This window comes from Methylosinus sp. Ce-a6, from assembly GCF_009811655.1.
Classification (GTDB): Bacteria; Pseudomonadota; Alphaproteobacteria; order Rhizobiales; family Beijerinckiaceae; genus Methylosinus.
Window position 1 is genome coordinate 1 of record NZ_BGJX01000001.1, and the last position, 108,025, is coordinate 108,025.

At 64.2% G+C, this 108,025-nt stretch carries 123 protein-coding genes and 1 pseudogene; 45 read left to right on the forward strand and 79 right to left on the reverse strand.

What is annotated here, in order from left to right; genetic code table 11:
* A pseudogene (locus tag Mspo_RS00005) lies at positions 1-338 on the forward strand (hypothetical protein); the annotation flags it as partial.
* A 221-nt stretch (positions 339-559) separates the two neighbouring features.
* Here Mspo_RS00005 and cobS read toward each other — a convergent pair.
* The gene (cobS, locus tag Mspo_RS00010; RefSeq protein ID WP_159725894.1) at positions 560-1,330 is read right to left on the reverse strand and encodes an adenosylcobinamide-GDP ribazoletransferase; all 771 of its coding nucleotides are present in this window, start codon (positions 1,328-1,330) and stop codon (positions 560-562) included.
* A 103-nt stretch (positions 1,331-1,433) separates the two neighbouring features.
* Positions 1,434-1,691, reverse strand: coding sequence for a hypothetical protein (locus Mspo_RS00015; RefSeq protein WP_159725895.1), 258 nt, complete (start codon positions 1,689-1,691; stop codon positions 1,434-1,436).
* 170 nt (positions 1,692-1,861) lie between these two features.
* Between Mspo_RS00015 and Mspo_RS00020 the strand changes: the two genes are divergently transcribed.
* Together Mspo_RS00020 and pssA are read left to right on the forward strand one after the other, a co-directional pair.
* Positions 1,862-2,560 (forward strand): phosphatidylserine decarboxylase, encoded by a 699-nt coding sequence (locus tag Mspo_RS00020; RefSeq protein ID WP_159725896.1) that lies wholly within the window; start codon positions 1,862-1,864, stop codon positions 2,558-2,560.
* 25 nt (positions 2,561-2,585) lie between these two features.
* The gene (pssA, locus tag Mspo_RS00025; RefSeq protein ID WP_159725897.1) at positions 2,586-3,425 is read left to right on the forward strand and encodes a CDP-diacylglycerol--serine O-phosphatidyltransferase; all 840 of its coding nucleotides are present in this window, start codon (positions 2,586-2,588) and stop codon (positions 3,423-3,425) included.
* A 4-nt stretch (positions 3,426-3,429) separates the two neighbouring features.
* Here pssA and Mspo_RS00030 read toward each other — a convergent pair whose 3' ends face one another.
* On the reverse strand, positions 3,430-4,293 hold the full coding sequence (locus tag Mspo_RS00030; RefSeq protein ID WP_159725898.1) for a DMT family transporter: 864 nt from the start codon (positions 4,291-4,293) through the stop codon (positions 3,430-3,432).
* Between the two features lie 175 nt (positions 4,294-4,468).
* Between Mspo_RS00030 and Mspo_RS00035 the strand changes: the two genes are divergently transcribed.
* The 5 genes from Mspo_RS00035 (at position 4,469) to pqqE (ending at position 9,656) form a co-directional block, all read left to right on the forward strand.
* Complete coding sequence (locus tag Mspo_RS00035) at positions 4,469-5,824, forward strand: PLP-dependent aminotransferase family protein (protein WP_159726125.1); 1,356 nt, start codon at positions 4,469-4,471, stop codon at positions 5,822-5,824.
* 220 nt (positions 5,825-6,044) lie between these two features.
* Positions 6,045-6,974, forward strand: coding sequence for a pyrroloquinoline quinone biosynthesis protein PqqB (pqqB, locus tag Mspo_RS00040; RefSeq protein ID WP_159725899.1), 930 nt, complete (start codon positions 6,045-6,047; stop codon positions 6,972-6,974).
* Complete coding sequence (gene pqqC, locus Mspo_RS00045; RefSeq protein WP_159725900.1) at positions 6,971-7,729, forward strand: pyrroloquinoline-quinone synthase PqqC; 759 nt, start codon at positions 6,971-6,973, stop codon at positions 7,727-7,729. Before pqqB ends, pqqC begins: the two co-directional genes overlap by 4 nt.
* A gap of 139 nt (positions 7,730-7,868) precedes the next feature.
* On the forward strand, positions 7,869-8,168 hold the full coding sequence (locus tag Mspo_RS00050) for a hypothetical protein (RefSeq protein ID WP_159725901.1): 300 nt from the start codon (positions 7,869-7,871) through the stop codon (positions 8,166-8,168).
* A 12-nt stretch (positions 8,169-8,180) separates the two neighbouring features.
* Entirely contained in the window at positions 8,181-9,656 is a 1,476-nt protein-coding gene (pqqE, locus tag Mspo_RS00055) for a pyrroloquinoline quinone biosynthesis protein PqqE (protein ID WP_159725902.1), read from the forward strand.
* Positions 9,657-9,662: 6 nt separating this feature from the next.
* Here the strand turns inward: pqqE and Mspo_RS00060 are convergent, their stop codons facing one another.
* Complete coding sequence (locus tag Mspo_RS00060; protein ID WP_159725903.1) at positions 9,663-9,866, reverse strand: hypothetical protein; 204 nt, start codon at positions 9,864-9,866, stop codon at positions 9,663-9,665.
* A gap of 155 nt (positions 9,867-10,021) precedes the next feature.
* Complete coding sequence (locus Mspo_RS00065) at positions 10,022-10,516, reverse strand: cupin domain-containing protein (protein ID WP_159725904.1); 495 nt, start codon at positions 10,514-10,516, stop codon at positions 10,022-10,024.
* Positions 10,517-10,755: 239 nt separating this feature from the next.
* On the opposite strand from Mspo_RS00065, the gene Mspo_RS00070 reads away from it, so the two are divergent.
* Together Mspo_RS00070 and Mspo_RS00075 are read left to right on the forward strand one after the other, a co-directional pair.
* On the forward strand, positions 10,756-11,130 hold the full coding sequence (locus Mspo_RS00070; RefSeq protein ID WP_159725905.1) for a flagellar export protein FliJ: 375 nt from the start codon (positions 10,756-10,758) through the stop codon (positions 11,128-11,130).
* Between the two features lie 251 nt (positions 11,131-11,381).
* Complete coding sequence (locus Mspo_RS00075) at positions 11,382-12,359, forward strand: UPF0104 family protein (RefSeq protein WP_159725906.1); 978 nt, start codon at positions 11,382-11,384, stop codon at positions 12,357-12,359.
* A gap of 70 nt (positions 12,360-12,429) precedes the next feature.
* Here Mspo_RS00075 and Mspo_RS00080 read toward each other — a convergent pair whose 3' ends face one another.
* Entirely contained in the window at positions 12,430-12,705 is a 276-nt protein-coding gene (locus tag Mspo_RS00080; RefSeq protein ID WP_159725907.1) for a DUF1153 domain-containing protein, read from the reverse strand.
* Positions 12,706-13,606: 901 nt separating this feature from the next.
* Here Mspo_RS00080 and Mspo_RS00085 point away from each other — a divergent pair.
* The 6 genes from Mspo_RS00085 to Mspo_RS00110 all read left to right on the forward strand — a co-directional run bounded on the left by Mspo_RS00085 (position 13,607) and on the right by Mspo_RS00110 (position 21,440).
* Positions 13,607-14,419, forward strand: a complete 813-nt coding sequence (locus tag Mspo_RS00085; protein WP_159725908.1) for an FkbM family methyltransferase — start codon at positions 13,607-13,609, stop codon at positions 14,417-14,419.
* A gap of 49 nt (positions 14,420-14,468) precedes the next feature.
* A complete protein-coding gene (locus Mspo_RS00090) occupies positions 14,469-16,499 on the forward strand; it encodes an acyltransferase family protein (RefSeq protein ID WP_159725909.1) in 2,031 nt (676 codons plus the stop codon).
* Between the two features lie 156 nt (positions 16,500-16,655).
* On the forward strand, positions 16,656-18,350 hold the full coding sequence (locus Mspo_RS00095) for an ABC transporter ATP-binding protein (RefSeq protein WP_256366332.1): 1,695 nt from the start codon (positions 16,656-16,658) through the stop codon (positions 18,348-18,350).
* A gap of 179 nt (positions 18,351-18,529) precedes the next feature.
* Positions 18,530-19,435: a glycosyltransferase gene (locus Mspo_RS00100; protein WP_159725910.1), complete on the forward strand. Its 906-nt coding sequence runs from the start codon at positions 18,530-18,532 to the stop codon at positions 19,433-19,435.
* Complete coding sequence (wecB, locus tag Mspo_RS00105) at positions 19,432-20,550, forward strand: non-hydrolyzing UDP-N-acetylglucosamine 2-epimerase (protein WP_159725911.1); 1,119 nt, start codon at positions 19,432-19,434, stop codon at positions 20,548-20,550. Before Mspo_RS00100 ends, wecB begins: the two co-directional genes overlap by 4 nt.
* A 35-nt stretch (positions 20,551-20,585) precedes the next feature.
* On the forward strand, positions 20,586-21,440 hold the full coding sequence (locus Mspo_RS00110; protein WP_159725912.1) for an FkbM family methyltransferase: 855 nt from the start codon (positions 20,586-20,588) through the stop codon (positions 21,438-21,440).
* A 240-nt stretch (positions 21,441-21,680) separates the two neighbouring features.
* Here Mspo_RS00110 and Mspo_RS00115 read toward each other — a convergent pair whose 3' ends face one another.
* The 5 genes from Mspo_RS00115 to Mspo_RS00135 form a co-directional block, all read right to left on the reverse strand.
* Entirely contained in the window at positions 21,681-22,022 is a 342-nt protein-coding gene (locus Mspo_RS00115; protein ID WP_159725913.1) for a septal ring lytic transglycosylase RlpA family protein, read from the reverse strand.
* A gap of 355 nt (positions 22,023-22,377) precedes the next feature.
* Positions 22,378-22,776 (reverse strand): DoxX family protein, encoded by a 399-nt coding sequence (locus tag Mspo_RS00120; protein WP_159725914.1) that lies wholly within the window; start codon positions 22,774-22,776, stop codon positions 22,378-22,380.
* Positions 22,777-22,831: 55 nt separating this feature from the next.
* Positions 22,832-23,443, reverse strand: a complete 612-nt coding sequence (locus Mspo_RS00125) for a malonic semialdehyde reductase (RefSeq protein ID WP_159725915.1) — start codon at positions 23,441-23,443, stop codon at positions 22,832-22,834.
* Between the two features lie 56 nt (positions 23,444-23,499).
* Positions 23,500-24,213: a hypothetical protein gene (locus Mspo_RS00130; protein ID WP_159725916.1), complete on the reverse strand. Its 714-nt coding sequence runs from the start codon at positions 24,211-24,213 to the stop codon at positions 23,500-23,502.
* A 79-nt stretch (positions 24,214-24,292) separates the two neighbouring features.
* Positions 24,293-24,502: a cold-shock protein gene (locus tag Mspo_RS00135; protein ID WP_159725917.1), complete on the reverse strand. Its 210-nt coding sequence runs from the start codon at positions 24,500-24,502 to the stop codon at positions 24,293-24,295.
* Between the two features lie 366 nt (positions 24,503-24,868).
* Between Mspo_RS00135 and Mspo_RS00140 the strand changes: the two genes are divergently transcribed.
* A complete protein-coding gene (locus tag Mspo_RS00140) occupies positions 24,869-25,114 on the forward strand; it encodes an acyl carrier protein (RefSeq protein WP_159725918.1) in 246 nt (81 codons plus the stop codon).
* A 101-nt stretch (positions 25,115-25,215) separates the two neighbouring features.
* Here the strand turns inward: Mspo_RS00140 and Mspo_RS00145 are convergent, their stop codons facing one another.
* From Mspo_RS00145 to Mspo_RS20235, 4 genes are all read right to left on the reverse strand, one after another.
* Positions 25,216-25,578, reverse strand: a complete 363-nt coding sequence (locus Mspo_RS00145; protein WP_159725919.1) for a hypothetical protein — start codon at positions 25,576-25,578, stop codon at positions 25,216-25,218.
* A 159-nt stretch (positions 25,579-25,737) separates the two neighbouring features.
* Positions 25,738-26,352, reverse strand: a complete 615-nt coding sequence (gene ruvA / locus Mspo_RS00150) for a Holliday junction branch migration protein RuvA (protein WP_159725920.1) — start codon at positions 26,350-26,352, stop codon at positions 25,738-25,740.
* Positions 26,349-26,873 (reverse strand): crossover junction endodeoxyribonuclease RuvC, encoded by a 525-nt coding sequence (gene ruvC / locus Mspo_RS00155; RefSeq protein WP_159725921.1) that lies wholly within the window; start codon positions 26,871-26,873, stop codon positions 26,349-26,351. The genes ruvA and ruvC overlap by 4 nt, the downstream gene beginning before the upstream one ends.
* A gap of 73 nt (positions 26,874-26,946) precedes the next feature.
* Positions 26,947-27,333, reverse strand: coding sequence for an ASCH domain-containing protein (locus tag Mspo_RS20235; protein ID WP_159725922.1), 387 nt, complete (start codon positions 27,331-27,333; stop codon positions 26,947-26,949).
* Positions 27,334-27,440: 107 nt separating this feature from the next.
* Between Mspo_RS20235 and Mspo_RS00165 the strand changes: the two genes are divergently transcribed.
* The gene (locus tag Mspo_RS00165) at positions 27,441-28,538 is read left to right on the forward strand and encodes a hypothetical protein (RefSeq protein WP_159725923.1); all 1,098 of its coding nucleotides are present in this window, start codon (positions 27,441-27,443) and stop codon (positions 28,536-28,538) included.
* A 31-nt stretch (positions 28,539-28,569) separates the two neighbouring features.
* Entirely contained in the window at positions 28,570-29,064 is a 495-nt protein-coding gene (locus Mspo_RS00170; RefSeq protein WP_159725924.1) for a GNAT family N-acetyltransferase, read from the forward strand.
* On the opposite strand, the gene Mspo_RS00175 is transcribed toward Mspo_RS00170, so the two are convergent.
* From Mspo_RS00175 to Mspo_RS00190, 4 genes are all read right to left on the reverse strand, one after another.
* Positions 29,054-29,566, reverse strand: a complete 513-nt coding sequence (locus Mspo_RS00175) for an AAA family ATPase (protein ID WP_159725925.1) — start codon at positions 29,564-29,566, stop codon at positions 29,054-29,056. The two genes, Mspo_RS00170 and Mspo_RS00175, sit on opposite strands and share 11 nt — an antisense overlap.
* A 143-nt stretch (positions 29,567-29,709) precedes the next feature.
* Positions 29,710-30,846 (reverse strand): L-lactate dehydrogenase, encoded by a 1,137-nt coding sequence (locus Mspo_RS00180; protein ID WP_159725926.1) that lies wholly within the window; start codon positions 30,844-30,846, stop codon positions 29,710-29,712.
* A gap of 28 nt (positions 30,847-30,874) precedes the next feature.
* Positions 30,875-31,144: a hypothetical protein gene (locus Mspo_RS00185; protein WP_159725927.1), complete on the reverse strand. Its 270-nt coding sequence runs from the start codon at positions 31,142-31,144 to the stop codon at positions 30,875-30,877.
* Between the two features lie 175 nt (positions 31,145-31,319).
* Complete coding sequence (locus Mspo_RS00190) at positions 31,320-31,754, reverse strand: iron-sulfur cluster assembly scaffold protein (RefSeq protein ID WP_159725928.1); 435 nt, start codon at positions 31,752-31,754, stop codon at positions 31,320-31,322.
* A 129-nt stretch (positions 31,755-31,883) separates the two neighbouring features.
* Between Mspo_RS00190 and folE the strand changes: the two genes are divergently transcribed.
* The 3 genes from folE to Mspo_RS00205 all read left to right on the forward strand — a co-directional run bounded on the left by folE (position 31,884) and on the right by Mspo_RS00205 (position 34,196).
* Complete coding sequence (gene folE, locus Mspo_RS00195; RefSeq protein WP_159725929.1) at positions 31,884-32,513, forward strand: GTP cyclohydrolase I FolE; 630 nt, start codon at positions 31,884-31,886, stop codon at positions 32,511-32,513.
* 30 nt (positions 32,514-32,543) lie between these two features.
* A complete protein-coding gene (gene hisI, locus Mspo_RS00200) occupies positions 32,544-32,939 on the forward strand; it encodes a phosphoribosyl-AMP cyclohydrolase (protein WP_159725930.1) in 396 nt (131 codons plus the stop codon).
* A 225-nt stretch (positions 32,940-33,164) separates the two neighbouring features.
* Positions 33,165-34,196 carry a patatin-like phospholipase family protein gene (locus tag Mspo_RS00205; RefSeq protein ID WP_159725931.1) on the forward strand — a complete coding sequence of 344 codons (1,032 nt, stop codon included), beginning with the start codon at positions 33,165-33,167 and terminating at the stop codon, positions 34,194-34,196.
* Positions 34,197-34,248: 52 nt separating this feature from the next.
* On the opposite strand, the gene Mspo_RS00210 is transcribed toward Mspo_RS00205, so the two are convergent.
* Positions 34,249-34,680, reverse strand: coding sequence for a CBS domain-containing protein (locus tag Mspo_RS00210; protein WP_159725932.1), 432 nt, complete (start codon positions 34,678-34,680; stop codon positions 34,249-34,251).
* Between the two features lie 25 nt (positions 34,681-34,705).
* On the reverse strand, positions 34,706-35,497 hold the full coding sequence (locus tag Mspo_RS00215) for a rhomboid family intramembrane serine protease (protein WP_159725933.1): 792 nt from the start codon (positions 35,495-35,497) through the stop codon (positions 34,706-34,708).
* A gap of 157 nt (positions 35,498-35,654) precedes the next feature.
* Between Mspo_RS00215 and Mspo_RS00220 the strand changes: the two genes are divergently transcribed.
* A complete protein-coding gene (locus Mspo_RS00220) occupies positions 35,655-36,251 on the forward strand; it encodes a PAS domain-containing protein (RefSeq protein WP_159725934.1) in 597 nt (198 codons plus the stop codon).
* Between the two features lie 60 nt (positions 36,252-36,311).
* Here the strand turns inward: Mspo_RS00220 and smbP are convergent, their stop codons facing one another.
* The 3 genes from smbP to Mspo_RS00235 all read right to left on the reverse strand — a co-directional run bounded on the left by smbP (position 36,312) and on the right by Mspo_RS00235 (position 37,304).
* The gene (smbP, locus tag Mspo_RS00225; RefSeq protein WP_244612995.1) at positions 36,312-36,647 is read right to left on the reverse strand and encodes a small metal-binding protein SmbP; all 336 of its coding nucleotides are present in this window, start codon (positions 36,645-36,647) and stop codon (positions 36,312-36,314) included.
* Positions 36,648-36,791: 144 nt separating this feature from the next.
* Complete coding sequence (locus tag Mspo_RS00230; protein ID WP_159725936.1) at positions 36,792-36,998, reverse strand: hypothetical protein; 207 nt, start codon at positions 36,996-36,998, stop codon at positions 36,792-36,794.
* 69 nt (positions 36,999-37,067) lie between these two features.
* Complete coding sequence (locus Mspo_RS00235; protein WP_159725937.1) at positions 37,068-37,304, reverse strand: hypothetical protein; 237 nt, start codon at positions 37,302-37,304, stop codon at positions 37,068-37,070.
* A 100-nt stretch (positions 37,305-37,404) separates the two neighbouring features.
* Here Mspo_RS00235 and Mspo_RS00240 point away from each other — a divergent pair, with 100 nt between their 5' ends.
* A complete protein-coding gene (locus Mspo_RS00240; RefSeq protein WP_159725938.1) occupies positions 37,405-37,614 on the forward strand; it encodes a hypothetical protein in 210 nt (69 codons plus the stop codon).
* 34 nt (positions 37,615-37,648) lie between these two features.
* Here the strand turns inward: Mspo_RS00240 and flgI are convergent, their stop codons facing one another.
* From flgI to motA, 11 genes are all read right to left on the reverse strand, one after another.
* Complete coding sequence (flgI, locus tag Mspo_RS00245) at positions 37,649-38,743, reverse strand: flagellar basal body P-ring protein FlgI (protein ID WP_159725939.1); 1,095 nt, start codon at positions 38,741-38,743, stop codon at positions 37,649-37,651.
* Entirely contained in the window at positions 38,743-39,201 is a 459-nt protein-coding gene (gene flgA / locus Mspo_RS00250; RefSeq protein ID WP_159725940.1) for a flagellar basal body P-ring formation chaperone FlgA, read from the reverse strand. Before flgA ends, flgI begins: the two co-directional genes overlap by 1 nt.
* Positions 39,198-39,986, reverse strand: coding sequence for a flagellar basal-body rod protein FlgG (flgG, locus tag Mspo_RS00255; RefSeq protein WP_159725941.1), 789 nt, complete (start codon positions 39,984-39,986; stop codon positions 39,198-39,200). The genes flgA and flgG overlap by 4 nt, the downstream gene beginning before the upstream one ends.
* Before the next feature lie 18 nt (positions 39,987-40,004).
* A complete protein-coding gene (locus tag Mspo_RS00260) occupies positions 40,005-40,325 on the reverse strand; it encodes a flagellar hook-basal body complex protein FliE (protein WP_159725942.1) in 321 nt (106 codons plus the stop codon).
* Complete coding sequence (gene flgC, locus Mspo_RS00265; protein ID WP_159726127.1) at positions 40,322-40,741, reverse strand: flagellar basal body rod protein FlgC; 420 nt, start codon at positions 40,739-40,741, stop codon at positions 40,322-40,324. The genes Mspo_RS00260 and flgC overlap by 4 nt, the downstream gene beginning before the upstream one ends.
* Positions 40,742-40,749: 8 nt before the next feature.
* Positions 40,750-41,133: a flagellar basal body rod protein FlgB gene (gene flgB / locus Mspo_RS00270; protein WP_159725943.1), complete on the reverse strand. Its 384-nt coding sequence runs from the start codon at positions 41,131-41,133 to the stop codon at positions 40,750-40,752.
* A 71-nt stretch (positions 41,134-41,204) separates the two neighbouring features.
* Positions 41,205-42,293, reverse strand: a complete 1,089-nt coding sequence (gene flhB, locus Mspo_RS00275) for a flagellar biosynthesis protein FlhB (RefSeq protein WP_159725944.1) — start codon at positions 42,291-42,293, stop codon at positions 41,205-41,207.
* Between the two features lie 13 nt (positions 42,294-42,306).
* Entirely contained in the window at positions 42,307-43,329 is a 1,023-nt protein-coding gene (locus Mspo_RS00280) for a flagellar motor switch protein FliG (protein WP_159725945.1), read from the reverse strand.
* A gap of 18 nt (positions 43,330-43,347) precedes the next feature.
* On the reverse strand, positions 43,348-43,734 hold the full coding sequence (gene fliN / locus Mspo_RS00285; RefSeq protein WP_159725946.1) for a flagellar motor switch protein FliN: 387 nt from the start codon (positions 43,732-43,734) through the stop codon (positions 43,348-43,350).
* Between the two features lie 152 nt (positions 43,735-43,886).
* Positions 43,887-44,813 carry a FliM/FliN family flagellar motor switch protein gene (locus Mspo_RS00290; RefSeq protein ID WP_244612997.1) on the reverse strand — a complete coding sequence of 309 codons (927 nt, stop codon included), beginning with the start codon at positions 44,811-44,813 and terminating at the stop codon, positions 43,887-43,889.
* Positions 44,814-44,836: 23 nt separating this feature from the next.
* The gene (motA, locus tag Mspo_RS00295) at positions 44,837-45,706 is read right to left on the reverse strand and encodes a flagellar motor stator protein MotA (RefSeq protein ID WP_159725948.1); all 870 of its coding nucleotides are present in this window, start codon (positions 45,704-45,706) and stop codon (positions 44,837-44,839) included.
* A 155-nt stretch (positions 45,707-45,861) separates the two neighbouring features.
* Between motA and flgF the strand changes: the two genes are divergently transcribed.
* The 3 genes from flgF (at position 45,862) to Mspo_RS00310 (ending at position 48,472) form a co-directional block, all read left to right on the forward strand.
* Positions 45,862-46,584, forward strand: coding sequence for a flagellar basal-body rod protein FlgF (gene flgF, locus Mspo_RS00300; protein ID WP_201281589.1), 723 nt, complete (start codon positions 45,862-45,864; stop codon positions 46,582-46,584).
* Complete coding sequence (fliI, locus tag Mspo_RS00305) at positions 46,581-47,915, forward strand: flagellar protein export ATPase FliI (protein WP_159725950.1); 1,335 nt, start codon at positions 46,581-46,583, stop codon at positions 47,913-47,915. Before flgF ends, fliI begins: the two co-directional genes overlap by 4 nt.
* Before the next feature lie 122 nt (positions 47,916-48,037).
* Positions 48,038-48,472, forward strand: a complete 435-nt coding sequence (locus Mspo_RS00310) for a hypothetical protein (protein WP_159725951.1) — start codon at positions 48,038-48,040, stop codon at positions 48,470-48,472.
* A gap of 21 nt (positions 48,473-48,493) precedes the next feature.
* Here Mspo_RS00310 and Mspo_RS00315 read toward each other — a convergent pair whose 3' ends face one another.
* The gene (locus Mspo_RS00315; protein WP_159725952.1) at positions 48,494-49,042 is read right to left on the reverse strand and encodes a hypothetical protein; all 549 of its coding nucleotides are present in this window, start codon (positions 49,040-49,042) and stop codon (positions 48,494-48,496) included.
* Between the two features lie 250 nt (positions 49,043-49,292).
* Here Mspo_RS00315 and Mspo_RS00320 point away from each other — a divergent pair, with 250 nt between their 5' ends.
* The gene (locus Mspo_RS00320) at positions 49,293-50,477 is read left to right on the forward strand and encodes a hypothetical protein (RefSeq protein ID WP_159725953.1); all 1,185 of its coding nucleotides are present in this window, start codon (positions 49,293-49,295) and stop codon (positions 50,475-50,477) included.
* Between the two features lie 12 nt (positions 50,478-50,489).
* On the opposite strand, the gene Mspo_RS00325 is transcribed toward Mspo_RS00320, so the two are convergent.
* From Mspo_RS00325 to Mspo_RS00380, 12 genes are all read right to left on the reverse strand, one after another.
* Positions 50,490-50,981, reverse strand: a complete 492-nt coding sequence (locus tag Mspo_RS00325; RefSeq protein ID WP_159725954.1) for a transglycosylase SLT domain-containing protein — start codon at positions 50,979-50,981, stop codon at positions 50,490-50,492.
* Positions 50,982-51,027: 46 nt separating this feature from the next.
* Complete coding sequence (locus Mspo_RS00330) at positions 51,028-52,722, reverse strand: flagellar hook-length control protein FliK (RefSeq protein ID WP_159725955.1); 1,695 nt, start codon at positions 52,720-52,722, stop codon at positions 51,028-51,030.
* A gap of 1,097 nt (positions 52,723-53,819) precedes the next feature.
* Positions 53,820-54,890, reverse strand: coding sequence for a hypothetical protein (locus Mspo_RS00335; RefSeq protein ID WP_159725956.1), 1,071 nt, complete (start codon positions 54,888-54,890; stop codon positions 53,820-53,822).
* Positions 54,891-54,976: 86 nt separating this feature from the next.
* On the reverse strand, positions 54,977-56,074 hold the full coding sequence (locus tag Mspo_RS00340) for a flagellar motor protein MotB (RefSeq protein ID WP_159725957.1): 1,098 nt from the start codon (positions 56,072-56,074) through the stop codon (positions 54,977-54,979).
* Positions 56,071-56,727 carry a hypothetical protein gene (locus Mspo_RS00345; RefSeq protein WP_159725958.1) on the reverse strand — a complete coding sequence of 219 codons (657 nt, stop codon included), beginning with the start codon at positions 56,725-56,727 and terminating at the stop codon, positions 56,071-56,073. Before Mspo_RS00345 ends, Mspo_RS00340 begins: the two co-directional genes overlap by 4 nt.
* On the reverse strand, positions 56,727-58,373 hold the full coding sequence (gene fliF, locus Mspo_RS00350) for a flagellar basal-body MS-ring/collar protein FliF (protein ID WP_159725959.1): 1,647 nt from the start codon (positions 58,371-58,373) through the stop codon (positions 56,727-56,729). The genes Mspo_RS00345 and fliF overlap by 1 nt, the downstream gene beginning before the upstream one ends.
* Before the next feature lie 138 nt (positions 58,374-58,511).
* Positions 58,512-59,423: a flagellin gene (locus Mspo_RS00355; protein WP_159725960.1), complete on the reverse strand. Its 912-nt coding sequence runs from the start codon at positions 59,421-59,423 to the stop codon at positions 58,512-58,514.
* Between the two features lie 331 nt (positions 59,424-59,754).
* The gene (locus Mspo_RS00360; RefSeq protein WP_159725961.1) at positions 59,755-60,666 is read right to left on the reverse strand and encodes a flagellin; all 912 of its coding nucleotides are present in this window, start codon (positions 60,664-60,666) and stop codon (positions 59,755-59,757) included.
* Between the two features lie 261 nt (positions 60,667-60,927).
* Positions 60,928-61,662 carry a flagellar type III secretion system pore protein FliP gene (gene fliP / locus Mspo_RS00365; RefSeq protein ID WP_159725962.1) on the reverse strand — a complete coding sequence of 245 codons (735 nt, stop codon included), beginning with the start codon at positions 61,660-61,662 and terminating at the stop codon, positions 60,928-60,930.
* Positions 61,659-62,219 carry a flagellar basal body-associated FliL family protein gene (locus Mspo_RS00370; RefSeq protein WP_244612999.1) on the reverse strand — a complete coding sequence of 187 codons (561 nt, stop codon included), beginning with the start codon at positions 62,217-62,219 and terminating at the stop codon, positions 61,659-61,661. The genes fliP and Mspo_RS00370 overlap by 4 nt, the downstream gene beginning before the upstream one ends.
* A gap of 18 nt (positions 62,220-62,237) precedes the next feature.
* Positions 62,238-62,963, reverse strand: a complete 726-nt coding sequence (locus tag Mspo_RS00375) for a flagellar basal body L-ring protein FlgH (RefSeq protein ID WP_159725963.1) — start codon at positions 62,961-62,963, stop codon at positions 62,238-62,240.
* Positions 62,960-63,508 carry a MotE family protein gene (locus Mspo_RS00380; RefSeq protein ID WP_159725964.1) on the reverse strand — a complete coding sequence of 183 codons (549 nt, stop codon included), beginning with the start codon at positions 63,506-63,508 and terminating at the stop codon, positions 62,960-62,962. The genes Mspo_RS00375 and Mspo_RS00380 overlap by 4 nt, the downstream gene beginning before the upstream one ends.
* Before the next feature lie 230 nt (positions 63,509-63,738).
* Here Mspo_RS00380 and Mspo_RS00385 point away from each other — a divergent pair, with 230 nt between their 5' ends.
* Positions 63,739-64,407: a response regulator transcription factor gene (locus tag Mspo_RS00385; protein ID WP_159725965.1), complete on the forward strand. Its 669-nt coding sequence runs from the start codon at positions 63,739-63,741 to the stop codon at positions 64,405-64,407.
* Between the two features lie 70 nt (positions 64,408-64,477).
* Here the strand turns inward: Mspo_RS00385 and Mspo_RS00390 are convergent, their stop codons facing one another.
* The 13 genes from Mspo_RS00390 to Mspo_RS00450 form a co-directional block, all read right to left on the reverse strand.
* Positions 64,478-64,945, reverse strand: coding sequence for a flagellar basal body-associated protein FliL (locus Mspo_RS00390; RefSeq protein WP_244613001.1), 468 nt, complete (start codon positions 64,943-64,945; stop codon positions 64,478-64,480).
* A 16-nt stretch (positions 64,946-64,961) separates the two neighbouring features.
* Positions 64,962-65,237 carry a hypothetical protein gene (locus Mspo_RS00395; RefSeq protein WP_244613003.1) on the reverse strand — a complete coding sequence of 92 codons (276 nt, stop codon included), beginning with the start codon at positions 65,235-65,237 and terminating at the stop codon, positions 64,962-64,964.
* Between the two features lie 189 nt (positions 65,238-65,426).
* Positions 65,427-65,909, reverse strand: coding sequence for a rod-binding protein (locus tag Mspo_RS00400; protein ID WP_159725966.1), 483 nt, complete (start codon positions 65,907-65,909; stop codon positions 65,427-65,429).
* A gap of 43 nt (positions 65,910-65,952) precedes the next feature.
* Entirely contained in the window at positions 65,953-66,345 is a 393-nt protein-coding gene (locus Mspo_RS00405; RefSeq protein WP_159725967.1) for a hypothetical protein, read from the reverse strand.
* A gap of 5 nt (positions 66,346-66,350) precedes the next feature.
* The gene (locus Mspo_RS00410; protein WP_159726131.1) at positions 66,351-67,100 is read right to left on the reverse strand and encodes a flagellar biosynthetic protein FliR; all 750 of its coding nucleotides are present in this window, start codon (positions 67,098-67,100) and stop codon (positions 66,351-66,353) included.
* A 2-nt stretch (positions 67,101-67,102) separates the two neighbouring features.
* Positions 67,103-69,187 (reverse strand): flagellar biosynthesis protein FlhA, encoded by a 2,085-nt coding sequence (gene flhA, locus Mspo_RS00415; RefSeq protein ID WP_159725968.1) that lies wholly within the window; start codon positions 69,185-69,187, stop codon positions 67,103-67,105.
* A 54-nt stretch (positions 69,188-69,241) separates the two neighbouring features.
* Positions 69,242-69,508: a flagellar biosynthesis protein FliQ gene (fliQ, locus tag Mspo_RS00420; protein ID WP_159725969.1), complete on the reverse strand. Its 267-nt coding sequence runs from the start codon at positions 69,506-69,508 to the stop codon at positions 69,242-69,244.
* Complete coding sequence (flgD, locus tag Mspo_RS00425; RefSeq protein WP_201281590.1) at positions 69,505-69,924, reverse strand: flagellar hook assembly protein FlgD; 420 nt, start codon at positions 69,922-69,924, stop codon at positions 69,505-69,507. The genes fliQ and flgD overlap by 4 nt, the downstream gene beginning before the upstream one ends.
* A 12-nt stretch (positions 69,925-69,936) precedes the next feature.
* Positions 69,937-70,347 (reverse strand): flagellar biosynthesis repressor FlbT, encoded by a 411-nt coding sequence (gene flbT / locus Mspo_RS00430; RefSeq protein ID WP_159725970.1) that lies wholly within the window; start codon positions 70,345-70,347, stop codon positions 69,937-69,939.
* 7 nt (positions 70,348-70,354) lie between these two features.
* On the reverse strand, positions 70,355-70,702 hold the full coding sequence (gene flaF, locus Mspo_RS00435) for a flagellar biosynthesis regulator FlaF (protein WP_159725971.1): 348 nt from the start codon (positions 70,700-70,702) through the stop codon (positions 70,355-70,357).
* Between the two features lie 27 nt (positions 70,703-70,729).
* Positions 70,730-71,779, reverse strand: a complete 1,050-nt coding sequence (locus tag Mspo_RS00440) for a flagellar hook-associated family protein (RefSeq protein WP_159725972.1) — start codon at positions 71,777-71,779, stop codon at positions 70,730-70,732.
* Positions 71,780-71,794: 15 nt separating this feature from the next.
* The gene (gene flgK / locus Mspo_RS00445) at positions 71,795-73,282 is read right to left on the reverse strand and encodes a flagellar hook-associated protein FlgK (protein WP_159725973.1); all 1,488 of its coding nucleotides are present in this window, start codon (positions 73,280-73,282) and stop codon (positions 71,795-71,797) included.
* A gap of 24 nt (positions 73,283-73,306) precedes the next feature.
* A complete protein-coding gene (locus Mspo_RS00450) occupies positions 73,307-74,545 on the reverse strand; it encodes a flagellar hook protein FlgE (RefSeq protein WP_159725974.1) in 1,239 nt (412 codons plus the stop codon).
* Between the two features lie 294 nt (positions 74,546-74,839).
* On the opposite strand from Mspo_RS00450, the gene Mspo_RS00455 reads away from it, so the two are divergent.
* The 12 genes from Mspo_RS00455 (at position 74,840) to Mspo_RS00510 (ending at position 84,096) form a co-directional block, all read left to right on the forward strand.
* The gene (locus tag Mspo_RS00455; RefSeq protein ID WP_159725975.1) at positions 74,840-75,211 is read left to right on the forward strand and encodes a hypothetical protein; all 372 of its coding nucleotides are present in this window, start codon (positions 74,840-74,842) and stop codon (positions 75,209-75,211) included.
* A gap of 81 nt (positions 75,212-75,292) precedes the next feature.
* A complete protein-coding gene (locus Mspo_RS00460; RefSeq protein WP_159725976.1) occupies positions 75,293-75,556 on the forward strand; it encodes a hypothetical protein in 264 nt (87 codons plus the stop codon).
* Positions 75,557-75,998: 442 nt separating this feature from the next.
* Positions 75,999-77,396, forward strand: coding sequence for a methyl-accepting chemotaxis protein (locus Mspo_RS00465; RefSeq protein ID WP_159725977.1), 1,398 nt, complete (start codon positions 75,999-76,001; stop codon positions 77,394-77,396).
* 2 nt (positions 77,397-77,398) lie between these two features.
* Positions 77,399-77,869 carry a chemotaxis protein CheW gene (locus tag Mspo_RS00470; protein ID WP_159725978.1) on the forward strand — a complete coding sequence of 157 codons (471 nt, stop codon included), beginning with the start codon at positions 77,399-77,401 and terminating at the stop codon, positions 77,867-77,869.
* 36 nt (positions 77,870-77,905) lie between these two features.
* A complete protein-coding gene (locus Mspo_RS00475) occupies positions 77,906-78,184 on the forward strand; it encodes an STAS domain-containing protein (protein WP_159725979.1) in 279 nt (92 codons plus the stop codon).
* Positions 78,181-78,546, forward strand: coding sequence for a response regulator (locus tag Mspo_RS00480; protein ID WP_159725980.1), 366 nt, complete (start codon positions 78,181-78,183; stop codon positions 78,544-78,546). The genes Mspo_RS00475 and Mspo_RS00480 overlap by 4 nt, the downstream gene beginning before the upstream one ends.
* A 28-nt stretch (positions 78,547-78,574) precedes the next feature.
* A complete protein-coding gene (locus Mspo_RS00485; protein WP_159725981.1) occupies positions 78,575-80,743 on the forward strand; it encodes a chemotaxis protein CheA in 2,169 nt (722 codons plus the stop codon).
* A gap of 71 nt (positions 80,744-80,814) precedes the next feature.
* Complete coding sequence (locus Mspo_RS00490; protein WP_159725982.1) at positions 80,815-81,693, forward strand: protein-glutamate O-methyltransferase CheR; 879 nt, start codon at positions 80,815-80,817, stop codon at positions 81,691-81,693.
* 1 nt (position 81,694) lies between these two features.
* Positions 81,695-82,759, forward strand: coding sequence for a chemotaxis response regulator protein-glutamate methylesterase (locus tag Mspo_RS00495; RefSeq protein WP_159725983.1), 1,065 nt, complete (start codon positions 81,695-81,697; stop codon positions 82,757-82,759).
* Positions 82,760-82,775: 16 nt separating this feature from the next.
* Positions 82,776-83,165 carry a response regulator gene (locus Mspo_RS00500; RefSeq protein ID WP_159725984.1) on the forward strand — a complete coding sequence of 130 codons (390 nt, stop codon included), beginning with the start codon at positions 82,776-82,778 and terminating at the stop codon, positions 83,163-83,165.
* Positions 83,166-83,170: 5 nt separating this feature from the next.
* Entirely contained in the window at positions 83,171-83,707 is a 537-nt protein-coding gene (locus Mspo_RS00505) for a chemotaxis protein CheD (protein WP_159725985.1), read from the forward strand.
* Positions 83,707-84,096, forward strand: a complete 390-nt coding sequence (locus Mspo_RS00510) for a hypothetical protein (RefSeq protein WP_159725986.1) — start codon at positions 83,707-83,709, stop codon at positions 84,094-84,096. The genes Mspo_RS00505 and Mspo_RS00510 overlap by 1 nt, the downstream gene beginning before the upstream one ends.
* 64 nt (positions 84,097-84,160) lie before the next feature.
* Here Mspo_RS00510 and Mspo_RS00515 read toward each other — a convergent pair whose 3' ends face one another.
* From Mspo_RS00515 to Mspo_RS00560, 10 genes are all read right to left on the reverse strand, one after another.
* Positions 84,161-84,538, reverse strand: coding sequence for a hypothetical protein (locus Mspo_RS00515; protein WP_159725987.1), 378 nt, complete (start codon positions 84,536-84,538; stop codon positions 84,161-84,163).
* Between the two features lie 124 nt (positions 84,539-84,662).
* Complete coding sequence (locus tag Mspo_RS00520; protein ID WP_244613005.1) at positions 84,663-85,070, reverse strand: hypothetical protein; 408 nt, start codon at positions 85,068-85,070, stop codon at positions 84,663-84,665.
* A gap of 26 nt (positions 85,071-85,096) precedes the next feature.
* Positions 85,097-86,563, reverse strand: coding sequence for a methyl-accepting chemotaxis protein (locus Mspo_RS00525; RefSeq protein ID WP_244613008.1), 1,467 nt, complete (start codon positions 86,561-86,563; stop codon positions 85,097-85,099).
* 190 nt (positions 86,564-86,753) lie between these two features.
* The gene (locus Mspo_RS00530; protein WP_159725988.1) at positions 86,754-87,374 is read right to left on the reverse strand and encodes a DsbE family thiol:disulfide interchange protein; all 621 of its coding nucleotides are present in this window, start codon (positions 87,372-87,374) and stop codon (positions 86,754-86,756) included.
* A complete protein-coding gene (ccmD, locus tag Mspo_RS00535; protein ID WP_159725989.1) occupies positions 87,371-87,532 on the reverse strand; it encodes a heme exporter protein CcmD in 162 nt (53 codons plus the stop codon). Before ccmD ends, Mspo_RS00530 begins: the two co-directional genes overlap by 4 nt.
* The gene (locus Mspo_RS00540) at positions 87,529-88,299 is read right to left on the reverse strand and encodes a heme ABC transporter permease (RefSeq protein WP_159725990.1); all 771 of its coding nucleotides are present in this window, start codon (positions 88,297-88,299) and stop codon (positions 87,529-87,531) included. Before Mspo_RS00540 ends, ccmD begins: the two co-directional genes overlap by 4 nt.
* Before the next feature lie 65 nt (positions 88,300-88,364).
* Positions 88,365-89,717 carry a S41 family peptidase gene (locus Mspo_RS00545; protein WP_159725991.1) on the reverse strand — a complete coding sequence of 451 codons (1,353 nt, stop codon included), beginning with the start codon at positions 89,715-89,717 and terminating at the stop codon, positions 88,365-88,367.
* Positions 89,714-91,129 (reverse strand): murein hydrolase activator EnvC, encoded by a 1,416-nt coding sequence (locus tag Mspo_RS00550; RefSeq protein ID WP_244613010.1) that lies wholly within the window; start codon positions 91,127-91,129, stop codon positions 89,714-89,716. Before Mspo_RS00550 ends, Mspo_RS00545 begins: the two co-directional genes overlap by 4 nt.
* A 190-nt stretch (positions 91,130-91,319) precedes the next feature.
* Entirely contained in the window at positions 91,320-92,540 is a 1,221-nt protein-coding gene (locus Mspo_RS00555) for a hypothetical protein (protein WP_159725992.1), read from the reverse strand.
* A 141-nt stretch (positions 92,541-92,681) separates the two neighbouring features.
* Complete coding sequence (locus tag Mspo_RS00560) at positions 92,682-93,545, reverse strand: LysR family transcriptional regulator (RefSeq protein ID WP_159725993.1); 864 nt, start codon at positions 93,543-93,545, stop codon at positions 92,682-92,684.
* Between the two features lie 100 nt (positions 93,546-93,645).
* Between Mspo_RS00560 and gstA the strand changes: the two genes are divergently transcribed.
* On the forward strand, positions 93,646-94,263 hold the full coding sequence (gene gstA, locus Mspo_RS00565; protein WP_159725994.1) for a glutathione transferase GstA: 618 nt from the start codon (positions 93,646-93,648) through the stop codon (positions 94,261-94,263).
* Positions 94,264-94,379: 116 nt separating this feature from the next.
* Here the strand turns inward: gstA and dnaN are convergent, their stop codons facing one another.
* The gene (gene dnaN, locus Mspo_RS00570) at positions 94,380-95,498 is read right to left on the reverse strand and encodes a DNA polymerase III subunit beta (protein WP_159725995.1); all 1,119 of its coding nucleotides are present in this window, start codon (positions 95,496-95,498) and stop codon (positions 94,380-94,382) included.
* A gap of 252 nt (positions 95,499-95,750) precedes the next feature.
* On the opposite strand from dnaN, the gene Mspo_RS00575 reads away from it, so the two are divergent.
* Positions 95,751-97,988 (forward strand): transglycosylase domain-containing protein, encoded by a 2,238-nt coding sequence (locus tag Mspo_RS00575; RefSeq protein ID WP_159725996.1) that lies wholly within the window; start codon positions 95,751-95,753, stop codon positions 97,986-97,988.
* Between the two features lie 187 nt (positions 97,989-98,175).
* Positions 98,176-98,652, forward strand: a complete 477-nt coding sequence (locus Mspo_RS00580; RefSeq protein WP_159725997.1) for a hypothetical protein — start codon at positions 98,176-98,178, stop codon at positions 98,650-98,652.
* 516 nt (positions 98,653-99,168) lie between these two features.
* Here Mspo_RS00580 and Mspo_RS00585 read toward each other — a convergent pair.
* The 5 genes from Mspo_RS00585 to sucD form a co-directional block, all read right to left on the reverse strand.
* Entirely contained in the window at positions 99,169-99,609 is a 441-nt protein-coding gene (locus Mspo_RS00585; protein WP_159725998.1) for a Rieske (2Fe-2S) protein, read from the reverse strand.
* A gap of 135 nt (positions 99,610-99,744) precedes the next feature.
* A complete protein-coding gene (locus tag Mspo_RS00590; protein ID WP_159725999.1) occupies positions 99,745-100,014 on the reverse strand; it encodes a DUF1150 domain-containing protein in 270 nt (89 codons plus the stop codon).
* Between the two features lie 125 nt (positions 100,015-100,139).
* Entirely contained in the window at positions 100,140-101,396 is a 1,257-nt protein-coding gene (gene odhB / locus Mspo_RS00595) for a 2-oxoglutarate dehydrogenase complex dihydrolipoyllysine-residue succinyltransferase (protein ID WP_159726000.1), read from the reverse strand.
* Positions 101,397-101,398: 2 nt separating this feature from the next.
* Positions 101,399-104,434, reverse strand: coding sequence for a 2-oxoglutarate dehydrogenase E1 component (locus Mspo_RS00600; protein ID WP_201281591.1), 3,036 nt, complete (start codon positions 104,432-104,434; stop codon positions 101,399-101,401).
* Between the two features lie 209 nt (positions 104,435-104,643).
* Positions 104,644-105,528 carry a succinate--CoA ligase subunit alpha gene (gene sucD, locus Mspo_RS00605; RefSeq protein ID WP_159726001.1) on the reverse strand — a complete coding sequence of 295 codons (885 nt, stop codon included), beginning with the start codon at positions 105,526-105,528 and terminating at the stop codon, positions 104,644-104,646.
* A gap of 346 nt (positions 105,529-105,874) precedes the next feature.
* Between sucD and Mspo_RS00610 the strand changes: the two genes are divergently transcribed.
* The gene (locus tag Mspo_RS00610; protein WP_159726002.1) at positions 105,875-106,762 is read left to right on the forward strand and encodes an alpha/beta fold hydrolase; all 888 of its coding nucleotides are present in this window, start codon (positions 105,875-105,877) and stop codon (positions 106,760-106,762) included.
* Between the two features lie 67 nt (positions 106,763-106,829).
* On the opposite strand, the gene Mspo_RS00615 is transcribed toward Mspo_RS00610, so the two are convergent.
* Together Mspo_RS00615 and Mspo_RS00620 are read right to left on the reverse strand one after the other, a co-directional pair.
* Positions 106,830-107,768 carry a site-specific tyrosine recombinase XerD gene (locus Mspo_RS00615; RefSeq protein WP_159726003.1) on the reverse strand — a complete coding sequence of 313 codons (939 nt, stop codon included), beginning with the start codon at positions 107,766-107,768 and terminating at the stop codon, positions 106,830-106,832.
* Positions 107,769-107,775: 7 nt separating this feature from the next.
* Positions 107,776-107,919 (reverse strand): oxidoreductase, encoded by a 144-nt coding sequence (locus Mspo_RS00620; RefSeq protein ID WP_159726004.1) that lies wholly within the window; start codon positions 107,917-107,919, stop codon positions 107,776-107,778.
* Positions 107,920-108,025 lie beyond the last annotated feature (106 nt).

The following is a 108,025-nucleotide window of genomic DNA, read 5'->3' on the forward strand; positions in this document are numbered from 1 at the left end:
GCAATCAGCCGGGCCTGCTACAACGCTGCGGGAACATCGTCGCGACGGCTATTCCGATCGCGCTTCACGACAGCCGCGATCTGGCGCGAAATCGCCAGGAAGACCGGCATGTCGAAGTCTACGCTCCCGGCGCTGCTCTCGATGACGGCGAATGGGCGCCGTTGATCGCCGCGATCGTGCGCGTCACGCGATCGACATTGATCCGCTCCGCCGCCACGGGGCTCAGGAAGCGGCGGGAAGAAACCGCGTTCTATGCGTCATCCGTCATGTCGCCCGCGGAAACCTTCGCGAGCGCCATCCGCGGCCATTGGGCCGTGGAGCAGAGAAAGCGCGACTGACGTCGGATTGATGAAATTTGAGGGGATAGGAGCTGTCAAAGGCATTTGGGGCCTCCTAGATTTATTGGATATCAATCTTTAGATTCGCACCGAAAGCGTGCGTTGTTCTGGCAACATTATTTCATAACAAAACGTTAACATAAATATATCAATCAGCGACACAAGGCTGTTGCAGCAGGGCGTCTGCTCGTCCCTCTCGGCCGCCGAACTGCGCGCGACCGCTATCGCGCAGCGAAGACCAGCAGCGCGGCGATCTCGGCCATCTGCTGCGCGCCGCCGAGCACGTCTCCGGTGAGGCCGCCGATCTGCCGCTCGGCGAGCTTGGCGGTCGCATAGGCCGCGCCGATGGCCATCGCGCCGGAAAGCAGAACCGTGACCGGCGAGGCGCCCGCGGCGATCGGCGCAATGGAGATCGCGCTCGCCAGCAGCGCCGCCGTCTGCAGCGCCTCCTTGAAGGGGCGCAGGGCGGCATGGCCGGCGCCGTCCGCGCGCGCGGGCGCGAGAATCATGATCGGCAGAAGCCCCGCCGTGCGGGAGAGCGCCGCCACGAAAACGACAATGGCCGCCGCCTCGAAGCCGCTGCTCTGCGCGATCGTCGTCACGGCCCCGACGCGCAGCGCCAGCGAGAGCGTCAGAGCGACGGCGCCATAGGAGCCGAGCCGGCTGTCGCGCATGATCTCGAGCTTTTCCTCGCGCGTCGCGCCGCCGCCGAAGCCGTCGGCGAGATCGGCGAGCCCGTCCTCGTGCAGCGCGCCGGTGACGAGGGTTAGCGCGGCGAAGGCCAAAGTCGCCGCGAGGAAAGGCGGCAGCGAAAGCGCGCGGGCGGCGAGCAGACTCCAGGCCGGAGCGAGGCCGATGAGCGCGCCTGCGAGCGGCAGCGCCCGCACCGCGGTGCGGAAATCCGGCATCTCATGCCCCCGCGGCGCGGGAACCGGCAGGCGGGAGTAGAAGCGCAGGCAGGCGAGGAAATCGTCGACGAAGGGGCGGAACATGGCGCCCCTCATGAGGCGAAAGAGGCGTTTTGTCGAGCGGATGGGTCCTCCCCCGTCCGCGGCAGGCGCGGCGGGGGAGGACGCTCCGCTCAGTTCAGCGTGGTCAGTTCAGCGTCTTGCCGCCGGCGGCCGCGCAGGCTTCGGCGGATTCGGCGAACGCCCAGCCCTTGCCCTTGCAGGCGTTCATCCCCTTGCAGGCGTTCTTGGGGCTGTGGCAGTCGCTCTGCCCCTTGCAGCTGTTGGCGCCGATGCATTGCACCTTGCCCGGCGTCGCCGCCATCGTCGCCGTCGCTACGCCCGCGAGAGCGAGAGAGACGGCCGCCACGGCCAGCGCGCTTCCATTGCGAATCTTGTCTTTCATGTTTCCTCCCCGAGGGGCTGTCGGCCTCATTGGGCGCGACTGCGCCTATCTGTCGTGAATCGATATTTTGGGCAAGGGCGCCGCCGCTCTGGCCCGCGTGACTTTCGCGCCGTGAAATGTCAAAACTCGCCCCGCCTGCGGCGACGGGCCGCGTTGGGAGCCTCAATTCCATGTCGATCCTCGATTCGGTCCGCAAATCGCTCGTCCCGATTCATCCGGAAGGCTATATTTTCATCGCCGCTTTCGCCATCGCCGCCCTGCTCTTGCATTGGATCTCCTCGACGCTCGGCTGGATCGGCTTCATCGCCACCGGCTGGTGCGTCTATTTCTTCCGCGATCCGCAGCGCCTGACGCCCCTGCGCGAGGGTCTCGTGGTGTCGCCGGCGGACGGCGTCGTCTGCTCCATCGGCTTCTTCCTGCCGCCGGCCGAGCTCGGGCTCGGCGCGGAGCCCCTGCAGCGCGTCTCCATCTTCATGAGCGTCTTCGACGTGCATGTGAACAGAGCGCCGATCACCGGCCGCATCATCAAGGTCGCCTACAAGCCCGGCGCCTTCCTCAACGCCGACCTCGACAAGGCGAGCGAGGACAATGAGCGCAACGGAATCGTCATCGACGCGCCGTCCGGCCGCTATGGCGTGGTGCAGATCGCCGGCCTCGTGGCGCGACGCATCGTCTGCTTCGTGCAGGAGGGCGAGCCGATCGGCGTCGGCGACCGTTTCGGCCTCATCCGTTTCGGCTCGCGCGTCGACGTCTATATGCCGACGGGGGCCAAGCCCCGCGTCGCCGTGGGCTCGCGCGCCGTCGCGGGCGAGACCATATTGGCGGATGTGACCTCCACCGCCGCCCCTTTGAGCTTCAAGGCCGGCTGAGCCGCCGCCCGCGAGAGGCCTCCCGATGAACGAACCTTTTTCCTTCGACGCCGGCCGCGAAGACCCTGAAGCGCAATTGTCCGCCTCCGAACGGCGCAGACTGCGCTTCCGCAACATTCCGATCCGCGTGGTGCTGCCCAATCTGGTCACGCTGCTCGCATTGTCGATGGGCCTGACCGCCATACGCTACGCCACGGAAGGCAAGTTCGACACGGCGGTGACCGCCGTCATCGCCGCCGCCGTGCTGGACGGCCTCGACGGACGCCTCGCGCGCGCGCTCAAAGGCACCTCTCGCTTCGGCGCGGAGCTCGACTCGCTCGCCGATTTCGTCGATTTCGGCGTCGCGCCGGCGCTGCTGCTCTATCTCTGGTCGCTGCATGAGATCAAAGGCCTCGGCTGGTTCGCCGCGCTCGTCTTCGCCATCGCCTGCGCGCTGCGCCTCGCCCGCTTCAACGTGACCGTGGACGAGCCGGGGCGACCGGCCTGGCATTCGGATTTCTTCGTCGGAATGCCGGCGCCGGCCGGCGCAGTGGCCGTGCTGCTGCCGCTCTATCTCAATCTCTCGGTCGTGGAGCTCCCCGGCTCGCGCGGGCTGGTTCCGTTCTTCATCGTCTATGTGCTGGCGATCGCCTTTCTGATGGCCAGCCGCATTCCGCATTTCTCGGGCAAGCGCATCGGCCGAATTCCGCGCGAATATGTCATTCTCGTGCTGTTCTGCATCGGCGTGACCGCCTTGCTGCTCGCCATCTATCCGATGGAGACGCTCGTCTTGGCGAGCCTCGCCTATCTCGCCGCCATTCCCTTCGGGGTGAAGCGCTACAAGGCGCTGGCGCGCGAGGAGGCCGAGAAGGCGCGCCCGGCCTGATCGCTCATTTGGCGAAGGCCTTCGCTCCCGCCACTGCGGCGACGACGCCGAGCGTGACGAACAGGAGCGAGCGTTCGACCGTCTCGCCGAGGATCAGCGCCGCGAGGCAAAGGCCGAGCAGCGGTTGTAGCAATTGCAATTGTCCGACCGCCGCTATGCCGCCGAGCGCGAGGCCGCGATACCAGAACACGAAACCGATCAGCATGCTGAACAACGCCACATAGGCGAGCGCGAGCCAGGATTCGGCCGGCGCGGCGCCAAGGCCCTCCGGCGCGCTGGCGGCGGTCAAGGCGAACATCGCCGGCAAGGACAGCGCCAGCGCCCAGCATATGACCCGCCAGCCGCCGAGCCGGCGCGACAATAGGCCCCCTTCCGCATAGCCGAAACCGGCGACGAAGATCGCGCCGAGCATCAGCAGATCGCCGGACGCGATCGCGCCGCCGCCGCGCGCCAAGGAGAAGCCGGCGACGAGCGCGCCGCCGGCGAGCGCGAAGAACCAAAAGCCCGGCCGCGGCCGCTCGCCGCCGCGCAACACGCCAAAGGCGGCGGTCGCCAATGGCAGCAGCCCGACAAAGACCAGCGAATGGGCCGAGGTCATGCGCGTCAGCGCCAATGCGCTGAGCAGCGGAAAGCCGACCACGACGCCCAAGGCGACGCCGAGGAGCGACAGGAGCTCGCCGCCCGTCGGCCGCCTCTCGCGAAAAGCGGCGAGCAGGCAGAGCGCGAGCAGCCCGGCGATGGAGGCCCGCGCCCCCGTCAAAAACATGGGGTCGAAGCCCGCGACGGCGACGCGCGTCGCCGGCAGCGATCCGCTGAAGATCAAAACCCCGATCGCTCCGTTCAGCCAGCCTTCCGTCGTCCTGTTCATGACGCATCGTCCTTTCCTCGGGCGCGAAGGATCGGACGGACGGCCCTTGTCCAGCCAGAGACGGATCGATACAGTTTTCTGAAACTGTTTTAACAGATGTCCTGAACTGTAATGGCTATGGAGGCAATACGCTTTGACCGAAATCTCCTCCCCGCCGAAGCGGATCGAGCTGGTGATGACGACGATCCGCGAGCGGATCGCGGCGCGCCAGCTGACGCCGGGCGCGCGCCTCCCCTCGGTGCGGCAGGCGGCCCGCTCGATGGGAGTCTCTGTCTCCACCGTGGTCGAGGCCTATGAGCGGCTGGCCGCCGAGGGCGTCATAAGATCGCGCCCCGGCTCCGGCTTCTATGTCTCGGCGCCGCTCGCGCCTCTGGCGCTGGGCAAGCTCGGACCGCGCCTCGACCGCGAGGTCGATCCGCTCTGGGTGTCGCGCCAGTCTCTGGAGGCCGGCGAGGGGATGCTGCGCCCCGGCTGCGGCTGGCTGCCGGCCGAATGGATGCCCGAGGCGGCGCTACGCCGGGCGCTGAAAACGGCCGCGCGCGGGAGCCCCGCCGCCCTCGCCGAATATTCCGAGCCGCTGGGCCTCGCCGCGCTCCGCGGCCTCATCGCCCGCCGGCTGGGCGAGAGCGACATAGCCGCCGCGCCCGATCAGATCCTGCTGACGGGCTCCGGAACGCAGGCGATCGATCTTGTCTGCCGTTTCCTGATCGAGCCCGGCGACACTGTGCTGATCGACGATCCCTGCTATTTCAATTTCCGCGCTCTGTTGCAGGCGCATCGCGCCGCTATCGTCGGCGTGCCGATGACGCCGAACGGCCCCGACCTCGACGTGTTCGCGCAGACGCTCGCGCAGAAGCGCCCACGCCTCTACATCACCAATTCCGCCGTCCACAATCCGACCGGCGCCGCGCTCTCCTCCACGAAGGCGCATCGGCTGATGGCGCTCGCCGAGCCCGCCGGCCTCGTCATCGTCGAGGACGATATTTTCGCCGATTTCGAGGCGATTCCGACGCCCCGCCTCGCCGCCTTCGACGGCCTTCGAAACGTCATTCAGATCGGCAGCTTTTCGAAGACGCTCTCAGCCGCCGCGCGTTGCGGCTATATCGCCGCGCGGCCCGATTGGATCGAGCAGATCGCCGACATCGGCCTCGCCACGCAATTCGGAAGCCCGCGGCTCTCGGCCGAGATCGCGCTGACGCTGCTGAAGGACGGCGGCTATCGCCGCCATTTGGAGGCGCTGCGCGCCCGGCTCGCCGGGGCCATGACGACGACGATCCGCCGTCTCGAAGCGCTCGGAATCGAGCCCTTCCTCGAGCCCAAGGCCGGCATGTTCGTCTGGGCGCGCCTGCCAGGCGAGGCCGACGCCTCGCAGATCGCTCGTTTCTGCCTCGCGGAGGGAATTGTGCTCGCGCCCGGCAACGCCTTCAGCCTCGGCCAGACGGCGCGCGATTATCTGCGCTTCAACGTCTCGCAATCGGACGATCCGCGCATCTATGAGTCCCTCGCGCGCGCGCTGCGGTCGCCCTGCTAGAGCGCTGCGTGCGACCATCTGGCGCTTGCGGTCCTCCAGCGGCCTCGACATAGTGCGCGCGGCGAAAGACCCGCCTCCCGCCGCGCGAGCGTCGGGAAAAATAAACAAAGATCGGGAGGAAAGCGAAACAGCGCTTCGACCGGAGGCGGTTTCGCTCTAGAACGTCGGCTCGAGAGGAGAGACGGCGCGTCGAAACAGGCGGCCCGCCGCGGATCGCGTCATGTTCATCAAAATACTCGGATCGGGCGCCGGCGGCGGCTTCCCGCAATGGAACTGCAATTGCGCCAATTGCCGCGCCGTGCGCGAGGGCGAGGCGGGCTTTTCGCCGCGCACGCAATCCTCGCTCGCGGCGAGCGCCGATGGCGTGAATTTCGTGCTGCTCAACGCCTCCCCGGACCTGCGCCAGCAGATCGCGCAGGCGCCGCAGCTCTCGCCCGGGCCGAGGGACGGTCTGCGCGCGAGCCCGATCAAGTCCGTCGTGCTGACCAATGGCGACGTCGACCATGTCGCCGGCCTGCTCAATCTTCGCGAGGCGCAGGCCTTCTCGATCTATTCGTCGGGGCGCATATTGAATGTGCTCGCCGGCAATCGCATCTTCGACATTCTCGTGCCCGAGCTGGTGACGCGCGTCGAATTTCCCTTCGACGAGGCGATCCCTCTGCACGGCGCCGGCGTCGATCTCGGCCTCGCCGTGAAGGCTTTTCCCGTGCATGGAAAAATCGCGCTCTGGCTCGAGGACAAGAGCGCGACGGATTTCGGCACGAGAGTGGGCGACACGCTCGGCGTCGAGATCATCGAGACGGCGACGGGCAAATCTTTCTTCTACATTCCCGGCTGCGCGAAGATCGACGATCCGCTGAAAGAGCGCTTGCGCGGCGCGAGCCTCGTCTTCTTCGACGGCACGCTGTTCCATGAGAATGAGATGATCGAGCAGGGACTGCTCGGCAAGACCGGCTCGCGCATGGGCCATGTGAATATGAGCGGCGAGGACGGCTCGATGAAAGCCTTCGAGGAGCTCTCCGTCGCGCGCAAGATCTATGTGCACATCAACAACTCCAATCCGACGCTCGGCGCATTCTCGAAGGAACGTGGGATCGTGAATGCGGCCGGATGGGAGATCGGCGAGGACGGCATGGAGGTGACGCTATGAACGACTTCTCGACGGCCGAGTGGCATGACGCGCCGCCCTTGTCGAAGGAGGCTTTCGAGGCGGCGATCCGCGCCGTCGGCGAGGAGCGCTATCACGACAAGCATCCTTTCCATAAGATGCTGCATGGCGGAAAGCTGAACAAAGGCCAGGTGCAGGCCTGGGCGCTCAATCGCTATTGCTATCAGGAGGCGGTTCCGCGCAAGGACGCGGCCTTCATGAGCCGCGTGCATGATCGCGAATTGCGGCGCGAATGGATTCACCGCATTCACGATCACGACGGATTGGGCGAAGAGGCGGGCGGCATAGAGCGCTGGCTGGTGCTGACCGACGGGCTCGGCCTCTCGCGCGATTACGTCATCTCGCGCAAGGGCGCGCTGCCGGCGACGAAATTCGCCGTCGAGGCCTATGTGCGCTTCGTCGTCGAGCAGCCGCTCGTCGTCGCGGTCGCGTCCTCGCTGACCGAGCTGTTCGCGCCGGCGATCCATCGCGAGCGCATCGCCGGAATGCTCGAGAATTACGACTTCGTCGACGATTCGGTGATGGCCTATTTCAAGCGCCGCCTCTCCCAGGCGCCGCGCGACAGCGATTTCGCCCTGTCGTATATCAAGGAGCACGCCTATACGCGGGCGGAGCAGGAAGCCTGCGTCGGCGCCGTGCGCTTCAAATGCGACGTGCTGTGGGCGCAGCTCGACGCGCTCCATCAGGCCTATGTGACCGGCCTCATCCCGCCGGGCGCTTTCGCGCCGCAGACGTGATGGAAGGAAGGAGCTGACCCCTGCGAGGCTCCTGATTGGACGGTGCGAAATCGAGCGGGATATGATAGATCGCTTTCGAGCGCACTGCGATCCATGCTCGCCCGTCTTCGTCCGCGAGCGGCAAACGAGGAGTCGAGCCGTGGTCGACGAACCCGAAAACCTGACGCTGCAGTTGCTGCGTCGGATCGACACGAAAATCGATGAGACGAATACACGCATAGATCGGCTCGCGACCGCCGTCGCATCGGATCTCGCCGCGATGGAAGGACAGATGCTCGCGAGCGAGAAGCGCGTTGCGGAACGTATCGTGGAGCTGCGTCGCGCCGTCGTGGAATATCATTCTTCGGCGATCGGCCATGGCGTCCTCCTCAGCGAGTTCGAGGAACGCTTGCGCCATGTCGAGACGCTCTTGGGCGTGACGCGCGCGCCGACGAATTGAGAAGCCGAGCCGATGGCTGCCGACGCCTGCACCCGCTATCAGATCGCCGCCGACTCTCGCCCGGCCTTCACGCGCTATGCGCGCCTGCATGAGGATGTCGTGCGGCGGCGCAAGGTGATCCTCGCGCCGGAACGGGCCTATGAGCTCGACGCCATCGGCCTCGCCGTGCTCGGCCTCGTCGACGGCGCCGCGAGCGTCGCCGAAATCTCGCAGAGCCTCGCGAATGCTTACGCCGCGCCCGTGGAGGTGATCCAGAAGGACGTCATCGCGCTTTTGCAGGGCCTCGCCGACAAGCGCCTGCTGCGCGACGGGCCGGACGCTTTTTCGCCCCCTCCTCTCTCGCAGACGGCGCGATCCTATGCGCCCTTCGAGCGCGGGCCGGCGGGCCTGCTCGCCGAGCTCACCCATCGCTGTCCGCTGCAATGCCCTTATTGCTCCAATCCGCTGGAGCTCGAGCGCGCCAATGGCGAGCTCACCTCGGGCGAATGGGGCGACGTCTTTCTTCAGGCGGCCTCGATCGGCGCGTTGCAATTGCATCTCTCCGGCGGCGAGCCGACCATTCGCCGCGATCTCGAGGAGATACTCGCCCATGCCGTCGACGCCGGGCTCTACACCAATCTCGTGACCTCCGCCGTGCTGCTGACGCGCGAGCGCTTACGCCGCCTCGCCGAGATCGGCCTCGATCATGTGCAGGTCTCGGTGCAGGACGTCGTCCCCGAGAGCGCGGACCATATTTCCGCCTATGAGGGCGGCGTCGAGAAGAAGCGCGACGTCGCGCGCTGGGCGCGGGAGCTCGGCCTCGGCCTCACCATCAACGCGCCGATCCACCGCCAGAACATCGACCATCTGCCGCAGATCATCGATTTCGCGGTAGAGGTCGGCGCGCAGCGGCTGGAAGTGGCGCATATTCAATATTACGCCTGGGCCGAGCTCAATCGCGCCGCGCTGATCCCGACGAAAGAGAAGTTCCTGGCGACCGTCGGCATTGTGGAAGAGGCGAAAAAGCGCCTGCAGGGCGTGCTCAATTTCGATTTCGTGATCCATGACCACTACGCCTCGCGCCCCAAGGCCTGCACCGGCGGCTGGGGCCGCAGCATCATGGTGGTGACTCCTTCGGGCAAGGCGCTGCCCTGCCACGCCGCGCAGACCTTGCCGGGACTTTCCTTCGACAATGTGCGCGATCGTCCGCTCGGCGACATTTGGCGCGATGGCGCGGCTTTCGAGGCCTTCCGCGGCGAGGAATGGATGACGGAGCCCTGTCGCAGCTGCGACAAGCGCGGCGTCGATTATGGCGGCTGCCGCTGTCAGGCGCTCGCCGTCACCGGCGATGCGACGGCCACCGATCCGGCCTGCCATCGCTCGCCCCATCACGAGGAATTCGCGGCGCTCGGGCAAAAAGAGTCGCTGCTGCCGGCGCCGCCCTTCGTCTATCGCCGCGTCGGCGGGGCCGACCGCAAGGAGACGGCGCTGGACGAGCAGCCGGCCTGAGCGGCGTCAGACCTCGACGAGATCGAGGCGTTTCTCGATCCGGTCCAGTCGAAATTCGATCCGGTCGATGCGGCTGGACAGGGACGCGCCCTGCTGCTCGAGGATGCCGAGCCGCGTCTTTATCTCCCGATTGTCGTCGTGCAGCACGTCGAGCCGCTCGTTCAAACGGCGCAAATAGACCAGCACGACGTTATCGGGCTCTTCGGGCATATCGAGTCCTCTTTAGAGCGTTTCCAGCCGAAGTGGACGCCGGTTCGGCTGGAAACGCGTCAAAACAGAAACCTAGCGTCTTTCCCTGTTTCAATTGAACATGGAAAGACGCTAGAGGATCATACGCTTTCGGCGGCGGGAGACAACCGCCCCCCTCACCTCTGCGCCGGCGCGATCTGGTTGCGCGGATCGTCCCTCGGGTCGACATAGTCGATGCGCCAGGGCCCCATGCCGTCGAGCTGGATCACCGTCTCCTCTTCGAAGAAGGCGTAATGGGCGACGCCCTGGGGCATGGTCGAGAAAGCGCCTGGGGGGAGCTCCTCGACGCTGGCCCGGTCCGCCGCCTGGCCGAGGCCGAGCCGCATGCGCCCGGCGACGACCGACACCACCTCGGGCTTGGGATGTGTGTGCGGAGCGATGCGATAGCCCTTGGGCGCCTTCAGCCGCATCACGAACATGCCCTCTTTCGTGGGATCGCCATAAAGAACCGCGGCCTCCGCCCCGGCCGGCAGAGCCGCCGGCGCCGCCGAATAGCGAATGTCGCCCGGCAGCAGGACCTTGTGCGTTCCGACCTGATCGGCCCCCGCCGGCGCTCCGAGACACAAGGCGACGGCCCCGGCCGCCGCAATCATTGCATAGGCTCGTCTCATCTCCGCCTCCTCCATTCGTCAGAAACGGGCGTGGTCCCCGCGCGCGCCTATATAGGGCGCATGCGCCGGCGCGAAGCGGGACGAATTGAAATTACGGCGCTTTTTTGATGCCGATGGAGAATTCTCGGCCCAGTAACACTCGAGCAACCTCCTTGCGCCATATTTTCTGTCGTCTCGCGGGTGAAGCGAATGAGTTCGCTCGAGCAGTAAGTAAGTAACTTGTACCGGAGAGTAGTGTCATGAAGTCGCGAGATGCCTTGGTTCGGCTGAAACGTTTTCACGCCGAAGAGTGCCGCCGCCGCGTGGCGCAGCTTCAGACCATGATCGCCGAATTCACCCGCATGACGGGCGACCTCGATCGCGAGATCGTCCATGAAGAACAGCGGGCGAATATCACCGACCCCAATCATTTCGCCTATCCGACCTACGCCCAGGCCGCCCGCACGCGCCGAGACAATCTGCTGCGCTCGATCGCGGATCTGAAGGACCAGCTCGTCGAGGCCGAGGCCCATATGAAGGACGCCGGCGAGGAGCTGACCAAGGCCCAGGGCCAGGAAGCCCGCGACCGCGGCGGCGACCGCGCCGTCGATCTGATCGCCGAGCGACGAATCTGAGCTTTTTTGGCGCTCAGGCCAGAAAATACCAGAAAATAAAAGAGGCGCGAGCCGAAGAGCCGCAGCCAGAGGCCGACAGATGATCTTCGGCGCCGCCGTCTCTGCACGCGCGCCGCTCAACCAACGACCCCGCCTCGAGCCGGGCGGCGCCGCGGACGAGCGGACGCCGGCATTCAGGCTTGCGGTCCCGCCGCCGCCATGCCAGTGAGAGCGCGCGCTCCGCACCGGGAGCGCGGAACACGCAGCGCCCCATGAAAAAAATTTTGGAATATGTCTGGCCCGTCGTCGGGCTGGTGGCGGTGATCGCCTCTTTCTACCTTCTCTACGGCGAGTTTCGCGGTGAATCGGTCGGCGAGGAGGTCTGGGCCGATCTTCGAGCCATTCCTGTCTCTCATTGGACCGCCGCCGGCCTCTCCACACTTCTCGCCTATGCGGCGCTCGCCTGGTACGACCGCATCGCCCTGCTCCACCTCGGCGTGAAGCACATTTCCTGGCTATTCATCTCGGTCTGCTCCTTCACCACATACGCGCTGTCGCACAATATCGGCGCCACGGTGTTCTCCGGCGCGGTGGTGCGCTATCGGGCCTATTCCACCAAAGGGCTCACCGCCGGCCAGGTGGCCGTGCTCGTCGTGCTGTGCTCCTACACTTTCGGCCTGGGCACGGTGCTGCTCGCGGGAATTTTGCTCACCTATCAGCCGAGCCTCTTGAGCCGCCTCTCCGGAATGCTGCCGGATGTGCTCACCAATGAGCATACGGCGCTGACCATCGGCCTCGCCTGCCTCGGCGCCGTGGCGCTCTATGTCATCGGCTCGCTGATGCATTTCAAGCCGATCGATCTCGGCAAGATCCATGTGATGTATCCGCGCCCCGAGGTGATGATCCGGCAGATGTTCGCGGCGCCTCTGGAGCTCATCGGCGCGGCCGGCATCATCTATTTCGCTCTGCCGGAGGGCAGCAACACGCCCTTTATCGTCGTGCTCGGCACTTTCCTGCTCTCCTTCTCGGCCGCGCTCGTCTCCCATGCGCCGGGCGGACTCGGAGTCTTCGAGCTCATCTTCATCAAGGCCATGCCGGATGTGCCGCGGCTCGAGGTGCTGGCGGCGCTGCTGGTGTTCCGGCTGCTCTATCTCATCGTGCCGCTGATGATCGCGCTCGTCGTCGTGCTGCTGTTCGAGCGCGGACGCCTCGCCGAGACGCTGCGCGGCCGCGGCGGCGGCGAGAGCTAAAAAAAACGAAGAGCCGGCCGCCCTTGGGCGAACCGGCTCTGCGTTGCGCCGCTCCCAAGGAGCGTCGGGATCACATGCGATATTGCTGCAGGCGGGTGGTCCGCAATCCGGCGAGGCCATGCTGATCGATCGACATCTGCCAGCTCAAAAACTCGTCCACCGTCAGCGTGTAGCGGTTGCAGGCCTCCTCGAGGGAGAGAAGCCCGCCGCGCACCGCCGCGACCACTTCGGCCTTGCGGCGGATCACCCAGCGCTTCGTCGTGGGCGGCGGCAGATCCGCGACGGTCAAGGGGCTGCCATCGGGACCGATGACATATTTGACACGCGGACGATGCGTCTCGGTCATTTTGTTACTCGCCTACTCTCACGATCACTCGACCCACCCTCTATAGGCGCGCCGATTTAACATTTGCCTAAGCCAAACTCCTGTGTTTGCGGCCAATTGCGAATCGGCGTTTACCATAGCCCACGGCCGCGCAGGAAGAGAGGATGGGACGGCGTCGCCCGAGCCGAAAAAGCGTCGGCGTTCCCGGCAGGCCGACTCGTGAATCCCGAGCAACGACACAAAAGGATCGGCCGCGGCTTTGGATTCTCGATCGCCCGCGCCGCGGGCGGGCCGAAAACAGCGCAATAACGGCGGCGTCCCCTACGAACGGCTCACAGTATCTACGTATTATCCGGCGCCCATATCCGCCGGCGTCACCGATTGCCCCTCGTTCCGGTAATGGTTAAAGTCCGTTCGACGAGACGACGAGGGAGAAGGCGCTTGCGATCCATCGGTTCTCGGCCAGTACGAACGACGTCTCGGACATGCCGTCACAAACTCGGGCGCGGCCGCATTTCGCCTCGTTCTGTGACGACGCCGCAATTGCGCGCCGCTTTCCGACCGCGAGCCGGGCGGCGCCCGTGACCGCCTCCGCATTTCGCCACGAGCGACCGGGCGTCGACCGTCGCGAATGATCATGCCGTATGCACGGCCTGCGACGCGCCGCCGTGACGATCGTTCTGCGCTTCGACGCGACGAGCAGACCGCAGCCTCCGATGGCGGGGCGTAATTGAACGGCCGACGACTGGGGAAGCGGCAGACTTCACCCGAACGGCGGTAGCATGGCCGAACTCATTTTCACTGAGCGCCCCATGGTGCGAGCTCCGTTTCCTTCCATGCGTCGACACATTCGCCGCGACCGCTCGACCCGCTTCAGACAAAATTCGATCAATCGATAATAAATGCGACGGAATAGCCTCACATGCACGAAAATCTTATTTATGACGTAGGGCTGCATTCGGGAGCCGATACGGACTTTTATCTCCGTAAAGGATTCGACGTTGTCGGGATAGAAGCAAATCCATCGCTCTGTCGCCATTGCGAAGAGCGCTTTTCCGCCGAGATCGCCGAAAAGCGATTGACGATCGTCAATCGCGCGATCAGCGAGACTCCCGGAACGATCGACTTTTTCGTGAACGAGAAAAAATCCCTATGGGGAACCGCCGACGCGGACCTCATGGAGCGTTATGAAGCGCTCGGCGCCGCGAGCCACAAAATTCAAGTCCACTCGACGACGATGGCGGACGTTTTCGACGAACATGGCACGCCCTATTACATGAAGGTCGACATCGAAGGATATGATCATTTATGCCTGAAAGGCTTGGTGGGCCGCAGCGAAAAACCAAAATATATCTCCGTCGAGGCCAGCGGAATATCCTCGGCCGCCACGATGCATCAATTGGATCTGCTCAAGCGCCTCGGCTACAGCAAGTTTCAGATCATCCTCCAAAACAATGTCTACAGGCATGTTTGTCCCAGGCCTTCGCGTGAAGGAAAATATGTAGACTACGAATTCGGCGCGGGGACGAGCGGACTCTTCGGCAGAGAATTGCCGGGACGCTGGATCGATTACGACCAAGTCGTCCGATCCTACCGGTGGATTTATTGGAACATGCGCTTTGTCGGACCGCACACTGGAATATTTCGTAATGTAAAAAACGGTATATCGCGACGAATACTGGCGAGACTCTTTTCCGCTGGCACCGGCTGGTATGACACACATGCGACATATTAGCGGGGCTCCGCCGTCCAACCTTTCTTCACTTGAAGAATCTCCATTATCCATGGACGAGAGAAATGCCTCGAGGAGGAACCCCCTCGAAGCGGAACCGGTCTATTCGAGAAGCGAAAATTATAGGCCAGATATCGACGGCCTCCGTGCATTGGCCATTATTCTGGTCGTCGCCTTCCACGCAGCTCCGGGACGGATACATGGAGGATTTATCGGAGTAGACATATTTTTCGTTATCTCCGGATTTCTCATATCGTCAATTATACTAGGAGATATCTCGAAAGGCGCTTTCAGCATATCGGAATTTTACAGACGGCGCATAAAAAGGATATTTCCTTCTACGCTGCTTGTTTTGTTTTCGTGTCTTCTGATTGCACAAATAATACTCATATCCGACGAATACACGCAGCTCGGCAAGCACGTAGCAGGCGGAGCCGCCTTTGTGAGCAATCTGATACTGTGGAGCGAGAGCGGCTATTTTGACAACAATTCGGATACGAAACCACTTCTACACTTGTGGTCTCTCGGCATCGAAGAGCAGTTCTACATAATATGGCCAGCACTTATTCTGTTTTTCAGATTTAAAAATGTAAATATATCATTTGTAGTAGCCGTTCTTGCACTTATTTCATTTGCATTCAATATATTCTACGTGAGCAAAGATGCGCCATCCGCGTTCTATACTCCGCAAGCGCGATTCTGGGAGCTGCTGATCGGCTCGGCGCTGGCGTCATATACATCCGCGGCCGGGACCCATCGACCCGAAATGGGGGTGATTTCAGGCAACTTTCTGTCTTGCGCAGGCGGGTTGTTGATCGCAGCGGCGGTTCTGCTGATCGACAAGGATCAGCGCTTCCCCGGCTGGCTGGCCATCGCGCCTACGGCCGGCGCCGCTATGATCATTGCCGCAGGCGCGAACGCCTGGCCGAACAGGACCATCTTATCCAGTCCTATTTTGGTGTGGTTCGGCCTGATCAGTTTCCCGCTCTATCTCTGGCACTGGCCGCTACTATCGTTCTCACGCATTTTCCAAAGCGGCGAAGTGTCACAACAACTTCGTCTCGTAGCGGTTCTCGTTTCGATTTTGCTCGCTTGGCTCACCTATCGATTGGTCGAAACGCCCATACGCCTCGCCGCCGGCGGCAAATGCGTGACCGCCGTCCTGCTGAGCCTGATGGTCTGCGCGGGCTGGGTCGGATGGAACGCCTACACGAAAGACGACTTCCGGCTTCATGTGATCGAGACGCCGAAAGTCGTCAACGCCGGCGATATCGGCAACGAGCGATTCTTCGACTATTTGCAGGACAATTTCTTCCCATGCACCCCGATCGAGCTACGACGAGAATCGGACATCTGGCACGGGATCCCGAGATGTTTTCAATCGGCGCCGACGCCGGAAAAGCAAATCGCCCTCGTCGGAGACAGCCACGCCGAGCATTTGTTCCCCGGACTGGCCGAAGCGCTTCCCGGCTCGAATTTGGCGGTTTACGGCCAGGGCGGCATACCTTTCGCCAATGACAAGGAGTTCGAGCATATATTTTCCTACGTCGCGAGCGACGAGAATATCTCCGCCGTGATCTTGTCGGCCCATTGGAATGCGAAGCTCGCCGCCCGATACGACGACGCCGCAAAGCTCGAATCCGATCTGCTCGAGACCGTGAGATATCTCGCCGCCGCAGGCAAGCGGATTTACGTGACCGACGACGTTCCGAATTTCTCATTCGACCCGCACAAATGCAAATACGCCGGAAGGTTGGGCCAAACGAACAATTGCTCTCAAAACGCAGAATTGACGAACAGTCAGCTTCGGCTGTTTCGCTCGATCTTGCAATCTGTCGCCGCGAAAACCACAGCGGTCGAAATCATTCCAATCGCGGGACTGCTCTGCGACGAGACCGAATGCAGCATGGCGCGGGACGGCGTCCTGCTGTTCAGGGACTTCCATCACTTGAATATAGATGGCTCAAAACATATCGGAAAGCTCATTGCTCGAGACCATCCGAGCCTTGCCGATCAGATCGAGCGCTCGGTCGTCGGCGATCGAGTTCTGGTGAGAGGAGACTCTCGACGCCCTCGTCGCTGAAACGAGACGACCGCCGCTGGACAAAACAAGGCGAAAATTTCAATGACTTCTTCTCCGACCATGAACCAATTCCTCGTGTCGAGCGGCAAACTCCGATGTTTGCTGACCTATCTTCCTGCCCAGCGGCGCTGGCAGCTCGTCAGTCTGTGGGTCGCAATGTTTTGCGCCGCCGCCGCGGAACTCGCCACATTCGGCGCAGTGTTGCCCTTTCTCTCTCTGCTCGCCGATCCGGCGCAGACCTCCCGCTATCCATTTTTGCAAAATCTGCTCCACGCGATCGCGTGGCGGTCGGGCGGCGACAGCATCGTGCTCGCAGCTGCGATCGTCTTCGCCTTCGTCGCAATGTGCGCGGCGGCGATCAGAATGTTCGTTTCCTGGCTCGGCTTCAAATCGACTTTCGACATCGGCGCAGACATCGGCGCAGAAGTCTATCGCCGCACGCTCTACAAACCATACAAATTCCACATTTTTCATAACACCAGCGAGGTCATCGCGGGCCTCAACAAGACCCAGACCATCGTGACCGGCGTCATCAGTCCGTTGATTCAGAGCGCGAACGCCGTCATCATTTCCGTCGCCATACTCGTGGCGCTCATCTATGTCGACGCCATTGTGGCGACCCTCTGCGGCCTTGGATTTACCCTGATCTATCTGGCGGTCACTTTCGCCACCGGGCTTCGATTGCGCGCAAACAGCAAGGTGATCGCGGAAAATGAAACGCGACGCGTTCAGGCCGTTCAAGAGGGATTGGGCGGCATTCGCGATGTGCTCCTCGATGGCGCTCAGGAAGTCTATATCGATCGGTTCGAGGCCATCGAATGCGCACGGCGAGGCGCTCAGGCGGCCAATTATTTCATAAGCAGCTCGCCACGCTACCTGATCGAATCCGTAGGGATGACGATGATCGCCGCTCTAGCCTATTGGCTGAGCTTGCGGCCGGGCGGATTGTCAGAGGCCATCCCCGTGCTGGGAGCGCTCGCGATCGGCGCTCAAAGACTGTTGCCGCAAATGCAGACGATCTATCTCAGCTGCGCGGCCTTGAACGCGAATGCGAGCAGCCTTACCGACGTCGTCACTCTCTTGGACAAGCCGATTTCCGAATGTGCGACGTCCTCGTCCGCCGATCGTCTGGACTTCGAACGCGACATCGTCCTCCACGACGTGACTTTCCGCTATCATGACGATTCTCCTGACGCCGTTCACGAGGTGAGCCTCCGCATTCGCCGGGGCGACCGCGTCGGATTTGTCGGCGAGACCGGAAGCGGCAAGAGCACTCTCATCGATCTTGTCATGGGCCTTCTCGAACCGACGAGCGGCGTCATCGAGATCGACGGGCGACGGCTCGGCCCGGAAAATCACAGGGCTTGGCAGAGATGCATCGCGCATGTGCCGCAATCCATCTATCTTGCCGATGCGACCATCGCCGAAAACATCGCCTTCGGCGCCAATGCGCATCATATCGACATGGAACGCGTTCGCATCGCCGCGACGAAGGCGCAAGTCGCCGAATTCATCGATACTTTGCCGGAACAATATCGATCCGTGGTCGGTGAACGCGGCGTGAGACTTTCAGGTGGGCAACGTCAGCGTATCGGACTTGCTCGCGCGCTGTATAAGCAGGCCGATGTTCTGATCTTGGACGAGGCGACCAGCGCCCTGGACGACACCACCGAAAACGCGGTGATGCGAGGCATCGAGTCGCTCAGCCGAGAGATGACGGTGTTGATGATCGCCCATAGAATTTCCACCCTTCGAGACTGCGACATCGTCATCGAGCTCAAGGACGGAAGGCTCCTGCGCGAAGCGCACTATCACGAGCTGGACCATCGGCGCCTGAGCTTGTCGGCGTGAGCCATCGCCCCCTCGTTTGACCGGCGCCGAGCGAACATCCGACGACCGGCGAATTGCAGGCGCGCATTTACCCTGCGCCTGACCTTCTACTCACGCCCGACAAGGAGCGGCTTCGACATTCCTGGCGAGACCTCGCCTGCATCTCGCCTCCTCGCCAGTCCATAAGAGGAATGAATTTCATGCCGAAAGTTTCGATTGTCCTTCCGACATACAACGGCGCTCGACACCTGCGGGAAGCGCTCGACACCTGCCTGCGACAAACATTCGTCGACTTCGAGCTCATCGTCGTGGTCGACGGATCGGTCGACGAGACCAAGGACATACTGACGACCTACGCCGATCCCCGCCTCGTGATCGTCATGCAGGAAAACCAAGGACTGCCACGCGCGCTCAACTCCGGATTCGCGCGCGCGCGCGGCGTGTATTGGTCGTGGACATCGGATGACAATGCATTTCTGCCGAGCGCGCTGCAGACAATGGTCGACTACCTGGACGCTCATCCGGATGCGCCGATGGTGTCGGCCGACTTCTTTCGAATCGATGACGCCGGCCGAACCATCGGCTATGACGAAGTCAACTGGGCCTGCTTTCTCTACCGCGCCGACGTCGCCCGACGCGTCGGAGACTATCGGCCAGAGTATCGCCTCGTCGAAGACAAGGATTTTTTTCTACGGCTACGACACGTCGGAGGGCCGATCGCGCGCATTCGCCAGCCGCTTTATCGTTATCGCGAACACGCACGCAGCCTGACACGCCAGGAGGGCGGCAAGCGCCACATAACGACGCTGAAAATGCACTACGACCTGATCACGCGAGGCATAGAAAAGCACATAAGCCTGCGGCAACTTTTTTTTCACGAGCTGAGCAGAACGGCGCTTTATCACGACCATAAGCAAATGAACGAGATACTGGCCTTCGCGCGAGAGACGAACATGCCGTTCATGTCCGCGTTGGAGGCCCGCGATCACCGACTGCGCAGCCCGCTCGGATGGCTGCTCAACCGCTTGAGCATCGCCGCGACGGCGCGGCGCGAACGACTGAAACGACTCCTCGCGCATGGCGCCAGGGACGCGGTGCGCTCATGAGCCCTCCGACTGTCGCAGTGGTCGTCGGCACCCGCCCCGAAGCGATCAAAATGGTCCCGGTGCTGAGAGCGCTGCGATCCGAAGAAGGACTGCGCACATTGCTCGTGTCGACAGGCCAGCATCGCGAAATGCTCGATCAGATCTTGGGACCCTTCGAGGCGCGGATCGACCATGACATGCGCCTCATGGAGCCGGGGCAGACGCTCTATAAGCTGTCGAGCCGCGCGATTTCCGCATTCGAGGCGATGCTCGTCGAGCACAGGCCACAACTCGTTCTGGTGCAGGGCGACACGACCACCGCCATGCTGGGCGGGCTATGCGCCTTTTATGGAAAGATCGCCGTCGGGCATGTCGAAGCAGGATTGCGCACCGGCAACAAGCTGTTTCCCTTTCCAGAGGAAGTCAATCGGCGTCTGCTGTCGGTCCTCGCCGATCTTCACTTCGCGCCGACAGAAACAAATCGGCGCGCGCTCATGGCCGAAGGCGTCGCCGAAGATCGTATCTTCGTCACGGGAAACACGGTGATCGACACGTTGCGCCTCGCCCGCGGGATGCAGGCGCCGCCGCTGCCGGTCGATATCGGGGGGCGGCGACTCGTTCTGGTGACAGCGCATCGGCGTGAGAGCTTCGGCGGCCCATTGCAGGAGATTTTTGCCGCGCTGTGCGATCTCGCGGAGATTTATCCGGACATAGCGATCGTCTATCCGGCGCATCTCAATCCCAATGTGCAAAGGCCTGCGACGGAGATGCTCACAGGTCGACGAAACATCCATCTCTGCCCGCCGGTCGACTATTTTTCCTTCGTTCATCTGATGTCGAGGGCGGAGTTGATACTCACCGATTCCGGCGGCGTGCAGGAGGAGGCGCCCAGCCTCGGCGTCCCGGTTCTGGTAATGCGGAACGAAACCGAACGAATGGAAGCGGTCGAAGCCGGCGTCGTGCGACTCGTCGGAACCAGGCGAGACGACATCGTTCGCGAAGCGCGCCTCTTGCTCGACAACGAGGCGGAGCGTCGTCGGATGAGCGAGGCGATCAATCCGTATGGCGACGGCTTTTCCGGCGAGCGCATCGCTGGGCATGTGAGGGCCTGGCTGCGCGCGCGCGACCCGCGATAGCGCCGCTCTGCCTCTTCGATCGAAAAGGACGAAAAATGGCGTTCAATATACTGGCCAATCTGAGAGCCGGCTTTCGACGAGCCGATCCGCTACGCTACTTTGCCGCCAAAGTGCTCGTGAAGACCGGATTATGCGTTCACATCATCATCGATCGAGGATATTATAAGCTTCGATTTTTCCCGTCCGGCGTCACCGGAGAAATGTTCATCGACGGTTCCTCGCGCCTGCGCGAAGACGAACAAACCTTATTCACGCTGTTGAATAAAGGGGATATTTATGTCGATGTGGGGGCGAACGTCGGATCGCTTCTTTTCACGGCAAAGCATATCGTCGGAGCGACCGGGGTCGCCATTGGCGTCGAGCCGCATCCGAGGATATTCGGCTATTTGAGATCCAATGCACAATTGAATAATGCCGACGTGATCTTATACAATGTCGCGATCGGTTCCAAAATTGGACATCTCGCTTTTTCCGACTCCGTAACGGATGAGATAAACGCCGTGCAGCCCGAAAATGCGGGCGGGCTCTCCGTCGAGGCGCAGACGCTCGACAGTCTACTCTGCGGAGTCGAAAAGATTGATCTTCTAAAAATCGACGTGGAAGGATATGAATTGGAGGTCCTAAAAGGCGCGTCCTCCGTATTGGATCGGACAAGAATGATATATTTCGAAAGCTGGATAAAGCATAGTGAATCTTTCGGCTATACGACGGCCGACCTGATAGCCAGCTTACAAGAAAAATCTTTCTCGGTGTTCAAACGTGAGCGGGACGAATGGAGCGAGATCGACACCGATCATGTCTCTCGAAATTGTGAAAATCTGCTCGCGGTCCGTGACCTGCCCCTGAGAAATTCCTCGAGCATCGATCAGGCCAGCCGCTCTTATTCGTGACGGCGCGACTTTTTGCGTCGTCGGGCTGTTCAGCCGGCGCGGCCCCCGCGCGGCGGCGTTCGGCTTCGTCACCGTTTCGAGGACCGCAGTTTTTTGGAACACGTTGGAGGGATAGGAGGGACGGGGGGTCTGACGCCCCGTCGTTTACGGCCCACAGTCATGATCATCGCCGCCCGCAGGGAGCGGAAGAGGCCGTCCGGACAGGCCAGTCTTCAGACTGCCTGTCGCAAATAAGACGGGTCAGTCGCCCGCGCTCACCCGTTCGACCTTGACCCGAGCGACGCCGGCCGATCGGAAGCCGAGGCTCTGGGCGGCGTGGACCGAGACGTCGATTACCCGGCCGCGCACGAAAGGGCCGCGATCATTGATCGTGACGACCACCGAACGACCATTGCCGAGATTGGTCACGCGCGCCCGCGAGCCGAAAGGCAGGCTGCGATGGGCCGCCGTCAGCGCCCCCACCTGCCCGCCGCTCGCGGTCCGGCCGTGATAGCCATAGTAGGAGGCCTTCCCGACCCAGGATTGGCCCGCCGCCGCTGTCGAACCTGCAAATACCGCCGCTCCGATGATCAATGTCTTCAATGCGCTATCTCCTTTGCACGTAGTTTCCCGACGATCGCCCGAGCCCGGACGCAGCTGTCGAGTAGACCCGCGCTAAAGGTGAGATGTGATCAAATAGGGGCGAGAACGCCGGCGGAGGAAAATGCCTAGTTCCGAGCCGGACAACGCAGAAGCGGCGTCAAATATATCCATATTTTCTATACTAAAACGTCAAATAGACGCCGGTGTATTATGAAATATATTTGACTCATCATTACTTTTCTGTGACAGAAATGACACACGCGCCGAGAATCTGTGATGCAGCTGTCAAGGCGCCACACGGGAGCGGCCGAAGAAAATCCGTGGAAAACCGCCGACGGTCGGAGCGCGCCGGCGCTCAGGCCGCGCCGACGGGGCGGTCGAGCGCGAAGCGGCCCGGCCCGGCTATGGCGAAAAACAGGAAGACGACGCCATAGACCAGCGCCAGCTCCCCGCCATTGTGGATCGGCAGCGCGCCCTTTGCGGCGTGAGCGACGAGATAGGCCGCGACCATTTCCGCCGCGAGGACGAGCGCCGCCGCTCGCGTGAAGAGGCCGAGCAGCAGCAAGAGCCCGCCGAGAACCTCGATCGCTCCCGCCGCGCCGAGCAAGGATAGGAGCTTCAGCCCGTCGAACATGGCGATGTGAGGAAAGCCGAAGAGCTTGGCCGTGCCGTGCTGCAGGAACAGCAAAGCGACGAATATGCGCGAGAGCCCGAGCACGACCTGCGCGCGGCCAGGCGGAACGAGCGAGCTCATGGAACGCGACCTCTCATAGGCGACCTCTCATAGGCGACCTCTCATAGGCGACCTCTCATAGGATGGAGGCGACCTCCTCGAAAGCGAAACGCGGACCCCTCGGATAGAGTTTCGCCGGATCGCCATAGCCGATATTGATCAGGAAATTCGATTTGACCGTTCCGCCGGGAAAAAATTCCATGTCCGCCTTGGCGTTGTCGAAACCGCTCATCGGCCCGGCGTCGAGCCCCAGAGCGCGCAGCGCCAGCAGGAAATAGGCGCCCTGCAGCGCGCCGTTGCGAAAAGCCGTCGCCTCGATGAGCGCGACGTTGCCGACGAACCAGGAGCGTGCGTCGGTCGCCGGATAGAGACGCGGCAAATGCTCGTAGAATCGCGTGTCATAGGCGACGATCGCGGTCGCCGGCGCCGCGAGCGTCTTCTCGAGATTGCCGGGCGAAAGCGCCGGGGCGAGCCGCGCCTTGGCCTCGGCCGAGCGCAGGAATACGAAACGCGCCGGAAGGCAATTGGCGCTGGTCGGCCCCCAGAGCGCGAGCCGAACCGCCTGCTGCAGCAGCGCGTCGGGAACTTCCCGATCCGTCCAGCCATTGTGGGTGCGCGCCTCGGTGAAGAGCTGGGCCAGCGCTTCCGCGCTCAGCGGCTCATGGAGGAAAAGCTCGTCTCGCGCCATATCGTCTCTCCTCGTCTCGCTCGCGTCGCGGCTCGGCGGAAGAACGCGCGCGAAGCTCAGATGTCGCGGCCCTCGACCTCGAGCCGCAGCCGCTCCTCCGCCTTTCGCCATTCCTCGCGGCGGGGATCGAGCGCGCGGGCGCGCCGATAGGCCTCGAGCGCGCGCGCCGACGCCCCCTCGCGCTCCCGCAGCGCGCCGAGCGCGCCGAGCGCATCGAAGCGGCGCGGATCCAGCAGAAGAGCGGATTCGAGATCGCGCACGGCGCTGTCGAGATCGCCGAGCGCGACGCGCGCATGGGCGCGGCCCACCAGCGCCTCCGCCCAAGCGGGCTCCAGCGCGACGATATGATCGAAGAGAGCGAGCGCGAGAGAATCCGCGCCGAGGCTCGCGGCGGCCATCGCCCGGCGCAGCAGCAGATCCGCTGTCGGCGAGCCCGACCGCGCCCACAGCCGACCGATCGCCTGGGAGAGCGCGCTCTCCTCCTCCTCGCTTTCGGCCAGCGACAGGCGGCGGATGAGATCGTCGAGCGAGGAGAGCGCGACCTCGGGCTGGCGCTCCGGCGTGGCCTCCGGCGCGAGCGGCGCGGGGCGGCGCTGCGGCGAGAACACACGCGCGCCGGGCGGCAAGGGGATCGGGATACGCCCTATGCCGGGAATCTCGATATATTGTTGTTGCGTGAGGGGCCGTTCCGTCCCGGCGGCGAGGACGCCGGCGGAGGCGAGGGCCGCCACCGCGAGCGCGGCGGCGAAAATTCGAGACCCGGAACGCATGAGCGCGACTGTAGCTCATGCGCCGGCGAAAAGACAAGAAAGGGCCGCCGCGCAGCGGCGACCCTTTGCGATCGAGGCGTCAGAGCGCCTTGAGCTGGTCCGCTGAGGACTTGCCGGTGCGGCGGTCCTGCGAAATCTCGAAGCTCACCTTCTGGCCTTCGCGCAGATCGCGCAGGCCGGCGCGCTCCACCGCGCTGATATGGACGAACACGTCCTTGTCGTCGCCGTCGGGCTGGATGAAGCCATAGCCCTTTTGGGCGTTGAACCACTTAACCGTTCCAGTCGCCATTCGTCTCTCCGAACATTGAGGAGAAGGCCCGCCTGCGCGGGGCCGGGTCGATCGATGTCAGGGAGAGGTCGTCAGCGGCTTCGTCTCCGAAGCGCGCACGCAAGTCGCCGGCCGAAAATCGATACTGGGGAACATAGAGGCCGCGCCCGCCGCGGGCAATGGCGGATCACGCTGCGGACCATAAGTAGTTACCGAAAAAGAAGGGATTTCCTAACCTTGAAAATTCGAGAGCCGGCCGGGTTCACGCCACATTCAGCTCGAAGCCGCGATCTTTGCGTCGGATTCACCATCGTCGGGTCAAATTGTCTCGAATGAGTGAGCCACGGCGGGGGCGCGGCCGCCCCCGCGCAGCAGCGGAGAGCAAAAGTGATCGACCTCGTGCGGCAAGCGATCGACGAACACGGACGCCTGCCTCAGCCGGCGCGTAATCTGTCGGCGAACTCGGACCTCTATGAGCTCGGCCTCACCTCTTTCGCGGCGGTCAGGATCATGCTCGCGCTCGAGGACGCTTTCGGCGTCCAATTCCCCGAGCATATGCTGCGCCGCCGCAATTTCGCCTCGATCGACGCGATCGTCGCCTGCCTGCGCGAGCTCGAGCGCAAGGCCGCCTGAGCCCGGACTCTAGAGTCTTTTCATGTTTCGAAAAGACTCTAGACTTTTGTTTTTAACGCGTTTCCAACGCCGAACCGGCCTCCACTCCGGCTGGAAACGCTCTAAAGCCGCGCGCCTGACGGACAATAGCGCGCGGCGGCGGCCCCGGCGGAGAGCGCCGCCGGGAAGGCGTCCTGCCGCAGGTTGTAGGCCAGCAGCGCAGGCGCGACCGGCCGCGCCGAGGCCGCCCAGCTCTGGAAGGCGGCGGAACGCCCCTCCCGCGTCGCGCGCGCGGCGAGCTTCTCCGCGCCCGGCGAAGGCGTGAGCCCCTCCAATCCGCATTGGGCGAAAAGGGGCAAGCGATAGGCCGCGGGCGGAGCGGCGCAGGCGCGCTCCATCAGCACGACGATGGTGAAGACGACGAGCGCCGAGAAAGCGACGAAAAGCGCACCGATCTGACGCGCGCCCAAATCTGCTCGTGACATGATCTGATCCCTCGAGGCCGCGAAGCCGGCTGAAGGGGTCAAATGGAGCGGCGGCCTCGCCGCTCCAGCGTGAACGCGGGACATTATTAGCAGGAGATGACTGTCTTTCGCTTTGACGCGTTTCCGGACGCCGAACCGGGTCCACTTCGGGTGGAAACGCTAGCTCGCCAGCTCCTTCAGCCCGCGGCGGATGAGCGCGCCCGTATCCGCCGCCTCGCCGATCGCCTCGAGGCTCCTGGCCACGGCCGCCGCCGCCTGCGGCCTGCCATAGCCGAGATTGACCAGCGCCGAGATGGCGTCTTGCGCGGCCTGGGGCGCCGCCGCCGGCTCCTCGCCGGAGAGGCGCGCGACGATCGGGTCGACGCCGGCGAAGGCCGGGGCCTTGTCCTTCAGCTCCGCGACGATGCGCGCGGCGAGCTTCGGCCCGACGCCCGAGGCGCGCGCCACCATCGCCTTGTCTTGGGCCCCGATGGCCGAGGCGAGCTCGCCCGGCGCGAGAATGGAGAGAATGGCGAGCGCCACTTTCGAGCCCACGCCCTGCACGCTCTGCAACAGGCGGAACCAGTCGCGCTCGGCCTCCGAGGAAAAGCCGAAGAGGCGGATCGCATCCTCGCGCACCTGCGTCTCTATGGCGAGCGAGGCCGCCTCCCCGACAGGAGGCAGCTTCTGCAAGGTGCGCGTCGAGCAATTCACCACATAGCCGACGCCATGCACGTCGAGAATGACGAAGTCCTCGCCATAGGAATCGACGATTCCTTTGAGCTTGCCGATCACCGCGCCGTCTCCGCGAGCCGGCGCGCGGCGGCGCGGCCGGCGCGATGATGGGCGTGGCAAATGGCGACGGCCAGCGCGTCGGCGGCGTCCGCGCTCTCGGCGCGGCTCGCGGGCAGCAGCACGCGCACCATCATGGCGATCTGCGCCTTGTCGGCGTGGCCATTGCCGACCACGGTCTTTTTGACGACATTGGCGGCATATTCCTCCACCTCGAGCCCGGCGAGCGCCGGCGCCGCCAGCGCGACGCCACGCGCCTGTCCGAGCTTCAAGGCCGATTGCGGATCGCGATTGACGAAGGTCTCCTCCACCGCCGCCTCATGCGGCGAAAGCTCCTCGATGATGCGCGCGAGGCCGCGCTGCAATTGCGCGAGCCGCTCGCCCATGGAGGCGGCGCCGTCCGAATGCAGCGAGCCGCAAGCGACGAAGGAGAGCCGCGAGCCGCGCGACGCCTCGACCACCCCCCAGCCCGTGTTGCGGAGGCCCGGGTCTATGCCGAGGATGCGAATCGTCTCGTCCGTCATGGCGGGAGGTTAGGGGGAAAGGGGGGGGAAAAGAAGTCCTCCTCCAGCGTAGAGACAGCCCACGATCAGACTTTCAGTTTTCAGGGAACGCCAGTTTGACCCAAATTACAGCGCCTGGGGGATGAATGTATGGACATTCTACGGAATACCGCTTCGGCTTTTTGATCACCCAGGCATACACAGATCGGTAGGGCAAAGGCACGATTGTCCAATCGAATCGGACACAATGGCGATCGACGCTCTCAGCGAGTTGAATACGATCAAGAGGTCCAACAACGTCGAAAAGTTCAGCTTCGCCGACGACAGCCCCGCTACCGGAGCGAATCAGACCTATACGCCCCCGTATAGCGGTGCGAGTGCCCCTGAGTTCCCAGGTTTTCAATCCGTCGAGAATTAATGAAACCCACGGCTCGCGGATAATTAATCCTTTTGGCGGATAATCATGTTGGCGGACAAACATGTGGTATGTGACCTGACAGGTAAGCTGGATCGCCGCACATCATGTTAGGGACAATTTGGAAACGTGTGGTAGCGTCATCCTGAATTTCACACTTTGGTAGCAGAAAAATGGCCAATAGCATGGCTCTCTGGTACGAGTGCTGGAGAGAAAACGCATCAAATATCACTCCAGCAGAGGTCGAAGTCCATCTCAACCTGTGGCGCCACATTGCGAGAACGAGCATCGAATCGAACTTCCTCGATGTTGGACTTCTGTTCTCAAATGCATATGAGATCGGTGCCGTCTACCTGTTTATTCCAACCGAGGTCGATGAAGGCCAGATTGAGGATCTCAGTGGGCGACTTCAGAACAATAGGCTTCTCAGCGCCGTCTTCAATGACGTGATTCGCGTTGGGACTAATGACGAAAACGGTTGCTTTTCGACTATTCGTCGAAACGCGCACTATCTGAATTTCCATTCAGCAAAGCTGAATAGTGACTTCAGTCTCTCACCCGTTTACCAAGACAGGGCACTTGTAGGCACGCTCATACGCTTTGAGCGCTCATTCTGTCAAAAGCTTCATTCACCCGGTCGACAGTATATTCGGATACGATTTAACTTAAACGAAAAAGGCGCATGCGCTTTTAGCATAAAGAGAAACGGGCACGGAGACTTCATTGTCAGCACGATTCTGAGCGAGGAGTTCACCGAGCTGCGCTTCAACGAAATGAGAAACTTGCCTCGCGATATAACGCAGAGGATAGGCATAGGACGAGCATTCAATATCAACGCGATGCATTGTTTTCTTATTCGAGATATGAGCTTTGAATTAGTCGCATCACATGCCTCGATGCATAAGATGCGCCGAATGGAGGACGACCTATGGTGCGGGTATCTGCCACCATCCGTTCCGAAGCGAGATTTATCGAAGATGCTCGTTTACCATTGGCGAAATATGGACGCTACCGGGATCGATAGTTTTGTTACGCTCGCGCGCTTCCGCCAGCCACGCGAAGCCCTTCACTGGTACGTCCCCGGCATAGTTGCCCTAGGTGCGATTGGCAGTGGCGTCGAAGGTTCCATTTCCAATTACTTCGGCGATAGCAATCTCAAAGCCACCGGGTCACTCCTCGTTGGCGTCGCGGTTATCCTTTTAATTTTTTTTTCCGGCAGATGGCTGCTTCGACGACTCAAATTCACAGGATGGCGGCGAGTCCCCAGGTGACTTTTTGAATGCCCCATGTAGGAATGCGGCCATGAAAGCGAGATCGAATCAATCAGCGGATCAACGCAGCGTGGGAGCTCCCATCGCTACGCTAATCAGCATGACTGCTGTGTATGAGCGAATTGAGCATCTTTCTGTGTTCTATCCGAATTTCGAGAGCTGGTTTTGGGACATCGTCATACCCGGCATAGCCGACGGATCGCGGCTTGTGCATCCGGTGATGCGTGACGATCGAATCGTAGGCGTTGTTATCGCCAAGTCTGCCACACATGAAAAAAAAATCTGCACCGTTTGGGTTGAAGACCCTTTCAAGGGACGAGGACTTGGCGTGCGCCTTATCCGCTTGGGCTGCAATTGGCTCAAAACGGCCCGTCCACTCGCTACGGTTCCTGAAGAGCGCATGTCCGAACTCTCGGGTATTCTTGCACGGCTGGGCTTTGAGCAAACGGGCAAAGTCCTCTCCTTCTACCGACCGGGAAAGACCGAGTATATCTATAATGGCCTCGGGAACTCTTTCAATTCTTGATGCGATCAAACTCTCGAATCAATGTTTGGACGTCCCCGCTTTGGATGATTGCAAGCGGCACGCCTGAAATGCATGCCCACTCTCGTGATGCAGCAATCTCGATGTCCTGAAGCACCGAGACCTCCACCTCGGAATTTCGCTTTCCCTTTTCCACACGTCTGATAGCGATCTGGCCCGGATCGTCCACGATGGCAATGATCGCGTCGAGTGGCAACTGAGTTCCCAACTCGGGCCAGACCGGAAGCGGTCCTTTACCAGTCTCTATCATTGCATGCCCGTCGAAGATAAGCCTGCCGCCAAAATGCGCGTCCAGACCAACCATCTCATCAATTAATGCTCTTTGATTTTCAATCGCCTCGTTGGGAGACAAATTCTGTATAGGGCGACCCAGCTGCAGAAGTAATTCGCTTGCGCGAGCGTAACCATAATTCCGGCGCAGTTGCCTCGCCGCGTTGATCGTGTAGGTCTTTCCGACACCAGAGACCCCAGTGACTAGAAACACAGCGTTGCCTCCGTTTCTAATATGCGCGTGGGCTGTCTCTGAACCCTTTGAGCAGGTTGAGTCACCTACCGAGTGTCCCGGATATGAAGCCACGAGCCATTTACAGGAGCGTATCCCACCTACCAAGGCCGAGCGGGGCTTATTCAGTTCCCGGATAGCCTCGATGAATCAGCTCCCCTCACCTCCCCCACCCCACACAACATCATCCCCACGCGCAGCTCCGCCGCGAACATATCCAGCACATCCTCCACGCCCCCCTGCCCCGCCGCGGCCAGCGCATAGGCGTAGGCGCGGCCCAGCAGCACGCCCTTCGCGCCCAGCGCCAGCAGGCGCAGGACGTCGAGGCCGGAGCGAACGCCCGAATCGGCGAAGAGCAAAAGATCGTCGCCCACCGCGTCGGCGATCCTCGGCAACATGCGCGCCACGGAGGGCGCGCCGTCGAGCTGGCGGCCGCCGTGATTGGAGACGACGATCGCCTCCACGCCGCAGCGCACGGCGTCGCGGGCGTCGGTCTCGTCCAGCACGCCCTTCAAAATGATGCGGCCCGGCCAGCGGTCGCGCACCCAGTCCAGCGTCGACCAGTCGAGCGTCGGATCGACATTCGCGGCGATGTCGCGCAGATAATTCTGCTGCTTCATCGCGCCGCCGAGATAGGCCACGACATTGCCGAGATCATGCGGCCGGCCCATGAGGCCGACATCGAAAGCCCAGGCCGGCTTGGCGAGCGCCTGCAACAGGCGCCTTTGCGCCGCGAATGGGCCGGACATTCCGGAATGCGCGTCGCGATAGCGAATCCCCAGCGCCGGCAGATCGACGGTGAAGACGAGATGCTCGACGTTCGAAGCGCGCGCCCGCGCGAGCATATTCTCCATGAAGCCGCGATCTTTCAGCATATAGAGCTGCAGCCAGATCGGCCGCGCGCTCGCCGCGGCGACCTCCTCTATCGGGCAGACTGCGAGCGTGGAGAGAATGAAGGGCACGCCCTTTTTCGCCGCCGCCCGCGCGCCCTGAACCTCGCCGCGCCGCGCGAACATGCCCGACATGCCGATGGGCGCGATGAGCAAGGGCAGCGAGGCGGCGACTCCGAGCCACTCTGTGGAAAGATCGACGCTCTCGACGCCCTGCATCACGCGCTGGCGCAGCGTGACGCTCTGAAGATCGGCGATATTGGCGGCGAGCGTGCGCTCGGCGCCGGCGCCGCCATCTATGTAGTCGAACAGAAAGCGCGGCAGCCGTCGCCGCGCGGCCGCGCGATAGTCCAAGGCGGAAGAGACGATCATTGCGGGTCTTTCGAGAATTTCACCACTCTCACGCGAATTTGCCGATCGCCTTGGCGGAGGCGACGCCGCGGAAGGTGTGGAAATTGGGGCTCGCGCCGGTGTCGCGGCAATAGCGGGCGAAATCGTCGGCGCTGACGTCGATCATGACGACGTCCCATCCGCTGTTGCGCCAATTGGCGATCTCCTTCGTCTGGAGACGGAGCCATTTTTCGTAAGTGTCGGCCGGATAATTATCGACCGTATGGCGCAAGATCTCGTGATCGGCCGCGGCGACGCGCGGGAGATAGGTCGTCGGCACTCGGCTTCTCCCGCATGGAATTCGCGCGCACGCCGTCGTCGCCGCCCGGTTCGACGACGAGCCGGCTCTCTAGAAGGCGACCTCGCGCCGGATGAAGAGCGCCGGAGCGCTCTATCATTCTCTCTTTGGAGCGAATTCTGACCGATCGAACGATTCCGTTCGATCGGAAAGCGCTCTAGCCTTGTCGCTTCTCGATCTGGCCGATCGCGTCCACGACGGCGTCGAAGGTCAGGAGCGTCGAGGCGTGACGCGATTTGAAATCGCGCACCGGCTCCAAAATGGCGATGTCCTGCCATTTTCCTTCCGGAGGAGCGCCGTTTTCCTTCAACATCTTGCGGACGGTCTCGCGCAGGTCGCGCAGCTCTCGCGGCGTGGAGCCGACGATATTGCGCGCCATGATCGAGGAGGCCGCCTGGCCGAGCGCGCAGGCTTTGACCTCATGTGCGAAATCCGCCACTTTTCCGTCGGATAGTGTGACGTCGACCGTCACCGTCGATCCGCACAGCTTGGAATGGGCGGTGGCGCTGGCGTCTGGAGCCGCGAGACGGCCGACGCGCGGTATCTGCGCGGCGAGTTCCAGGATGCGCTGGTTGTAGACTTGATCGAGCATTGTGGCCGATAAGTTGCTAGCGGGGGGTTACGTGGAAATCTTCCACTGAGTATATAATCCCGCGGGCCGCCTTGAAAGCGGCCGTCTTCCCCGAAGTGGTCGGGCCCGTCGTTTCTCTGGAGGCGCCACATGGATGCCGTGGTTAAGTCCTTGCTCGACCGTCCCGCGACGGCCGAGACGCCCGTCCAACGTCCGTCCCGCGAGGAAGCGGAAGCGGCGGTGCGCGTGCTGCTGCGCTGGGCGGGGGACAATCCCGACCGCGAAGGTCTGCAGGAGACGCCGCGCCGCGTCGTGAAGGCCTATGAGGAGTTCTTCCGCGGCTATCAGGAAGACGCCGGCGAGGAGCTCGCGCGCGTCTTCGAGGAGGTCGAGGGCTATGACGACCTCGTGCTGGTGCGCGACATCCCCTTCTTCTCGCATTGCGAGCATCACGTCGTTCCCTTTGTCGGAAAAGCGCATATCGCCTATTATCCGACCGGCGGCGTCGTCGGCCTCTCCAAGCTCGCGCGTCTCGTCGACGTCTACGCCCGAAGGTTGCAGACGCAGGAGGCGATGACGGCGCAGATCGCCACCGCGATCGATCAGCATCTGACGCCGCGCGGCGTCGCCGTGCTGGTCGAGGCGGAGCATATGTGCATGTCCATGCGCGGCGTGATGAAGCAGGGCTCGTCCACCGTGACGGTGCAGTTCTCGGGCGTGTTTCGCGACGATCCAACCGAGCAGGTGCATTTCTACACGCTGCTGCGCGGCGGCCGCTGAGGCGCGCGCGTCCTTTTTCGGAGAAGCGCCATGTCCGCCTTGCCGCCGGCCGAGGCCCGCGAGATCGAAGAGGGCGCAGCCTTCGCGCCGCGCTATGACGCGCAAGGGCTCATTGTCTGCGTGACCGTCGAGGCGGCGACCAAAGAGGTGCTCATGGTCGCCTATATGAACGAGCTGGCGCTGGCCAAGACGATCGAGACCGGCGTCGCGCATTATTGGTCGCGCTCGCGGCAGAGCCTGTGGCGCAAGGGCGACACCTCCGGCCAGGTGCAGAAACTGGTCTCGCTCGAGGTCGATTGCGACCAGGACGCGCTCTTGGTGACGGTCGAGCCCGGCGGCGACGGCAAAGCCTGCCACACGGGCCGAAAATCCTGCTTCTATCGGCGCTTGGACCCCGCCTCCGGCCGTCTCGTCCTCGACCGCTGACCGCCGGCCCCACGGGGCTCGAGCCCTCGCCATCGAAACAGGAAAGACTCGGAACGCTGTTGCTTCGACGCAACCCCGAAGCGGCGTCCGCTTCGGCTGGAAACGCTCCTCGCGTTCCGGGTGGCGCGCCCTGCGCCGTTAACCCGCCGGCTACTTTCTGCGCGCAGCCTTCGTCCCAATATAAGCAAAAAATGGCGTCACGGCAGCAATATGAGGAGCGCCTCGATGACCGCCTTCTTTCGCAATCCGTTCGACAGATGGACGGGAGACGGCGGAGCCGTCGCGCCCCCGCTCGGCGCCCCGGCGGCGCCCGAGCCCGAAACGCCCGCGGCGCGGCCGAAGATCGGCCTGGCGCTCGGCGCGGGCGCGGCGCGCGGCTGGTCGCATATCGGCGTGCTGCGCGAGCTCGCGGCGCATGGGATCGTCCCGGATGTCGTCGCCGGCACCTCGATCGGCGCCGTCGTGGGCGGCTGCTACGCCGCCGGCAAGCTGGACGCGGTCGAGACCTTCGCGCGTTCGCTGACCAAGCGGCGCGTCTTCACCTTCATGGACCTCTCCTTCTCCGGCATGAGCCTCATCGGCGGCGAGCGGCTGCGGGCCGCGCTGGAGAAGGAGCTCGCCGAGCTTTCGATCGAGGAGCTGCCGGTCGCCTTCGCCGCGGTCGCGACCGAGGTCGGCACCGGCCATGAGGTCTGGCTGAAGCGTGGGGCTCTGGCGCCGGCGGTGCGCGCCTCCTACGCCCTGCCCGGCATTTTCGAGCCCGTGCGCATCGGCGACCGCTGGCTCTTCGACGGCGCCCTCGTCAATCCGATCCCGATCACCGTCTGCCGCGCGCTGGGCGCCGATTTCGTCATTGCGGTGAATGTCACCGCCGACACGATGTATCGCTCCCATGTGATCCACGACCACCACGCCCACGCCGCCGGCGGCCGAGCGGAAGCGGGCGCGCCCTTCGGAGCCGCCTCGGAGCCAGGCCTCGCGGCGCAGCTGCTGCCGCGCTATTTCCACCGCCGTCGCGGCGCCGCGCCCAATGTCGCGGCGTCCATGATCGACGCCTTCAACATCATTCAGGACCGCATATTGCGCTCGCGCATGGCGGGCGATCCGCCCGACGCGACGATCCACGCGCGTCACGAGGACGTCGGCATGTTCGACTTCCACCGCGCCGAGGAACTGATCGAGCTCGGCCACGAGGCGACCAAGCGGTCGCTGCCCAATATTTTCGCGCATATCCCGCTCGTCGGCGCGACGCCGTGACCGACCGGCGCCGCACTCCGAGCGATTCCGACGTCGCCGACGAGAGCCGCTTTCAGGCCGTCGCTATATAGGCGCGCAATTCCAGGCGCTCGGCCTCGATCTCGTCGATCCGGCATTTGACCACATCGCCGATCGACACGAGGCCGGCGAGACGTCCGTCGCGCATGACCGGCAGATGGCGGCGGCGCTCGACCGTCATCGCCTCCATCGTCGCCTCGAGCGTGTCGTGTTCCGCGATCGACATGGGATCGGAGGTCATGAAGCGCGCGACCTCGTCGCAGAGCGCTTCGACGCCGCGCCGCGCGATGGCGGCGACGATGTCGCGCTCGGTGATGAGCCCGACGACCTCGTCATTCGCGTCGACGACGACGAGCGCCCCAATGCCGCGGCGAGTCAATTCCTCCGCCACTTGGAGCAATGTCCGTTCAGGTGTGATGGTGACGACCTCCGCCCCCTTGCGAGCGAGTATGCGGGCGACATTCATATTGAAACCCCTCCCCTATCGCTTGTTATCGCACTCTATCACGGCCCCCTTCACGCCGGCGGTCGAAGGCGCCGAACAAGAGAAGGCCCGCCGTGAAACCTCCGACATGCGCCTCCCAGGCGATCTGCTCCGTCGCCCCCGCCGCCCCGGGGAACAGGCCGAAGATCAGATTGACCGCGAACCAGAGCCCCACGAAGGCGAGCGCGCGCCGATTGGACCAAAGCTCCGAAAGGCTCGCCGCGCGACGCGACGAATGAGACGCGCCCGACTCCGAATCCTGGGTAAAAGCGAAACGCGCGCTCGCCGCCATGGTTCCAGAAATCGCCGCCGAGGCGCCGACGACCGGGCCGAGATCGAAAGGATGGACCGCAAAATGCGTCGCCGCGCCCGCCGCCGCCGTCAACGCCATGAAGGCGAGGAATCGGGCTGGGCCGAAACGGCGCGCCAGCGGCGAGCCGAAGGCCGCGAGCGTCACGCCATTGACGGCGAGATGCGTCCAATTGGCGTGGAGCAGCGCATAGGTCGCGAACGTCCACCAGGGCAGCCGCTCGGCGCCGAGCGCGACGGCGACGTCGCTCGCCTCGATCCCCGGCCCGAGATGTTCGCCGATGGCGCGCATGAAGGCGTCCGGCGCCAGCACGACGGATATCCGTCCCGGAACGAAGGCCAGAGTCGAGAAAATCTCGGCGACCGAGGCCGCCGGCAGCGCGCCGAGCGCGAATTGGATTGCCGCCAGCGCCGCCAGCAGCGCCGTGACCTCACGGGGCAGATTGAAGATTTTCTCCCTGCCGGCGCCAGCCTCTGAGCGCTCGTTCATGTCTCGCCCGTCTCTCTTGGCCGCCGAAGCCGCCGTGGTTAACCGATTTCTTGCGCTGGCACGCCGCCTGCTCTTCAGCTCACGCCGCCTGGAAGCGGGCGGCAGGGCGCGCCGATTCGACGCAAAGTCCTAAACGATACGCCGTCTTGGAAACAAAATGAGACACAAGGTCAACCAGCAACTCTACGCCTATTGGAGCCGCTTGAAAGGGGCGCGATCCGCGCCCGAGCGATCCGAGATCGACCCGGCGGAGATTCGCGAGGCGCTGCCCGACTCCTTCATGATCGAGATCGACGCGAGCGGGCGGTTCCCGATGCGCCTGTGCGGCACGCGGATGAATGCGCTCTGGCTCGACGAGCAGAAGGGCAAATCCTTTCTCGACCTATGGTCTCTCGAAGATCGCCGGACGCTCGCCTCCGTCCTGCTGACGGTCATAGACGGTGTGGCCCCCGTGGTCGCCGGCGTCGAAGGACGCGCCGGCGACGAGGGCGACATGTTGGAGCTGGAACTGCTCCTGCTGCCGTTGCGCCATTTTGGCAAAACACATTCCCGCGTTCTCGGCGCTCTCGCGCCCGCGCGCCGGCCGCGCTGGCTCGGCGTCGCGCCGGCCAACCCGCTGCGGCTGAAATCCTTTCGCGTCATCGCGCCGAGCGAGGCGCGCGCTCGTCTCATGGATCCGGTCGGCCGCCGTGTGGCGCGTCCCGCCTCGGCGGGACGCCCGGAGCTCGTTCTCTATCTGGGCGGAAAGGCGTAATATCGCGTTGGTCAGCCAGTAGCGCGCCCCCGAGAAGGGGCGCGCCGACTGGGCGGACGATTACTTCGCGACCTGCTTGAGCTCTTCGTTGGCCCCCTTCACATGTTCGGCGGCCGGCGCGAGATGGTTCTGGCGGGCCTCGTCGATCGCGGCCTTGAGGTGGTCGATCGCGGCCGCGAGATGCGCGTCGGGCTTGAACTTCTGCAAAGACTCGGCCTTTTCCAGCGCGAGATCGGCATGATAGGCGAGCAGCCCGGCGTCCTTCAGCTTGACCTGGGTGATCGCTTCGTCGACGTGATGGGCGGCCTGCTCGAGCCGGTCGTCGGCCCATGCGAGCGTCGAGGCGAAAAGTGCGCCGCCGAAAGCGAGCGTGAGAGCGGCGGTTTTGAAGTTCATGGTCGTTTCCTCATGATCCAGCGACTCGCGCATCGTCCACTGAACGATTTGTTACGGCCGCCGATGATCGTGTCCCGCATTTAAATGCAAGTCGGGGCGGCTTACCAGCCCGAGAGACGGACTTTCGGCCGCGCCCGCCGCGACTCACCAGAATTTCCATGCTGCGAGCAGGCCTTTCTGCGCCGCCTGGCGGTCCTGCTCCTTCAGCTCCGAAAAGATCTGCCGCGCGCTCGCGCGCAACTCGAGCAGCCGCTCGTCGGAAACGTCGAAATCGACGACCGCCGAGCGCAATTCGCGGCGCGCGGAGTCGAGCTTCTCTTGCAACAGGGCGATCAGGGAATTCTTTGCCATTGCTCTCTCACTCGCTTGGGCGAGCCTGAGAGCGGGAGCGGGAAATCGCTCGAATTCCCTCGAGGGGCCTCAATCAGATTCGCCGGCTGGGCCAATGTCCGAGGCCCTCGGTTTTGCTTTTGAACGCCCACGCTCGAGCGTCACGGCGATTATCTCGAAATCTTCGCTCTTTCGCAATCGGGCCGCAGAAACCTTCACGGCCGCCCGACGACGAAGCTGCACGTCGCGCAGTATCTTGAATTCTTTCGGTATCGACGCATTTTGCGTCGCAGCGATGACACCGTCGCCGATCAAATCGAAACACATCGCCCGGTTTTCGCCGCCTGGCCCGCCGCCCCTACCGCCGCGGGCGGCTCTTGCCCACTTAGGCGAGAAAGCCCGAGCACAATTGCGGAGGAGGATGAGGATGGGCGATCAGATCGAGCTTTCGCTGGCGCTCGAGCGCGGCGACGCGGAGACGCTGCTGGAATGCCTCGAGCGTCAGCTCGAGGCGCTGCAGAAGATCGAGCTGGACGCCGGCCCCGAGCTCTTCGCCTCGGCGCAACGCGAGAAGGCGTCCCTCATTCCCGTCATAATGGCGCTGGAGAGCGCTCTGAGGACGAGCCGGCGCCATTGAGCGGCGCCGCCATCGTCATCGGGCGCCCCGCGCGTCATTGAATGATGAGATCGGCCTGCAAGGCTCCTGCGGATTTGATCGCCTGAAGGATGGAGATGATCCCCGTCGGCTTGAGGCCGATCTGATTGAGCCCGCGCACCAGAGTGCGCAGAGTCGGCCCCTCGAGCGTGGCGACGCCGCCGACTTCCTCCGTCGCCGTGATGCGCGTCTGAGTTGTGACGGTCGTCCTGCCGTTGGAGAAAGGCGCAGGCTGCGAGACTTCCGGCGTCTCGTTGATGCGCACGGTGAGGCCGCCATGCGTCAATGCGACGGGCGATATCTTCACATCCTGGCCGATCACCACCGTGCCCGTGCGCTCGTCGATGACGACGCGAGCGGGCGTGCTCGGCTCGACGCGCAGCTCGCCGATCTCGGCGAGCAGCCGCGTCGCGCCGCCGCGCGTCGAGGTCAGCGCGACGCTGCGATTGTCGCGTTCGCGCGCGAGCCGTTGATGATATTTTCCCTGCGTATAGCGATTGATGGCGTCGGCGATGCGCACCGCCGTCTCGAAATCCGGATTGCGCAGCTCGAGCACCAGCGAGCCGTTCTCGCCCGACGGCCGCGGCGCCTCGCGCTCTATCGTCGCGCCATTGGGAATGCGCCCGACCGTCGCGACGCCATGAGTCAGCGTCTCGTTCTGCCCGCCGACGGCAAAGCCCGAGACCGCGATCGGCCCTTGCGCGATCGCATAGACATTGCCGTCTATGCCGGTGAGCGAGGTGAGCAGCAGCGTGCCGCCCATGAGCGAAGTGGCGTCGCCCATAGCCGAAACGGTGACGTCGATCGTCGATCCCCAGCCGACGAAGGGCGGCAGCGCGGCAGTGACCATCACCGCGGCGAGATTGCGCGTGCGCAAAATGTTGTTGCGCACATTGACGCCGAGCCGATCCAGCATGGAGGACACCGATTGCTCGGTGAAAGGCGCGTTGCGCAGCGTGTCGCCGGTTCCCTGCAGACCGACGACGAGGCCATAGCCGAGAAGCTGATATTCCCGCACGCCGCGCGGAAAAGTGATGTCCTTGATGCGCACAGAGGCGAGCGCCGGCGCGCTCATCAGCAGGAGCAGGGCGAGCGCGACGAGCCTGCGCATCAGCCCTCGCTCACGCGAATCGAGCCGTCCGCCTGCACGCGACCGGTGACGACGAGGCCGCTGTCCTGATTGCGCACGCGAATGAGATCGCCGACCGCGCCGGGCTGGAGCGCCGAGCCATAGGCGATGATGACCATGCCGCCCTCGTCGAAGACGATCTTGACCTGCGCATTGATGGAAACGACTTTCGGCGCGTCGACCGCGATCGGGGGAATCGGCTGGTCGGGAAGGAGCGTGCGCCGCGCGACCTTGCCGACGAGCGCATTTTTCGTCTCCGCGACGGAACCGCCGGAGCCGACGCCGAAGGGGCGCTCGACGAGCATGGATTCGCGAATGACCTCGCCGGGATAGATGACGGCGACCGGCACGGGGAGCATGCGCTCCTCCGCGCATAATGGCGAGAGACCGCACAATGCCGCGGCCAGCGCCGAGGCGACGAGCCGCGGAAGGCGCATCATCTGATTCCCTTCGAGACGGTGCCCTCCATCTCGTCCACCGCCTGGATCACCTTCGAGCTCAGCTCGAAGGCGCGCTGCGCGGAGATGAGATTGACGAGCTCCTTGACCGGATCGACGTTGGAACTCTCGAGATAAAATTGACTGAGCGTGCCGAAGCCCGGATCGCCGGGCACGCCGACGACCGGCGCGCCCGAGGCGAGCGTCTGGCGGAAAAGATTGCCGCCAAGCGCCTCGAGACCCGATTCGTTGGCGAAATTGGCGATCGTCAATTGCCCGAGCTGCTGCGGAGCCGTCTGGCCGCCGATCGTCGCCGAGACGAGACCGGACTGATTGATCGTGATCGCGGTCGCATTGTTGGGAATGACGATGGTCGGCGTCACCAGATAGCCGTCGCCCGTCACCAATTGCCCCATCGCGTTGGTGCTGAAGGAGCCGGCGCGCGTATAGACCGTCTCGCTGTCCGGCCCGACGATCTGGAACCAGCCGCGGCCCTGCAGCGCGAGGTCGAGCTGATTGCCGGTCTGCGTGAGCGAGCCTTGCGTCTGCAGGCTGCGGATCGCGGCGAGCCGCACGCCGAGGCCGGTCTGCGACCCTTCCGGGATCATCGCGTCGCGGCCGCGGTTGGAGACGCCCTGCAGGCGATCCACCTGATAGAGCAGATCGGTGAACTCCGCGCGCGAGCGCTTGAACGCCGTCGTGTTGATATTGGCGATATTGTTGGAGAGGACTTCGATGTTCTGCTGCTGGGCGTTCATGCCCGTAGCCGCGATGGCGAGCGCACGCATGGATTTGCCGATCCTTCCTCAAATCGCCATACGGCTGATTTCCTGATAGGCGCCCACGACCTTGTCGCGCACGGCGATCGCCGACTGCAAGGCGCGCTCGGCGGACATGATCTCGTCGACCACTTGTTGCACCGACGCCTTGCCCTGCACGGCGGAGATGGAAGCCGCCTCGCTCGATTTCAGCTTGTCGACGACATCCGTCGTCAGGTGTTCGAGCACTTGCGAGAAAGACGCGCCGTCGGTCGACGACGTGGCGGCGCTCCTGATCGCGCCGCTGAGCGCGGAGACGCCGCCATTGGAAGCGACCGAGGCGACGATTCCGGGGACAAGTCCGATCATTGGCTTCCCTTCAGCAGATCGATCGTCATGGAGAGCAGATCGCGCGTCTGCTTCATGACCTGGAGATTGGCCTCATAGCCGCGATTGGCCTCACGCATATCGGCGACTTCCGCGAGAATATTCACATTCGGATATTTGACGTTGCCATTCCTGTCGGCCGCCGGATTGCCGGGGTCGTGCTCGACGCGGAAGGGCGCGCGATCGACGCCGACGGCGCTGACATGCACCAGATCCGCGCCGATGGCGCGATCGAGCTCATTGATGAAAGTGACCGTTTTGCGCACATAAGGATTGGCGCCGGCGGCCTGGCCGGTGGAGCGCGCATTGGCCATATTCTCGGCGACGACCCGAAGACGCGAGGATTGCGCCTCGAGGCCGGAGCCGGCGATTTTCATGGAGGCTTGCAGCGCGTCCATCTTTTCCGTCATCCTTTCAACGTCGCCATCCACATTCCGTGGAACGACTTCATGATGCTGGTGCTGAGCGAGAAGGCGCCGCGAATTTCGCCCGCCTTCATCAACTCCTGCTCGAGGCTGACCGCATTCCCCGAAAGGCTCGTCTCCCAATTCGCGCCTTCCTTGGGAGAGGTCGCGCGCGGATCGAAAGCGGCCGCCTGGATATGCAGGTTATTGGCTCCGGCGAGCTGCAACGCGCTTTGATCCAGAACCTTGGAGAAAGGCGCGATGTCGACCGCCTTGTAGCCCGGCGTATTGGCGTTGGCGACGTTCTGCGCGACGACGGATTGACGCGCGGAGAGCCAGCTCCGCTGCTTTTCGACGAGATCGAAGAGATAGACCGGCTCGACCATGAGCGCCCTCGCACGACTTCCTTTACGGAAAATTATGCGTTCGGTCTTGCGTCAAGCTGTATTACGCTTCATCAGCGCGCAGAAGTCCGCGAAGCGCCGCCACCGCCATTCTGCAAAAAATGAATGAGCTCGGCCACTGGACGATAGAATTCCGACGGAATCATCTTATCGACCTCGACATGGTCATACATCGCGCGCGCGAGCGCCTGACGCTCGAGCACGGGAACGTTATTGGCTTCGGCGATCTCCCTGATCTTGAGCGCGATCAGATCCTTGCCCTTGGCGACGACGAGCGGCGCGCCGCCCTCCTCGCGCACATAGCGGAGAGCGATGGCGTAATGCGTGGGGTTCGCGATGATGAAAGTCGCGCGCGGAACGGCAGCCATCATGCGCCGGCGCGCGCGATCGAGCGCGATCGAGCGAAGGCGCGCCTTCATCATCGGATCGCCTTCCGATTGCTTCAGCTCCTCCTTGATCTCCTGGCGGCTCATGCGCATGTCGCGACGCCACCTCATGCGGCTCCAGGCGAAATCCGCCATAGCCAACAGGACGACCGGAATGCAGACGACGCTCGTCAGTCGGATGACGAGCTTCAGCATCAATCCCGGCGTCTGTCCCGGCTCGACGCGCATCGAATCAGTGATGAGCCCACGATCGACATTGAGCGAAAAGACGACGGCGCCGGCGATGATGACGATCTTGGCTACAGACTTCAGGAGCTCGATAAAGCCGGCGAGACCGAAGATGCGCTTCAACCCCTCCTGCGGCGAGATGCGCGAGAGATCCGGCTCTATGCGCTGGAAGACGAGGCGAGGCCCGCCCTGAATGAATGCGGCGACGAAAGCCGCGACGATGAACATCGCGAGGATCGGCGCGAGAAATCGGCCCGTTTCGAATGCCACCGCCCGCGACTGCGTATAGGCGTCCGCGGCGTTTGAGAGTGAGAATTGACCGACATTGGCGAGCATCAAGGCCAGCGAGCCGGCGAGGCGCGGGCCGACCGTATCGATGACGAAAGCGGCGCAGAGAAGAAAAGCGAGGAAGAGCGTGGCGATGGACAGGTCGCGGGAAACGGGCGTCTTACCCTTCTCCAGCGCGTCGAGAATCTTTTTCTCTGTCGCTTCTTCTGTTCGTGATTCCTGGTCTTCGGTCTCGCTCATGGCTCGGAGGCGATCATTCGGCCGCCTCCTCCGCCGCGCCCGATAGATCGATCTTGCCTTGCTCGGCGAGCTTCAGCACCGTGTCGGCGATCACGCGGCGCGCCTCCATTATGTCGCGGCGCGGCGGGGTCGCGCCGCTGGAAAGCTCGGCCTCCACCATGCGACGCGTGCGCGCCGAGAGCGCCGCGAGAACGACGTCGCGAACGTCCGTCTCGGCGCCGCGCAGCGCCAGTATGACGCGGTCTGCGGGAATGGCGTCGAACAGGATCATGCGGGCGCGGACATTGAGCCTGGTGATGTCCTCGAAATTGAAGAGCATTCCCTTCAGCGCCTCGGCGTCGCGCGGGCGCCGCTCGGATAGGCTGCGCAGCACGCCTTCCGCATGCTCGCGCTCCATCTTGTTGATGATCGCCGCGAGCTTGGCGTTCTTGGCGGCCGAAGCCGCGAACTCGGAACTCTTTAGCAGACCTTCCTGCAGAGTCGTTTCCAGCAGCCGCAGCGCCTCGTCGGCGACCGCCTTGGACGACAGCATACGGCGCATCACATCGTCACGGAATTCGCCGGGCAGCACGGAGAGCGCCTTGGCCGCCCGCGCGGGATCGATCCGCGACAGCGTCAAGGCCGCCGTCTGCGGATGCTCCTTCGAAATATAGCCGATGAAAGCCGCCTCCGGCGCGGCGCTGACGCGATCCCAGACCGCGCTGTTCGAGCTGCCGAGCACATCCGACATGATCTCGGCGATCTGCTCGGGCGGAATCACGCCAGAGAGCAGCTTCTCGGCCTCGCCCGCCGTGCCACGAAGCTCGGAGCCGCCGCTCTCCAGCCTGCTTGTGAAGTCATCGATGAGCGTCTCGATCGTGCTCGCAGGAACCGCGCCGAGGCCTGCAGCGAATTTTGTGATCTGACGCAGCTCGCTCTGGTCGAAATGCTTGAGGACGCGTTGCGCCACATCCTTGTCGACCGTCAGCAGCAGCGCCGCGACTTTCTCCGGGCCGTTCAGCATCCGGCCCGCTTCGGCGGCAATCAGATTGGTCATCGCGGGCTCCCGCCTCCGTCAAATACGCCGTGCGCCGCTCCCAGGCTCGATGATCTCGGTCAGCGAGACGCCGAAGCGGGTATTATCGTCCTCGACGACCACCACCTCGCCGCGCGCGATGAGACGGCCGTTGACGACGACATCGACAGGCTCGCCGATCTTCTGATCGAGCGGCACGATCGCGCCGCGCCCGAGCTTGAGCAGATTGGCGACCGGCATCGTCACCGAGCCGATCACCACCTGCATGACGACGGGAATGCGCAGGATCGATTCGAACTTGCGCAGATCGATCTCCGGCTCCTCGCCGCGCGGCTCCGCCACCGCATCCTCGCCGACAGCGCGGGAGCCGCCGATCAACCGCTCGAGCTCCTCGCTTTTCGAGCTCTCGAAATCGAACTCACCCATGCCGATTCTCCAATATCGCCATTCTAGAGTCTTTCCATGCTTCAATGAAACATAGAAAGACTCTAGGTTTTTGCTTTGACGCGTTTCCAACGCCGAACCGGCATTCACTTCGGCTGGAAACGCTCTACACGGCTTCGCCGTCGTGCCTGCGTTCAGCCGCGCAAGACGTCCTCGATGAATTCCTGTTGCTGATCCACGAAGTCGTCGATGCGAATCGTATAAGACCCGTCCTTCTGGCCGATCTCGCACCAGAACAAAGACTGCCCCTCGCACATCAGCGCGACGAGACCTGTCGGAGACACCGGGAGCTCTATGACCTGTCCGACCTCGAAACGCGCGACATTTGCCAGCGTGAGATCGGTTTTCTCCATCACGGCGCTCAGGGTCACCTCGGTCTCGGTCACTCGCTCCTTCATCCGCTTCGCCCAATGCGGATCGAGCGAGGACGCCGACGACGGCGGGTTTTGGGAGAGCGCATTCCGGAACGGATCGAGCGCGGCTTGTGGAATTGCGACGAACAGCTCGCCTTCGGCTCCAAAGGCGCGCAGCCGGCAGCGGCAGGTCACGCAAAAGCCGTTCTTCCGCGCGCCGCCCGCCGCCTCCCCACGGCTCTCCGTCGGCTCGAGCGCGAGAGTCGCTCCGACGAGCGAGTCGAAGGCCGCCTGCAGCGACTTCGCCACGCGCGCGAAAGCCAACATGCCGACGCGCGTCTCGATCGCGGTCAGCTCGCGCTCGGCCTCGAAAGGCGGCTCTGATCCGTCCGAACCGAACAGGCCCTCGAGCAGCGTGAAGACGAAGCGACGATCCGCGCCGATGACGATCTTGACGTCCGCATCGGCGTTGACGGAGTAGGAAGAGGCGACAGCGGCGCGCTCCGTCTCGGCCGCAATGTCGCTCACGCGCGCGACCGTCGTCGAATCGACGATGAACTGCATCGCGCCTTCGGCGATACCATACACCGACTCCTGCACCTCCGACGCCATTGCGTCGAACACCGGGCGCAACAGCGGCATGCGGTCGAGCGAAAGGCCGCCGCCCGAGAGCAGGCGCTCCCTCACTCCCTGTGAGGCGAAGTCCATGGCGCCTTCCATGTTCATGCCCGTCACGCCGCCTCGACGGCGCCGCCGGAGAGCGTCTCGTTCTCGACCTCGTCGATCGAGGGACGCTCATGAGAGGGAATGGATTTGCGTCCGTGCTCGACGGCCACTTGCGGCATGGCGCCGTTCATGAACGCGAGCAAGGTCTGCTTGATGATGACATAGAGATGGCATTCCTTGCTGCGCGCGACCTTGACCTTGAAGGCGAGCGGCGTGACGATGCCGTAAGAGACGAAAATGCCGGCGAATGTGCCAACCATGGCTGCGCCGATGAGGCCGCCGAGCAGCTCCGGCGATTGATCCAGCGCGCCCATCGCCTTGATGACGCCGAGCACCGCAGCGACGATCCCGAGCGCCGGCAGGCCGTCGCCGACCGCGGAGAGCGCGTGATAGGGCTTCAGGCGGTCGTAGCGGATGGCGGCGATCTCCTCGTCCATCAGCGCCTCGATCTCGAAGGTGCGAACATTGCCGATGATGAAGAGCCGGCAGTAATCGCAGATGAAGGTGGTCATCTCCTTATTGGCGAGCACTTTCGGAAAAGCGGTGAAAATCCTCGATTCGGCGGGATTGTCGACATGCGCCTCGACCTCGTTGCGCGGCTTGCTGCGCAACTCGCGCATCAGCGCGTGCAGCAGGCCGAGAATGTCCAGGAAGTCGCGATGCTTCGGGCCTTTGTCGAGAATGGCTTGGCCGAGCGCCTTGCCGGTGTCCATGATCACCTTGGTCGGGTTGGCGACCACGAAGGTGCCGAGCGAGGAGCCCATGATGATGACGAACTCCCACGGCTGCCAGAGCACGACAAGATGGCCGCCGAGCGCGGCGAAGCCTCCGAACATGCATCCCATCGTGATGATCAGCCCGACGAAGAATCCCATGACGCCCGTCTCTCCCGATGGAAATTCCTCAGAGAACTAGACATCCTCGCTTGCGCGAAGCTGACATTTTCTTTCAGCTTCGCGCAAGCAAAAAGGGGCAATTTCGTGAAGAGCGGCGGCGCCGAGCCGTCGCGCTGTGGCACGGATCTTCGGACATGCAATCGGCCTTCTACGTCTCGCTCTCGGCGCAAATGTCGGTCGACAAGCGGCTCGAGACTCTCGCCAACAACATCGCCAATGCGATGACGCCCGGCTATCGCGCCGAGGGCGTCAGCTTTCAGCAGGTGGTGTCCGACACGGACACGGCCAAGGTCGCTTATGTTTCGGCCGGCAAGAATTTCATTTCGCGCGCCGTGGGCGAGCTGACCAGGACCGGCGATCCTTACGACATCGGCATCGTCGGCAATGGCTTCTTCGCGATCCGCACGCCGGATGGAATCGCATACACGCGCGACGGGCGCATGCGCATGACCGAGACGGGCAATCTCCAGACTGTCGCCGGCTTTCCCATACTGGACGCCGGCAATTCGGCGATCACGCTCGATCCAAACGCGGGTCCGCCGATGATCTCTCGCGACGGGATGATCACACAGAACGGACAGCAGATCAGCGCCGTCGGGCTCTTCATGATAGACGAGACCGCCGATCTGAAACGCGGCCCGAACGCCAGCCTCATTCCCTCCAGGCCCGCCACGGCTGTGTTCGATTTCGTTCGCAATGGCGTGCAGCAGGGCTTCATCGAGGGATCGAACGTCAATCCCATTCATGAAATGGCCAAGCTGATCGCCACCTCGCGCGCATTCGACAGCGTCAGCTCGATGAATGATATGCTCGACAGCTCGCAGCGCGAAGCCATTCGCACGCTCGGCGGCGCATGACGTCGCTGCAACGCCTTCGCGAGGCGGTGGAGCGCCATAGGCGGCGCGCCGCGAACATACGCATCTTCGGGGTCGTGACCGAGGTGACGCCATCGCACTGTCGCGTGAGCGGATTGTCGGAGTTCATCGAGCTTGGCGAATGCGTGCGAATCGGATCGCCACACGACGGCGCCCTGGGGCAGGTCGTGCGCGTCGGCAAGGACGGCGCGATCGTCAAGTCCTTCGACAATCGCGTGCGCATCGGCCTCAATTCGCCTGCCTATCGCGTCGGACCGATCGAGATCGCGCCCAATGTCGACTGGGCGGGTCGCGTGCTGGACGCCTTCGCGCGGCCGATCGACGAGCGCGGCGCGCTCTCGGATGGAGAGAGCGCTTTCGACGTCGATTCTGCCGCGCCAAAGGCGATGCGCCGCGCCCGCGTGACCACCGCCGTGCGCACCGGCGTCAAGGCGGTCGACTGCTTCACGCCGATCTGCGCCGGGCAACGCATCGGCATTTTCGCGGGCTCTGGAGTCGGCAAGTCGACGCTGCTGGCCATGCTCGCGCGGGCGCCGGGCTTCGACAATGTGGTCATCTGCCTCGTCGGCGAACGCGGCCGCGAGGTGCGCGAGTTTCTGGACGAGGTGCTCGCCTCGCAGGCGAGCGATTCGATCGTCGTCGTCGCGACCGGCGACGAGAGCCCGATGATGCGCCGCCTCGCGCCGCTGACCGCGACGACGATCGCGGAATATTTTCGCGACATCGGGCGCAATGTGCTGCTCATCGTCGACTCCGTCACGCGCTTCGCGCACGCCTCGCGCGAGGTCGCCTTGGCCGCCGGCGAGCCGCCCGTCGCGCATGGCTACACGCCGAGCATATTCGCCGATATTCCACGACTGCTCGAGCGCGCGGGGCCGGGCGAAGAAGGACGCGGATCGATCACCGGCGTGTATTCTGTCCTCGTCGACGGCGACAATCACAATGATCCGATCGCCGATTGCGTGCGCGGCACTCTGGACGGCCATATCGTGCTCGATCGCGCCATCGCCGAGCAAGGCCGCTATCCGGCGATCGATCTCAAGGCGTCGATCTCCCGCCTCGCCCATCACGCATGGAAGCCGGAGCAAAGGCATCTCGTTCAAAAACTGCGCGCGCTCGTATCGCGATACGAGGACACGCGCGATCTGCGCATGCTCGGCGGCTATCAGCGCGGAACCGACATGGAGCTGGATCAGGCCGTCCAGCTCGTGCCCAAGCTCTATGAGGCGCTGAGTCAGTCGCCGCAATCGCCGCCGAGCGTCGATCCTTTCCGCGAAGTCGCCGACAAGCTGCAAGGCGCCGCGCGCGGCTGAGCTCGAACATCGTTAACCCTGTGAAAGCCTGCTCCGCGCTGTCGCGCTCACCCCTCGCAGGGGGCAACCAATCATTCACACATTCGCCCTCATGATCCCGGTCCTGCCTGCGGCTCGGGACAATGACGGATTTCGCGACCATTCTCGACGACCTGGAAAAAGCGGCCCGGCGATCGGAACGCCCCTCCGGGCCTCTGCGCGGGGCGCATTTCGGAACGATACTGGGCGCGGAAGCGCCCTCTGCGCCGCGGTCCGACAAAGATCGCGCGGCCCGAGTCTGCCGCGCCTACGGGCTCGATCTCGCAAAACCGGAGGAGCCGCCGTCCGCTCCGCCCGAAGCGCGAGCGCCGCGGCTGCCGGAGCGGGAGGAAGTCTTCGCCGAGCTGCTGCGCGCGGAAGGCTCGCTCGCGAAGCTCGCCACGCTGCGGCGGCGACTCGCCTGGTCCTGTCACCCGGATCGGCAGGAAAAATCCCGCGCCCGACAGGCCGAGCGGCTGCTGGCCGAGTGCAATGCGCAGATCGACCAGGCTGTCGCGCGCGCGAAGGCGCTGCGGTGACGGCGCCGCTGTGACGACCGATCAATTGCCGATGATGACGCCGCCCGTCGTGACGAGCGCCCATTTTTCGCCGCGGCGCTCGAGCGCAGTGACGCGGCCCAGCCCCTCGACGAGATCGCCCGGCGAAACTTTGACGATCGCTTTCGGCGTCTGCAACAAAGCGACGCCCGCCCGCACGCTGAGCAGAGAGAAACCCGGAACGCCCGCTTCCGATTGCGACTCGCCGATCGAGCCGACGGGCGTGAAGTCGACCTTGCCGCGCTGGTCGGCGATCTGCGTCTGCATGCGCTTGGCTGCGATCGCCGTCGGGCGGCTATAGATGGCGAGATGTTCGAGACCCGCGAATTGCGGCTGCCGCTCCGCATCCGAGATCATATAGGCGGCGAAAGCCGTGGAGACGACAGCGAGACCGACGCCGACCGTGCGCACGGCCGCTTCGCCGATCGCGAGTTTCGGGCCCGATGGCGATGTGCGTCGCTGAGCGACGAGAGGCGGCGGCGCGGCCTTGGGCTTCTCGATGGGCGGCGTGCGGCGCGTCGCATCGGAGCGGGATGTCGGAGCGTCAACCATGCGATCGTTCCTCGAATCGATGAACGATAGATGGATAACGCAAAATCGCGTGAAGGTGAATCGAACCGCGAAATTTCGACAAGCTTCGGGAAATATTGACACGTTAGCTATCGCATCAGACCCGGGAGGCGCGTCGCCGGCCCGCGTTCGTCACCCTCGGGCGAGACGGCGAACGATCTGGTCGAGATCCGTTCGACAGCCGGAGCGGGCAGACGGTGCATTGATGCGTATCGACCAATCGTCGGATCCCATGACCACGCTGCCGATCGGGCTCGCGAAGCTGACGCGGCTCGCCTTCGCCGGCGTCGATCTGAGCCGCGTCGCCGGCCGCCTGCGCGGCATGTGCGAACGCGATCCCAATCACGCCGGCGCGCTGATGGACCTCGCGATCATCGACCAGCTCGAGGGAAACCTGGCGACCGGATTGAAGCGGCAGGCGATGGCGCTGAGCAAGCAGCGCGTGTTTCGCAGCACCTGCTGCGGCGCCAATCCGCGACTGCGCGTTCTCGCCTTCGTCGCCGCCGCCGACATCGGCGCCAACACGCCGCTCGAATTCTTGCTCGAAGGCTCGGACATCGCCTTGACGATGGTCTATGTGCTGCCCGGCCGTGAGCTGCCGACCGAATTGCCGGACCATGATCTCGCCTTCGTCGCCATCGCCGCGACGAGCTCGAACCATCCGCTGCTCGCCGAGCTCGAAGAGCTGCTCACCTATTGGCCGACGCCGGTCGTCAATCTGCCCGGCCGCATCCTGATGCTGGAGCCCATCGAGCTCGCCGCCAATCTCGCGGAGGCGGGCTTGCGCACGCCCGCGCTGCGCCGCGTTCTGCGCGACGAGCTGCGCGCCGCCGCCGCATCGGAAGCGCCGAACTGGCGCTTTCCGATCGTCATCCGCTCCACGGCCCCGCACAATGCGCGCAACGCCGAGAAGATCGATACGCCCGCAGGACTCGGCCTCTATCTCGGAAAGCGATCGGATCGCTGCTATTTCGTCGCGCCTTTCGTGGATTGCAGAGGGCAGGACGGGCTCTATCGAAAAATTCGCCTGCTCTTCATCGACGGCCGCCCCTACGCCTGCCATCTCGCCGTGTCGGATGGCTGGAACAGCTCTTATGTCGGCGCCAGAATGGAGGCGGACACCATGCGGCGCAGCGAAGAAGAACGCTTCTTCGCGACGTTCGAAACGGAGTTCGTGGCGCGACACGCCGACACTTTCGCCGCGCTGGCCGAGTGCGTCGGCCTCACCTATTTCGGCGTCGATTGCGCGGAGACGAAGAGCGGCGAGCTCGTCGTCTTCAAGGTGGACCATACGCTGCTGGTCCACGACATGGACCCGGTCGACCTGTTTCCCTACAAGCCGCCGCAGATGCGCAAGATATTCGACGCCTTCGCCTCTTATCTGCATCGCGCCGCGAGCGTGGCGGAGCGGCGCTGAGCGCCGCCGCGCTCAGCGCGATGCGGCTTCCCGGCGCGGACGGCAGAATTCGCGCGAGGCGTCGGTCCAGGCGCCGAAGCCGCTGGCGATCATATTGGCGATCACCGAACATACATAGCTTTTCTGCGCCGGCGCATTGTTCGGCCCCGCATGATAGCGCGCGACGGCGGCCGTCCAGCTTCCTTCCCGCTTGCGCAGATCCTTGAGGAAACGCGCCGCGTAATCCACATTGGTTCGCGGATCGAACATCGCCTCCACGCTCGCGAATTTGGCGCCGTGATAGTGATGGTTGACCTGCATGCAGCCGATGTCGATGAGCACGGCGCCAGAGCGCTTCGCCGCGAGAAAGCGCATCATCGCTTCACGGAAGTCGGCGCTGAAGACGGCGCGTCCTTCCACATTCATCGCAAAAGCGTCGAGCGCGCCTTTCTGCCCGGTCTCGGTGAGCGCCACCGCATAGAGAACCGCGAGCGGAACCGCGTTCTCATTGGAGGCGCGGATCATCTCCCGCTCGCAGGCGTTGGAGGTTGGCGCGCCCTCGGCGCGCGCGTCACAGATAGACGCCGTTGCCGCGACGATCAGCGCCGCGCCGAGCCTCGCTCTTCGACGTCGGCTCGCTGGTCTCGCCGCCGGCGCCTCGCCGGCGATCCGAGTCCTGTCCGCCATAGCCTGCTCCCTGTCGGCCGACGCTTTGTTCCTCGCGCCCGGCTCCCGTCCCATTCGATTGCGCATTGGCCGTTCCGCCATCCGACGCGGCCATCGCATTCGCGCCATCCGCGCGCTGGCCGATCTGGATCGTGCAGGAATCGACGACGCAACCGGACGCCTGCATCGCCTCGACGAGTTGGTCGCGCGTCGAGTCGAGCCGCCGGAGCGCCTCTGTCGATTCGACGCTGATGCGCATGTCGATTCCCGAATGCGCGAGTCTCATCTTGACCGTGACCGCGCCGAGAGACGCGGGCTCCAATTCGATCGTCAACATTTTCGGCGCGACGCTCTGACGCTGCGGGTCGGCGACGGCGACCGCGCGTTCGCCCGCCACCGTCGACGCCGCCAAAGATGCAGAGGCGATCAGGCTGCGCGCCTGCGGCGCGAGCAGTTCGGCGAAAGCGGACGGCAATTGCGTAACAGGCGCGAGAATGGCGAGTGTTCCGATCGGCTGCGGCGCGACATCGCTCGTCGACGCATCATCCGCCGACGCCGCGGCGCCGGCCGTCGCGACGGCAGACTGAAAATCGGCTCGTCTCTCAGACGACGCTTCCGGCGCGGCGGCGCTCACTGTCGAATCCGCTTGCGCCTCGCCGAAGCTCAGCACCCGCCGAGCCACCGCAAACGCGCCGCGATCGGACCCTCGATCGCCCCGGGACGCGTCGCCGCCAGCGCCCTGCGCGATCGCAGCCGACGCGAAGAGGGCGGTGGACGAATCGAGTGGCGCGGCGGCCTCGGAACCGATCGATTGTCGATCAATCGCCGCGCGACTGTTCGAGGCCGGCGCGGCCTGGCGATCTCCAGCCACGGTCGCAACGGTCGGCGTGACCGAAACGGCAATGGAGGCGCGGGCTGTCGCAGGCCCATTGTCGAACGCGACGGCCGTGACCGACGGCGCGACCTCTGAGACTTGTGCGGCCAGCGTCACTTGTGGCGCGGCGACGCTTGTCTGGGCAGCAGCATCATCGGCGCCACCGCGCTCAGCGGCAGGTTTTGCGATATTCGCCGCCGCCGAGTCGAAACCGCGAAACGCAAACCCTCGCTCATTACGAGCTTCGGCGACAATAGCCGACGACGCATCCTTGCCCGCGGCACGAGGATAAGAATCGGAATCCGTAATGTCAGACGACGATGCGGCGCCCGCGAACGCCTGCTGCCGTGCCGCAGCAAAGCTCCCGCCGGAGACGTCACGCAGATCGAATGGTGAGATCGCGCCTGCGTGGTTGCGGGCGACCGGCTCGAACGCGGAAGAGTCGCCCTCGGAGACATCCATCGAGACGCCCTGCTCGATTTCGGTCGGCAGCATCGCCGTCGACTCGCCGTCGGACGGCGTCGCCGCGGCGACGCGAATTTCCGGTCTTCGCGACGGCGACATCGCGCCATCGAATGAGGAAACGGTCGTCCTTACCTCCCTTCGCTGCGCGGGCGGCTGCGCGGCCTGCGCCGACGTCCTCCTCACATCGGACGGAAAGGTCGCGCCGACGTCACCGGCCGCCGTTGCGTTCGGCGCCGATGCGGCGTCCTCGAGCGAAATCACTCTATCGCTGGACATTGCGGCGAATGATTTGAACGCCTCGTCATTCGACGAGCTCCGATCCGATGGCGAGCTCGTCGTGTCCGCCGTCTGCATCGACGATGACGGCGCGGCGGAACGCGGCGCGCGAAGCAGACTGGCGAAGGTCCGATCATCGCTGTCGCTCGGACGAGTCGCGCTCGAAGCGGAAGGACCGCTCCGCGCGCCGACGCGGACTCCGTAGGGCGCTGCGGAACTTCCGCTCGCGACAGCGACGGTCCCCGAACTCGCAGTCGATGACGCATTCGCGGCGACTCGTTCTCCAGCGCCGACGGTTGCGAGGAGCGGCGCTTTCGGCGACTGCGCGGCCGCGCCATCCGCGAATGACGCGCTGCTCGAATCCCTCGTCGTGAAGAGCGCGACGCTTGCGTTGGGCGCGGGCGCTGCCGTGGAGCTAGCGGCAAATGTCGCGCCGATGTCGAAGGTCGAAGATGCGCGCGGGATCGTCGACACAGCTGCAGAGTCGGAGAGAGCGCCGGAGAGGCTCGGCTGGCGTGGCGTCGAAGGCGCCCCTCCAGCCGGCGCCTGCGCCTCGGCAATGGAAGATCGCGACATCCCGGCATCATCGTCGACAGCGCGCCTATCCGACGCAAACGTGAACGGCGCCGGAGCGGTCGGCGCTGCGGGCGATGAAAATTCGCGCGCGGTCGCTGCGCCGCTCGCCGCCGGAATCGAGGCGCCCTGCTCGGCCGTCGAAAGAGCATCGTCTCCCGTCGACGAACCCAACTCTCTGGCGATCGCTGTGGGCGGCCGACTCATGTCGTAGGCCGGCGCCGTGACGAAGATCTGCAGCGGCGTCGGCGAATTGCTCGCCGGGTCGGCGGCCGACCTTTCGTCGCAGGCGCGACGATCGGAGCGATTGTCCCAAATATCGTTCGCATCGGCGGCGTCGTCGACGGCATCGGCGCGAGCCGCGGATGCGTCGCGATTGTCGAGATCGGAGAGGAGCGAGGCGAATTGGCGCACAGTCGCGGCTTCGGCGTCGTTCCGACCTCGGGATGGAGATTCTTTCCGATCGCTGTGCAGAGGGCCGGTGAAATTGGCCAAGAGAGCGTCTAGAGTCATCGGCGCGTCGCCCGTTGAAGCATCGCATCGGCGTCTGTCAACGCCTGCCGCGCCGATCGCTCCACCGTCGATTCCGGTCGCGTCTGCTCCGGCTCCGACGCGGTCGCCGCAGCAGCTGACACGCCGTCGGACGCGCCTTGGAGACGAGCGATCGCGGCGGTCACGATATTGCGCACCTCGAGGTCCGCAAACGACAAAGTCCTCGGGTCGATTTTCTGAAACTCCGACGCGGCCGTCTCGAAATCGCCCGTGAGCCCGGCGAGCGCGGCGCGATAGAATTCGACGCGCGCGCGCGCCGCAGCGGAGTCCGCCAGCGGTCCGGCATATTGGGTTTCGGTCGTCGCCAATGCGACGCGTCCGTTGAGAATGGCGTAACGCGCGACACCCATATGCGTCTCGAAGCGCAAGGCGGCCGGCGCGCCCTTCAGCATCGCGCGAAATTCGGCGAACCGCGAACTATTGTCACCGACGGCGGCGCGCAAGGTCGCTGCGCGCATCTCGTCCCAATAGTTGCGGGAAAATGGCGATTTCGCATATTGTGCGCCATAGCGACGTCCGAGCACCAGAAATTTATTCGGGTCCTGAACGGCGTCGACGATCGACAGCTCGCGGCGCAACGCCGCTTCCTCGACGAGCGAGCTCGGCATCAGCAGGCGCGCGAGGTCGAACAATTCGCGCGCCTTCGCCTTGTCGGAGGAAATCGACAGTCCGCCCTGTATCAGCGCCAGATGCGCGGCGAGCGTGTCGGTATAGGCGCGCGCGTCGAGCGCCGTCAGCAATTTTGTGGCTTCTTCAAAGCGCCCCTCCGCATAGGCTAGCGCGCCATCGAGGAGCTGCGTCTCCGCCTCCGGCACAAGATGCGCGTCGACGATCTTACGAACCGAGCGCGCCGGGCCGCCGCAGAACAGAAAGATCGCCGCCGCGGCCGTATTGCTTCTGTCCTTCCAGGCATCGCCGTCGAGCGATCCCACGACCTGCTCGATGCGCTCTATCTGCGCCGAAATGGCGGCGCGCGCGCCTGTCGCGCCCTGCGCCATCGAGCCTTGCAGCGCATTGAGCGCTCGCACCTGTTCAGTGAGCTCTCCCGCTCGGGCGCAGGATGTGAAAGGACCAACCAGGCTGGCCGCCAGAAGAGCCGCTCGCGCAGAATTTTTCAACGATCGCTCCTGCGCAGCAAAATTTCGATGCGGCGATTGACGGCCGCGAGCGGCTCTTTGGGCGTCTTCAGCCGACGATCCGCATAGCCGGCGATCTTCACGACGCGCTTGTCCGAAACGCCTCCACGCACGAGCATGTAATAGGCCATGTTGGCGCGATCTGATGAGAGGCGCCAGTTGTCATAGGTCGCCGATTTGTAAGAGCGGCCGTCGGTATGGCCACGCAATTCGATCTCGCCGCTCTGCTTCGCCAAGAGCTGGCCGATCTGACCGATGATGCGCACCGCCTGCGGCCTGGGTTCGACGGAGCCGACCGCGAACATGGAGAAATTGGCGTCGTCGGTCAGGCTGATAAGCAGCCCCTCCGGCGTCTCCGCGACCTCGACACTCGGCGCGGCGATCTCCGCTTTGACCGCCTTCTCGACCATGGCCTTCATCGCCGCGACGGACATCTCGCCCTTCTTATTCTCGGCGGGCGGCAATGCGGCCACCGCCGAACGAGGCGGCTGGACCGAGGACTTGGCGTTGCTCCGCGGCGTCGACGGCGCCGGCTTGGCGCGCTGTCCTTCCACGGGCTCCGCGGCTGTCGTTTTATCGGGCGACCCATTGTCCTCGAAGCGCTTGTCCACATAGCCGGCGCCATGCGCGCTGCGATCGAAAGGATCGCCGAAAGACGTGGGCTGCGCGGATTTGCCGGCGATCTCCTCGAGCGTCGTCATCGGATCGTAGAGCAGAGCGGCCTCGTGCTGCGGACTGTCCTTGTCCGAGGAGCTCGACGACGCGGAGGCGAGCGCCCCCTTGTTCGGAGCGGCGCTGGATTGCTGGCTCTTTCCCTGACCGGCCTCCGCCGGATCGCGCAGTCCCTTATGCGCGGGATTGGAGTCGATGAGTTGGACCGGATTGAAATATTGGACGATCGCCGCCTTTGTTTCCTTCGAGGTCGAATTGATGAGCCACATCACCAGAAAAAACGCCATCATCGCCGTCATGAAATCCGCGAAGGCGAGCTTCCAGACGCCGCCGTGATGGCCCTCCTCGTCCTCGCCATGCTTCTTTCGGATGAAGATGATCTCGCTTTCCTCGTGATCGCTCATGCGGGCTCGTCCCCTTCGCGCAGCTGCGCCATCCACTCGCCGAGGCGCGTTTCGATCGTCGTCGTATCGAGGCGCGCGCGCACGTCGACGCCGCCGACATCGTCGATTTTCGTCGCGACATCCTCGCTGTTCAGCTTTGCGCAGAGCGCTTCGAGCAGATCCACCGGCCCGCTCAGATGGACCACCGGATTCTCATGATCGGCGAGCAGAATCAGCAGAGTGTCGACGAGGCCGACCAGCATTCGCTCGCGAACCTCGCGCACCACGAATGGCTCGAGAATTCGTTCGACCTCGTCGCCGATGCGCGCGGAGAAGCGCCCGAGCGCGTCGCGAAAATCCCGCCCGAGACGCTCGCCCTCCTCGCGCGCCCAGTGTCGTCGCTCCTCTTCGAGCGTCTGCGCGAATGTGGCGCGCTCCCGTTCTATCGTCTCGATGCACTCGGCCTTCGCGGATGCGCGACCTTCCTCGAGCAATTGCTCGCGCAGCTCGTCGGTGAGCGCCGGTCGTGGATCTTCGAGCTCGGGCTCGGACTCGACGATATCTGCTTCGGGCTCCGGCAACACGAGATCGATCGCGAGGGCCGTGGGCTCCGGCGCGACGATCTTCGGCACCTCGTCGAATCGTGGAAGATAAAAGGCGACCGAGCGCGCCATCAGACGCGTCCTTCCGCATACATCCACTGCTTCAGTATCGCCACGGCCTGCATCTCGTCGGCTTCGATCAGACGTTCCAGGCGTTTCTGCTGCGTGAATCTCTCATGATCGGCGATGTCTTCGATGAGGCCCGTTTCGAGCGCCGAGGCCATGGTGAATTCCGGCGCCTCGAGCGGCGTGAAGGGCAATTCGACGGCATTGTCGACATCTAGCAACGCCGTAGAATTTTCGGCGATCGCCGGCGGCGCCTCGGCCAGCAAGGCGCGCGTCGCCGGGCGCAGACCGAAGATGACGAGCATCACAGTTACGGCGATCAGCGCGATCGCATTGATGACGGAGCCGAGCTGATGCGTGAGCGCGTCGGCCCAACCCGGCGACTCGACCGGACCCATGTCGTTCTCATTGGGCATGAAGTCGACGGCCGAAACCTTGACCGTGTCGCCGCGTTCCTTATGGAGGCCGGCCGCTGTCGAGACCAGTTGCTCGATCTCCTTGATCTGCCGCTCGACCTCGTCCGGCTTCGGCGAACCCTTGCCGGCGGCGGCGAGGCTCGCGCGATTGACGAGAACGGCGATCGAAATATTCTCGACCGTGTAGCCGCCGCTGACCGTCGTGATCGTCTTGGACGAGAGCTCGAAATTGGTGAGCTCTTCGTTCTTCTTGTTCTCGTCGTTGGATTGCTTGCCCTCGGGAGCCGGCTGCCTGTTGTCCTGCGGAACGTTGCGATCCGCGCTTGCGGCGCCGGTCGTGCTGTTGTTCTGCGAGGTGGAATTCTCTTTGACGACGCGCACCGATCGCTCGACGCGCGATTCCGGATCGAAAATCGTCTCATTCGTCTGCCTGCGGTCGGTGTTGATGCGCGTGCGCACGCTGACCTGAAAGTTCGACAGGCGGAGATAGGGCGTGAGGGTGCGGCGGATGTTGTCTTGAATGTCCTTCGCGACGGTGCGCTCGAGCGTCAGCGTCTTGCCCGGAACCGCGTCCTTCTCATCTCCCTCGGAAGTGGTCAGCAACATGCCGTCGGTGTTGAGCACCGTCACCTGATCCACCGTCATGCCGGGGATGGCGGCGGCGACGAGATGTCGGATCGCATGGGCGGCTTTCGAATCGTCGGGGCTCTCCGTGCGAATGACGACCGAGGCGGACGGCGGCTGCTTGGCGCGACGGAACGACCCCTCGTCGGCCAGAACGATATGGACTCGCGCCGCCTTCACGCCGCGAATCAGCTGGATTGTGCGGGCGAGCTCGCCTTCGAGCGCGCGAATGCGAGTCATCTCCTGCATGAAGGAGGTCAATCCGAGCGATCCGACCTTGTCGAAGAGTTCGTAACCGGCGTTGGCGCTCTGTGGTAGGCCTCTTTCGGCCAGCATCATGCGCGCCTGCGCCGTCTGGCCGTAATGGACCGAGACGGCGTTGCCCTCCGGATTGATGTCGAAAGGAATGCCGGCCGATTTCAGCGCAGAGCCGATACGGCTCACATCTTCGCGATCGAGGCCCGCGTAGAGCACCTCGAAGTTCGGCCGCGAAAGATAATAGGCCCCGACGCCGGTCACCGCCAGGACGAGGACGAAGATCATAGCGAGGGCGGCGAGCCTGCGCGGACCGAGGCCGAGCAGATTGTCCCGCAGCTGATACAGGCGATCCATGGGGGCGTTTCATCGGGTTGACGCGATGCGTTGCCCCAATGTGCCTGCGGTGGCTTGCGCGAACTTTGCCGGTCTCGTTTCAGACCGGAAAATGTCTCGCCGCTTGCGGCGAGACCTTTCCTTGGAGCGTCGGGCCGATCACTGGAAGAGCTTGAGGATGATCTGGCTGTTCTGGTTGGCGATCGACAGCGACTGGACCCCGAGCTGCTGCTGCGTCTGCAGCGCCTGCAGCCGGGTCGAGGCTTCGTTCATATCGGCGTCGACGAGCGAGCTCACGCCATTGGTGAGCGCTTCGTTCAACGTCTTGACGAAGGCGGCCTGACCGGTGACCGTCGTCTGCGTCGCGCCGACCTGAGCGGCGTATTTGGTGAGATCGGCGATCGCCTTGTCGGCGTTGCTCAGCGTGTCGGAGATGACCGCGCTCGAAGCGACATCCGTCACCGACAGGTTGGTGAGGTCCGTCGCAGCCGTGGCGCCCGTCCCCTGAGCGGCTTCGAGAATGCCCGAGCCGGCGGCTACCGCCGGGGCTGCGCCGCCGCCGCCGATCAGCGCGGTCGCGTTGAGAGTGATCGTGTTGAGGGCCGACAGCGAAGCGCCGCCGCCATCCGTGTATGATGCGATGAAGGCGAAGGAGGCCTGGGAGCCGTCGAGAATGTTGAGGCCGTTGAAGCTCGCAGACGTCACGATGCTCTTGAGCTGATTGCTCAGCCCGGTGAGGCTCGTGCCGATCTTGGCCGTGTCGGCGCCGGGCTGCGCCGCCTGCGCAACCGCGGATTTGATGTTGTTGATCACCGAGATCGCATTGGTCACGGCGGTCTGGGCGATGTTGAGGAGAGACGAGCTCACCGTCATCGAGTCGCCGATCGTCGACAGCACGCCCTGGTCGGACTTCATCGTCTCGGCGATCGACCATGTGGAGGCGTTGTCAGCGGCGCTCGAAATCTTGAGACCCGTCGAGATTTCCTTCTGCGTGTTCGCGAGCGCGTGCTGCGTCGCCCGAAGCGACTGCAGCGCCGTGATAGCCGAGGAGTTAGTGAGAATGCTGGACATGACTCATCGATCCCTTTTGGGGTGAAACTAGTGACGATTGGCATCCCGGAATTTCACCGGCTCGACGGAAACGGCATCATGCCTTTGGGCTGGGGGAGCCCTATCCGAAGCAGTCGTCGACGGAGCGCCGCCATGTTGCGGGAGCCAATCCACTCGACGACCCGTCGAAACCCATCGGTCTCGACGGCTACAGCACAGTCTGCACGGTGGTTAACCTAATCAAATAACCTTAATAAAGGTCTAAACCGTCAATGACATTGCCGCGCGCGCGCGACAAAAAAAGCCGCGCCCCGGGGGGCGCGGCTTCTTCCCGAAACTCGGGAGCGGCGGATTACTGGAACAGGCGCAGGATGATCTGGCTGTTCTGATTGGCGATGGACAGCGACTGAACGCCGAGCTGCTGCTGCGTCTGCAGCGCCTGCAGGCGGGTGGAAGCCTCGTTCATATCCGCATCGACCAGCGAGCTGATGCCGGCGGTCAGACCATCGTTCAGCGTCTTGATGAAGGCCCCCTGGCCATGGACGCTGGTCTGGGCGGCGCCGATCTGCGCGGCATATTTCGTCAGATCCGCGATGGCCTTGTCGGCATTCGACAAAGTGTCGTTGATGGTGGCGGTGGAGGAGACGTCGGCGGCCGACAGGGTGGTGAAATTCGTCGCTGCGGTGGCGCCGGTCGCCTGAGCCACTTCGAGCACGCCCGCGCCGGCCGCGACCGCCGGAGCGGCGCCGCCGCCGCCGATCAGAGCGGTGGCGTTGAGATTGATCGTGTTCAGGGTGGAAACCGCCGTGCCGGTTCCGTCGCTATAGGAGGCGATGGAGTTGTAGTTGCTGCGAGAACCGTCGAGCAGGTTGAGGCCGTTGAAATTCGCCGAGGTGACGACGCTCTTGAGCTGATCGCTGAGGCCCGTGAGGCTCGTGCCGATCTTCGCGAGATCCGCGCCGGGCTGCGCCGCCTGCGCGACGGCCGCTTTGATGTTGTTGATGACCGAAATGGCGTTGGTCACCGCCGCATTGGCGACGTTGAGCACAGAGGAGCTGACCGCCAGAGAGTCGCTGATCGTGGAGAGAACTCCCTGGTCCGACTTCATCGTCTGAGCGATCGACCAGGTGGAGGCGTTGTCGGCGGCGGACGAAATCTTCAGGCCCGTCGAAATCTCCTTCTGGGTCGAAGCGAGGGACGACTGGACCGAGCGCAGCGACTGCAGAGCGGTGATGGCGGAGGCGTTGGTCAGAATGCTGGACATGACTCGTCGATCCTTGGATGAGGTGAACGCGACATCCCGGAAATTCACCGGCTCGACGGAAACGGCATCATGCCTTGGGCGCCTTCGCCCTATCCGAAGAACTCTGTCGACGGCGCGCCCGCGGTTTTGCGTAGCCGCGCCGGACAATCGGATATTACACGGGGGGCGAAGGAGCGCCACAAATCGCAGAAAATGCGATTAATGAAGGGCTAACGAGGATTTGCAACCCGCAGAGCGCGGCCTCGACCCTTCCCGGCGCGTTCAGGCGTAAGAGCGGATGAGACTGCCGACGAGCAGATTCCAGCCGTCGATGAGAATGAAGAACAAGACCTTGATCGGAAGCGAAATGGCCGTGGGCGGGAGCATCATCATGCCCATCGACATTGTGATCACCGCGACGATCATATCGATGACGAGGAAGGGCAGAACAATCAAAAATCCGATCTCGAATCCGCGGCGCAGCTCGGAGATCATGAAGGCCGGCGCCAGCACCTGCAGGCCGAGTTGCTCATGGTCTCCAGGCGTCGCCTTGTCGCTGGTGAGATTTTCGAACAGCTTGATGTCCTTGTCGCGCACATTGGCGATCATGAAGCGGCGAAACGGCTGCGAAATTTTATCGAATGCCTCGACCTCGGAAATTTTATTGTCCATCAAAGGCTTCAAACCGTCTTTCCAGGCCGCGTCGAAGGTCGGCGCCATGACATAGAAGGTCATGAACAGAGCGAGACTGATCAAGACGAGATTGGCCGGCGTGCTCTGCAACCCGAGTCCGCTGCGCAGGAACGACAGCGCGATGGCGAAACGGGTGAAGCTCGTCACCATGATGAGCAGGCCAGGCGCGATGGAGAGCACCGTCAATATGACGAGGAGCTGAACGATCCGTCCGCTCGCCGCGCCTCCACCGGAAGGCAGCAGGGCGTTGAGGTCCAAACCCTGCTGCGCGAAGGCGGCGGTCGGAAGCAGAATGAGAAAGAGGATCGCGGCCGAGCGCTTCATTGAACGACCAGCGCTTGAATGATGACTTCCTGAATATGGCCCTCGGAGCGGATCGCCGCCCGATCGGTCAGATCTTCGTGCAGACGCCGTAGGCCGTCCGAGCCCTCGAGAGAGGCGAGTGTCATTGTCCGCAGAAAGGCGACGATGTCCGCCGTGATCTGGGAAATCAATATGTCGGGCTGCGGCACGGCTTGCGAATCATAGACGATCGACGCCTGCAGCCGCACCCATCCTGTCTCGGGCGAGGCGAGATTGGTGACGATCGGCGCGAGCTCCTTCAGCTTCATTTTCGAGGCGACGGCGCCCTCCTTCGCGCCCTCGCTCGGCGTGGCCGCCCCGTGACCGCCATGGCCTTTTTCCGCAGGCTCGGCGTTTTTTTTCGGCCCCGCGCTCTCCAGCGGCGAGGGCTCCGCGGCGGGCGGCTTGGCGGCCGCGGACGGATCGCCGGTCAGCGTGAATCCGAGGAAGCCGCCCCCCCCGGCTCCGAGCGCGGTCGCGACGACGAGCGCGAGCGCCAGCTGTCCGGAAGACGACGATTGCGGTTCGGCGGCGGCCACGATTCTTCTCTCCCTGTCTCAGAACGGCGCGAACAAATCGTAGGCCTGCTGGCCCCACGCGGGTTGCTGCACCTCCGACAATCTGCCGCGTCCGCCATAGGACACGCGGGCCTCGGCGATCTTGTCGTAGGAGATCGTATTGTCCTTGCCTATGTCGCGCGGCCGCGCAATGCCTGCGATCGTCAGCACGCGCAGCTCGTAATTGACGCGCATCTCCTGCGATCCGCGCAGCATGAGATTGCCATTGGGCAGAACCGCGGTGACGACCGCGGCGACAGACAAGCGAATCTGCTCCGACCGATTGATCGAACCCTGCCCCTGCGTCGATGTGCTCGACTGCAGATCATTGTTGATCGTGCCGGTCCATTTGCTCTCCGGCGCAGCCGACGCGGCGCCTGCGAGGAAATCGAACAGGAACGACCAAGTCGTCTTGACCTTGGCATCGCGCGAGCGATCCGTCGAATTGCCGAGAACCGCCTTGTCGTCCATGGAAATGTTGACAGTGACGACGTCGCCGACGGTCATCGCCCGCACGTCGCGGTAGAGATTGACCCTATTCTCGTCGAGACGCATGTTCGGGCCGAGCGCGGGCGGGCGAACCGAGCCCGTCGGGAGCTGATCGTCATAGGAGGTCAGCCCGCTGCCCACCGGGCTCATATGCGGCTCTCGGCCGATGTCGCGCGGATCCGCCGCGCATGCCGAGAGCGCGAGAGCGGAGCCGATCGCAACACCCAGTCTCGTCATTGCTTCTTCCCGCCGCCGGCGAGGCTCGATAGCGTCGCCACTTTTTTCGTCAGCACCACGGCGCGGGCGGCTTCCATCTCGTTGAGGATCGCGCTGGACTGCTTGGGTTGCAGCCGCATCAACATGGCCGCCGCCATGTCCTCCTCCATGCTCGCGAATTGCGCCGCCGCCGCGTCTGGACGCATGCGTCCATAGATAGAGACGAGCCTCTCGTCCGTTCGCTTCAGCAGAGCGTCGTAACGATCGAGAACGTCCTGCAGCTCCGCCCGCTTCGTTTCGAGTTCCGCCGTGCGCTTGGCGATCCTCTGCTCTATGTCGAGCAGCTCCTTCTCCTGCCGCGCCGCGCGAGCGGCGCCTGCCGCCGCTGCGACGTCTGCGCAATATTGCCGCGTGTCCGGCGGAGGCGCCGCGCGGGCCTCGCGCAGGCGCAAAGGCTCTTCCCTCGAGATCGGCTCCGGCGTTTTCTGCTCCGCCCCGACCGCGAAGGCGCAGGATACGAACGCCGCCGCGGCGACGAGCGGGAGCGCCTTTCGCAATTTTGGCATGGGATATGGCTCAAGGTCGGTCTTTGACACGACACAGGCTGCCTGATCCGCCTTGCGCGTGGCTTGCACGCGCCCGATGGCGATCCCGCGAAACGCAACGCGAAGCCAATGAATGGAGCAATACTTTATTTGGTTACTATTTCGTTGACGCCGTGGAATCGATGCGGCTAAGTAGTCACATAGTGATTCGCGCAAATTGCCATGGCGAGACGGATGTCAAGGGGACGGCAATGTTTATAATCGTCGACGAGCGTGAACTGGTGACGAGTGGGTATGCGCGCCACTTCGGCCAGGAGGGAATCTCCTCGGCGGGGTTCTGCTCCGGGCAGTTCATCGACTGGGTCGATTCGGCCATAGAGACGGACATGCTGGCCGTCGAGGCCTTCCTGATCGGCGAATGTCCAGAGCGCGAGGAGCTGCCGAAGCTCATTCGCAAGCGCTCTCAGGCGCCGGTCATCGCGATGAACGAAGCGCCATCGCTCGAACAGACGCTGGGGCTGTTCACCGCGGGCGTCGACGACGTCGTGCGCAAACCCATTCATGTGAAGGAAATTCTCGCACGCGTCTACGCCATCCGGCGGCGCGCCGAGACTCGTCGCGACTACGCCGTCGTCGGCCCCATGCAGGTGTTCTTCGACGGTCGCGATCCGCTGGTGCGCGGCGAAGCCTTCAGCCTGCCGCGCCGCGAACGGCGGATTCTCGAATATTTCGTGATGAACCGCGGCCGTCGTCTCACCAAATCGCAGATTTTCAACGCCGTCTATGGCCTCTTCGACGATGTCGTCGAAGAGAATGTCGTCGAGAGCCATGTGAGCAAGCTACGCAAGAAGCTGCGCGCGCGCCTCGGTTACGACCCGATCGATTCGCAACGTTTTCTCGGTTACATGCTGATCGGCTGATCTGCGATCGATCGAACATCCTTCCCGCATTTCGTGAGTCCGGCGGGCGTTTCGCCAGCCGGATTTTTTTCTAATGCGGGATGTCGTCTTTCGGGACGAAGGCGAAGCTTTTGACCAGAGTCTCGCGCACGAGTTCCGCGCCGAGCCGCTGGTTGATGCTCTTCGTGAGCTCCTTGGTCAGAGAGTTGAGATCGTATTTCTCGATATGGCGAAAATCGAGGCTATTGTCCGCGTAGAGACGCCGAAACGCTTCGTCCATCACATAACTGTCCGCATCGACCGCTCCGTCGCCTCCGCGCCCGTGCGACTTGTTCGACGCTTCCACGACATAGGCGAATTCGGCCGAAACATAGCCTTTCAGCGTTCCTTCGGAAATGATGGGGACGGTGATCGGCTTCACCTTCTTGACCTCGAGCTTTTCCGCGTGGGGAGCCTCTTCGGCCGGCGCGCCGCGATGCGACTTCCAATAAGACGCGCCGTATGTGGACGCCAACGTCACGACGCAGGCCCAAATTCCGATCAACACCATCCGCAGCATCGTCTCGACTCCAACGTCAACGTTCGGGCGACGAACGCGTCGAATAGGTTCCGTCGGACTCGGCCATCTCCATCGTGTAGATCATGATGCCGGCGATCTCCCTCATCGCCCGCAGCCGCCGCTCCAACAGTCTTCCATTCTCGAGAAGCGTGGCGCGCAGACGCTCGATCTTCGATTCGATCGAGGCGGAACGAGGCGCCGTATCGGCGCGAGAGGCGCGAGAGAACTCCAGCAGCGCGTGCGTCTTGCGCGCGTTGAAATCCTCGAAATCGACGTCGGACCGCGTCCTCAACGCCTCGGTCTCGCGCTCGATGAGCCGGGTCAGCCGATCGACACAGCCGACGAAGGCCGCGCGACGAGCCTCCTGCGCAAAATCGTTCCTGATTGGCGCTCCAGCCGGTCCCTCATCACAATGTCGATGCGCAACCATGTCCGTAAGTCCGCTCCAACCTGTTCGAGCCGCCATCCTCGAAGTTCCAGATCACGACGCCTCGCCCGAACGCGCCGAATCGGCCGCCGCATGCGTCGCCATTTCGTGGTCGAGAAGCTTATGCAGTCCGAGAGCGCCAGATTTGGCGATCTGATCGCCGATCTGTTCCGCGACCATCGATCGCCATACATCGCCAGCGGCGCCGCGGCCAAAGAAACCATCTTTCGACTTCGGAAGAATCGTCTCTAGGCAAGACTGAATGATGAAGGCCTCGAATTTCTGAGTCGCCTCGCCTGGCCGAATGCCCGTCGACCGCGAAACGGAAACGTTCGACGCAATCGAGTATGCGCCGCCCAACGGCCTCAGCGACGGTTCCGCCTGGCGATTATCCGGGACGAGATGAGCGAATCCCTCGGCAGTTCTCGCCGCGACCGGCGACAACTCGCTCAAGCGCGCAATCGCAGCGTTGCGCCGAACAGGATCGGCGGCCTGAGCGACTTCTGTCACGAGATCGGTAGCGGGAAAAATCGACATGTGTCTCGATTCCTTCGACAGCGTCTCTTTTAGACGAAGAGACTTACGGCGCGCTGAAGTCGCGCGGCCGACCGCAAGCGTCAATGATTTCCCGAAGAGATTCGAGATCCTCGACCTGATCGCGCTCCTTCTCCGCATCCGCGACGAGACGCTCCGCCTGCTTCACGCGCTTGGCCTGCTCCAAGGTCACATTCGTCTGCCGATCGACTTCTACGCCGAGTTCCTTCTGCTGCCTCATGTTGGCCTTCAACCGTTGCAGAACGACCTCGGGAAAGAGCGCGATCATATCTCGATTGCCGTCGAGACAACGCACGATGCGCCCCTCCTCCTCCTTCAACTCGCGCGCCCTGCGTTCGAGACGCGACAGTCGCCCGATTTCGATCCTGTGAAGTTGCTCGTGCACCGCGAGAATCCGCCGCTGATTTTTCCAATTCATCACCTTTATCCCGACAAGAGCCAGGCGCCGAACGCCGAGGCGAAAGCCGTGAAGAAGTCATCGGCCATCACATAGAGCCAATAGACGCCCAGTGCGATGAGCAATGGCGTCGACACGAAATAGACCGGCACCGACGGCGACATTCGATTCAAGAACCCGAACGAGAGGTTGACGATGAACCCGAACATGAGAAACGGGCTGCTGATGCGCAGCGCCAGCAGGAATGCCTGCGACAGAACCTTCATATATTCGCGCAGCATCCCATCGACATGAACGCCATCCCTCAGCGGAATGGCGCTGTAGGACGCGAAAAGCCCGCGAATGATCTCCCAATGCTGGTCCAGCACGAAGATCGATGTGGTGGCGCCGAGCATGATGAAGGAGCTCATCGCCGGGAGCGGCTCCGCCTCCTCGACCGGGGCGCCCAAAATATTGCCGAGCCCCATCGTCATCGCCGCAGCCGTGATCAACGTCTCGAGCGCGAAAAAAAACAAACGCGCCATCGAGCCGATCAACACGCCGACGAAAAGCTCGCCGAGCAGAACGGACACGACGCCTCCAGGCGTCGCTTCCGCCACGACAGGCGCGACGACCTCCGTGAGCGCGGGCGCGAGCGCCACAGTCACCCCGATAGCGATATATAGTCTCGCCCGCACCGGCACCCGCTGGCTCGAGAAGCCGGGCATCGTCATGATGCAGGCGCCGATCCTGCAGAACAAAATGAAGAGCGCCATGACGACGCCCGTCAGTCCCATCGTCACGAAATCGTCCCGAGCGATTTGATCTCGACGCCGCGAGCGATCTCGAGATGCGACAAGATCGGGAGCGATGAAAAAAGGCGGCCGACGATCATTTTCACATAGGGCCGCGCCTCGGGGGTCGTCACAACGGCGAAAATGTCGCCACGCTCGATCCGGTCGCGGATCGCTGCTCCCGCCTCCTGGCCGAACTGCTCGATGAGCGAGGGATCGGCGTTGAATTCGACGATCTCGCCTTTCGCATCGCGGCGTAGGCTCTCATGGAAGAACAAATCCCAGCGCGCGCCGAGACGCAAAACGCTCAATACGCCGTTCACCGCGACCTCGCCACAAATTTGCGGCGCGAGGCGCGTGCGAACGTGTTCGACGATCGGCTCGGCGCGACGGGAATATGGAACGACTTCGGCGACCGCTTCCAAGATGAGATCGAGATTGCGGATCGAAACGCGCTCCGCGAGCAGCAATTTGAGCACCGAATGTAGGCCGGAGTTGGAGATCAGATTTGGCACCATCTCTTCGATGAGCTTACGATATTCCGGCTCGAGCCGGTCGAGAAGCATGCGCGCGTCGCGGTAGGACAATAGCTGCGACAGATTGTTGCGCAACACTTCCGAAAGATGCGTGAGCAGCACGGAGATCGGATCGACCGGCTCGAATCCCTCGCGACGCGCCTCCGCCACGAGAGCGTCGGGAATCCAGAAAGACTTCAGTCCAAAGGCCGGATCGACCGTCTCGTCGCCGGGCAGGTCCGGCTGACGGCCCTGACCGACGATGATCAGATGCTGGCCGAGCTGCAATTCCTGCGTCGTGACGACAGTGCCATGAATCTTGATCTGATAGCTCTTCTGCTTAAGCGCGAGATCGTCGGTCAGCTTGATCTCTGGTATGACGAAGCCATACTGGCGAGCGAAATTGCGGCGCATTTTTCCGACACGATGCGCGAGCTCATCCTGCGACATCAAGAGACGCGCCGACAGCTGCTTTCCGAGACAGAGCTCGACGCCCGGCGTCTTGAGATATTCGCGAATCGAATCCTTCGCTTCCGCCTGCGCGCGCCGCTCGTCCTCCGCCTTTTTGGCTTCTTCGCTCGCACGAAGCTTCGCGGCCTGCTTCGGCGTGGAATAAGCGACGAAGGCCATCGCGCCGCCGAGCATCATGAAGGGCGTCAGCGGCAGTCCCGGCATCATTGCGAGCACGAACAGCAATGACGAGGCGACATAGAGCGCCTTCGGATAACTGCCGAGCTGGCGCACGATGTTCTGCTCGGTCGATCCGCGCGTTCCACCCTTCGAAACGAGTAGACCGGCCGCGAGCGAAACAATGAGCGCCGGGATTTGAGAGACGAGCCCCTCGCCTACCGAAAGCTTGGTGAACACATCGGCCGCGTTCGACAGCGGCATGCCATGGCGCGTGACGCCGATGACGATACCGCCGAAAATATTGACGGCGAGAATGACGAGGCCGGCGATGGCGTCGCCGCGCACGAATTTCGAGGCGCCGTCCATCGAGCCGAAGAACGAGCTCTCTTCCTCGAGCTCACGACGCCGCAGCTGCGCCTGCTTTTCGTCAATGAGGCCGGCGGACAGATCGGCGTCGATCGCCATCTGCTTGCCCGGAATCGAGTCGAGAGTGAAACGCGCGCCCACTTCGGCGATACGCGTCGCGCCTTTGGTGATGACGAGAAAATTGACGGTTACGATGATCGCAAAGACAGTCAGGCCGATGACGAAGTCGCCGCTCATCACGAGCTTAGAGAAGCCGGCGATGATGTATCCGGCCGCAGCGGTGCCTTCCGCGCCATGTCCGAGAATGAGGCGCGTCGTCGCTATGTTGAGCGACAAACGCAAGATCGTCGCGACGAGGAGAATCGTCGGAAAGGCGGAGAATTCGAGCGGCTTCTGAATCCAGAGCGACACCATCAATATGAGCACTGCGAGCGCAATCGAGAATGCGAGGCCCATGTCGATGAGAAATGGCGGAATCGGAAGGAAGAAGATGCAAAGGATGAAGACGATCGCCAGGGCGAAGCCGACATCCTTGACGCGCCCCTCCGGCGCGCGTGCAGCCAATGCGGCGTCGCTCATCGTCTCTCTCCCGGCAATGTCAGGCGCCCCGCGACGTCAAAGACGCGGCCACACTTAGAATCCCTTCTCGATACGCGAATACGCATAATCGGTGAACGCCTGGATCTGCGCGCCCACGAATGGCGCGGAGAGCCCGAGAGCGACGAAGATCACGACGATCTTCGGCACGAAGGTCAAGGTCGTTTCCTGGACCTGCGTCATGGCCTGCAACAGCGCGATTACGACTCCGACGGCCATTGCCGCGCCGACGATCGGGCTCGATACGACGAGCACGGTAAAGATCGCGCGCTGCATGATTTCGAGCGCGTCAGCCTCGTTCATCCGCTCACCGTCACGCCCGAACCGAGCGAGATCGTCGATCCATTGGTAAGCGTCGCAGTCGCGCCGGAGCTCGAAATCGTCACCGAAGCGACGGTCCCGGAGGACGAGCCATCGGAGGACGAGACCGTCTTTCCGATATACGAGCTCGCTTGCGTCAGCAAATTCGCGTTCAGGATCGATGTCAGCGTGGAGTTCGTCTTGACCGCCTGCTCGACCGCCGAAAACGACGCGAGCTGCGAAACGGTCTCAGTCGGATCCATCGGCTTCGTCGGATCCTGATATTTCATCTCGGTCACGAGAAGCGTCAGAAATTGATCATAGCCGAGCGCCTTCGTGGAGCTGCTCGTCGACGTCGTCGTGCTCGAGCTCGTCGTGGCGCTCGCATTGGTCAGCGAGGTCGTGGAAGTCACCGTCACGGTATCGCCTCCTCAGGCAGCCTTGCCGCTGTCCTGCTTCGAAATCGGGCTCATTATCTCCGATTCGTAGGGAAACAGCGCCCGGATCGTCTTCAAAGCATCGAACATGCGCTTTTCGTCGACAGATTTGGCGACTTGCGCCAATCCATTGAGAATTCGCGGGTCGCCGAACGCCGCATTGAGCGACGCCAGCATGCTGCGGCACATATCGATCGCCGCGGCGGCGTCATTCGGCGACATCAGCATTAGCTGCACGACGAAGTAGAGCTGCCGCAGGGGAGACGTCGCATCCTTCGCCTGCATGACGTGGTTTTCGAGCAGAAATGTCACGTCATTGAGCAGTTCGATGCAGACTTTTCGGTCGGCGCGGATGACCGCGCCATTGAGATAGAGCTTTTCGCCCCGACGTAACGAAATGTTCATGCCGCCCTCAGCTCAGCCCATCGGCGATCATCTGGTTGATCTCGATGACGCCGTCGAGATTGTCGGACTTGCCGCAATCGATCGCCTCGAGCTCGCGCAGGATCCAGAGACCGATCGATATGAGCGAGGCGCGGAGCGCCTCGGGAAGCGCGTTTCCATCGCTGCCGAGATCCTCGATGAACACCGTCCAAATTCGGCGCATGTTCGCTGTCGCCTCGAATGATTCGCTGCTTCTCACCCCTTTCACCTTCGCGACGGCGAGAAGCCGAATCGCGCGCTCGAGCAAGGCTCGCTCTCGTACACGAGCAGCGGCGGGGGAGTCTTCGACCGTCTGCGCATAGACATTACGGTACATGCGATTCTCTTCGGATCATGCTTGCGCTCAGATATATTTCGACAGGGTGAGGTTTTGAATCTTCCCGGTCAACGTATAGGAAGTCTCGAGCTGAGTCGTGAGATTGTTCAGCCGCGTCGAAGCCTCGTAAGGATCGACATTCTCGAGAGCGCCGATCTGCGTGGCGATCATGTCGCGTTGCGCCGACAGCGAGTCGTTTGCGTCCGATATCGCCTTCTGCATCAAGCCGACCTTCGCCCGCAGCGTCGTCAGACTGGAAATCGCATCGGCCATTGTCGCCGACGCGGTCTGGAGAACCTGTTGATATGCGGGCCTGCTCAACGACTGGACGCCGAGATCCGCGACCATCGAATAGACCTGCGCAAGGCTACGGAGCGCGGTTTCATTGGCGCTGACCGACGTTTCTGAGGTCTGCGACAGCGAGATCCGGTTCGTCGCCGTCTCGTCGGTGGCGCTCGACCAGGCTCCGCTCCATCCAGACGACGAAAACAGATCGGCGAATGAACCGGACAGAAAATCCTGCATCTGCTGGTCGGTGATCGAGCCTGCGCCCGGATCTCCCTGCGCAATTCCGAATGCGGCGAAAAAGGCCTGATCTACAGCCTGCTTCGGCGCCGATGCTGGATCGGAGAAATAGTCGGCCACCGGAGCGACGCCCGTGTTCACGCCGCCGAAGATCCGCACCCCGTCGACGCTCGTGTCGAGAGCAGAGATCAGCGACTTCAATCCGGTCTCTGCGTAACCTTGAATGATCCCAGGGTCACTGCCGCCGCCCGACTGAGCGCTCACCAGCGTCTGAAGGAAATTTTGCGCTGTGGTCGCGATCGAGCTCAGCGCAGTGTCCGTCGCGCTCAACCGCGTCGAGATCAGATCATTGCTCGCGGTGAGCGCCGCGAGATCGTCGGCATGAAAGCGATAGGAATAGACGTGCTGGATCGCCGCTCCGAGGCCGAGGCCGAGATCGGCGACGCGGCCGGTCGAAACCTCCGTCTGAGTTTTCGACAATTGCGTCTGAACGTCGAGAACGGAGCGTCGCAGCGCATTGGTGAGCGATTGAGTCGAAGTGATCGAGACCATTTGTCCGTCCATCCATCAGATCGCTTGAAAAAGGGCGGTGTACATCGCGTCGATTGCAGAAATGAGCTTCGCCGACGCTTGATAGGAGTTTTCGAGATCGAGCATTTTCGACATTTGCTCGTCGAGATTGACTCCAGTCGCATTGGAGAGCGCGTCAGTCGTTTGCGACAGGAGCGTCGACTGATAGGATTCGGTATCCGACGCCTGCTGGCGCTGCGCTTCGAACCAACCGACCGACGAGGTCACGAAATCCGTCAAGGAGAGGCTCGAGCCGAGACCAGCGGAAGGATCGAAACTCTGCGTCGTCGAGAAGGCGGCGACGAGCGCGTTTATTCGATTCGTGAACCCCGCTGCGCCGGTCGTATTGTAGATGTAGGCGGCATTGGTCGGGTCAGAAACGCCGCCGTCGCGCAGCCGATCGAGATCGCCGCCCTGGCTCGGATCCGCATTGGGATTGACGATGATCCGCCCCGCAAGTCCCGGCGCGACGCTCGCGCCGGGAACAAAGGTCGCTCCCGAATAGGTGAACAAGCCTGGCGCAGCCGCGCCCAATCCGGTTTGATCGTTCTCGGCGAAGGCGGCGATCAATCCGCGCGCGGTCTCGTCGAGCTGGCTCTGATATTGTGGCGCGATAACGTCGCGAAGCTGCGTGAGCCCTTGCAATTTGCCGGATTGAATGGACATTGAAGCCGAGGCGCCCGTCACCGGAACGCCATCTACATAGACGGCGTTTCCGGTCGTCGAGGCCGTGTAGGCGCCGGTGGCCTGGAATACGACCGCGCGCGGCGCCGTCTCGAATAGAGTCGCGCCGCCGTCGGCGTAGATCACCATGTCGTTATTGGCGCGCGTGACTGTCGTGACGCCGATTTCCGACGAAAGCGATTTGAGAAGCGCATCCCGTTGGTCGAGCGCCGAGGTGACGTCGCGGCCGGTCTGCACGCCGGCGACGATCTCCGAGTTCACCTGCTGGAACTGCGTGAGAATTGAATTGATATTGGCGACCGACGAAGCGATATCGTTGTCGGCCTGCGCACGCAAACTCTGCACCGTCGTGTCGGCGGTGTTGAGCGCCTGAGCCACGGCTTTGGCGCTCGAGAGAACCGACTGCGCGACGGTCGTATCGGAAGGCGACGCGCTATAGCTCTGCAACGCGCTTTTCAGCGCCGAGAGCAACGCCGCGGGCGAGCGATTGCTGGAGGCGTCGGTGGCGGACCCGGAGGAAAGTCCGAGCGCCTGATCGATTTGATCGAATCCCGATGACAAAGCCGCCGCGGCCGCCTGCGTGGCGGAAGCCTGCAGGGAGTTTTGGAAGAGCGCGGCATTGGTCGCGCGCGCCACCCCATCGACCGCCACTCCGCCGTTCGACGCGGTCGAGACGAGGGCCGTCTTTGTCGCATAGCCGGAGACATGCACTCCGGCTATGTTGCGCGATACGACATTTATTTGCGCTGCGATCGTTCCGAGCGACTGATTGGCGATCGCTCCCGCATTAGTGAGTGACATGGCGAGCGCCTATCATCGAATTGCTTACTTCAGATTGTTGAGCACTTGCATCACTTCGGACGCCACCTGGAAGACTTGGCTGTTCGCGGTAAAGGAGCGTTGCGCGACGATCATATTGGACAATTGGGTCGCGAGATCGACAGTCGAGCCCTCGAGCTGATCCGAGGCGATCGCGCCGAGGCTTCCGGAATTCGCATTGCCGAGATAGGCTGCGCCGGATTCCCTGGTCACGGCAAATGTATTGCCGGTGAGCGCCTGCAGATTTGTCGGGCTCGCGACTGTGCCGAGCGGAATCTTGTAGGCCGACACCGTCTGCCCATTGCCGAGCACATAGCTCAATGTGCCGTCCTTCGCGATGTTGACGCTGCTGACCTGCGAGGCGGCGTTGCCGTCGATCGTGGGGTTGGAGACGGAGAAAGTCGACCCGAGCTGCGTCACGCCACTGAGATCGAGCGTGAGCGTCGAGCCGTTGGGCACGGCGATCGAAGCGCTGGAGCCGCCGGTGATGGCGCCGTCCGTAGAGGAGAACGTCAGCGTCTGCGTCGTGATGGGGCCGGAAGAATAAGGAAATCCGCCATTCGTCGCGGTCGAGGCGTCGAACACCGACATCTCCCAATCATTGGACGACGTCTTCGAAAAATAGACGTCGAGCGTCAACGGATTGCCGAGATTGTCGTAGGCCGTGAGCGACGTCTTTTTCGAGTAGGTCGAGCTCGACGCATTCGCCGATGGAAGGTCCGCGGCGGCGATCGTCGAAGCGGTGGAAGGGAGATTGGCTGTCAGCGAACCTCGAGTGGAAGGCGCGCCGATCACTTTGCCATAAGGAATCGTGATCGCTTGGAGGCTCGCAGGATCGGTCGGCGCCGAAGCGGCGGAGGAGCTGTAGCCCATGAGATAATAGCCGGCCGTATTGACGAGCCGGCCTTGGGAGTCTGGAAGGAATGACCCCGCCCGCGTCAAATAGGTGTTGCCGCTGGCGTCGCTCACGACGAAAAAGCCGTCGCCCTGAATGGCGAGGTCGGTCGCCGACGTCGTGTTGATCGCAGTGCCGGACTTGGTGACCTCGATGACATTGCTGGCGGAGACGCCGCCGCCTTCATCCTCGCCGCCTCGGAAGCTCGTCAAGAGGGTCTGGAATTGCGTTGTCGCCTCCTTGTAGCCGACGGTGTTCGAATTCGAGATGTTCTCCGCGACCGCGGTGAGCGCCGTGGTCTGCGCTGACATGCCCATCACCGAAGTGTTGAAGAGGGCGCTCGCCGTCATCTGTCGTTCCTTCATTGCCCGTGAGACAGGGAGATTAGAAGTCGCAAAGCTTGCGTGAGGCTGTCGGCTGCGTGCGTTCGATGCATTAGATGAAAACAGTTAACCTTGAAATAATATCGCCTTCATATCGTTCCTCGATCGCCGCGACGCTCGCCCGTTCGAGCTCGTTCTGCGTGACGTGTCGATAGAGGGATGTTCGAGTTGGCGAGACGAGATCCAAGCAAGCAGGTGCTACAAGGAGCGAAGACGAAGAACGTCGGCGTGAACGCGTGGTTTCGTTCTGCCGCAGGACGAATGCTTCCCAGAGAGGGCGTCGTCACCTATTCGGTCGTCGTCGAATCGCCGCCGGCGTCTTTCGTGGAGCGCCGGCGCGAGGCGAGGCGGCCGGCGCATTTGCAATCGGGCAAAATCCTCGACGACGGCGAGCGCTTTCTGACCGAATTTCTCTATCGCAACCGAACCGAAGGGGGGATCAGGATTCGACTGGTTCAGCGCGTGCCGCTCCCACGGTCTATTCTACTCTATGACGATCATCAATGCGCGCTGCTCGCGGCGAGTGTCGTCTGGCAGAACGGCGTCGACGTCGGCTGTCGGATGAAAGGCCGCTGGCCGCACAACAAGAAACTGTTGCTTCGGATGAGCGGCCCGTACTATGCGGTTCAATGAGCAGTGGGGCGGCGGCGCAAGGCTCGCACCAGATTTGATTACTAATTTGTTAATGACCCGCCGCTCCTGGGAGATATGGACATGCATCCGATCAATGAATTGAAGCAGCTTCGCGAGCAGATGATCGAGCAGCTGACGCAGATACCCGAGTATCAAGCGTTGAAGGCCATGGAGCGGTTCATCGGCGAATTGTCGAGCATCTATGAGAGCTCGAACGCGCCGGCGCAGAGCGACGGGCCTGTTCACCGGCCGACCGTCGCGGCGCTCGACGCCCGGCACAAAAACGACCTGCCCTCGTCCTCTCCGCGGGTCACTCCCTATATTCCTGCGCACCGCGTCGCCTGAACCGCCGCGCCGCGTTCTCGGCGCAGCGGCCGGTCCCACGAATCACGGCGCTCGCCGTCGGCGGACGCCTCTATTGCCCGATAATGAAGATTTAACCGCCCACCGCTAGGTTGAATGCATATCGGGTTGACCGCGTTCGCGTCGGTCAAAAGCATGAAGCTGCCTCGATATGCCGGCGATCCGGCATGTCCCCGTCGGGGCGCCTCCTTCAGCACTGTCAGCCGAACCAGCGCGACGCCGCTCTCTGCAAAGAGCTCGCATGCGCGCGACGAGACATCTCGTCCTCCTCGCCTGTCTGAGCGATCGTAAGGTTCCCCATTAGCGGCGGAGCCCGTTCGTCTTAATCATCAGCAGCGAGGGCATAGCGGTGAAATTCTTTGCGACGCTTCTACCGCCCGCGATCGGGATCGCGACCGGACCTCTCGTCCTTTTCGGACCGCGCATGCTGCAGAGCGAAGCGCCATTCGATCCGGTCTGGGGAGCCGCCGGAGCCGCCCTCACGATTCTGGGAGCCGCGGCCGCTCATCGAGCGATCTCGCGTCACGTCTCGCAGCCTGCGACGACGCTCGTCACGGCGATAGAGCGCATTCGTGGCGGCGAGCTGGATTCGCCCGTCGCGGCCGGCGGGCGAAGCGGCGCGCTCGCCGCGATCTTCGACGCGCTGAACGATCTTCGCGCGACATTGCAAAGCGAGGCGCGCGGCCGGGCGCAAACGCAGCTCGCCGAAGAACGCGCCGCAGCGGAACGGCAGACCGCGAGCGACGCCCAATCGCGCGGCTATGTCGCGGCGCATGAAAACTTCGTGCATTCCTTCACCGAGGGTCTCGATCGCCTCGCGGGCGGTAACCTGACGCACCGTCTGAACGATCCTTTCTCCACCGACTACGAGAATATCCGCCACTGCTACAATGCGGCGCTCGACAAGTTGCGCGGCGCCTTCGCGGACATCATCGGCCATATCGACGGCTTGACCTCGCGCACGGGAGAGATCGCCGGCGCGGCCGACGCTCTGGCGCAGCGCACGGAGCAGCAAGCGGCGAGCCTCGAAGAGACCTCCGCCGCGCTCGAGCAGATCACCGCGACGGTCCATAAGACCTCCGACGGCGCGCAACGCGCCGCCACCGTCGTCTCGGAGGCGCAGGCCGACGCCGCGCGCAGCAGCGAGATCGTGCGCAATGCGATCGGAGCCATGGGACGAATCGAGACGTCATCGCGCCAGATCGGTCAGATTATCGGCGTGATCGACGAAATCGCCTTCCAGACCAATCTTCTCGCGCTGAACGCCGGCGTGGAGGCGGCGCGCGCAGGCGAAGCGGGACGCGGCTTTGCGGTCGTCGCCTCCGAGGTGCGCGCGCTCGCGCAGCGCTCCGCCGAAGCCGCTCGTGAGATCAAGAGCCTCATCTCGACCTCCTCGTCGCAGGTCGAGGATGGCGTGGCGCTGGTCGCGCAGACGGGCAAATCGCTCGATCGCATCGTGAATCAGGTGGTGGAGGCGAACAAGGTCGTCGTCGAGATCGCCAATGGGGCGCGCGAGCAGGCGATCGGCCTCGCCGAAGTCAACACGGCGGTCGCGCAAATGGATCAGTTCACGCAGCAGAACGCCGCCATGGTGGAAGAAACGACGGCCGCGAGCCACGGTCTGAAGAATGACATTGAACGGCTGTCGACTTCCGTCGGCGCCTTCGATCTCGGCGAGCGGCCGCGGACCGAGGCTCCGACCGTAAAGCGCTCGAAGCCGCAATCGACAATCACGCCGCCGCAGCGGCGCGCCGCGACGCGTGGCGGGGTTCTCCCGAAAGAGCAGGTCGCGCAGATCGAAGAGGGCTGGGAGGAGTTCTGATCATGGCCGAGACGATTTCCCGCGTGGCGACGAATGAGGCGAAGGAGTTTATCGCCTTTCACATCGGCGCGCAGACGTTCTGCATCGACATCATGGCGGTCCGCGAAATTCGCGGCTGGACGCCCGCGACTCCGCTGCCCCATGCGCCGAGCTTCGTGCGCGGGGTCATCAATCTTCGCGGCGCCGTGCTGCCGGTCATCGATCTCGCCACGCGTCTCGGCCTCACGCAGAGCGAGCCCACCGCTCGTCATGCGGTCATCGTCGTGCAGTCGGCGGGCCAGGTCGCCGGGCTTCTCGTCGACGCCGTCTCCAACATTTTGACGCTGACGCCGGACGCGATTCAGCCGACGCCCGAAGTCGCCTCGGAAATCGCACGGACATTCGTCAAGGGCGTCGTCGCCGCCGGAGACGAGATGATCAGCGTGCTGACGATCCAAAATCTCCTTCCGGAGCCCACTCTCGACGCAGCTTGAGCGAGGCCGCCCAGGCAAAAAAATGAGACGAGCCTCATGGTCACTGTCCGCCTCCCCGAGATCCTCGATATTCGCGCCGCCTCTCCGCTCGCGACAGAGCTTCTGCATGCGCGCGGCAATCCGCTGACGATCGACGCCTCGAACGTCGCCAGAGTCGGCGCGCAATGCATTCAGGTGCTGTTGTCGGCTCATGCGACCTGGACGACAGACGGCATGCCTCTGAGCGTCGTCCATCCGTCCGACGCGCTCCTCGAGGCCCTGGAGACGCTCGGCGTTCCCTTCACCAAAATTTCCGAACAGGAAAGTACGAAATGAGCAAGACTATTCTGACCGTCGACGATTCCAGAACCATGCGCGAAATGTTGATGCTCGCCCTCTCCGAAGCGGGCTTCAGCGTCGTGCAGGCCGAGGACGGGGTGCATGGGCTCGAAGTGCTCGAGAAGGAGACGCCCGATGTGATCGTCACCGACATCAACATGCCCCGCATGGACGGCTTCGGATTCATCGAAGGCGTGCGGCGGCACGAGAAGCATCGCGGCGTGCCTATCCTCGTGCTGACGACGGAGAGCGACGGCGAAAAGAAAGACCGCGCGCGCCGGGCCGGAGCGACCGGTTGGATCGTCAAGCCGTTCAGTCCAGTGAAGCTCGTGGACGCAATTCGCCGCGTGGCCGTGTAAGCGTGTAGGGAGATCGTCCGTGGATCCGATGGCCGCTATCAAGCAGACCTTCTTTCAGGAATGTGAGGAACAGCTCGTCGAGTTGGAGAGCGGGCTGCTCAAAATGGAGGACGGCGACGACGATCTCGAGACCGTCAACGCTGTTTTCCGGGCCGTCCACTCGATCAAAGGGGGCGCGGGCGCCTTCGGATTCGACGAGCTCGTCGAGTTCGTCCATGTCTTCGAGACCACGCTCGATCTCATCCGCTCCAGCAGGCTCGCCGCGACACCCGCGGTGACGAAGACGCTGCTGCGGGCTTCCGACATCCTCGCCGATCTCGTGCGCGCCGCGCGCGAAGGCGGCAGCGCCGACGCCACGGCGGTGCAGGTCATCGCCGACGAGCTCAACGCCCTGCTCGGCGGAGCGCCGCGAGGCGACGAAGAAGACAATACGATCAGCGTCGAATCCCTCGATTTCGAGCCGGTCACCATCTCGCTCGACTCGATCTTCGATGTCGGCGAGGAGGAAGCGCCCGCGACGCAGGACTTCATCGTTCGGTTCAAGCCGAGCGCCGGCCTCTACGCCAAGGCCAACGAGACGCTGCGCCTCCTGCGCGAGCTCGGCCGCCTCGGCGAGACGAGCGTCGAATGCGACATCGGCGAAATTCCCCTGCTGACGGAGCTCGATCCGGAAGGAGCCTATCTGTGCTGGACGATCCGTCTGACGACGAGCGTCTCCGAGCAGCAGGTGCGCGAGATCTTCGAATTCGTCGAATGGGATTGCGAGCTCTCCGTCGAGACGGCGGATGTCGGCAAGCTGCTCGAGGAGCTGCAGGAGTCCTTGGAGCCGCGCGAGGCGCCTGCCGAACGGGCCGCGGTCGCGATCACGATCGCCGAACCCGCGGAAAAGAGCGTTGCGGTTGCGCCCGAGCCGCAATCCGGCCCCGCGACGAGCGAAGATCATCCCGCCGCCGGCAAGGCGGAAGCGGCGAAAGGCGAAGGCTCCGGCGCCGTGCAGGCGACGATCCGCGTCGATCTCGATCGCGTCGATCGCCTCATCAACCTGGTCGGCGAGCTCGTCATCAATCAAGCGATGTTGTCGCAACGGGTTTCCGAAGCCGGGCTGTCGCGCGCCTCCTCCGTCGTGATCGGCCTCGACGAGCTCGAGCAGCTGACGCGCGACATTCAAGACAGCGTGATGGCGATCCGCGCGCAACCGGTGAAGCCCGTGTTCCAGCGCATGTCGCGCACCGTGCGCGAGGTCGCGTCGATGACTGGAAAATCCGTGCGCCTCGTGATGGACGGCGAGGCGACGGAAGTCGACAAGACCGTCATCGAGCGCTTGACGGATCCGCTCACCCATATGATCCGCAACGCCGTCGATCATGGCATCGAGAAGGCGGAAGACAGAGTCGCGGCCGGCAAGCCCGAGGAAGGTTTGCTGCGCCTCTCGGCGACGCATCGCTCCGGCCGTATCGTCATAGAGGTGGCGGACGACGGCGCCGGCATCAATCGCGCGCGCGTGCGTCAGATCGCCATCTCCAAGGGCCTCATTCCCGCGGAGGCCAATCTCACGGATGACGAGGTCGACAATCTCATTTTCCTCCCTGGCTTTTCGACCGCCTCCTCGGTCTCGAACATCTCCGGCCGCGGCGTCGGCATGGATGTGGTCAAGCGCGCAATTCAGGCGCTCGGCGGCCGCATCTCCATCTCCTCGGTTCCCGGGCGCGGCTCCACATTTTCGATGAGCTTGCCGCTCACTCTGGCCGTCCTCGACGGAATGGTCGTGACCGTGGGCGGGCAGACGCTCGTCATTCCGTTGACTGCGATCATCGAGACGCTGCAGCCCAAGAAGGAGAGCGTGCACGAGCTCGGCAGCGGCGCGCGCGTCATCGCCACGCGCAACACCTTCACGCCGCTCATCGACGTCGGAGCGGTTCTGCTCTATCGCGACGAGCCGATCGATCCGACCTCACAGGTCGCGCTGCTCGTCGAGTCGGAGAGCGGCGCGAAATGCGCGCTGCTCGTCGATGCGATCCAGGGCCAGAGGCAGGTGGTGATCAAAAGCCTCGAGACCAATTACGGCCATGTGCATGGCATAGCGGCGGCGACGATCCTGGGCGACGGCCGCGTCGCTCTCATTCTCGACGTCGACGCCATCGTCGCGCGACCGCGCGCCGACATGATCGTCGCGGAACTGCCTGCAGCCGCCGAATAGGCCGCCTCGACGCCGACATCGCGTCCCGGCCTCGCCGGGACGCCGGGACGAACGAAACCGCAAGCCAGCTCATGAAAAACCGTCAAGTCGCCTCGACCCCGCTCGTCCCCGGAGAATTTCTGCTGACGCGGGACGACTTCCGCCGGATCGCCTCGATCCTGCACGAGGACGCCGGAATCTATCTTCCGGACTCCAAAGCGACGCTCGTCTATTCCCGTCTGGCCAAGCGGCTGCGCAGCCTCGGGCTCGAGAGCTTTCGTGATTATTGCGCGCTCGTCGTCAGCGAGAACGGCGTGGACGAGCGCCAGAAGATGATGGCGGCGCTCACCACCAATGTCACGCGCTTCTTCCGCGAGCCGCATCACTTCAAGCATCTCGAGGAAAATGTCCTCGCCAAGCGGGCGAGCGCGGTGCGCAAAGGCGCGCGCCTGCGCATCTGGTCGGCCGCCTGCTCCAATGGGCAGGAGCCCTATTCCATCGCCATGTCGATCCTCTCCGTCATACCCGAGGCGGCGGAGCTCGACGTGAAAATTCTCGCCACCGACATCGACCCGAACATGGTCACGGCCGGCGCGAATGGCGTCTATGGCCGCGATGTCATGGAGGCGGTGCCGTCGCATCTGCGCAGCCGCTGGTTCACGCCGCTCGGCGGCGGACGCGACGAATGGGGCGTGACGGAGGAGCTCGCCTCGCTCGTCTCCTTCCGCGAGCTCAATCTCATCGGCCATTGGCCGATGAGTGGCCGCTTCGATGCGATTTTCTGTCGAAACGTGGTGATCTACTTCGAAGAGAAGACGCAAGAGAATATTTGGAGCCGCTTCGTTCCCCTCTTCAATCCGGACGGCCGTCTCTACATCGGCCACTCCGAGCGCGTGTCCGGCGCCGCCGCATCCGCCTTCGAATATGACGGCGTCACCACCTATCGTCTCCGCGCCAGAGGAAAGTCGTAAGATGTCTGTTCGTGTGTTGATCGTCGACGACTCCGCCACAATGCGAGGCCTCATCGCGGCGACGCTCGGTCGGGACCCCGCCATCTCCGTCGTCGGCGAAGCCGCAGATCCGCTCGAGGCGCGGCAGGCGATCAAGACGCTCGATCCGGATGTGGTGACGCTCGACGTCGAAATGCCCAATATGAACGGCCTCGATTTCCTCGAGAAGATCATGCGGCTGCGTCCGACGCGCGTGATCATGGTCTCGACGATGACCGAGCGCGGCGCGTCGACGACGATCAAGGCGCTCGAGATCGGCGCCTTCGATTGTGTCGCCAAACCTTCGGCCAAGGATCCGCGTTCTTTCGACGAGCTTCCGGCGAAGATCAAGGCGATCGCGGCTTCGCCCATCGGCCGGCACGAGCCGAGCCGCCTGGAGCAGCCGCGCCAGGAGTCCGCCTCGGCGCCCGCGCTGCGCCGCGAGCCGCAGATTGCGGCGTCCCGCTATTCGCCCGACGGACGGCTGGTCGCGATCGGCTCCTCCACCGGCGGCGTGGAAGCGCTGCTGGCCATTCTCTCGCATTTTCCCGAAAATTGTCCGCCGACCATCGTCACGCAGCATATGCCGCCGGTGTTCACGGCGAGCTTCGCCGCGCGCCTCGATCGCCTGTGCAAGCCGCAAGTGACGGAAGCGACGGACGGCGCTCCGATCCTGCCCGGCCACGTCTATCTCGCGCCCGGCGGCGACGCCCATCTCGAGGTCGCGAGGCGCGCGAGCGGCTATCGCTGCCGGCTCGTCGATGCGGAGGCGGTGAACGGACATCGTCCGTCGGTGGACGTTCTGTTCAACTCCGTCGCCCAGAGCGCGGGGCGCAATTCGCTCGGCGTCATCCTCACCGGAATGGGCCGCGACGGCGCGGCGGGACTGCTCGCAATGCGCAAAATCGGCGCGGAGACGATCGGCCAGGACGAGGCGACCTCGCTCGTCTATGGAATGCCGAAAGCGGCCTTCGAGATCGGCGGAGTCGGCAAGCAGCTCGCGCTGCAGCGGATCGCCGCTCACATCCTGAATTCGACGAACCAGTGACAGTACGGGGGAATCCATGTCCATCGCCGCCCAGTTGAGAGTCTTGATCGTGGACGACACGAGCACGAGCCGAATGCTCATTCGCGACGGCCTCGAGGAGCTCGGCGTCCGCAACATCTTCTTCGCCGGCGACGGCGAGCAGGCGCTGCAGTTCATGATGGCCACTCCCGCGCATCTCGTCATCTCCGACTTCAACATGCCCAAGCTCGACGGCCTCGGACTGCTGAAGGCGATTCGCAGCTACAATGCGACGAAGAAAGTGCCGTTCATCATGCTCACCGGGCGCGCCGACAAGGCGTTGCTCGAGAATGCGGTGAAGCTCGGCGTCAACAACTTCCTCACCAAGCCATTCACCGTTCCGGCTCTGAAAAAAGCGCTCGAAGCGATCATCGGCAAACTCGCGTGATTCGAATGAACGCCGGCACGAAGCGAATCCACATCATCCAAGGCGAATATCGGGTCGTCGACGATCCGAACGCCGTCCTCGCGACGGTTCTCGGCTCCTGCGTGGCGGCCTGCCTCAGGGACGCCGACGCCGGCGTCGGAGGAATGAATCATTTTCTGCTGCCCGGCGATTTCACCTCGTCGCGCAATGGAGAAGCCGAGCGCTATGGCGTGCATCTCATGGAGCTGCTCGTCAACGGCCTCTTGAAGAAGGGCGCGCGCCGCGATCGTCTCGAAGGCAAGCTGTTCGGCGGCGCGCGCATGATGGAAGGCCTGTCCGACATAGGCGCGAAAAACGCCGAATTCGCGAAGCGCTTTTTGAAAAACGAAGGCATCCGCCTCGTCGCCGAGCATCTCGGCGGCGACAGGGGACGGCGCGTCGAATACGAGCCCGTCTCCGGGCGGGCGCGACAGAGCCTTCTCTCCGGCGCGACGCCGACCGCCGCGACGCCGCCGATCGTCATGCCGAAACTCCCTGCAGCCGGTTCACTGGAGCTATTTTGATGACCGAGCCGAAGACGACCTCGCCCCGCGGCGCAACTGCGCGGACCGAACCGCTGGTCGAGGTCCTCTTGCGGCTGGCGGCGGAGCTGGGCAACGTGGCCAAGGACACGGATCGACTCCATCGCCTCGTCGATGGCGTCGAATGGAGCAATGTGAAGGAAAAGCACGAGCTCATCCATTCGGCGCAGGCGATCGACGCGATCGAGCAGACGCTCTCGGGCCTCTCCGATTTCGTCGCGGCGCTCGCGGCTCTCTCGCCGCCTGATTGGGAGATCGCCGGCGAAACGGCGTCGCGCAGCGTCAAGCTCGCCGAGCTCGCCGCGCGCCTCGCGGATGGCTCTAACGACGGTCGAACGGACCACCCGGCGGGCGAATTCGAATTCTTCTGAGAGCCTTTTGAGCCGAAGCGGACGCCGGCTCGGCGGCGCAAACGCGTCAAAACAGAAACCGAGCTCATTCCTCGTCGGCGAGCAGGTCGCGCAGCTTGCGGCTTCGCGCCCATTGGGCGACGTCCTCGGCGACATTCTTGAACGCAGCTATGTCGGCCGGCTCGCGCGCCCGCTCCGCAGCGGTCTCCATCAATCCGGCGGCGACGGAGAGAAGAACGGTCGTCGCCGCGCGCAGAAAAGTCGCGGCGTCCTCGCCAGCGTCGTCCACCTCGGCCAGCAGGCGATTGACGGCGCCGCGCAGCTCATAGTCGAGCGCTTCCAATTCACGCCGCAGCGCCGGCGCGCAATCGCGGCATTGCGTGACGGAAAAAGGTCCGATCCGGCCGGAGGGACCGGGCTCTTCGTCGCCGTCCCGCGAGGACGGTTGCTCGAAATGCGTCACGGCGACCTCCAAACGCTGATCGACGACAGCCGCTCGTTTCGAGCCCTACATGAAGGCCCGGGAGGAATCAATCTACGGAACAACCTCTCGTTGCGAGCCGCCGCGCTTCTCGCCTCGACGCGGCTCACCTGAAGTCGGGCCCGCATAGCTGCATTTCCATCTGCGCATTGACCGCGTGCAGCTCGCCTTTCAGCCGCGCGACCTCCGCCTCTCGATCGCCGTCGAACAGCGTTCCCATCGGCGTCGGAACGCCGAGCGTGCGGACGCGATCGTCGGCGGCGATCTGATCCTGAGCGGAGCCGGCGAAGATCAGCGCCTGCGAGATGCGGGCGCGCCGCGCCACGAGCTGCGCGCAATCGGCGCCGGCGAACAGCGCCGGATCGACCGGAAGCGGCTCGACGTCCCGCGTCGGCTTGGCGCAGGCCGAAAGGCCGAGCGCGGCCGCGAGCGCAAGTCCGGCGAAGCGCGCGCGCGGCTTGCGCGCCAGCGCAAGACAAGCGGCGGAATAAGGGGATCGTCGTGTCGGGCTCATAATTCTCGATATCATGCGACGCCGGATCAGAAGTCGGTCCAGACCCTGGCGCGACGGTCGCTCGCGCCGACACGACGGTCAATATCCGAGGCGCGCCGCGTCGGGACGACGGGCGCGACGACTTCGCCGTCCGAGGCGGCGAGACGCAGCCCGGCGGCGCGCGCGTCTTCGGCGATCCGGAAACGCGAGATCAGAGCGATCAGCGCCCTCGTCTTCTCGCTGAGGCCATGGCTCACCGCGGTGGTCTGTTCCGCCATGGCGGCGTTCTGCTGCGTGATCATATCCATCTGTCCGACGGCGCGGTTCACCTCGTTCAGCGCCGCGGCCTGCTGCCGCGCGCGATCGGCGATCTCCGCCGCGACGCCATTGACGCGCGCGATCTCCTCGACGATGCGCGACAGCGCGCCGCCCGTGTCGCCGACGAGGGAGACGCCGCGGCCGATCTGCGCATTGGAGACGGAAATCAATATGTCGATCTCCTTCGCGGCCTTGGCGCTGCGGCGCGCGAGATCGCGGATCTCGGCCGCCACCACCGCGAAGCCGCGCCCCGCCTCGCCGGCCCGCGCCGCCTCGACGCCGGCGTTCAACGCCAGCAGATTGGTCTGCGTCGCGATCGAGTCGATGACGCCGATGATCTGCGCGATCTTCTTCGACGATTGCTCTATGTCGCCCATGGCGCCGATCGCCTGCCGCACGATGCCGCCGCTCGCCTCGGCCTCCGAGCTCATATTGGAGACGATCCGCCGCGCATTCTCGGCGTCCTCCGCCGTCTGCGCGACCGTCTCGGTGATCTGCGCGAGCGCGGCGGCCGTCTCCTCGAGGCTGGAGGCCTGGCTCTCCGTGCGCCGGGAAAGATCGTCGGCCGCGGCGACGGTCTCCTGCATGCCTGCGCCAAGGAGCCGCGTGCTCTCGGCCATCTCGCCGATCGCCTCGGACAATTGACCGACCGCAGTGTTGAAATCCGTCTGCAACCGTCGATAGGAGGGCGGAATCTCGTCGGTCAGCCGGTAGGTCAGATCCATCTCGGCGACCCTGGCGAGCCCGTCGCCGAGCAGCTGGACGATGCGCGCCTGCGCCGCATTGGCCTCGGCGATCATCCGCTCGTCGGCGCGATGATCGAGAATGACCTGCCGGAGATTGACGAAAGCCTCGGCGAGCCGCCGCACGCTCTCGGTACATTCGTCGATCTCGAGCCGACGGGATGTATCGCCGTCGGCGAGCCCGCGGATCGCCTCGGTCACCGCGGCGAGAGGAGCGACCATGCGCGTGCGCACGGCGACGCCGCCCAGAAAGCAGAGAATGGCGATGAGGACGGGCCCGATGAAGAGCATGGCGAACCGCGGATCGCGCGCGGCCTCCGAGCCGCCGGCCCCGGCGAAGAGGCTCCAGCTCGCGAGCGCCTGCGCGAATGCGATCGCGGAGATGATGGACAGCAATACGGCCGACCGCACGCGCAGTCCGGTCAGAAGAATGCCACGCGATCTGTTCACCATCGAATCTCCCGGCCACCCGAAACGAATGGTCGACTGCGGCGCTCTGGCCGACGAGAATTCGTCGGATCGAGGACGCCGGTCGTGAGCGCGACGAACCGCGCCCGCCCGGGACAACGCCTATCGACCGGACTCCCGAACCGCCGCGGGACCGTTATGGCTCAGTCAACGTTAAGTTAAGGTTAATAAAAGCCTATTTCTCGCCGTCGGAGAGCGCGGCGGCGCGCGTCTGCGCGAGCGCTTTCTCGATCTCGGGAAGAAGCGTCTCTTCCAGCGCCTGGCGGGTGAGAGGCCCGACGAATTTGTAGGCGATGGCGCCGTCGCCGCGAATGACGAAAGTCTCCGGCACGCCATAGACGCCAAAGTCGATCGCCACGCGTCCCGCGAGATCGACGCCGACGGCGGCATAGGGATTGCCGACCTCCTCGAGGAAGCGCAATGCGTTGGCGGGCTCGTCCTTATAGGCCAGGCCGGCGAGCGTGACGCCTTTTTTCGCGAGAGCGGGATCCTTGGCGAGCGTCAGCAATTGCGCATGCTCCGTGCGGCAGGGCCCGCACCAGGAAGCGAAGACATTCACGACGCTCACATGGCCCTTGCGCAGATCGTCGCCGGCGAGGCCGCCGACGCCGGCGAGCCCCGGCAGAGCGGGAAGCGAAAAGGCCGGCGCCTGCTTGCCGATGAGCGCCGAGGGCAGGCGCGAGGCGTCGCCCGCGAAGAGGCGCAGGAAGAACAGGATGGCGAGCGCCGCGAAGACGGCCAAAGGCAGGAAGAGCGCCAGCCGACCGCGCGGCGCGGGCGAGTCTTGCGTGCTCAAAGCCCCTCCCCGCGATCCCCGGCGCCATTCTTCTCGAGGCGCGCGAGCGCGCCGACGAGGCGGCGATGCTCGAGCAGAATGCGAATGAGCAGGCCGAGAATGACCGCCGCCGTCACGCCATAGGCCAGCACGATATAGCCCCAATGTTCGTCGGTCACTGCGCCGGCTCCAACAATTCGTCCGCCCCGCCCTCTTCGCCCGCCGCGGCCGCCTGCAACGCCAGCCGCGCGACGCGGCGGCGCAAAATTTCGTTGCGGATCGCCATCAGATGCAGAGCGAGGAACAGCGTCGTCGCGCCGAGCGCCATGATGAGCAGCGGCCACAACATCGAGGCGGCGATCATCGGGCCGCCGGCGCGGAACACGGAGGCCGGCTGATGCAATGTGTTCCACCAGTCGACGGAAAATTTGATGATCGGAATGTCGACGAAGCCGACGAGCGTCATGATCGCCGCCATGCGCGCGCCGCGTGGAGAATCCTCCATCGTCTGGCGAAGCGCGATGAGCCCCAGATAGAGCAGGAAGAGGATCAGCATGGAGGTGAGGCGGGCGTCCCACACCCAGAACGTCCCCCACATGGGCTTGCCCCAGAGCGAGCCGGTCACGAGGCAGATGAAGGTGAAGGCGGCGCCGAGCGTGGCGGCGGTCTTCTGCGCGGCGTCGGCCAGCGGATGCCGCCAGACCAGCACGCCGAGCGAGGCCGACGTCATGACCACATAGGCGAACATGGCGAGCCAGGCCGCCGGCACATGGATATACATGATCTTCACCGTCTCGCCCTGCTGGTAATCGGCTGGCGCGACGAAGAAGACGAGATAGAGGCCGAAGCCGATGAGCAGCGCGCTCGCGCCCCCTAGCCAGGGCAGGACGCGCCGCGTCAGCCGCAGAAAGACGGCCGGATTGGCAAGGGACGAAAACGCGATCATGACAACCCGCGGAACGAGACGGCGCGAGCGGGGAAGGCCTCACGCCCTCCCCGCCTGCGTCGCGATCAATTGGAGACCTTGGATTTCGACGATTCCGAAGGCTTCGACTGCTCGGCGGCGCTCTGCGGCTTGAACTTGCCGTGCAGAATGTCGACCGCGGCGGTGAGCTGCTTGTCCTTCTTGGGGTCCGGCGGCACATAGGCCTGCGAGCCGCTCTTCTCGTCCTCGCCATTCTTGAGATGGCCCTTGAGCGCCGCCTCGCCCTTGGTGTCGTCCTTGCCCTTGAGCTCGTCGGGCACGTCCTGCAGCAGCAGGACGTCCGGATCGATGCCCTTGGCCTGGATCGAGCGGCCGGACGGCGTGTAGTAGCGCGCCGTGGTCAGCCGCAGCGCGCCATTATTGCCGCCGAGCGGAATGATCGTCTGCACCGAGCCCTTGCCGAAGGAGCGCGTGCCGAGAATGGTCGCGCGCTTATGGTCCTGCAGCGCGCCGGCGACGATCTCGGAGGCCGAGGCCGAGCCGCCGTTGATCAGCACCACCACCGGCTTGCCGCGCGAAATGTCGCCGGCGGCGCGGGCGTTGTAGCGCTGAGTCTCGTCGGCCGTGCGGCCGCGCGTCGAGACGATCTCGCCATGGTCGATGAAGCTGTTGACGACCTGGATCGACTGGTCGAGCAGGCCGCCCGGATTGTTGCGCAGGTCGAGAACATAGCCCTTCAGCTTGTCGCCGGGCAACTCCTGCTGGAACTTCTGGATCGCCGTGCGCAGCCCGTCCGAGGTCTCCTCGTTGAACTGGGAGATGCGGATATAGCCGATGTCGTCGCCTTCCTTGTGCGAGCGCACCGACTTGATGTGGATCTCGGCGCGGACCAGCTTGACCTCGATCTTCTCCTTGTCCTTGCCGCGCAGGATGGTGAGCTTCACCGCCGTGTTGATCTGGCCGCGCATCTTGTCGACGGCCTGATTGAGCGTGAGGCCCTGCACATTCTCGTCGTCGATGGCGAAGATGAGATCGCCGGACATGACGCCGGCGCGGGAGGCCGGCGTGTCGTCGATCGGCGTGACGACCTTCACGAGGCCGTCCTCCTGCGTGACCTCTATGCCGAGACCGCCGAACTTGCCCTCGGTCTGCGTCCGCATATCCTTGAAGCCCTTGGCGTCGAGGTAGCTCGAATGCGGATCGAGCGACGTCAGCATGCCGTTGATCGCCGATTCGACGAGCTTCTGCTCGTCGGGCTTCTCGACATAATCGGCGCGAACCTTGTCGAAGACGTCGCCAAAGAGGCTCAGGTTCTTATACGTGTCCGCAGCGGCGGCGAAGGCGGGGGAGCCGATCAGCACGCGCGCTTGCTGTCCGAGCGTGGCGCATCCCGCTCCGATGACGATTCCCGTTATGATCAATGAGGCCTTGCGCATCATCCGCCAACCTTCTGAAGTTCCGGTTTCGCCCACCATGGGCCCGGATCGATGGACGTTCCGTCCTTGCGAAACTCGACATAGAGAATGGGCTGTTTCGCGCCGATAGCAATGGCCGCCGCAGTCCTGACGGCGCCCCCGCCCATGTTCGCCACCGGCTCGCCGGCCAGAACGAATTGTCCGACGGCGACGGAGATCTGGTCCATTCCGGCCAAGGTCACATAATAGCCGCCGCCGGCGTTGATGATCAAGAGTTGACCATAGGAGCGATAACGCCCGGCGAAGACGACCCAGCCGTCGCACGGCGCGGCCACGACGGCGTTTTCCCGCGCCGCGACGGAGATCCCCTTCTCGGTCGCGCCCGAGCCGTCCGAGGAGCCGAAGCGTTTGACGATCTCGCCGGCCGTCGGCAGCGCCAATCGACCTTTCAGATCGGCGAAGGCGACGGCTGGAGCGAGACGGGCGGCGTCCTTGAACGGAGCTGCGAGCGCCTTGGCGCGGCTCTCCTGCGACATGGCCGCGTCCGCGGCGGCGCGCTCGGCGTCGGCGCGACGCGCCGCCTCCGCCGCGCGCCGCGCCGACTCGACCTCGCCCTCCATGCGGGCGATCAGCTCTTTGAGGCTCGTCGCCTTGGCCGCGAGCGCGCGCGCCCGCTCGGCCTCGAAACCCAGCGCGCTCTGCGCCAGCATCAGCGCCTTCTGCCGCGCCTCGACGAGGGCGGCGAGGCGAACGCGCTCCTCCTTCAAATGCTCGAGCTCGACCAAGAGGCTCGCCTTCTCGGCCTCCATGCGGCGGCGCAGGGAAACGAGCTCGACGAGATCGGATTTGAGCGTCTCCATTTCGGTCCGCATCTGCGGCAGCACCGAGCCGAGCAGCATGGCGGCGCGAATGCTCTCCAGAATATCCTCGGGCTTGGCCAAAAGCGCCGGCGGCGGCTTGCGCCCCATGCGCTGCAGCACGATCAGCACCTCGCCGATCAGCGCGCGGCGGCCGGCGAGCGATCTGGCCAGCGCCCGCTCGCTCTCGGCCGTGGCCTCGAGCCGCGCGCCCACGTCCTCGGCGCGCGTCTCCAGCACGCCGACGCGCGGCGTCGCCTCGACGAGCGCCTGGTTGAGCTTCACCCGGTCGGCGCGCAACGTCTCGATTTCCGTCTCGATCTTGCGGCGGCTCTCGGCAGAGACGTTGATCGTGTCCTCGAGGCCGCGCAGCTCCGAGCGCTTTCCCGAAATTTCGGAACTGTCCTCGGCTCCCGACTGCGTCTCGACGATCGGCGTCGGCCGGAGCGTCGTCGGCGCGATCGCGCCGCGCAGATTTTCCGCGCGCGCGGGGTCGCCTATCGCCGCCAGGACGAGACACATAGCCGCAGCCGCGCGGCGTCCCTCGCCCAACTCCCGCCGCTCCGCTCTACGTCCCATCGCCCCCGCCGCTCGCCCTTCGCCTCCGAAACGGCGTCGAACCCGCCCGCCATCCGCGCCGCCGAAAAACGAAGGGGCGAATCTCGGGCGGCAGTTTGTCTATTCAATAACGTCCACAATGCGGCGGAGACGGCTCCAGGCTTCTGTTTTGACGAGAGCCGAACCGACGTCCACTTCGGCTGGAAACGCTCTAGCGCCGCGGCGACAGCCGCAGATCGACGCCGCTGCCGCTCTCGTTCTCCGGCGCGTCCTTGGACACCGGACCTCCGCTCTCGCCAGCGACGGAAAGTCGCCCGCGCTCGACCCCCATGCGGCCGAGATAATCGACGACGCGGGCGGCGCGGTCGCGCGCCAGCCGGCGCGCGGCGCGATCGCCGCCCTCGGCGCGCACGCGCACCTCGGCCTCGGTCTGGGGGCAGCGTTGCAGCAGACCGACCGTCTTGTCGAGCGCGCCGGTCGCGGCTCGTCTGACCCCGGCGCCCTGCCGGCTGAATTGAACCGGCTCGCGGGCGAGAGCGGCGGATATGGCCATCTGACAGGTCCCGACATCGAGCTCGCCGCTCGCCGGAACAAAGCCCGCATCCGCGCCCTGCTCCGGCGCGGCCGGCGCCGGCGGCGCGGCGGAGGGACGGGCGAGCTCCGGCGCGGCCGCCGAGGGCGTCGAGGGGGCCGGCTTCACGCCGTCGCGCGTCGGCTCCTTGGATTTCGCCGCCGGGCCCGCGGGCGCGGGCGCGCCATCGGTCGCCGGCTGCGGCGCGCCGCTCGGCGGAGCCTCCCCGGGCGTCTCCGGCGAGGCAGACCGCGGCGCCTCGCTCTCGCGCGCGGCGCGGCGCGCGGTCACGGCGTTCTCATAGGATTTGGCGCCCGAGCCCGTCAGCGCGTCCACCTCCGCGACGCGCCGGACGCCCGGAATGCGCGCGATCTGCTCTTCCGCCGCGGCGCGATCGGGGGCGTCGCGCGGCAGCAGAATGTCGCGGCCGGCGACGTCGAGATAGGCCGGATCGCCGCCGGCTTTCTCCACCGCGCTCGCCGCCTTGCGCTCGAGGTCCCGCTCCGTCGAACGTCCGGCGAGGAAGCCGGCGCCGAGCCAGATCAGCGCCAGAGGAATGAGACCGATCGCCCAGCCCTCATGGTCGCGCAGCGAATGCCGGCCGAGCAGCGCGCCGAGCGCCGCCCCGGCGAGAAAGGCCGGTAAGAGCATGAGCGCCGTCTCGAGCCAGAAGGCCGGGCGCCCCGGCAGCAGGCCGAGCGCGGCGACCAACAGCCCCGCGGCGAAGGCCAGAGCGAACCAGATCAGCCAGCCGGCGACCAAGCCCCGCTCGGGCCGACGGACGATGGAGAGCGCCGTCGCGAGCCCGACCGCAAAGGCCGAGACGCCCCAGGCCCAGAAATGCGTGAGGAGATAAGTCATGGCGCTCGCATGGTCCGGCCGGCTCGGCGAGATTGCGTCACGGGCCGATCTTTGGCAAGGCTCGGCCCGCCATCTGTCGGCCCGCAATCTTAGTGGCGAGCGAGCGGGATCGATCGAAAGCCGCTCCCGGGAATATATGCGTCAGATCTTCTCACGCACGAATTCCAACAACAGGCTGGCGGGCCGGGAAGGCTCACGTCCTGTCGCGGCCATCAGACCGAAGCGCCGATAAAGCGGCGGATCGAGCCGCGCCACGCGCAAGCCCCTCCGATTCTCAGGCAGAGTCGATTCCGGCACAACGCTGACGCCGACGCCCTCGCGGACCAGCGCAATGGCGCTGGTCCAATCGCGTATCTCCATCCGCACGTCGCCGAGCGAGAGGCCGGCGGCTTCCATGAGCGCGCCGGCATGGACATGGCATCCCCCGGTCGCCAGCACGAACGGCTCGGCGACGAGCTCGGCCAGCGAGATTGCGCCGCGCCGGCCGAGGCGGTGACCTGCGGGCGCGACGCCGACCCACGCATCTTGTCCGATAGGCGCAGCCGCGCGGTCCGGCGATGGATCGAGCACGACGCCGAGATCGACGGTCCCCGCTTTTAGCCAGACTTCGACTTCGCGATCATCCGTCTCGAGCGCCACTATCTCTATGCCGGGATGGAGCGACCGGAAGCGCCGCAGAAGCGGCGGCAGCACCGTTGCGAAAACGCTCGGAAAGGCGGCGATGCGGATCGAACCCATTTCTTCGCCCGCCGCTTTCGCCGCCTCCTGCCGAATCGCCTCCAAATGGGCGATGACGGCCCGCGCATGGGTGAGCGTCTGCTCGCCGAAGGCCGTCAGCTCGACGCCATGTCGCCGCCGCGCCAGCAGCTTCACGCCGAGGATTTCTTCCAGCGCGGCGATCGCCTGGCTCATGCCGGATTGCGTGACTCCGACCGCTTCGGCGGCAGCGGTGAAGCTGCCGGCTTCGGCGACGGCGATCAGGCTGCGAAGCTGGGTGAGATTCATAGTAGAAAAACTTATACCAAGATTCTTTGTCAGTAATTTCACTTCTTCTTATCGCTCGGTCAATATCCGGCGTGACACTCCCGACAGCGGAAATTTCTCGATGAAGCTCTATTTCGCGCCCGACACTTGTTCCCTTTCGCCGCATATCGTGATGCAGGAACTGGGGCTGTCCTATGATCTCGTCAGGGTGAACAACCGGACGAAGCGCACCTCCGAGGGCGGGGATTTCCTGGCCGTCAACCCGAAAGGCTATGTCGCGGCGCTCCTCCTCGACAGCGGCGAGGTGCTGACCGAAGGACCTGCGCTGGTTCAGTATCTTGCCGATCTGGAGCCAGAGGCAGGGCTCGCTCCCATGAATGGAACGCTGGAGCGCGCGCGGCTCCAGGAGTGGCTGAACTTCATCGCCAGCGAAATCCATGCTGGATCGAGCCCGCTGTTCAATAAAGAATTGCCGGCAGCGGTTCGCAAAATGCTCGAGATGCGGCTATTCGAGCGCTTCGATCTGATCGACGCGCGGTTGGCGAAGCACGCCTATCTGATGGACAACGGCTTCAGCGTCGCAGACGCCTATCTGTTCGCTGTCCTGAACTGGATGCCGGCGCTGGCGATCGAGCTCGAAAGCTGGGCGCACATCATTGCCTATCGGGAACGAATCGCGGCGCGGCCGTCGGTCCTGGCGGCGCGAGCGCGGGAGGCGGAAATCCCCGCGGTCGAGTGAGTGCGACACCGCCGCGAGCCGAACTTCGTGAGCTCCGAGCGGCTCGACTCGGACGGTTTCCGGGCGACGGGGAGAAGGAAGCGACCGGCCGCCGCGCAAAGACCTGGAGAACCGCCTCACACCCGCATCGGCATCAGCACATAGAGCGCGCTCGCGCCGTCGCGGTCCTGGATCAGCGTCGGCGAGCCGGGGTCGGCGAGCCGGAACAGCGCCGTGTCGCTGTCGAGCTGATCGGCGATGTCGAGCAGATAGCGGGAGTTGAAGCCGATATCGATCGGCGGGCCGTCATAATCGGCCTCGATCTCCTCCACCGCCGAGCCCTGATCGGGATTGGTGACGGAGAGCACCAGCTTTCCGTCCGCGAGCGCGAGCTTCACCGCGCGGCCGCGCTCCGACGAAATGGTCGAGACGCGATCGACCGCCTCGCGGAACACGCCGCGCTCGACGGTGAGGCGCTTGTCGTTATTGGCCGGAATGACGCGGCCGTAATCGGGGAAAGTGCCGTCGATGAGCTTCGTCGTCAGCACGGTCTCGCCGAAGCTGAAGCGCATCTTGTTCTGGGAGAGCTCGATCGTCACCGCCTCCTCGGCGTCCTCGACGAGACGCAGCACCTCGGCGACCGCCTTGCGCGGCAGGATCACGCCGGGCATTCCCACCGAGCCCGCCGGCGCCGGCAGCTCGACCCGCGCCAGGCGATGGCCGTCCGTCGCCACCGCGCGAAGCAGCTGATGGCCTTCGACCTCGGTCGAATGCAGGAAGATGCCGTTCAGATAATAGCGCGTCTCCTCGCTGGAGATGGCGAATTGCGTCTTGAGGATCAGCTTCTTCAGATCGGCCGGCGCGAGCGCGAAGCGATGCGAGAAATCGCCCGACGTCACATCCGGAAAGTCGCTCTCCGGCAGGCTCTGCAGACTGAAGCGCGAGCGGCCCGAGCGCAATGTGAGCTGGCCCTGCTCGCCCGTCGCCTCCAGCGAGACCTGCGCGCCTTCCGGCAGCTTGCGGACGATGTCGTAGAGCGTGTGGGCGGGAAGCGTCGTCGCGCTCGGCTGGGCGACGTCGGCGGGGACTTTCTCGGTGATCTCGAGATCGAGATCGGTCGCCTTCAGCAGCAGCGCCCCGGCGGAGGCGTCGATCAGCACATTGGCGAGGATCGGGATCGTCGTGCGTCTCTCCACCACCCGGTGAACATGGCCGAGGGCGCGCAGCAGCGCCGCTCTCTCGATGGTGACTTTCATGACGCTCGATCCGTGCCGCGGTTTTTCGCTCCAAGGGCGAGACTTTGGCAAGCTGGAACGAATAGCGCAAGTGGCGCAAGCGGTTCGACCGCCTTTCTGTGCATAAGTTCCTATCCGCGTCTCTCCATGACGGAAAGCGGCGCCCCGCCTTGCTTAACCGGCCCTTAAATCGACAGCATTAAAGCTAGTGTCGGCGTCGGCCGCGCGCACCCATGCCGCGGCGAAACGGAACCCCGAGGCGGCGGACCCACCATGGCGCGCGAGAGACAACGCCGCGAACCGCGTTTCGACGGCGACGGGAGCGGCGATCTTCGCGCCGACCCGCGAGAGGATCGCATGGCGAAACCGAAGCGCAAGGGCAAGAGCGCGCCGCCGCCGAACGATATCGACGACGATCCGCCGCCGCGCGCCGCCAAACAGAAGAAAAAGCGCGGCGGCTTCGGCCTCGGCGGCGTCGTCTATTGGGGCGCGGTGCTCTCCATCTGGGGCGCGATCGGGACCGGCGGGCTTTTCGCCTATCACGCGGCGCAATTGCCGCCGATCGACACTCTGGCCGTCCCCAAGCGCCCGCCCAATATCGCCATACTCGCGGCCGACGGCGAATTGCTCGCCAATCGCGGCGACACCGGCGGGGCGGCGGTGCGGCTCGTCGATCTGCCGCCCTATCTGCCCAAGGCCTTCGTCGCCATAGAGGACCGCCGCTTCTATTCCCATTGGGGCGTCGATCCGATCGGCGTCGCGCGGGCGCTGACGCGCAACGTCGCCGGGCGCGGCGCTATGCAGGGCGGCTCGACGCTCACCCAGCAGCTCGCCAAGAATTTGTTCCTCACCCAGGAGCGCACCATCTCGCGCAAGATCCAGGAGGCGATCCTCGCGCTCTGGCTCGAGCACAAATATTCCAAGGACCAGATTCTCGAGCTCTATCTCAACCGCGTCTATTTCGGCTCCGGCGCCTATGGCGTGGAGGCGGCGGCGCAGCGCTATTTCGGCCATGGCGCCGCCCAAGCGACGCTCGCCGAGGCCGCCGTGCTCGCCGGCCTGATGAAAGCGCCGAGCAAGCTCGCGCCGGATCGCAATCCCGAAGGCGCGACCGAGCGCGCGGCGCAGGTCGTCACCGCAATGGCGCAGGAGGGCCATATCACCGAATCCATGGCCAAGCTCGCCCTCGGCCGGCCGGCTGTCGCGCGGAGGGATCGCGGCGCGGGCTCGATCAATTACGCCGCCGATTATGTGATGGACATGCTGGACGACACGATCGGCGCGATCGACCAGGACATCGTCGTCACCACGACGCTCGACCGCAAGCTCCAGGAGGCGGGGGAAAAAGCCGTCACCGACGAGCTCGACAAGAAGGGCGACAAATTCGGCGTCAGCCAGGGGGCGCTCGTCGCGCTCGACCCCAATGGAGCCATCCGCGCGCTGGTCGGCGGACGCAATTACGCCGAGAGCCAGTTCGACCGCGCGGTCTCCGCCAAGCGGCAGCCGGGCTCCGCCTTCAAGCCTTTCGTCTATCTCGCCGGGCTCGAGCACGGGCTGACGCCCGACACGATCCGCGAGGACGGGCCGATCAATGTGAAGGGCTGGCAGCCGGAGAATTACAGCCGGGAATATTTCGGCCCGGTCACGCTGACCAAGGCGCTCGCCCTGTCGCTGAACACGGTGGCCGTGCGCGTCGGCCTCGAGGCGGGGCCGAAGACGGTGGTCAAGACCGCGCATCGTCTCGGCGTCGCCTCCGAGCTGCAGCCCAACGCCTCCATCGCGCTCGGCACGTCGGAGGTCACGCCGCTGGAGCTCGTCGCGGCCTACGCCCCCTTCGCCAATGGCGGCGTCGGCGTGCAGCCGCACATCATCTCCAAGGTGCGCACGGCCGCCGGCAAGCAGCTCTACGCCCGCAAGGGCTCGAGCAACGGCCGCGTGATCGAGCCGCAATATGTGGCGATGATGAACACGATGATGGAGGAGACGCTCTCCACCGGCACGGCGCGCAAGGCGGAGCTGCCGGGCTGGCGCGCCGCCGGCAAGACCGGCACCAGCCAGGATTTCCGCGACGCCTGGTTCGTCGGCTATACGCCGCATCTCGTCGCCGGCGTCTGGCTCGGCAATGACGACAACTCGCCGACGAAGAAAGTCTCCGGCGGCAATCTGCCGGTGGAAGTCTGGAGCCGCTTCATGAAGGCGGCGCATCAGGGCGTGCCGGTCGCGGCCCTTCCTTCGGGCTCCTGGCGCTCGGCCGCGGCGCCGGAGAGCGCCTCGCCGATCGCGCCGCTGCTCAATCTCTTTTCCTCCGATCCCGAGCCCGAGGCCGCGCCTCCGAAATCCACGCGCCGCCGCCCGGCGCGCGACGACGACGAAGACATCGCCCCCGGCTCCGTCCATGGGCTCGAGGCGCTGCTGCCGCCGGCCGACATTCCGAACCAGGGGCCTCCACGCCCGCGACGCAGTCCCTCGCGCGAAGAGAAGAACATATTCGAGAAACTGTTCGGCGGCTGACGCCGCCGAGAGTCTTTCCGACGCCGAACCGGCGTCCGCTTCGGCCGGAAACGCTCGAGCGAGCGTTTCGCTCTCCTCAAATTGTGAGACAAACGGCACGACAATTGCGACGGTCGGGGCGAGAACCTGTCCGCATGTCGCTTTTGTCGCAAAAGCGGCGTGCCTTTCGCAAAGTGGAGAAAGCGATATGAGACTGGCGGAGGCTTTCGCTTCGGCGACGCTCGACGATATCAAGGCGGCGCTCGACGGCGGCAAATTGGTTCTGTATTCGACCGGACGTCCGATCGGACCAGACCATGCGATCACCCGCAGCGAGGTGATGGCGACATTCACCTTCCAGTCTCCCGCTTTCGGCCCGGACGCCGCCGACGGGGCCACCGCGCCGCTGTTCGTCGAGACATCCGTCGTCGCGACGGGCATCGGCACGCCGGGCTGGGCGCGCCTCTCCAAGGCCGACGGCGCGCCGGTGGCCGATCTCTCGGTCGGCCCGGGCAATACGGAAATCAAGCTGGCGAGCGTCTCCGCCACCAAGGACTTCCCGGTCACGGTCACCGCGCTCAAGTTCCTGCCGGCCGAGGCGATCGAATGGACGAAGACCGAGTTCGGCCATGTCTTCGTGACCAATCACGACAACCCGTTCCGCAAGGTCTCCGTGCGCGGCTGATTTCGATGTGGAGCTGAAGAGGCGCCGCGCGCCCGCCGGCGCCGTCTCGCGCGGTCCCCAGACGCATTCCCGGCGTCTGGCGGACCGCGCTTTTTTATGCGCGCTCTATTATTCGGCGATGTCCTCGAGCCAGCGCGCGATGAAGCGCCGGCCGAGGCCGGGCGCTTTGGCCGCCGCCGCGGCGCGCAGCCCCACTATGGGGACGCCAGCGGCCGAGAGCGCGCCGCCACGTCCCGCCTTTGTCAGAGTGATAGGCGAGAAGCCGATCTCCTTGCCGGCGCCGTCCGAATAGGCTCGGGCGCCGCGCGCGACGAGGAGAGCGTCAGCTCATTTAGACGGAGAGTCATTCCCGACGCTCGCGCGGCGAGCGATCGGGAATCCAGAGCAACAGGCGGAGTTTTCGTGTCGTTGTGCTGGATTCCCGTCAGGCCTTCGGCCTGCCGGGAATGACAACGCCCTTTCAACTCAGGTGACGCGGCTCATGAAGACCCTCGCCGCGCGCCGGCCGAGCCCGGCTCAGTCCGAGGTGATGACGACCTCCGGATAGACGTCGTTCTCCTCGCGGTCGAGCCCGTCCTCCTCGGCTATGGTGACGCCCGCGATGCAGACCTCATTGTCGTCGATGACGACCTCGACCCTTTCGAGCTGAGCGCCGACGCAGGGGCCGTCGTTGCAGACGCCCGTCGGAATGTCGAATTGCGCGCCATGCTTGCCGCAGAGCAGGAAGCGCTGCGTCGGGTCCAGGAAGGATTTGGGCTCGAAATCGAGCCGGCTGCCCTGGTGCGGGCAGCGATTCACATAGCCGTAATATTTGCCGACGTGGCGCACGATGACGACGGGAAAGGGAACCGTCTTCCCCTCCTCGTTGACGCGCGCCAGCACATAGCCGACGGCGCGTCGCTTGGCGACGTCATTCACATGGCAAACGGCGAAGATTTCGCGTGCCGGCTCTTCCATACCGTTTCCTCCTCGGAATTCCTGCAAGGTGGAAAAGGACGAAGCAATCTCGGCGCCGGGCGGGTCGTGGCGCCATTCGGATTCCTCCGGTAAAGCATTCGCGGTGAAGCTTTCGATATGGCGCCGCCGTCAGCCTCAGTGGAGGCTGACGGTCTGGAGCTGGTGCTCCCAGGCGTTGGCGAGGGCGCCCTCTTCCGTGTCGGCGAGGACGATCGGCGTGCCGTCGGCGCCGAGCAGCGCGAATAGAGTGATGCCGGGCTCTATGGCCGGAGCCTGAGGGTAGAGTCGCTTGACGTCCTCCGAGCGCATCGTCCGGACATAGGCGATGGCGCCATCGCCGAGATGCGCGAACTGCTCGGGAGTCAGCGGGGGAAATCGTCTTTCGGTCGCGGTCTTGCCTTCCATCTCACTCTCCTCGGCGGTCGCATCGACCCGCCCGGCGGACGCCTACTTTGCGTAGCACGAGAGATATCTGTGCATCGCAGCGGCCGATTTTCAGGGGCGCTGTCCGAGATTTTTTCGTGAAACCGTCACAAATCAAGCACGAGGCGCGCGGGATCCTCGAGCTGCTCCTTGACCCTCACCAGGAAAGTGACCGCCTCTTTGCCATCCACGATGCGGTGGTCATAGGAGAGGGCGAGATACATCATGGGGCGGATTTCGATCTTGCCGGCGACGACGACCGGCCGCTCCTCGATCTTGTGCATCCCCAATATGCCCGATTGCGGCGCGTTCAGAATGGGCGTGGACATCAGCGAGCCATAGACGCCGCCATTGGAGATGGTGAAGGTGCCGCCAGTCAGATCCTCGAGGTCGAGCCGGCCCTCGCGGGCTTTGCGGCCGAATTCGCCGATCGCCTTCTCGATCTCGGCGACGCTCAGCCGATCCGCGTCGCGCACCACCGGCACGACGAGCCCTTTCTCCGTGCCCACGGCCACGCCGATATGGCAATAATGCTTATAGATCACATCGGCGCCGTCGATCTCGGCGTTGACGGCCGGGATCTCCTCGAGCGCCTTGCAGCAGGCCTTCACGAAGAAGCCCATGAAGCCGAGCTTCACCTGATGCTTCTTCTCGAACAGATCCTTGTAGCGGTTGCGCAAGGACATCACCGCGGACATGTCGACCTCGTTGAAGGTCGTCAGCATGGCGGCGGCGGATTGCGCTTCCTTGAGGCGCCTGGCGATGGTCTGGCGCAGGCGGGACATGCGCACCCGCTCCTCGCGCTCGGCGTCGGCCGCCGGCGCGGCCGGGCGCGGCGCCGGCGGAGCGCTGACCGGCTCGGGCGCGGCGGGCGGCGAGACGGCGGGCGGCGGGACGGCGGGCGCGGGCCGCGCCGCCAGAGCGAGAACATCGGCTTTCAGCACTTGGCCATGCTTGCCGGAGCCGACGACGCCGGAGAGATCGACGCCCTGCTCTTTCGCGATTCTCGCGGCCGATGGCGCAGGCGGCCGCGACAGGGCGGCGCCGGCCGCGTCCCCGATGGGCGCCGCGGCGGCAGGCGGCGGCGCGACGATCGGCGCCGCGGCGGCCGGACGCGGCGCGGCGGCGGCGCCTTCGGCGATCTGCCCGAGCAGCGCGCCGGGCGCGACCGTCTCGCCATCCTTGGCGAGAACGTCGGTCAGCACCCCGGCGGCGGGGGCGCTCACCTCGAGCGTGACCTTGTCGGTCTCGAGCTCGACCAGCGCCTCGTCGGCGGCCACAGTATCGCCCGGCTTCTTGAACCAGCGGCCGATCGTCGCCTCGCTCACCGATTCCCCGAGGGTCGGAACGCGAATTTCGGTCATGATCACTCCGCGGCGAGAGAGATGCGCGTCGCGAAGGCCTCGTCGAGAAAGGCCCTGAGCTGCGCCTGATGCTTGGACATGGTGCCCGCCGCCGTCGAGGCCGAAGCCGGCCGACCGATATAGCGGGCGCGCTTCGACTTGCCGCCGACCTGCGTCAGCACCCATTCGAGATAGGGCTCGACGAAGGACCAGGCGCCCATGTTCTTGGGCTCCTCCTGACACCAGAAGACATCGGCCTGCTTGAAGCGCGACATCATCGTCACGAGGCCCTTCAGCGGGAAGGGATAGAGCTGCTCCACGCGCAAGAGATAGACGTCATTGGCGCCGCGCGACTCGCGCTCCTCGAGCAAATCATAATAGACCTTGCCCGAGCACAGGATCACGCGCGCGATCTTGTCGTCGGCCGCGAGGCGGAACTTGTCCGAGGGCTGCAATTCGGCGTCGTCGGAGATGAAGCGATGGAACATCGTCCCCTCGCCCATCTCCTCGAGACGCGAGACGCAGCGCTTGTGGCGCAGCAGCGACTTCGGCGTCATCAGCACCAAGGGCTTGCGAATGTCGCGATGCAATTGCCGACGCAGAATGTGGAAGTAGTTGGCCGGCGTCGAGCAATTGGCCACTTGCAGATTGTCTTCCGCGCAGAGCTGCAGATAGCGCTCGAGCCTGGCGGAGGAGTGCTCCGGCCCCTGCCCCTCGTAGCCGTGCGGCAACAGGCAGACGAGGCCCGACATGCGCAGCCATTTGCGCTCGCCGGCGGAGAGGAACTGGTCGAAGACGACCTGCGCGCCATTGGCGAAATCGCCGAATTGCGCCTCCCACAGAACGAGCGCGCGCGGCTCGGCGAGCGAATAGCCATATTCGAAGCCGAGCACGGCCTCTTCCGAGAGCATCGAATTGATGACCTCGAAGCGCCCCTGCCCGACGCCGACATGGTCGAGCGGCAAATAGCGGGATTCGTCCTCCTGATCGATCAGCACGGAATGGCGCTGCGAGAATGTGCCGCGCTCGCTGTCCTGGCCGGAGAGGCGGACATTATAGCCTTCCGCGAGCAGCGAGCCCAAGGCCAGCGCCTCCGCCGTCGCCCAATCTATGCCGACGCCGCTCGAGATCGACGCGCGGCGCGTGTCGAGGAAGCGCTGGATCGTGCGATGAATGTGGAAATTCTCCGGGACTTTCGTCATCTCGACGCCGATGCGGCGCAGGCTCTCCACCGGCACGCCGGTCTTGCCGCGGCGCTCGTCCTCCGAGGACTGATAGCCGGGCTTCACGCCGGCCCAGCGGCCATCCAGCCAGTCCGCCTTGTTGGGCTTGTAGGACTGGGCGGCTTCGAGCTCCTGCTCGAGGCGCTGGCGCCATTCGTTCTTGACCGCGTCTATATCCTCGCGCGTCATCAGCCCTTCGGCGACGAGCTTCTCGCCATAGAGCTCAAGCGTCGTCTTATGCGAACGAATTTTTTTATACATCAACGGCTGGGTGAAGGCCGGCTCGTCGCCCTCATTGTGGCCGAAGCGGCGATAGCACCACATGTCGATGACGACGGGCTTTTGGAACTGCTGACGGAACTCGGTCGCGATGCGCGCGGCGTAGACGACCGCCTCCGGATCGTCGCCATTCACGTGGAAGATCGGCGCCTCGACCGTCTTGGCGACGTCGGACGGATAGGGGGATGAGCGCGAGTAGCGCGGATAGGTGGTGAAGCCGATCTGATTATTGATGATGAAATGCACCGAGCCGCCGGTGCGATGGCCTTTGAGTCCCGAGAGGCCGAAACATTCCGCGACGACGCCCTGGCCGGCGAAGGCGGCGTCGCCATGGATGAGCAGCGGCATCACCACGCGCCGCTCCGTCTCCGTGCAACGATATTGGTCCTGCTTGGCGCGCGCCTTGCCGAGCACCACCGGATCGACGATCTCGAGATGCGACGGATTGGCCGTCAGCGACAAATGCACCCTATTGCCGTCGAACTCGCGGTCGGACGACGCGCCGAGGTGATATTTGACGTCGCCCGAGCCTTCGACCTCGTCCGGCAGGAAGGAGCCGCCCTTGAACTCGTGGAACAGAGCGCGATGCGGCTTGCCCATCACCTGGGAGAGGATGTTCAGCCGGCCGCGATGCGCCATGCCGAGCACGATCTCCTTCGCGCCCAGCGCGCCGCCGCGCTTGATGATCTGCTCCATCGCCGGCACGATCGACTCCGCGCCGTCGAGGCCGAAGCGCTTGGTGCCCGTATATTTGACGTCGAGGAATTTCTCGAAGCCTTCCGCCTCGACGAGCTTGCGCAGAATGGCCTTCTTGCCTTCCTCGGTGAAGGCGATCTCCTTCTTGGGGCCTTCGATGCGCGCTTGAATCCAGGCCTTCTCCTCCGGATTGGAGATATGCATGAACTCATAGCCGATGGGCCCGCAATAGGTGCGGCGCAGGATCGCCACCATCTCGAAGACGCTGGCGTATTTCATGCCCATCACGCCGTCGATGAAGATCTTGCGGTCGTAGTCCTCGTCGGTGAAGCCATAGGTCTCGGGATGCAGCTCGCCATGGTCGTGGCGCTGCTCGAGGCCGAGCGGATCGAGATTGGCGTGCAAATGACCGCGCATGCGATAGGCGCGTATCATCATCAGCGCGCGAACGCTGTCGCGAGCGGCGCGCTGAATCTCCTCGGCCGAAGGCGCGCGCTCGCCGGGCGCAGCCTTGGCCGTGGGCTCGGAGACAGGCTCCGATACAGGCTTGGCGCTCTCGCGCGGCTCGCCGCCGAGCGCCGCGACGAGCTCGTCCGCCGGCGTCGCCGGCCAGCCGGGACGCGCCCAAGATGGACCAATCGACGGACCGCCGGCCGCAGGCGCGGCTTCGGCGTCGAGGCTCGCGAAATAGTCGCGCCAGGCCGGGCCGACCGAGGAGGGATCGGCCTCATAGGCCGCGAGCAGATGTTCGATGTAGCTGGCGTCGACGCTCTGCAGCAGCCTGTTCCCAACGGAAGCGTTCCCGCGCGACGAGGGCTTTTCGCCGCCCGCCGATCCGCCATTCGTCTCGAGACGCGCCATTCTGTTCAGTCTCCCGAGCGCCGAACCTTCTCGAAGTTGAACGAAATCATTTTGACAATTCTTTAAAGATTTCGCTCCGCGCTTTTTTTCGAAGGGATGCGCCGGCGATTCGCTCGCCGGCGCGAGGAGGGACCCCCCGAGACTTGTGTCCGATCCCATTGGATCGGAATTCTGATCGCTCGAACGATTCCGTTCGAGCGGAAAGCGCTCTAACGGTTCAGCGTTTCGACCAAAGTCTTGCCGAGCCGCGCCGGCGAGGGCGAGACGACGATCCCGGCCGATTCCATCGCCGCGATCTTGCTCTCCGCGTCGCCTTTGCCGCCGGAGACGATCGCACCGGCGTGGCCCATGCGCCGCCCCGGAGGGGCGGTACGGCCCGCGATGAAGCCGACCATCGGCTTCTTGCGGCCCCGCTTCGCTTCGTCTTTCAAGAACTGGGCCGCGTCCTCTTCGGCCGAGCCGCCGATCTCGCCGATCATGATGATGGATTTGGTGGCCTCGTCGGCCAGAAACAACTCCAGCACCTCGATGAAGTCGGTTCCCTTGACCGGATCGCCGCCGATTCCGACCGCGCTCGTCTGGCCCAAGCCCTCGCGGGTCGTCTGGAACACGGCCTCATAGGTCAGCGTGCCGGAGCGCGAGACGACGCCGACGGAGCCTTTGCTGAAGATGTTGCCCGGCATGATGCCGATCTTGCTCTCGCCCGCGGTGACGACGCCCGGGCAATTGGGCCCGATGAGGCGGGATTTGGAGCCCGTCAGCGCGCGCTTGACGCGGATCATGTCATGGACCGGAACGCCCTCGGTGATGGCGACGATGAGCGGGATCTCGGCGTCGATCGCCTCGCAAATGGCGTCGGCCGCGCCCGGCGGCGGCACATAGATGACCGAAGCGTCGGCGCCGGTCTTCTCCCGCGCCTGCGCCACCGTGTCGAAGACGGGGAGATCGAGATGGGTCGAACCGCCCTTGCCGGGCGAGACGCCGCCGACCATGCGCGTGCCGTAGCGCACCGCCTGCTCGGAGTGGAAGGTGCCGGTCTTGCCGGTAAATCCTTGACAGATGACCTTGGTGTTCTTGTCGATGAGGACGGACATTCGAGCCCCTGGGGCGTCGGGGCGCGTCAGCGCCGCCAGTCTTTTCGGGGAGCGCGCCCGCTCAAATCACGGGCAGCGCGACGATCTGCTCGCTCGAAACGCGTTATTTCGCCTCTTCGACGAGCCTGGACTGCAAATTATTGAGAAACGTCGCCCGCATCAAGGCTGTGCGAGGCGGAAGCTGGCCCGGCTCCTGCGCGAAATTGCGGCAGAATGCGCAAGCGCCGACAGGGCCGGAGAATTTCTAGGCGCCGCGCCGGCGGGGGCAGACAAGTCGTCGCCGCAGCGCCTATATCCACCGAGCGGCCGCCCGCGCGGGGCGCGGAGCGAAAAATCGAGGGCGCGCATGGGTGAGCACGGCGTGCGGCGCGAAAGCCGCTTTCTCGCCGCCGAAGACGGGCTGCGGCTTCACTATGCGGAATACGAGCCGGCCGGCGGCGGCGGGGCCGTTCCGGTCGTCTGCCTTCCCGGCCTCACGCGCTCGGCGCTGGATTTCCATTCCCTGGCGCAGGCGCTCGCCAGCCGCGGCCGGCGCGTGCTGGCGCTCGACTATCGCGGCCGCGGCCTCTCGGAATGGGACGCGGATTGGAAACGCTACAGCCTGGAGGTCGAGGAGGCCGATATTCTGGCCACGCTCGCGGCGGCCGGCGTCGAGAAGGCGGTCTTCGTCGGCACGTCGCGCGGCGGCATTCACGTGATGCGCCTCGCCATGCGCAAGCCCGAGATTCTGCGCGCCGCGGTCGTCAACGACATCGGCCCGGTCGTGGACGCCGCCGGGCTCAGGCGCATAAAGGGCTATGTGGGGCGCCAGCCGGGCTCCGCCACGATGGCGGTGGCGCTGGCCGCGTTGAAGCTCGTCGCCGGGCCGCAATTCACGAGCCTCGACCAAGCGGAATGGGAGGAGTGGGCGCAGTCCACTTTCGTCGAGAAGAACGGCCGGCTCGAGCTACGCTATGATCCGGCGCTCTCCCATACGCTCGACGAGGTCGGGCCCGACAGCGGGCCGATTCTGTTCGAAGAGGAATGGAAGGCCATGGCCGCCATTCCGACGCTCGTCCTTCGCGGCGGCAATTCCGACCTGCTCTCGCCCGAGACCTTCGCCGCGATGGATGAAGGCCATCCGCTGCTCGAGCGTCTGACCGTGCCGGGCCAAGGCCATGCGCCGCTGCTGCTCGACGCGCCGACAATTCGAGCGATCGCGGATTTCATCGAGCGACGGGGTAGTGAGTGGTGAGTGGTGAGTAGTGAGTGGTGAGTGGTCGGTTGCGGGATGCGCTACTCACTACTCACTACCCACTACGTCAGTCGGCGAGCGGATGCAGGTCGCGCACCATGGCGCGAATGCGCTCGTCGAGCACATGCGTATAGATTTGCGTCGTCGAGATGTCGGCGTGGCCGAGCAGCTCCTGCACGACGCGAAGATCGGCCCCATTCTGCAGCAGATGGCTCGCGAAGGCGTGGCGCAGACCATGCGGGCTGATGTCCTGCGAGGGGAGTCCCGCCGCCGCGGCCGCGCTTTTGAGATCGCGCGCGAAGGCCTGGCGGGTGAGATGCCCTTCCGCGGCGTCGGAGGGAAAAAGGAAAGGCGAGGCCACGAGCCCCGGCGAATGTTTCGCCAGCAAAGCGCGATAGACCTCGAGCGCGGCGCGCGCCTGCTCGGAGAGCGGGACGAGCCGCTCTTTCGAGCCCTTGCCACGCACAGTCACGAAAGGATCGCGCGCGCGCGCCGCGCTCGCCGGCAAAGAAACGAGCTCGGACACGCGCAAGCCGCTGGCGTAGAGGGTCTCGAGCGCGGCGTAGAGGCGCGCGGCGCGCATACGCTCTCCAAAAGGGCGCGCCTCGTCGTCGACCCCCTCCCGCGCCGTGTCCAGCAGGCGCGTGACCTCGGCGATGGAGAGAATGTCCGGCGCGCTGCGATGGCGGCGCGGGCCCTCGAGCGACGCGGCCGGATCGTCGGCGCGATAGCGGTCGACGTAGAGAAATTTGTGGAACTGCTTCAGCGCCGAGAGGCGCCGCGCGGCGGTCGCGCCGCTCATGCCGCGCGCCTCCAGCGCCGCGAGATAGGCGCGCAGCCCATCCGTCTCGACGCGCGTCGGATCGGCGCCGGCCTTGTCGAGAAAAGCGAAATAATCCTCGAGGTCGCGGCGATAGGCGTCGAGCGTGTTGCGCGCGGCGCCGCGCTCGGCGGCCAGCATGTCGAGAAAGGCGACGATCAGCGGCTGGCGCTTGCCGTCGTCCATGAAAATCTCATTTGTTGAGGCGCTGCGGCGCGATCGTCTGCGTCATTTCGCGCGGCTGCGGCGTGACATAGGCTACGAGCGCGAGCATCCCCGCATAGGCGAGGGCGGCGAGCACGCCGACAATGACCAAAAAGCGGATGAGGCTGGGCAAGAATCGGCCCCTTTCGAGAAGAACGCATGGCAGCTATCGCCCGAAGCCGGTCGTTTTGCAACCATCGACGCGCCTCGAGAGATAGGCGCGCGGCCGCCGCCCGCCA

What these genes read in the sequence shown, in the direction of transcription:
- Mspo_RS00230 (WP_159725936.1), bottom strand. Translation starts at nt 36,998, where the DNA reads ATGGCAAAGAATTCCCTGATCGCCCTGTTGCAAGAGAAGCTCGACTCC.
- pssA (WP_159725897.1), top strand. Translation starts at nt 2,586, where the DNA reads ATGAACGAACCTTTTTCCTTCGACGCCGGCCGCGAAGACCCTGAAGCG.
- Mspo_RS00545 (WP_159725991.1), bottom strand. Translation starts at nt 89,717, where the DNA reads ATGATGCGCAAGGCCTCATTGATCATAACGGGAATCGTCATCGGAGCG.
- flhB (WP_159725944.1), bottom strand. Translation starts at nt 42,293, where the DNA reads ATGAGCGAGACCGAAGACCAGGAATCACGAACAGAAGAAGCGACAGAG.
- flgI (WP_159725939.1), bottom strand. Translation starts at nt 38,743, where the DNA reads ATGCGCAGGCTCGTCGCGCTCGCCCTGCTCCTGCTGATGAGCGCGCCG.
- Mspo_RS00125 (WP_159725915.1), bottom strand. Translation starts at nt 23,443, where the DNA reads ATGGCGCGAGACGAGCTTTTCCTCCATGAGCCGCTGAGCGCGGAAGCG.
- flaF (WP_159725971.1), bottom strand. Translation starts at nt 70,702, where the DNA reads ATGTACCGTAATGTCTATGCGCAGACGGTCGAAGACTCCCCCGCCGCT.
- flgK (WP_159725973.1), bottom strand. Translation starts at nt 73,282, where the DNA reads ATGTCACTCACTAATGCGGGAGCGATCGCCAATCAGTCGCTCGGAACG.
- Mspo_RS00600 (WP_201281591.1), bottom strand. Translation starts at nt 104,434, where the DNA reads ATGGCGCGTCTCGAGACGAATGGCGGATCGGCGGGCGGCGAAAAGCCC.
- fliF (WP_159725959.1), bottom strand. Translation starts at nt 58,373, where the DNA reads ATGGATCGCCTGTATCAGCTGCGGGACAATCTGCTCGGCCTCGGTCCG.
- pqqC (WP_159725900.1), top strand. Translation starts at nt 6,971, where the DNA reads ATGAACGACTTCTCGACGGCCGAGTGGCATGACGCGCCGCCCTTGTCG.
- Mspo_RS00090 (WP_159725909.1), top strand. Translation starts at nt 14,469, where the DNA reads ATGGACGAGAGAAATGCCTCGAGGAGGAACCCCCTCGAAGCGGAACCG.
- Mspo_RS00450 (WP_159725974.1), bottom strand. Translation starts at nt 74,545, where the DNA reads ATGACGGCGAGCGCCCTCTTCAACACTTCGGTGATGGGCATGTCAGCG.
- Mspo_RS00405 (WP_159725967.1), bottom strand. Translation starts at nt 66,345, where the DNA reads ATGAATTGGAAAAATCAGCGGCGGATTCTCGCGGTGCACGAGCAACTT.
- Mspo_RS00615 (WP_159726003.1), bottom strand. Translation starts at nt 107,768, where the DNA reads ATGGACGACGGCAAGCGCCAGCCGCTGATCGTCGCCTTTCTCGACATG.
- Mspo_RS00360 (WP_159725961.1), bottom strand. Translation starts at nt 60,666, where the DNA reads ATGTCCAGCATTCTGACCAACGCCTCCGCCATCACCGCTCTGCAGTCG.
- Mspo_RS00475 (WP_159725979.1), top strand. Translation starts at nt 77,906, where the DNA reads ATGGTCACTGTCCGCCTCCCCGAGATCCTCGATATTCGCGCCGCCTCT.
- Mspo_RS00065 (WP_159725904.1), bottom strand. Translation starts at nt 10,516, where the DNA reads ATGAGACGAGCCTATGCAATGATTGCGGCGGCCGGGGCCGTCGCCTTG.
- Mspo_RS00100 (WP_159725910.1), top strand. Translation starts at nt 18,530, where the DNA reads ATGCCGAAAGTTTCGATTGTCCTTCCGACATACAACGGCGCTCGACAC.
- Mspo_RS20235 (WP_159725922.1), bottom strand. Translation starts at nt 27,333, where the DNA reads ATGTTTGTCCGCCAACATGATTATCCGCCAAAAGGATTAATTATCCGC.
- Mspo_RS00520 (WP_244613005.1), bottom strand. Translation starts at nt 85,070, where the DNA reads ATGAGCCCGACACGACGATCCCCTTATTCCGCCGCTTGTCTTGCGCTG.
- Mspo_RS00385 (WP_159725965.1), top strand. Translation starts at nt 63,739, where the DNA reads ATGTTTATAATCGTCGACGAGCGTGAACTGGTGACGAGTGGGTATGCG.
- Mspo_RS00375 (WP_159725963.1), bottom strand. Translation starts at nt 62,963, where the DNA reads ATGACGAGACTGGGTGTTGCGATCGGCTCCGCTCTCGCGCTCTCGGCA.
- sucD (WP_159726001.1), bottom strand. Translation starts at nt 105,528, where the DNA reads ATGTCCGTCCTCATCGACAAGAACACCAAGGTCATCTGTCAAGGATTT.
- dnaN (WP_159725995.1), bottom strand. Translation starts at nt 95,498, where the DNA reads ATGAAAGTCACCATCGAGAGAGCGGCGCTGCTGCGCGCCCTCGGCCAT.
- Mspo_RS00290 (WP_244612997.1), bottom strand. Translation starts at nt 44,813, where the DNA reads ATGGACTTCGCCTCACAGGGAGTGAGGGAGCGCCTGCTCTCGGGCGGC.
- Mspo_RS00550 (WP_244613010.1), bottom strand. Translation starts at nt 91,129, where the DNA reads ATGGGACGTAGAGCGGAGCGGCGGGAGTTGGGCGAGGGACGCCGCGCG.
- fliQ (WP_159725969.1), bottom strand. Translation starts at nt 69,508, where the DNA reads ATGAACGAGGCTGACGCGCTCGAAATCATGCAGCGCGCGATCTTTACC.
- smbP (WP_244612995.1), bottom strand. Translation starts at nt 36,647, where the DNA reads ATGAACTTCAAAACCGCCGCTCTCACGCTCGCTTTCGGCGGCGCACTT.
- Mspo_RS00560 (WP_159725993.1), bottom strand. Translation starts at nt 93,545, where the DNA reads ATGAATCTCACCCAGCTTCGCAGCCTGATCGCCGTCGCCGAAGCCGGC.
- Mspo_RS00240 (WP_159725938.1), top strand. Translation starts at nt 37,405, where the DNA reads ATGGGCGATCAGATCGAGCTTTCGCTGGCGCTCGAGCGCGGCGACGCG.
- Mspo_RS00135 (WP_159725917.1), bottom strand. Translation starts at nt 24,502, where the DNA reads ATGGCGACTGGAACGGTTAAGTGGTTCAACGCCCAAAAGGGCTATGGC.
- flgC (WP_159726127.1), bottom strand. Translation starts at nt 40,741, where the DNA reads ATGGACGCGCTGCAAGCCTCCATGAAAATCGCCGGCTCCGGCCTCGAG.
- Mspo_RS00145 (WP_159725919.1), bottom strand. Translation starts at nt 25,578, where the DNA reads ATGTCACGAGCAGATTTGGGCGCGCGTCAGATCGGTGCGCTTTTCGTC.
- Mspo_RS00110 (WP_159725912.1), top strand. Translation starts at nt 20,586, where the DNA reads ATGGCGTTCAATATACTGGCCAATCTGAGAGCCGGCTTTCGACGAGCC.
- Mspo_RS00540 (WP_159725990.1), bottom strand. Translation starts at nt 88,299, where the DNA reads ATGATCGCGTTTTCGTCCCTTGCCAATCCGGCCGTCTTTCTGCGGCTG.
- Mspo_RS00485 (WP_159725981.1), top strand. Translation starts at nt 78,575, where the DNA reads ATGGCCGCTATCAAGCAGACCTTCTTTCAGGAATGTGAGGAACAGCTC.
- Mspo_RS00490 (WP_159725982.1), top strand. Translation starts at nt 80,815, where the DNA reads ATGAAAAACCGTCAAGTCGCCTCGACCCCGCTCGTCCCCGGAGAATTT.
- Mspo_RS00165 (WP_159725923.1), top strand. Translation starts at nt 27,441, where the DNA reads ATGGCCAATAGCATGGCTCTCTGGTACGAGTGCTGGAGAGAAAACGCA.
- Mspo_RS00390 (WP_244613001.1), bottom strand. Translation starts at nt 64,945, where the DNA reads ATGCTGCGGATGGTGTTGATCGGAATTTGGGCCTGCGTCGTGACGTTG.
- pqqB (WP_159725899.1), top strand. Translation starts at nt 6,045, where the DNA reads ATGTTCATCAAAATACTCGGATCGGGCGCCGGCGGCGGCTTCCCGCAA.
- Mspo_RS00205 (WP_159725931.1), top strand. Translation starts at nt 33,165, where the DNA reads ATGACCGCCTTCTTTCGCAATCCGTTCGACAGATGGACGGGAGACGGC.
- Mspo_RS00495 (WP_159725983.1), top strand. Translation starts at nt 81,695, where the DNA reads ATGTCTGTTCGTGTGTTGATCGTCGACGACTCCGCCACAATGCGAGGC.
- Mspo_RS00345 (WP_159725958.1), bottom strand. Translation starts at nt 56,727, where the DNA reads ATGGCGCGCTCGGTCGCCTTTTATCTTCCACGATTCGACGAGGTGCCG.
- motA (WP_159725948.1), bottom strand. Translation starts at nt 45,706, where the DNA reads ATGGGATTCTTCGTCGGGCTGATCATCACGATGGGATGCATGTTCGGA.
- Mspo_RS00260 (WP_159725942.1), bottom strand. Translation starts at nt 40,325, where the DNA reads ATGATCGGACTTGTCCCCGGAATCGTCGCCTCGGTCGCTTCCAATGGC.
- Mspo_RS00460 (WP_159725976.1), top strand. Translation starts at nt 75,293, where the DNA reads ATGCATCCGATCAATGAATTGAAGCAGCTTCGCGAGCAGATGATCGAG.
- Mspo_RS00610 (WP_159726002.1), top strand. Translation starts at nt 105,875, where the DNA reads ATGGGTGAGCACGGCGTGCGGCGCGAAAGCCGCTTTCTCGCCGCCGAA.
- odhB (WP_159726000.1), bottom strand. Translation starts at nt 101,396, where the DNA reads ATGACCGAAATTCGCGTTCCGACCCTCGGGGAATCGGTGAGCGAGGCG.
- Mspo_RS00130 (WP_159725916.1), bottom strand. Translation starts at nt 24,213, where the DNA reads ATGCGTTCCGGGTCTCGAATTTTCGCCGCCGCGCTCGCGGTGGCGGCC.
- Mspo_RS00210 (WP_159725932.1), bottom strand. Translation starts at nt 34,680, where the DNA reads ATGAATGTCGCCCGCATACTCGCTCGCAAGGGGGCGGAGGTCGTCACC.
- Mspo_RS00030 (WP_159725898.1), bottom strand. Translation starts at nt 4,293, where the DNA reads ATGAACAGGACGACGGAAGGCTGGCTGAACGGAGCGATCGGGGTTTTG.
- cobS (WP_159725894.1), bottom strand. Translation starts at nt 1,330, where the DNA reads ATGTTCCGCCCCTTCGTCGACGATTTCCTCGCCTGCCTGCGCTTCTAC.
- Mspo_RS00400 (WP_159725966.1), bottom strand. Translation starts at nt 65,909, where the DNA reads ATGTCGATTTTTCCCGCTACCGATCTCGTGACAGAAGTCGCTCAGGCC.
- Mspo_RS00555 (WP_159725992.1), bottom strand. Translation starts at nt 92,540, where the DNA reads ATGACTTATCTCCTCACGCATTTCTGGGCCTGGGGCGTCTCGGCCTTT.
- Mspo_RS00355 (WP_159725960.1), bottom strand. Translation starts at nt 59,423, where the DNA reads ATGTCCAGCATTCTCACTAACTCCTCGGCTATCACGGCGCTGCAGTCG.
- Mspo_RS00580 (WP_159725997.1), top strand. Translation starts at nt 98,176, where the DNA reads ATGAGACTGGCGGAGGCTTTCGCTTCGGCGACGCTCGACGATATCAAG.
- Mspo_RS00470 (WP_159725978.1), top strand. Translation starts at nt 77,399, where the DNA reads ATGGCCGAGACGATTTCCCGCGTGGCGACGAATGAGGCGAAGGAGTTT.
- Mspo_RS00080 (WP_159725907.1), bottom strand. Translation starts at nt 12,705, where the DNA reads ATGACCGAGACGCATCGTCCGCGTGTCAAATATGTCATCGGTCCCGAT.
- fliI (WP_159725950.1), top strand. Translation starts at nt 46,581, where the DNA reads ATGACGTCGCTGCAACGCCTTCGCGAGGCGGTGGAGCGCCATAGGCGG.
- fliN (WP_159725946.1), bottom strand. Translation starts at nt 43,734, where the DNA reads ATGGGTGAGTTCGATTTCGAGAGCTCGAAAAGCGAGGAGCTCGAGCGG.
- Mspo_RS00085 (WP_159725908.1), top strand. Translation starts at nt 13,607, where the DNA reads ATGCACGAAAATCTTATTTATGACGTAGGGCTGCATTCGGGAGCCGAT.
- Mspo_RS00325 (WP_159725954.1), bottom strand. Translation starts at nt 50,981, where the DNA reads ATGATCCGCGCCTCCAATGAGAACGCGGTTCCGCTCGCGGTTCTCTAT.
- Mspo_RS00070 (WP_159725905.1), top strand. Translation starts at nt 10,756, where the DNA reads ATGAAGTCGCGAGATGCCTTGGTTCGGCTGAAACGTTTTCACGCCGAA.
- Mspo_RS00340 (WP_159725957.1), bottom strand. Translation starts at nt 56,074, where the DNA reads ATGAGCGATCACGAGGAAAGCGAGATCATCTTCATCCGAAAGAAGCAT.
- Mspo_RS00220 (WP_159725934.1), top strand. Translation starts at nt 35,655, where the DNA reads ATGAGACACAAGGTCAACCAGCAACTCTACGCCTATTGGAGCCGCTTG.
- Mspo_RS00410 (WP_159726131.1), bottom strand. Translation starts at nt 67,100, where the DNA reads ATGGGACTGACGGGCGTCGTCATGGCGCTCTTCATTTTGTTCTGCAGG.
- fliP (WP_159725962.1), bottom strand. Translation starts at nt 61,662, where the DNA reads ATGAAGCGCTCGGCCGCGATCCTCTTTCTCATTCTGCTTCCGACCGCC.
- Mspo_RS00590 (WP_159725999.1), bottom strand. Translation starts at nt 100,014, where the DNA reads ATGGAAGGCAAGACCGCGACCGAAAGACGATTTCCCCCGCTGACTCCC.
- Mspo_RS00465 (WP_159725977.1), top strand. Translation starts at nt 75,999, where the DNA reads ATGCTGCAGAGCGAAGCGCCATTCGATCCGGTCTGGGGAGCCGCCGGA.
- Mspo_RS00510 (WP_159725986.1), top strand. Translation starts at nt 83,707, where the DNA reads ATGACCGAGCCGAAGACGACCTCGCCCCGCGGCGCAACTGCGCGGACC.
- flgF (WP_201281589.1), top strand. Translation starts at nt 45,862, where the DNA reads ATGCAATCGGCCTTCTACGTCTCGCTCTCGGCGCAAATGTCGGTCGAC.
- Mspo_RS00380 (WP_159725964.1), bottom strand. Translation starts at nt 63,508, where the DNA reads ATGCCAAAATTGCGAAAGGCGCTCCCGCTCGTCGCCGCGGCGGCGTTC.
- flgA (WP_159725940.1), bottom strand. Translation starts at nt 39,201, where the DNA reads ATGATGCGCCTTCCGCGGCTCGTCGCCTCGGCGCTGGCCGCGGCATTG.
- Mspo_RS00320 (WP_159725953.1), top strand. Translation starts at nt 49,293, where the DNA reads ATGACCACGCTGCCGATCGGGCTCGCGAAGCTGACGCGGCTCGCCTTC.
- Mspo_RS00585 (WP_159725998.1), bottom strand. Translation starts at nt 99,609, where the DNA reads ATGGAAGAGCCGGCACGCGAAATCTTCGCCGTTTGCCATGTGAATGAC.
- Mspo_RS00095 (WP_256366332.1), top strand. Translation starts at nt 16,656, where the DNA reads ATGTTTTGCGCCGCCGCCGCGGAACTCGCCACATTCGGCGCAGTGTTG.
- Mspo_RS00060 (WP_159725903.1), bottom strand. Translation starts at nt 9,866, where the DNA reads ATGCCCGAAGAGCCCGATAACGTCGTGCTGGTCTATTTGCGCCGTTTG.
- Mspo_RS00035 (WP_159726125.1), top strand. Translation starts at nt 4,469, where the DNA reads ATGACGACGATCCGCGAGCGGATCGCGGCGCGCCAGCTGACGCCGGGC.
- Mspo_RS00120 (WP_159725914.1), bottom strand. Translation starts at nt 22,776, where the DNA reads ATGAGCTCGCTCGTTCCGCCTGGCCGCGCGCAGGTCGTGCTCGGGCTC.
- Mspo_RS00310 (WP_159725951.1), top strand. Translation starts at nt 48,038, where the DNA reads ATGACGGATTTCGCGACCATTCTCGACGACCTGGAAAAAGCGGCCCGG.
- Mspo_RS00500 (WP_159725984.1), top strand. Translation starts at nt 82,776, where the DNA reads ATGTCCATCGCCGCCCAGTTGAGAGTCTTGATCGTGGACGACACGAGC.
- Mspo_RS00215 (WP_159725933.1), bottom strand. Translation starts at nt 35,497, where the DNA reads ATGAACGAGCGCTCAGAGGCTGGCGCCGGCAGGGAGAAAATCTTCAAT.
- gstA (WP_159725994.1), top strand. Translation starts at nt 93,646, where the DNA reads ATGAAGCTCTATTTCGCGCCCGACACTTGTTCCCTTTCGCCGCATATC.
- Mspo_RS00505 (WP_159725985.1), top strand. Translation starts at nt 83,171, where the DNA reads ATGAACGCCGGCACGAAGCGAATCCACATCATCCAAGGCGAATATCGG.
- Mspo_RS00075 (WP_159725906.1), top strand. Translation starts at nt 11,382, where the DNA reads ATGAAAAAAATTTTGGAATATGTCTGGCCCGTCGTCGGGCTGGTGGCG.
- Mspo_RS00455 (WP_159725975.1), top strand. Translation starts at nt 74,840, where the DNA reads ATGCTTCCCAGAGAGGGCGTCGTCACCTATTCGGTCGTCGTCGAATCG.
- Mspo_RS00170 (WP_159725924.1), top strand. Translation starts at nt 28,570, where the DNA reads ATGAAAGCGAGATCGAATCAATCAGCGGATCAACGCAGCGTGGGAGCT.
- Mspo_RS00575 (WP_159725996.1), top strand. Translation starts at nt 95,751, where the DNA reads ATGGCGCGCGAGAGACAACGCCGCGAACCGCGTTTCGACGGCGACGGG.
- Mspo_RS00190 (WP_159725928.1), bottom strand. Translation starts at nt 31,754, where the DNA reads ATGCTCGATCAAGTCTACAACCAGCGCATCCTGGAACTCGCCGCGCAG.
- Mspo_RS00015 (WP_159725895.1), bottom strand. Translation starts at nt 1,691, where the DNA reads ATGAAAGACAAGATTCGCAATGGAAGCGCGCTGGCCGTGGCGGCCGTC.
- Mspo_RS00315 (WP_159725952.1), bottom strand. Translation starts at nt 49,042, where the DNA reads ATGGTTGACGCTCCGACATCCCGCTCCGATGCGACGCGCCGCACGCCG.
- Mspo_RS00480 (WP_159725980.1), top strand. Translation starts at nt 78,181, where the DNA reads ATGAGCAAGACTATTCTGACCGTCGACGATTCCAGAACCATGCGCGAA.
- wecB (WP_159725911.1), top strand. Translation starts at nt 19,432, where the DNA reads ATGAGCCCTCCGACTGTCGCAGTGGTCGTCGGCACCCGCCCCGAAGCG.
- Mspo_RS00020 (WP_159725896.1), top strand. Translation starts at nt 1,862, where the DNA reads ATGTCGATCCTCGATTCGGTCCGCAAATCGCTCGTCCCGATTCATCCG.
- folE (WP_159725929.1), top strand. Translation starts at nt 31,884, where the DNA reads ATGGATGCCGTGGTTAAGTCCTTGCTCGACCGTCCCGCGACGGCCGAG.
- Mspo_RS00180 (WP_159725926.1), bottom strand. Translation starts at nt 30,846, where the DNA reads ATGATCGTCTCTTCCGCCTTGGACTATCGCGCGGCCGCGCGGCGACGG.
- flgB (WP_159725943.1), bottom strand. Translation starts at nt 41,133, where the DNA reads ATGGTCGAGCCGGTCTATCTCTTCGATCTCGTCGAAAAGCAGCGGAGC.
- Mspo_RS00280 (WP_159725945.1), bottom strand. Translation starts at nt 43,329, where the DNA reads ATGACCAATCTGATTGCCGCCGAAGCGGGCCGGATGCTGAACGGCCCG.
- flgG (WP_159725941.1), bottom strand. Translation starts at nt 39,986, where the DNA reads ATGCGTGCGCTCGCCATCGCGGCTACGGGCATGAACGCCCAGCAGCAG.
- pqqE (WP_159725902.1), top strand. Translation starts at nt 8,181, where the DNA reads ATGGCTGCCGACGCCTGCACCCGCTATCAGATCGCCGCCGACTCTCGC.
- Mspo_RS00525 (WP_244613008.1), bottom strand. Translation starts at nt 86,563, where the DNA reads ATGGTGAACAGATCGCGTGGCATTCTTCTGACCGGACTGCGCGTGCGG.
- hisI (WP_159725930.1), top strand. Translation starts at nt 32,544, where the DNA reads ATGTCCGCCTTGCCGCCGGCCGAGGCCCGCGAGATCGAAGAGGGCGCA.
- Mspo_RS00235 (WP_159725937.1), bottom strand. Translation starts at nt 37,304, where the DNA reads ATGTGTTTCGATTTGATCGGCGACGGTGTCATCGCTGCGACGCAAAAT.
- flhA (WP_159725968.1), bottom strand. Translation starts at nt 69,187, where the DNA reads ATGAGCGACGCCGCATTGGCTGCACGCGCGCCGGAGGGGCGCGTCAAG.
- flbT (WP_159725970.1), bottom strand. Translation starts at nt 70,347, where the DNA reads ATGAACATTTCGTTACGTCGGGGCGAAAAGCTCTATCTCAATGGCGCG.
- ruvC (WP_159725921.1), bottom strand. Translation starts at nt 26,873, where the DNA reads ATGACGGACGAGACGATTCGCATCCTCGGCATAGACCCGGGCCTCCGC.
- Mspo_RS00440 (WP_159725972.1), bottom strand. Translation starts at nt 71,779, where the DNA reads ATGGTCTCGATCACTTCGACTCAATCGCTCACCAATGCGCTGCGACGC.